Source organism: Methanocaldococcus sp. (genome assembly GCF_024490875.1).
Lineage (GTDB): Archaea > AGJL01 > Methanococci > Methanococcales > Methanocaldococcaceae > Methanocaldococcus.
The window spans coordinates 1-115,343 of record NZ_JACCLX010000016.1 but is presented as its reverse complement, the minus strand read 5'-3'; the positions used below and the strand labels follow the sequence as shown (position 1 = coordinate 115,343).

At 27.7% G+C, this 115,343-nt stretch carries 105 protein-coding genes, 3 tRNA genes and 1 pseudogene (1 of these 109 running past the window's edge); 57 read left to right on the top strand and 52 right to left on the bottom strand.

The features are described 5' to 3' along the window. The 8 genes from HZY31_RS03375 to sucD all read right to left on the bottom strand — a co-directional run. Nucleotides 1-585, bottom strand: the beginning of a protein-coding gene (locus HZY31_RS03375; RefSeq protein WP_297318051.1) for a beta-CASP ribonuclease aCPSF1. 1,320 nt of this gene lie to the left of the window's left edge; the window shows 585 of its 1,905 coding nt (coding positions 1-585); the start codon lies at nucleotides 583-585; the stop codon falls past the left edge of the window. 128 nt (nucleotides 586-713) lie between these two features. Beyond that, nucleotides 714-1,385: an archaeal proteasome endopeptidase complex subunit beta gene (psmB, locus tag HZY31_RS03370; RefSeq protein ID WP_297318050.1), complete on the bottom strand. Its 672-nt coding sequence runs from the start codon at nucleotides 1,383-1,385 to the stop codon at nucleotides 714-716. 91 nt (nucleotides 1,386-1,476) lie between these two features. Further along, on the bottom strand, nucleotides 1,477-2,844 hold the full coding sequence (gene proS / locus HZY31_RS03365; protein ID WP_297318049.1) for a proline--tRNA ligase: 1,368 nt from the start codon (nucleotides 2,842-2,844) through the stop codon (nucleotides 1,477-1,479). 208 nt (nucleotides 2,845-3,052) lie between these two features. Then, nucleotides 3,053-4,654: a methyl coenzyme M reductase system, component A2 gene (gene atwA / locus HZY31_RS03360; RefSeq protein WP_297318048.1), complete on the bottom strand. Its 1,602-nt coding sequence runs from the start codon at nucleotides 4,652-4,654 to the stop codon at nucleotides 3,053-3,055. A 2-nt stretch (nucleotides 4,655-4,656) separates the two neighbouring features. Then, nucleotides 4,657-5,034 (bottom strand): DUF134 domain-containing protein, encoded by a 378-nt coding sequence (locus HZY31_RS03355; protein WP_297318047.1) that lies wholly within the window; start codon nucleotides 5,032-5,034, stop codon nucleotides 4,657-4,659. Between the two features lie 13 nt (nucleotides 5,035-5,047). Beyond that, nucleotides 5,048-5,374, bottom strand: coding sequence for an MJ1244 family protein (locus tag HZY31_RS03350; protein WP_297318046.1), 327 nt, complete (start codon nucleotides 5,372-5,374; stop codon nucleotides 5,048-5,050). Nucleotides 5,375-5,384: 10 nt separating this feature from the next. After that, on the bottom strand, nucleotides 5,385-5,723 hold the full coding sequence (locus tag HZY31_RS03345) for an MJ1244 family protein (protein ID WP_297318045.1): 339 nt from the start codon (nucleotides 5,721-5,723) through the stop codon (nucleotides 5,385-5,387). Nucleotides 5,724-5,843: 120 nt separating this feature from the next. Then, nucleotides 5,844-6,710 (bottom strand): succinate--CoA ligase subunit alpha, encoded by an 867-nt coding sequence (gene sucD / locus HZY31_RS03340; RefSeq protein WP_297318044.1) that lies wholly within the window; start codon nucleotides 6,708-6,710, stop codon nucleotides 5,844-5,846. Between the two features lie 175 nt (nucleotides 6,711-6,885). Here sucD and HZY31_RS03335 point away from each other — a divergent pair. The 4 genes from HZY31_RS03335 to HZY31_RS03320 all read left to right on the top strand — a co-directional run bounded on the left by HZY31_RS03335 (nucleotide 6,886) and on the right by HZY31_RS03320 (nucleotide 9,623). Then, nucleotides 6,886-6,996: transfer RNA gene (locus tag HZY31_RS03335), tRNA-Trp, on the top strand. A gap of 94 nt (nucleotides 6,997-7,090) precedes the next feature. After that, the gene (hxlB, locus tag HZY31_RS03330; RefSeq protein WP_297318043.1) at nucleotides 7,091-7,624 is read left to right on the top strand and encodes a 6-phospho-3-hexuloisomerase; all 534 of its coding nucleotides are present in this window, start codon (nucleotides 7,091-7,093) and stop codon (nucleotides 7,622-7,624) included. 68 nt (nucleotides 7,625-7,692) lie between these two features. Beyond that, on the top strand, nucleotides 7,693-8,778 hold the full coding sequence (locus HZY31_RS03325) for a 3-dehydroquinate synthase II (RefSeq protein WP_297318042.1): 1,086 nt from the start codon (nucleotides 7,693-7,695) through the stop codon (nucleotides 8,776-8,778). Nucleotides 8,779-8,855: 77 nt separating this feature from the next. Next, entirely contained in the window at nucleotides 8,856-9,623 is a 768-nt protein-coding gene (locus HZY31_RS03320) for a phosphoglycerol geranylgeranyltransferase (RefSeq protein WP_297318041.1), read from the top strand. An 11-nt stretch (nucleotides 9,624-9,634) separates the two neighbouring features. Here the strand turns inward: HZY31_RS03320 and HZY31_RS03315 are convergent, their stop codons facing one another. Then, entirely contained in the window at nucleotides 9,635-10,336 is a 702-nt protein-coding gene (locus HZY31_RS03315; RefSeq protein WP_297318040.1) for a class I SAM-dependent methyltransferase, read from the bottom strand. 20 nt (nucleotides 10,337-10,356) lie between these two features. Between HZY31_RS03315 and HZY31_RS03310 the strand changes: the two genes are divergently transcribed. Further along, nucleotides 10,357-10,860 carry a UPF0254 family protein gene (locus HZY31_RS03310; RefSeq protein ID WP_297318039.1) on the top strand — a complete coding sequence of 168 codons (504 nt, stop codon included), beginning with the start codon at nucleotides 10,357-10,359 and terminating at the stop codon, nucleotides 10,858-10,860. Here HZY31_RS03310 and HZY31_RS03305 read toward each other — a convergent pair. After that, entirely contained in the window at nucleotides 10,857-11,702 is an 846-nt protein-coding gene (locus HZY31_RS03305; protein ID WP_297318090.1) for a protein translocase subunit SecF, read from the bottom strand. The two genes, HZY31_RS03310 and HZY31_RS03305, sit on opposite strands and share 4 nt — an antisense overlap. Nucleotides 11,703-11,878: 176 nt before the next feature. On the opposite strand from HZY31_RS03305, the gene HZY31_RS03300 reads away from it, so the two are divergent. The 8 genes from HZY31_RS03300 (at nucleotide 11,879) to frhB (ending at nucleotide 19,956) form a co-directional block, all read left to right on the top strand. Continuing rightward, nucleotides 11,879-13,120: a DUF7343 domain-containing protein gene (locus tag HZY31_RS03300; RefSeq protein ID WP_297318038.1), complete on the top strand. Its 1,242-nt coding sequence runs from the start codon at nucleotides 11,879-11,881 to the stop codon at nucleotides 13,118-13,120. A gap of 19 nt (nucleotides 13,121-13,139) precedes the next feature. Further along, complete coding sequence (locus HZY31_RS03295; RefSeq protein WP_297318037.1) at nucleotides 13,140-14,327, top strand: MJ1255/VC2487 family glycosyltransferase; 1,188 nt, start codon at nucleotides 13,140-13,142, stop codon at nucleotides 14,325-14,327. Nucleotides 14,328-14,349: 22 nt separating this feature from the next. Then, entirely contained in the window at nucleotides 14,350-15,279 is a 930-nt protein-coding gene (cofD, locus tag HZY31_RS03290) for a 2-phospho-L-lactate transferase (protein WP_297318089.1), read from the top strand. Continuing rightward, complete coding sequence (locus tag HZY31_RS03285; protein ID WP_297318036.1) at nucleotides 15,276-16,319, top strand: THUMP domain-containing protein; 1,044 nt, start codon at nucleotides 15,276-15,278, stop codon at nucleotides 16,317-16,319. The genes cofD and HZY31_RS03285 overlap by 4 nt, the downstream gene beginning before the upstream one ends. Nucleotides 16,320-16,508: 189 nt before the next feature. Next, entirely contained in the window at nucleotides 16,509-17,741 is a 1,233-nt protein-coding gene (gene frhA, locus HZY31_RS03280; RefSeq protein ID WP_297318035.1) for a coenzyme F420 hydrogenase subunit alpha, read from the top strand. An 81-nt stretch (nucleotides 17,742-17,822) separates the two neighbouring features. Further along, on the top strand, nucleotides 17,823-18,374 hold the full coding sequence (gene frhD, locus HZY31_RS03275) for a coenzyme F420-reducing hydrogenase, FrhD protein (protein WP_463671216.1): 552 nt from the start codon (nucleotides 17,823-17,825) through the stop codon (nucleotides 18,372-18,374). 1 nt (nucleotide 18,375) lies between these two features. Continuing rightward, the gene (gene frhG, locus HZY31_RS03270) at nucleotides 18,376-19,059 is read left to right on the top strand and encodes a coenzyme F420 hydrogenase subunit gamma (protein WP_297318033.1); all 684 of its coding nucleotides are present in this window, start codon (nucleotides 18,376-18,378) and stop codon (nucleotides 19,057-19,059) included. Nucleotides 19,060-19,107: 48 nt separating this feature from the next. Further along, entirely contained in the window at nucleotides 19,108-19,956 is an 849-nt protein-coding gene (gene frhB / locus HZY31_RS03265) for a coenzyme F420 hydrogenase subunit beta (protein ID WP_297318032.1), read from the top strand. A 6-nt stretch (nucleotides 19,957-19,962) separates the two neighbouring features. On the opposite strand, the gene HZY31_RS03260 is transcribed toward frhB, so the two are convergent. Continuing rightward, nucleotides 19,963-22,296, bottom strand: a complete 2,334-nt coding sequence (locus HZY31_RS03260; protein WP_297318031.1) for a DEAD/DEAH box helicase — start codon at nucleotides 22,294-22,296, stop codon at nucleotides 19,963-19,965. A gap of 33 nt (nucleotides 22,297-22,329) precedes the next feature. Beyond that, the gene (gene taw3 / locus HZY31_RS03255; RefSeq protein ID WP_297318030.1) at nucleotides 22,330-22,914 is read right to left on the bottom strand and encodes a tRNA(Phe) 7-((3-amino-3-carboxypropyl)-4-demethylwyosine(37)-N(4))-methyltransferase Taw3; all 585 of its coding nucleotides are present in this window, start codon (nucleotides 22,912-22,914) and stop codon (nucleotides 22,330-22,332) included. Nucleotides 22,915-23,000: 86 nt separating this feature from the next. Between taw3 and rgy the strand changes: the two genes are divergently transcribed. The 9 genes from rgy (at nucleotide 23,001) to HZY31_RS03210 (ending at nucleotide 36,174) form a co-directional block, all read left to right on the top strand. Continuing rightward, the gene (gene rgy, locus HZY31_RS03250; RefSeq protein ID WP_297318029.1) at nucleotides 23,001-27,845 is read left to right on the top strand and encodes a reverse gyrase; all 4,845 of its coding nucleotides are present in this window, start codon (nucleotides 23,001-23,003) and stop codon (nucleotides 27,843-27,845) included. A gap of 150 nt (nucleotides 27,846-27,995) precedes the next feature. Further along, nucleotides 27,996-28,859 carry a class III signal peptide-containing protein gene (locus HZY31_RS03245; RefSeq protein WP_297318028.1) on the top strand — a complete coding sequence of 288 codons (864 nt, stop codon included), beginning with the start codon at nucleotides 27,996-27,998 and terminating at the stop codon, nucleotides 28,857-28,859. A 50-nt stretch (nucleotides 28,860-28,909) separates the two neighbouring features. After that, on the top strand, nucleotides 28,910-29,359 hold the full coding sequence (locus HZY31_RS03240; RefSeq protein ID WP_297318027.1) for a hypothetical protein: 450 nt from the start codon (nucleotides 28,910-28,912) through the stop codon (nucleotides 29,357-29,359). Between the two features lie 29 nt (nucleotides 29,360-29,388). Continuing rightward, the gene (locus HZY31_RS03235; RefSeq protein ID WP_297318026.1) at nucleotides 29,389-32,493 is read left to right on the top strand and encodes a PKD domain-containing protein; all 3,105 of its coding nucleotides are present in this window, start codon (nucleotides 29,389-29,391) and stop codon (nucleotides 32,491-32,493) included. Beyond that, nucleotides 32,490-32,714, top strand: a complete 225-nt coding sequence (locus HZY31_RS03230) for a class III signal peptide domain-containing protein, archaeosortase D/PIP-CTERM system-associated (protein ID WP_297318025.1) — start codon at nucleotides 32,490-32,492, stop codon at nucleotides 32,712-32,714. Before HZY31_RS03235 ends, HZY31_RS03230 begins: the two co-directional genes overlap by 4 nt. After that, entirely contained in the window at nucleotides 32,704-33,156 is a 453-nt protein-coding gene (artD, locus tag HZY31_RS03225) for an archaeosortase D (RefSeq protein ID WP_297318024.1), read from the top strand. The genes HZY31_RS03230 and artD overlap by 11 nt, the downstream gene beginning before the upstream one ends. Before the next feature lie 21 nt (nucleotides 33,157-33,177). After that, nucleotides 33,178-34,065, top strand: a complete 888-nt coding sequence (locus tag HZY31_RS03220) for a hypothetical protein (protein WP_297318023.1) — start codon at nucleotides 33,178-33,180, stop codon at nucleotides 34,063-34,065. Further along, nucleotides 34,058-34,588 (top strand): hypothetical protein, encoded by a 531-nt coding sequence (locus HZY31_RS03215; RefSeq protein WP_297318022.1) that lies wholly within the window; start codon nucleotides 34,058-34,060, stop codon nucleotides 34,586-34,588. Before HZY31_RS03220 ends, HZY31_RS03215 begins: the two co-directional genes overlap by 8 nt. Nucleotides 34,589-34,608: 20 nt before the next feature. After that, nucleotides 34,609-36,174, top strand: coding sequence for a DUF2341 domain-containing protein (locus tag HZY31_RS03210; RefSeq protein WP_297318021.1), 1,566 nt, complete (start codon nucleotides 34,609-34,611; stop codon nucleotides 36,172-36,174). On the opposite strand, the gene HZY31_RS03205 is transcribed toward HZY31_RS03210, so the two are convergent. Beyond that, nucleotides 36,167-37,090, bottom strand: coding sequence for a methionine synthase (locus tag HZY31_RS03205; RefSeq protein ID WP_297318020.1), 924 nt, complete (start codon nucleotides 37,088-37,090; stop codon nucleotides 36,167-36,169). The genes HZY31_RS03210 and HZY31_RS03205 overlap by 8 nt on opposite strands. A 73-nt stretch (nucleotides 37,091-37,163) precedes the next feature. Here HZY31_RS03205 and HZY31_RS03200 point away from each other — a divergent pair, with 73 nt between their 5' ends. Genes HZY31_RS03200 through HZY31_RS03190 form a run of 3 tightly spaced genes read left to right on the top strand, consistent with a single transcriptional unit; the run spans nucleotide 37,164 to nucleotide 38,743 of the window. Further along, nucleotides 37,164-37,670, top strand: a complete 507-nt coding sequence (locus HZY31_RS03200; RefSeq protein WP_297318019.1) for a type II toxin-antitoxin system VapC family toxin — start codon at nucleotides 37,164-37,166, stop codon at nucleotides 37,668-37,670. An 8-nt stretch (nucleotides 37,671-37,678) separates the two neighbouring features. Continuing rightward, entirely contained in the window at nucleotides 37,679-38,053 is a 375-nt protein-coding gene (locus HZY31_RS03195) for a hypothetical protein (protein ID WP_297318018.1), read from the top strand. A 6-nt stretch (nucleotides 38,054-38,059) separates the two neighbouring features. Beyond that, nucleotides 38,060-38,743 carry a TrmJ/YjtD family RNA methyltransferase gene (locus HZY31_RS03190; RefSeq protein ID WP_297318017.1) on the top strand — a complete coding sequence of 228 codons (684 nt, stop codon included), beginning with the start codon at nucleotides 38,060-38,062 and terminating at the stop codon, nucleotides 38,741-38,743. Here HZY31_RS03190 and ttuA read toward each other — a convergent pair whose 3' ends face one another. Continuing rightward, nucleotides 38,744-39,646 carry a tRNA-5-methyluridine(54) 2-sulfurtransferase gene (ttuA, locus tag HZY31_RS03185; protein ID WP_297318016.1) on the bottom strand — a complete coding sequence of 301 codons (903 nt, stop codon included), beginning with the start codon at nucleotides 39,644-39,646 and terminating at the stop codon, nucleotides 38,744-38,746. Nucleotides 39,647-39,827: 181 nt separating this feature from the next. On the opposite strand from ttuA, the gene HZY31_RS03180 reads away from it, so the two are divergent. The 4 genes from HZY31_RS03180 (at nucleotide 39,828) to HZY31_RS03165 (ending at nucleotide 44,140) form a co-directional block, all read left to right on the top strand. Continuing rightward, complete coding sequence (locus HZY31_RS03180) at nucleotides 39,828-41,123, top strand: pyridoxal phosphate-dependent aminotransferase (RefSeq protein WP_297318015.1); 1,296 nt, start codon at nucleotides 39,828-39,830, stop codon at nucleotides 41,121-41,123. A 140-nt stretch (nucleotides 41,124-41,263) separates the two neighbouring features. Then, nucleotides 41,264-42,535: an ornithine cyclodeaminase, nickel-pincer nucleotide-dependent gene (locus HZY31_RS03175; RefSeq protein WP_297318014.1), complete on the top strand. Its 1,272-nt coding sequence runs from the start codon at nucleotides 41,264-41,266 to the stop codon at nucleotides 42,533-42,535. Further along, on the top strand, nucleotides 42,532-43,182 hold the full coding sequence (locus HZY31_RS03170; protein ID WP_297318013.1) for a SepCysE family protein: 651 nt from the start codon (nucleotides 42,532-42,534) through the stop codon (nucleotides 43,180-43,182). Before HZY31_RS03175 ends, HZY31_RS03170 begins: the two co-directional genes overlap by 4 nt. Nucleotides 43,183-43,204: 22 nt before the next feature. Further along, nucleotides 43,205-44,140: a 2-phosphoglycerate kinase gene (locus HZY31_RS03165; RefSeq protein WP_297318012.1), complete on the top strand. Its 936-nt coding sequence runs from the start codon at nucleotides 43,205-43,207 to the stop codon at nucleotides 44,138-44,140. Here HZY31_RS03165 and HZY31_RS03160 read toward each other — a convergent pair whose 3' ends face one another. Together HZY31_RS03160 and HZY31_RS03155 are read right to left on the bottom strand one after the other, a co-directional pair. After that, on the bottom strand, nucleotides 44,141-44,530 hold the full coding sequence (locus HZY31_RS03160; protein WP_214399709.1) for a toprim domain-containing protein: 390 nt from the start codon (nucleotides 44,528-44,530) through the stop codon (nucleotides 44,141-44,143). It lies immediately after the preceding gene. Between the two features lie 12 nt (nucleotides 44,531-44,542). After that, complete coding sequence (locus HZY31_RS03155; protein ID WP_297318011.1) at nucleotides 44,543-46,624, bottom strand: hypothetical protein; 2,082 nt, start codon at nucleotides 46,622-46,624, stop codon at nucleotides 44,543-44,545. 98 nt (nucleotides 46,625-46,722) lie between these two features. On the opposite strand from HZY31_RS03155, the gene rqcH reads away from it, so the two are divergent. From rqcH to HZY31_RS03140, 3 genes are all read left to right on the top strand, one after another. Further along, nucleotides 46,723-48,738, top strand: a complete 2,016-nt coding sequence (rqcH, locus tag HZY31_RS03150) for a ribosome rescue protein RqcH (protein ID WP_297318010.1) — start codon at nucleotides 46,723-46,725, stop codon at nucleotides 48,736-48,738. Between the two features lie 68 nt (nucleotides 48,739-48,806). Next, nucleotides 48,807-49,463 (top strand): selenouridine synthase SelU-like subunit, encoded by a 657-nt coding sequence (locus tag HZY31_RS03145; RefSeq protein ID WP_297318009.1) that lies wholly within the window; start codon nucleotides 48,807-48,809, stop codon nucleotides 49,461-49,463. An 8-nt stretch (nucleotides 49,464-49,471) separates the two neighbouring features. Continuing rightward, nucleotides 49,472-50,152, top strand: a complete 681-nt coding sequence (locus HZY31_RS03140) for a selenouridine synthase SelU-like subunit (protein ID WP_297318008.1) — start codon at nucleotides 49,472-49,474, stop codon at nucleotides 50,150-50,152. Here HZY31_RS03140 and pth2 read toward each other — a convergent pair. Next, complete coding sequence (gene pth2 / locus HZY31_RS03135) at nucleotides 50,149-50,496, bottom strand: aminoacyl-tRNA hydrolase (protein WP_456372216.1); 348 nt, start codon at nucleotides 50,494-50,496, stop codon at nucleotides 50,149-50,151. The two genes, HZY31_RS03140 and pth2, sit on opposite strands and share 4 nt — an antisense overlap. 83 nt (nucleotides 50,497-50,579) lie before the next feature. Between pth2 and HZY31_RS03130 the strand changes: the two genes are divergently transcribed. After that, nucleotides 50,580-51,002 carry a nucleoside-diphosphate kinase gene (locus tag HZY31_RS03130; RefSeq protein ID WP_297318007.1) on the top strand — a complete coding sequence of 141 codons (423 nt, stop codon included), beginning with the start codon at nucleotides 50,580-50,582 and terminating at the stop codon, nucleotides 51,000-51,002. After that, entirely contained in the window at nucleotides 50,983-53,226 is a 2,244-nt protein-coding gene (gene purL / locus HZY31_RS03125) for a phosphoribosylformylglycinamidine synthase subunit PurL (RefSeq protein ID WP_297318087.1), read from the top strand. The genes HZY31_RS03130 and purL overlap by 20 nt, the downstream gene beginning before the upstream one ends. 79 nt (nucleotides 53,227-53,305) lie before the next feature. Here the strand turns inward: purL and metG are convergent, their stop codons facing one another. The 12 genes from metG to HZY31_RS03065 form a co-directional block, all read right to left on the bottom strand. Beyond that, nucleotides 53,306-55,261, bottom strand: a complete 1,956-nt coding sequence (metG, locus tag HZY31_RS03120; protein ID WP_297318006.1) for a methionine--tRNA ligase — start codon at nucleotides 55,259-55,261, stop codon at nucleotides 53,306-53,308. Nucleotides 55,262-55,374: 113 nt separating this feature from the next. After that, entirely contained in the window at nucleotides 55,375-56,610 is a 1,236-nt protein-coding gene (locus HZY31_RS03115; protein ID WP_214399608.1) for a translation initiation factor IF-2 subunit gamma, read from the bottom strand. 237 nt (nucleotides 56,611-56,847) lie between these two features. Next, nucleotides 56,848-57,240, bottom strand: coding sequence for a 30S ribosomal protein S6e (locus HZY31_RS03110; RefSeq protein ID WP_297318005.1), 393 nt, complete (start codon nucleotides 57,238-57,240; stop codon nucleotides 56,848-56,850). A gap of 318 nt (nucleotides 57,241-57,558) precedes the next feature. Beyond that, entirely contained in the window at nucleotides 57,559-57,753 is a 195-nt protein-coding gene (locus HZY31_RS03105) for a DUF2116 family Zn-ribbon domain-containing protein (protein ID WP_297318004.1), read from the bottom strand. 2 nt (nucleotides 57,754-57,755) lie between these two features. After that, nucleotides 57,756-58,436, bottom strand: coding sequence for a UMP kinase (gene pyrH, locus HZY31_RS03100; RefSeq protein WP_297318003.1), 681 nt, complete (start codon nucleotides 58,434-58,436; stop codon nucleotides 57,756-57,758). A gap of 403 nt (nucleotides 58,437-58,839) precedes the next feature. After that, nucleotides 58,840-59,259: an archease gene (locus HZY31_RS03095; protein ID WP_297318002.1), complete on the bottom strand. Its 420-nt coding sequence runs from the start codon at nucleotides 59,257-59,259 to the stop codon at nucleotides 58,840-58,842. Then, on the bottom strand, nucleotides 59,260-60,282 hold the full coding sequence (gene rtcA, locus HZY31_RS03090) for an RNA 3'-terminal phosphate cyclase (RefSeq protein WP_463671215.1): 1,023 nt from the start codon (nucleotides 60,280-60,282) through the stop codon (nucleotides 59,260-59,262). It abuts the gene before it with no gap. A 29-nt stretch (nucleotides 60,283-60,311) separates the two neighbouring features. Beyond that, nucleotides 60,312-61,112 carry an NOL1/NOP2/sun family putative RNA methylase gene (locus tag HZY31_RS03085; RefSeq protein WP_297318001.1) on the bottom strand — a complete coding sequence of 267 codons (801 nt, stop codon included), beginning with the start codon at nucleotides 61,110-61,112 and terminating at the stop codon, nucleotides 60,312-60,314. Then, complete coding sequence (gene artE / locus HZY31_RS03080) at nucleotides 61,100-61,630, bottom strand: archaeosortase family protein ArtE (protein ID WP_297318000.1); 531 nt, start codon at nucleotides 61,628-61,630, stop codon at nucleotides 61,100-61,102. Before artE ends, HZY31_RS03085 begins: the two co-directional genes overlap by 13 nt. Next, a complete protein-coding gene (gene thiL / locus HZY31_RS03075) occupies nucleotides 61,587-62,546 on the bottom strand; it encodes a thiamine-phosphate kinase (RefSeq protein WP_297317999.1) in 960 nt (319 codons plus the stop codon). Before thiL ends, artE begins: the two co-directional genes overlap by 44 nt. 11 nt (nucleotides 62,547-62,557) lie before the next feature. Continuing rightward, nucleotides 62,558-63,661, bottom strand: a complete 1,104-nt coding sequence (cbiD, locus tag HZY31_RS03070; RefSeq protein ID WP_297317998.1) for a cobalt-precorrin-5B (C(1))-methyltransferase CbiD — start codon at nucleotides 63,659-63,661, stop codon at nucleotides 62,558-62,560. Nucleotides 63,662-63,681: 20 nt separating this feature from the next. Beyond that, on the bottom strand, nucleotides 63,682-64,815 hold the full coding sequence (locus tag HZY31_RS03065) for a radical SAM protein (RefSeq protein WP_297317997.1): 1,134 nt from the start codon (nucleotides 64,813-64,815) through the stop codon (nucleotides 63,682-63,684). Between the two features lie 234 nt (nucleotides 64,816-65,049). Here HZY31_RS03065 and gatD point away from each other — a divergent pair, with 234 nt between their 5' ends. Beyond that, entirely contained in the window at nucleotides 65,050-66,303 is a 1,254-nt protein-coding gene (gene gatD, locus HZY31_RS03060; protein WP_297317996.1) for a Glu-tRNA(Gln) amidotransferase subunit GatD, read from the top strand. 41 nt (nucleotides 66,304-66,344) lie between these two features. Continuing rightward, nucleotides 66,345-68,240: a Glu-tRNA(Gln) amidotransferase subunit GatE gene (gene gatE / locus HZY31_RS03055; RefSeq protein WP_297317995.1), complete on the top strand. Its 1,896-nt coding sequence runs from the start codon at nucleotides 66,345-66,347 to the stop codon at nucleotides 68,238-68,240. Nucleotides 68,241-68,252: 12 nt separating this feature from the next. Here the strand turns inward: gatE and HZY31_RS03050 are convergent, their stop codons facing one another. Genes HZY31_RS03050 through HZY31_RS03025 form a run of 6 tightly spaced genes read right to left on the bottom strand, consistent with a single transcriptional unit; the run spans nucleotide 68,253 to nucleotide 71,533 of the window. After that, complete coding sequence (locus HZY31_RS03050; RefSeq protein ID WP_297318085.1) at nucleotides 68,253-68,639, bottom strand: CopG family ribbon-helix-helix protein; 387 nt, start codon at nucleotides 68,637-68,639, stop codon at nucleotides 68,253-68,255. A 41-nt stretch (nucleotides 68,640-68,680) separates the two neighbouring features. Further along, nucleotides 68,681-69,949: an amidohydrolase family protein gene (locus HZY31_RS03045; protein ID WP_297317994.1), complete on the bottom strand. Its 1,269-nt coding sequence runs from the start codon at nucleotides 69,947-69,949 to the stop codon at nucleotides 68,681-68,683. Nucleotides 69,950-69,960: 11 nt separating this feature from the next. Then, nucleotides 69,961-70,674, bottom strand: a complete 714-nt coding sequence (locus tag HZY31_RS03040; RefSeq protein ID WP_297317993.1) for a glycosyltransferase family 2 protein — start codon at nucleotides 70,672-70,674, stop codon at nucleotides 69,961-69,963. Beyond that, nucleotides 70,646-70,927: a hypothetical protein gene (locus HZY31_RS03035; RefSeq protein ID WP_297317992.1), complete on the bottom strand. Its 282-nt coding sequence runs from the start codon at nucleotides 70,925-70,927 to the stop codon at nucleotides 70,646-70,648. Before HZY31_RS03035 ends, HZY31_RS03040 begins: the two co-directional genes overlap by 29 nt. Nucleotides 70,928-70,940: 13 nt before the next feature. Continuing rightward, nucleotides 70,941-71,108: a hypothetical protein gene (locus HZY31_RS03030; RefSeq protein ID WP_297317991.1), complete on the bottom strand. Its 168-nt coding sequence runs from the start codon at nucleotides 71,106-71,108 to the stop codon at nucleotides 70,941-70,943. Between the two features lie 17 nt (nucleotides 71,109-71,125). Next, the gene (locus HZY31_RS03025) at nucleotides 71,126-71,533 is read right to left on the bottom strand and encodes a DUF61 family protein (protein WP_394357592.1); all 408 of its coding nucleotides are present in this window, start codon (nucleotides 71,531-71,533) and stop codon (nucleotides 71,126-71,128) included. Between the two features lie 151 nt (nucleotides 71,534-71,684). Here HZY31_RS03025 and HZY31_RS03020 point away from each other — a divergent pair, with 151 nt between their 5' ends. The 8 genes from HZY31_RS03020 to HZY31_RS02985 all read left to right on the top strand — a co-directional run bounded on the left by HZY31_RS03020 (nucleotide 71,685) and on the right by HZY31_RS02985 (nucleotide 77,489). Next, nucleotides 71,685-72,524 carry a CBS domain-containing protein gene (locus HZY31_RS03020; RefSeq protein WP_297317990.1) on the top strand — a complete coding sequence of 280 codons (840 nt, stop codon included), beginning with the start codon at nucleotides 71,685-71,687 and terminating at the stop codon, nucleotides 72,522-72,524. 285 nt (nucleotides 72,525-72,809) lie between these two features. Beyond that, the gene (locus HZY31_RS03015) at nucleotides 72,810-73,400 is read left to right on the top strand and encodes a DUF4855 domain-containing protein (RefSeq protein ID WP_297317989.1); all 591 of its coding nucleotides are present in this window, start codon (nucleotides 72,810-72,812) and stop codon (nucleotides 73,398-73,400) included. A 69-nt stretch (nucleotides 73,401-73,469) separates the two neighbouring features. Next, nucleotides 73,470-73,643: a hypothetical protein gene (locus HZY31_RS03010; RefSeq protein ID WP_297317988.1), complete on the top strand. Its 174-nt coding sequence runs from the start codon at nucleotides 73,470-73,472 to the stop codon at nucleotides 73,641-73,643. 51 nt (nucleotides 73,644-73,694) lie between these two features. After that, nucleotides 73,695-75,188: a hypothetical protein gene (locus HZY31_RS03005; protein ID WP_297317987.1), complete on the top strand. Its 1,494-nt coding sequence runs from the start codon at nucleotides 73,695-73,697 to the stop codon at nucleotides 75,186-75,188. Nucleotides 75,189-75,473: 285 nt separating this feature from the next. Next, nucleotides 75,474-75,776, top strand: a complete 303-nt coding sequence (locus HZY31_RS03000) for a hypothetical protein (RefSeq protein WP_297317986.1) — start codon at nucleotides 75,474-75,476, stop codon at nucleotides 75,774-75,776. Between the two features lie 14 nt (nucleotides 75,777-75,790). Further along, nucleotides 75,791-76,195, top strand: a complete 405-nt coding sequence (locus tag HZY31_RS02995) for a hypothetical protein (RefSeq protein ID WP_297317985.1) — start codon at nucleotides 75,791-75,793, stop codon at nucleotides 76,193-76,195. Nucleotides 76,196-76,310: 115 nt separating this feature from the next. Then, a complete protein-coding gene (locus HZY31_RS02990) occupies nucleotides 76,311-76,724 on the top strand; it encodes a hypothetical protein (protein WP_297317984.1) in 414 nt (137 codons plus the stop codon). A gap of 42 nt (nucleotides 76,725-76,766) precedes the next feature. Further along, a complete protein-coding gene (locus HZY31_RS02985) occupies nucleotides 76,767-77,489 on the top strand; it encodes an anaerobic ribonucleoside-triphosphate reductase activating protein (RefSeq protein WP_297317983.1) in 723 nt (240 codons plus the stop codon). Nucleotides 77,490-77,494: 5 nt separating this feature from the next. Here HZY31_RS02985 and eif5A read toward each other — a convergent pair whose 3' ends face one another. The 3 genes from eif5A to oadA all read right to left on the bottom strand — a co-directional run bounded on the left by eif5A (nucleotide 77,495) and on the right by oadA (nucleotide 81,215). Then, the gene (gene eif5A, locus HZY31_RS02980; protein ID WP_297317982.1) at nucleotides 77,495-77,896 is read right to left on the bottom strand and encodes a translation initiation factor IF-5A; all 402 of its coding nucleotides are present in this window, start codon (nucleotides 77,894-77,896) and stop codon (nucleotides 77,495-77,497) included. A gap of 66 nt (nucleotides 77,897-77,962) precedes the next feature. Beyond that, nucleotides 77,963-79,468, bottom strand: coding sequence for an acetyl-CoA carboxylase biotin carboxylase subunit (locus tag HZY31_RS02975; RefSeq protein ID WP_297317981.1), 1,506 nt, complete (start codon nucleotides 79,466-79,468; stop codon nucleotides 77,963-77,965). Between the two features lie 43 nt (nucleotides 79,469-79,511). Beyond that, entirely contained in the window at nucleotides 79,512-81,215 is a 1,704-nt protein-coding gene (gene oadA / locus HZY31_RS02970; protein WP_297317980.1) for a sodium-extruding oxaloacetate decarboxylase subunit alpha, read from the bottom strand. 128 nt (nucleotides 81,216-81,343) lie between these two features. On the opposite strand from oadA, the gene HZY31_RS02965 reads away from it, so the two are divergent. Both HZY31_RS02965 and HZY31_RS02960 read left to right on the top strand, forming a co-directional pair. Beyond that, the gene (locus tag HZY31_RS02965; protein WP_297317979.1) at nucleotides 81,344-81,979 is read left to right on the top strand and encodes a DUF4013 domain-containing protein; all 636 of its coding nucleotides are present in this window, start codon (nucleotides 81,344-81,346) and stop codon (nucleotides 81,977-81,979) included. Nucleotides 81,980-82,122: 143 nt separating this feature from the next. Beyond that, complete coding sequence (locus tag HZY31_RS02960; RefSeq protein ID WP_297317978.1) at nucleotides 82,123-84,240, top strand: minichromosome maintenance protein MCM; 2,118 nt, start codon at nucleotides 82,123-82,125, stop codon at nucleotides 84,238-84,240. A gap of 915 nt (nucleotides 84,241-85,155) precedes the next feature. Here HZY31_RS02960 and HZY31_RS02955 read toward each other — a convergent pair. The 6 genes and pseudogenes from HZY31_RS02955 to HZY31_RS02930 form a co-directional block, all read right to left on the bottom strand. Beyond that, complete coding sequence (locus HZY31_RS02955) at nucleotides 85,156-85,551, bottom strand: 4Fe-4S binding protein (RefSeq protein WP_214399267.1); 396 nt, start codon at nucleotides 85,549-85,551, stop codon at nucleotides 85,156-85,158. Further along, complete coding sequence (locus tag HZY31_RS02950; protein ID WP_297317977.1) at nucleotides 85,548-87,071, bottom strand: homocysteine biosynthesis protein; 1,524 nt, start codon at nucleotides 87,069-87,071, stop codon at nucleotides 85,548-85,550. Before HZY31_RS02950 ends, HZY31_RS02955 begins: the two co-directional genes overlap by 4 nt. Nucleotides 87,072-87,192: 121 nt before the next feature. Further along, nucleotides 87,193-88,548 (bottom strand): signal recognition particle protein Srp54, encoded by a 1,356-nt coding sequence (locus HZY31_RS02945; RefSeq protein ID WP_297317976.1) that lies wholly within the window; start codon nucleotides 88,546-88,548, stop codon nucleotides 87,193-87,195. Between the two features lie 32 nt (nucleotides 88,549-88,580). Next, complete coding sequence (locus tag HZY31_RS02940) at nucleotides 88,581-89,132, bottom strand: UbiX family flavin prenyltransferase (protein ID WP_297317975.1); 552 nt, start codon at nucleotides 89,130-89,132, stop codon at nucleotides 88,581-88,583. 622 nt (nucleotides 89,133-89,754) lie between these two features. Beyond that, nucleotides 89,755-90,416 (bottom strand): annotated as a pseudogene (locus tag HZY31_RS02935) (CRISPR-associated endonuclease Cas6). 197 nt (nucleotides 90,417-90,613) lie between these two features. After that, nucleotides 90,614-90,726 (bottom strand) — tRNA-Met (locus HZY31_RS02930). Nucleotides 90,727-90,825: 99 nt separating this feature from the next. Here HZY31_RS02930 and HZY31_RS02925 point away from each other — a divergent pair. From HZY31_RS02925 to HZY31_RS02915, 3 genes are all read left to right on the top strand, one after another. Continuing rightward, nucleotides 90,826-90,913 (top strand) — tRNA-Leu (locus HZY31_RS02925). A gap of 139 nt (nucleotides 90,914-91,052) precedes the next feature. Continuing rightward, complete coding sequence (locus HZY31_RS02920; RefSeq protein ID WP_297317974.1) at nucleotides 91,053-92,354, top strand: radical SAM protein; 1,302 nt, start codon at nucleotides 91,053-91,055, stop codon at nucleotides 92,352-92,354. A 32-nt stretch (nucleotides 92,355-92,386) separates the two neighbouring features. After that, nucleotides 92,387-94,360 carry an IGHMBP2 family helicase gene (locus HZY31_RS02915; RefSeq protein ID WP_297317973.1) on the top strand — a complete coding sequence of 658 codons (1,974 nt, stop codon included), beginning with the start codon at nucleotides 92,387-92,389 and terminating at the stop codon, nucleotides 94,358-94,360. On the opposite strand, the gene HZY31_RS02910 is transcribed toward HZY31_RS02915, so the two are convergent. Next, entirely contained in the window at nucleotides 94,357-94,701 is a 345-nt protein-coding gene (locus HZY31_RS02910; protein ID WP_297317972.1) for a DUF473 family protein, read from the bottom strand. The two genes, HZY31_RS02915 and HZY31_RS02910, sit on opposite strands and share 4 nt — an antisense overlap. A gap of 385 nt (nucleotides 94,702-95,086) precedes the next feature. Beyond that, nucleotides 95,087-95,788 carry a proteasome assembly chaperone family protein gene (locus tag HZY31_RS02905; protein ID WP_297317971.1) on the bottom strand — a complete coding sequence of 234 codons (702 nt, stop codon included), beginning with the start codon at nucleotides 95,786-95,788 and terminating at the stop codon, nucleotides 95,087-95,089. Between the two features lie 109 nt (nucleotides 95,789-95,897). On the opposite strand from HZY31_RS02905, the gene HZY31_RS02900 reads away from it, so the two are divergent. Beyond that, on the top strand, nucleotides 95,898-97,481 hold the full coding sequence (locus HZY31_RS02900; protein WP_297317970.1) for a dihydropteroate synthase-like protein: 1,584 nt from the start codon (nucleotides 95,898-95,900) through the stop codon (nucleotides 97,479-97,481). A 1-nt stretch (nucleotide 97,482) separates the two neighbouring features. On the opposite strand, the gene trpE is transcribed toward HZY31_RS02900, so the two are convergent. From trpE to HZY31_RS02880, 4 genes are all read right to left on the bottom strand, one after another. Then, on the bottom strand, nucleotides 97,483-98,925 hold the full coding sequence (trpE, locus tag HZY31_RS02895; RefSeq protein ID WP_297317969.1) for an anthranilate synthase component I: 1,443 nt from the start codon (nucleotides 98,923-98,925) through the stop codon (nucleotides 97,483-97,485). Between the two features lie 69 nt (nucleotides 98,926-98,994). Beyond that, the gene (gene serS, locus HZY31_RS02890) at nucleotides 98,995-100,548 is read right to left on the bottom strand and encodes a serine--tRNA ligase (RefSeq protein WP_297317968.1); all 1,554 of its coding nucleotides are present in this window, start codon (nucleotides 100,546-100,548) and stop codon (nucleotides 98,995-98,997) included. 144 nt (nucleotides 100,549-100,692) lie between these two features. After that, nucleotides 100,693-101,649 carry a flippase-like domain-containing protein gene (locus HZY31_RS02885; protein ID WP_297317967.1) on the bottom strand — a complete coding sequence of 319 codons (957 nt, stop codon included), beginning with the start codon at nucleotides 101,647-101,649 and terminating at the stop codon, nucleotides 100,693-100,695. 1 nt (nucleotide 101,650) lies between these two features. After that, nucleotides 101,651-102,844, bottom strand: coding sequence for a tripartite tricarboxylate transporter permease (locus HZY31_RS02880; RefSeq protein ID WP_297317966.1), 1,194 nt, complete (start codon nucleotides 102,842-102,844; stop codon nucleotides 101,651-101,653). 33 nt (nucleotides 102,845-102,877) lie between these two features. Here HZY31_RS02880 and HZY31_RS02875 point away from each other — a divergent pair, with 33 nt between their 5' ends. After that, nucleotides 102,878-104,686 (top strand): hypothetical protein, encoded by a 1,809-nt coding sequence (locus tag HZY31_RS02875; protein ID WP_297317965.1) that lies wholly within the window; start codon nucleotides 102,878-102,880, stop codon nucleotides 104,684-104,686. A 7-nt stretch (nucleotides 104,687-104,693) separates the two neighbouring features. Here the strand turns inward: HZY31_RS02875 and HZY31_RS02870 are convergent, their stop codons facing one another. Both HZY31_RS02870 and HZY31_RS02865 read right to left on the bottom strand, forming a co-directional pair. Further along, on the bottom strand, nucleotides 104,694-105,398 hold the full coding sequence (locus tag HZY31_RS02870) for a glycosyltransferase family 2 protein (protein ID WP_297317964.1): 705 nt from the start codon (nucleotides 105,396-105,398) through the stop codon (nucleotides 104,694-104,696). Between the two features lie 27 nt (nucleotides 105,399-105,425). Continuing rightward, complete coding sequence (locus HZY31_RS02865) at nucleotides 105,426-107,240, bottom strand: glycosyltransferase family protein (protein ID WP_297317963.1); 1,815 nt, start codon at nucleotides 107,238-107,240, stop codon at nucleotides 105,426-105,428. A 105-nt stretch (nucleotides 107,241-107,345) separates the two neighbouring features. Here HZY31_RS02865 and HZY31_RS02860 point away from each other — a divergent pair, with 105 nt between their 5' ends. The 6 genes from HZY31_RS02860 (at nucleotide 107,346) to cobN (ending at nucleotide 114,436) form a co-directional block, all read left to right on the top strand. Continuing rightward, a complete protein-coding gene (locus tag HZY31_RS02860; protein ID WP_297317962.1) occupies nucleotides 107,346-107,747 on the top strand; it encodes a secondary thiamine-phosphate synthase enzyme YjbQ in 402 nt (133 codons plus the stop codon). Nucleotides 107,748-107,786: 39 nt separating this feature from the next. Then, on the top strand, nucleotides 107,787-108,368 hold the full coding sequence (locus HZY31_RS02855) for a flavodoxin family protein (RefSeq protein WP_297317961.1): 582 nt from the start codon (nucleotides 107,787-107,789) through the stop codon (nucleotides 108,366-108,368). Between the two features lie 64 nt (nucleotides 108,369-108,432). Further along, entirely contained in the window at nucleotides 108,433-109,290 is an 858-nt protein-coding gene (aroE, locus tag HZY31_RS02850; RefSeq protein ID WP_297317960.1) for a shikimate dehydrogenase, read from the top strand. Between the two features lie 24 nt (nucleotides 109,291-109,314). Then, nucleotides 109,315-109,902, top strand: coding sequence for a calcium-activated nuclease EcnA (ecnA, locus tag HZY31_RS02845; protein WP_297317959.1), 588 nt, complete (start codon nucleotides 109,315-109,317; stop codon nucleotides 109,900-109,902). A gap of 10 nt (nucleotides 109,903-109,912) precedes the next feature. Then, nucleotides 109,913-110,761 carry a shikimate kinase gene (locus tag HZY31_RS02840; RefSeq protein ID WP_297318084.1) on the top strand — a complete coding sequence of 283 codons (849 nt, stop codon included), beginning with the start codon at nucleotides 109,913-109,915 and terminating at the stop codon, nucleotides 110,759-110,761. A 117-nt stretch (nucleotides 110,762-110,878) separates the two neighbouring features. Further along, entirely contained in the window at nucleotides 110,879-114,436 is a 3,558-nt protein-coding gene (gene cobN / locus HZY31_RS02835) for a cobaltochelatase subunit CobN (RefSeq protein WP_297317958.1), read from the top strand. The last annotated feature ends 907 nt before the right edge of the window (nucleotides 114,437-115,343 follow it).

The window sequence follows — 115,343 nt, the reverse complement described above, 5'->3', positions numbered from 1 at the left end:
ACAAGATCGTCCAACCTCTCTCGCTCCACCTAAAAAAGAAACTCTTATCCAGTAATCTCCTCTAACAATGACATCTCTATGAATCCTTCTTCCAATTCTTCTTAAAATTTCTTTAATTTCATCCCTTTCTCTATATAATGTTGCTCTAATTGCTTTAATTGTTTCAGATTGAATTGGTGGAGTTCTTACGGGTTTAGGAGCCCATCTTATTGCTTTTTTAATCATTTCTAATGTTTTACCTTCTTTACCTATAACTAATCCAGGTTTTTTTGATTCTATTATAACCTCTCCAGTGTTTGCATCAAAAACAAAGTTTGTTATTTCCGCCTCTTCGGGAACTATTTCTAAAATTTTCTTTTTGGCAATTTCTGGTTCCACTAAAACAGATGGATCTGGTCTAATTGAAATTCTTTTTCTTAAATCCTTAGCGAGATTTTTTATAATTTCATTCGTAAAGATTTCTGGATTTTTTACATAAATAACTACTTCAGGTCCCTCAAATTGAACATCGACTATTTTTGCGCCTTTTGGAGATTTTTTTATTATTTCTTTTTTTATATTTTCTAAAATTTCTTCTGCTGGCAAAATAATCCTCCTCCTAAAATTTTAAAACTTTTAAATTAATTTAAAACAAAAATGATAAAAAATTAAATTTTAGATTACATAAAAGACTCTAAAATTAAAATATATAAAAATAGAATTAAAATTAAATTTTATTTACTTTTTTTTCTACTTCTTTTTGTAGATTTTTTAGATTTTGTTTGTATTTTTTTTAAAATTTTTTCAACTTCGTCATCTTCCAATATTTTTACACCCTCTTTCGTTATTACAGCTAATGATATTCCATTACCTGAATAAGCATCTCTCTCCATAGCAGATTTTAATGCTTTTACTGCTAATTTTAATCCATCTTCAACAGACATATCTTTTTCATATTCTGCCTCTAAAACTCCATAAGCAATAGGAGAACCTGAACCTGTGGCAATAAAATTAGTTTCTTCATTCATCCCTCCTAATGGATCTAATGAAAATAATTTAGGCCCATCAGTCAAATCATAGCCTCCAATAATTATTTGTGTTAAAAAAGGGAAGTATCTACTTGAATGTAGTATATTACTTAATAATGTAGCACACGCTAATGGAGAAATATATTTGCCTGTTCTCATTTTATATAATCTTGCTTCAGCTGATAACATTCTAACTATTGCCTGTGCATCTCCAACACTACCAGCAATTGTTATTGCAATATAATCATCTATTTTATATAATTTTTTAGCATTTTTATCCGCTACTAAATTACCCATAGATGCTCTTTTGTCAGTTGCCAATATTACAGCATCATCACAAATTAAACCAACAGTAGTCGTTCCTTTTAAAGGTTCCATTTTTTCACCTTAAATATTAATAATTAATTAACATTAATTATTCTATTAAAAGTAAATATATTATATAATAAGTATTTAAAATAAAAATAAATTAATAAGTTTTAGCTATTGCAATATACTTATTTCCTTTATATTCAGTTTCTCCTAAAATAGTTGCTTCCACCTTTTCTTCAAGTTTTTCATTATAAATTTCTTCATTAAATGGGATTAATATTATTCCTTTTCTTTGAGAAAGTATTTCTTTAATTTTATCAGTATCTAAACTATCCATAATTGTTATAAAGTTTTCAAATTTTTTCCAAGATATATTTTTAATGTTTTCCATAATATTATTTAAAGTTTTTTCTATAACATTTTCTAATTGTGACTCATCTACTTGGAACTTCTCCATAGTATCTCTTCTAAATAGAGTTATTTTTTTATTTTCAATATCTTTTGGGCCTATTTCAATTCTCAAAGGCACTCCCTTTATTTCCCAATCATTAAACTTTCTTCCAGGTCTTATATCTCTGTCATCAATATAAACTCTATACTTATCTTTTAATCTTTTATAAATCTCTTCTGCCTTATTTAAAACTAAATCTTCCTGTCCTTTAAAGATTAATGGGACTATAACTATTTGTATTGGTGCTACTATTGGGGGTAGAATTAATCCTTTTTCATCTCCGTGTATTGCTATAATTGAAGCAATAACTCTATCTGAAATACCATAGCAGGTTTGATAAGCATAATCCTTATCTCCTGTTGGAGTTTCAAATATAATTTCAAAAGTCCTTGAAAAATTCTGCCCTAAATTATGAACTGTTGCTATTTGCATCGCTCTACCGTCTGGGAATATAGTATCGAAGGCAACTGTATATTCTGCCCCTGGAAATTTGTCCCATTCTGGTCTCTTTGAAATTAAGTATGGAATTCCTAAGGTGTCAAAGAATTTTTTATAAATTGATATTGCTTCTTTAATTTGATTCTCTGCCTCTTCTTTTGTAGAATGTGCTGTATGTGCCTCTTTAAAAGTCATTATTTCTCTCAATCTAATTAAAGGCCTTGTGTGCTTTGTTTCATATCTAAAAGTATTGACAATTTGATAAATTTTTATAGGTAAGTCAGTATGAACCTTTACCCAAAGTTTCATCATATAGTATATTGCAGTTTCAGATGTAGGTCTTAATGCTAATTTAACATCTAATGGATTCTTTCCTCCATGAGTTACCCAATAAACCTCATCTTCAAATCCTTTTATATGCTCTCCTTCTTTAGCCAATAGATTTTCTGGAATTAACAATGGGAATAAAACTTCCTCATGCCCACTTTTATCTAACAAATCCCTAATTATTTCAAATGTATATTTTCTGATTTTAAATCCATAAGGTAGATAAATTCCACATCCTTTTATTGGATATCTAACATCATAAATTCCTGCCTTTTCCAGTATTTCAGAATACCACTCCGAAAATTCCAAACTATCACCCATTTTAATAAAAATTTTTTTGCTTTTTTAAAAAAAGACAATAAATAATGGCTTACAATATTAAACAAAAATGAACTTAAAATTTAAGATTTATGTAAAATTTTAAAAATATTTGTTAGGTTTTTAGTTTAACAATTTATAAAACATTACATAAACTAATATAAATAATTAAAGTTAATAAAAATTCTAAACTTAAATTTTACTTATTGAACATCTCTTGTTTTTCTTCTTTAGTTAATAATGGAACAATTTCTTCTGGCTTTCCTACTTTGATTAATTTACCATTTCTCATTAACCCGGCTCTATCACAAACATTTAATACGAAATCCATATCGTGAGAAACTATAATATATGTTTGCTCTAACTCAATTCTTGATTTTAAGATGGATTCTGCAACTATATTTCTTGTTATAGGGTCCATAGTTCCTGTTGGCTCATCTAATATAACAACTCTTGGCTCCTTTATTAAAACTTGCGCTAAAGCACATCTATGCCTTTCTCCAACACTCAATTCATTAGGATACTTATCTAAGATTTCCTCAGCCTCCTCTTCACTAAATCCAACTGAAGTTAAAGTATAAACTGCCTTCATTCTTGCAAATTCGTCTGGTAGTTCTAAACCTATTGCCTCTGTTAAGTTCTCCAATATAGTTCTATGAGGATACAATGCATACTCTTGGAATAATATTCCAATATATCTCTTAGCTCTACCTCTTCCATTTAATCCGGGCTTTGTCATATCTACCCATTCATCTCCTACTCTAAACCAATACTTTCCTTTTGATGGTGGAAGAACTCCTGCAATAATTTTTGCCAATGTTGTTTTTCCAGCCCCACTTGTCCCAACTATTCCAAATATTTCGTTTTCTCTTATATTGAGTGTTACATCATCTACAGCTTTAATAACACCTCTTTCAACTGAACAGTAGTGTTTAGATATATGCTCCAATTTTATAATATCTTCTTTAATTTCTATTTCAACTTTTGGTTTTTGGAACTCTTTTACAGATTCCATAAATTTATTATAAACTTCCTCTGATGTACCTTCCATTATAATTTCTCCTTTATCTAACCAAATAGCCCTCTCTGTTAATTCAGCAATAACTTCTGGCCAGTGTGAAGTTAAAATTAAACTTATATTGTTATTTATAACTAAATCTTTTAATGCCTTATGAACTAACTTAGCAGTTTGAGGGTCTAATGTTCCTGTTGGTTCGTCTGCTAAAAATATAAATGGCTCTTTTGCTATTTGCCTTGCTAAAACTACTCTCTGCTTCTCTCCACCACTTAAATCTCTTGCAATGTGAGTAATTCTATGCTCTAACTTAACCATCTTAATTAATTCTAACGCCTTATTTATAGCCTCTTTTCCTTCATAACCTGCCTGATACAAAGCTTCCAAAATATTCTCAATAACTGTTTTCTCTCCATATAAGGCAAATGTTCTTTGAAGCATTATAGCAATTTTCTTTTTTAAATTATATGTGTATTTTTTATCATTCCAAAAATCTACATCTATCTTTTTTAGAGTGTTTCCACACTTTTTACATGGAGAACCTGCCTTCGAAGGAACATCTACATATCCACACTTTTCACAGTATGAGACATGATAAATAATATTTCCCTCAGTAGGCTCATAACCTTCCATACCTCTTAACATATGTAATAAAACTGATTTTCCTGCTCCACTTCTTCCTAATATACCTAAGGATTCTCCTTCCTCCAATTTAAATGAAATATTTTTTAAAACTACCTTATCTCCAAACTTTTTTGTTACATTATTTACTTCCAATAGTATCATAACTACTCACCATTCATATTGTTTATATTCCTACAATGTTTTTTTATTCCAAATCTATTTCTCATACAAAAACCACATTCTCTAATTTTGTAAAAACCACCTTCAATAATTATGATTTTTCCATTTATCAATGCATCAGATATCTTTTTCCTACCTTCTTTTAATAAACTCCACAATACTCTTCTTGAAATACCCATTAACTTTGCCGCCTCTTCCTGAGTAAAGTCCATATAATCAACTAACCTAATAGCCTCTAATTCATCTACTGTTAATACAACTTTATCTAAATGTCCAAAAGGTACTCCATGAGGTTTAAATATTCTAAACTTAGGTTCCTCAGATATAAATCTTGGTATCTTTGGTCTTCCTCTTCTACCCATATCATCTCCTCATTTAAGGCATATTTACAATAATTCCCTCTATTGGGATTTCAATTATAGTGTATTTACAATCAGCAAGTTTTTCGTCTATAATTTTTTCTAACTCCATAAGTTTGCTTTCACTAACAACAGTACCAATTAAGATAGCATTTTGTGCTAAATCGCTAACAGCCTTTATAGCCATTTCAGGATCTTCATCTAACAAAAATCCGTGCCAATCCTGAGGAGACATCCCTTTATAATCATATAAAAAAAATCCTGTTATTCCTCCCTCTGATAATGCATTTATTGCCTTCCCAACATTTTCACTTTCGACGAATAAATACAGTAAAATTTTCATTCTTTCACCTTTAAACCTTATGAACCTTAACTTTTAATATTGGGATTTTAATTAATGTCCATTTATCATTTAACATTTTTTCTTTTAGTAATTCCTCTATTTTTTTAGATTTCTCTTCTTTAACAACTGTTCCTATAATAACAGCTTTATCAGATTCTTTATTTATAATTTCATAAACTTTATTAATATCTTCTAAATCCTCCTTTTTTAGAGTTTTAAACTTATCTGCTGATATACCCCTATATTTATGCAAAAAGAATCCAGAAATTTTAGCCATGGTCATAATATTTATAGCCTTATTAATATTCTTTTCTTCAATAAACAGTTTTAATAATACTCTTTTTGACATATTATCCCCCTATGTGGAAAAGTTAAAAATTAATTTTAAAAAATAAAATATAAAGTTTTTCATTTAAATTTTATGTTATCATATATCCATTACTTTATACATTTATGGATATTAGGTTTTCTAATCTCTATTAATTTCTATTAGTATTTTTGGGATATCTGATATTCTTTTTGCCACATAAGCCCCTGCTTCTTTTAAGGCTTTCATTTTACTCTCAGCAGTTCCCTTTCCTTTTTCAATTATTGCCCCTGCATGCCCCATTCTTTTACCTTCTGGAGCAGACTGTCCTGCAATATATCCTATAACTGGCTTTTTCATCTTTTTTATAAACTTACTTGCCTCTTCCTCAGCACCTCCTCCAATTTCTCCAATTAATACAACAGCCTCAGTTTCATCATCCTCTTCAAATAGCTCTAAAATTTCTTTATATCTTAACCCAGTTATCGGATCTCCGCCAATTCCTACACATGTTGATACTCCTAAACCTGCCTTTTTTATTTGATGTGCAATCTCATAAGTTAAAGTTCCACTTCTTGAAACTATTCCTATATTACCAACATTTAAAACTTCCATTGGTATAATTCCAAGTTTTCCTACTTTTGGAGAGGCTATTCCTGGTGTATTAGGACCAATAATTTTAACTCCTAAATCTTCTGCATAATTTACGAATTCCATTGTATCCTGAATAGGAATATGCTCAGTTATAACGACAATTAAATCCAATCCTGCATCTATTGCTTCAAAAACAGCATCCTTAGCAAATGGTGCTGGAACAAAAATTACCGATGCATTAGCATCTGTTTCTTTAACTGCCTCTTTAACAGTATCAAAAACTGGAACTCCATGAACATTCATTCCTCCCTTTCCTGGAGTAACTCCACCAACAATTTTTGTTCCACATTCTAACATTTTTTTTGTATGAAAACTTCCCTGTTTTCCAGTTATTCCTTGAACTATTGCTCTTGTATTTTCGTCTAATAAAATCATAATTTACACCTTTGATAAGTTATATAGATTTTAATATAAACAATAAAGAAGTAAAATCTGATATATAAAAGAAACTAAAATACTATTTTTAATAAAAATTCATCGTTATATTTAAAACCTATAAACCGTAAAGTTTAAATATTCCCTTATAATTTTTTATATGTGTTGTTAATGAGGGGGTGTGGTGTAGCCAGGTCTATCATCGGGGACTCCAGATGCCTATAGGGCACTGGACCATGGCAGGAGAAATCCCTGGACCTGGGTTCAAATCCCAGCACCCCCACCATTTTTAATTTTTAAATTAAATTTGTTTTTATTTTTAAAATATTAATCAATAAATTTGGATATATTTATGAAAATAAATTCGATAGGTGTCGAAATTGGAAGAACTTGAAATTGTTTTACAAAATATTAATATATTAAAAAATTTTTATATTGAAGATGAATGGAAACAAAAAATGAATTTATTAGTACATAAAATAATTAATGCAAAAAAAATTTTTGTATTTGGGGTAGGAAGAAGTGGATATGTAGGAAGATCCTTTGCTATGAGATTGATGCATCTTGGCTTTAACTCTTATTTTGTTGGAGATACAACAACGCCATCTTACGAAAAGGATGATTTATTAATTTTAATAACAGGTAGTGGAAAGACAGAGAGTGTTTTAATTGTAGCTAAAAAGGCTAAAAAGATAAATAATAATATTGTTGCTATTGTTTGTGAGAGTGGCTCTATAATAAAGTTGGTAGATTTAACCATACAATTACCTATTAAAAAATCAAATTACTTACCAATGGGAACAGCATTTGAAGAAATGGCATTAATATTCTTAGATTTAGTTATTGCCGAAATTATGAAAAAATTAAACTTAGATGAAAGCGAAATAATAAAGAGACATTGTAATCTATTATAAATTATAAGATATATATATCATCATTACGGACTATTTTTAATGTTAATATTTTGTGAATAGGTGAAAATATGAAATTTGGATGGGTTAGAGTTACAGGAGATAATTGGGAAGATAAGAAAGAAATTGTAAAAATGGCTTTGGAGTCATCAATTCCCGTAATTGTTGCTGAGCCAGAAGATATTGAAAAAATTAAAGAATTGGGTAATATTAAAGTTGCTTCAAATTCTTTGGATGCTGACATCGTTTTAATAAATAAAGATGACAACTTAGAATTTTTAAAAGAGGCAAAAAATTTAGGGAAAGAAACTGCTATATACATTCCTATAGAGTCAAAAGAAGATGAAGAATTTGCTTCAGAAGTTGCAAGATATGGCTTTGTTGATAATATTATATTAGAGGGTAGAGATTGGACTATAATTCCATTAGAAAACTTAATAGCAGATTTATTTAATAGAGATGTAAAGATTATTGCAAGTGTTGATTCAGTTGATGAGGCAAAAGTTGCCTATGAGATTTTAGAAAAAGGGACGGATGGAGTTCTATTCAATCTAAAAAACATTGAAGATATAAAAGAATTATCAAAACTAATTGAAGATATGAATAAAGAGAAAGTAAAATTAGATGTAGCAACTATTACAAAAGTAGAACCAATAGGTAGTGGAGATAGGGTTTGTATTGATACCTGTTCTTTAATGAACATTGGGGAGGGAATGTTAATTGGTTCATATTCAAGAGGTTTATTCTTAGTGCATTCTGAAACTGTGGAAAATCCTTATGTATCTACAAGACCTTTCAGAGTTAATGCAGGACCTGTTCATGCCTATATATTATGCCCAGGAAATAAAACAAAATATTTAAGTGAATTAAAGGCAGGAGATAAGGTTTTAATAGTTGATAAGGATGGTAACGCAAGAGAGGCAATAGTTGGCAGAGTTAAAATTGAAAGAAGACCCTTAATATTAATTGAGGCAGAGTATAAAGGAGATATAATTAGAACAATATTACAAAACGCTGAAACTATAAGATTGGTGAATGAAAAAGGAGAACCAGTTTCTGTTGTAGATTTAAAACCAGGAGACAAAGTTTTAATAAGACCAGATGAATATGCGAGACATTTTGGGATGGCTATAAAGGAAACAATAATTGAAAAGTGAATAGTAAATAATTGCTATTTTTAAATATAATCTTTTAGATTTATTTTAAAATTTCAATCTTCTATTTTGGTGAAAGTATGGAAATAAAAATAGGAAAGGTTGAGAAAAAATTAACACAAATTATTGAAGAAGAAGGAGCAGTTTATTTAACTTTATTAGACCCAGAAGAGGAAAATATTGAAGAAATATCAGAAAAAATTAAGGATTATGCAGATGCTATAATGGTTGGAGGTAGTATTGGAATAATTGATTTAGATGAGAAAGTGAAAACTATAAAAAAGATAACTAAACTTCCTATACTTTTATTTCCTGGGAATGTAGATGGATTATCAAAGTATGCTGATGCTGTTTTTTATATGAGTTTAATGAATTCAACAAATACTTACTGGGTTGTAACTGCTCCAACTTTAGGGGCGATAACAATTTTAAAATACAAGTTAGAGCCTATTCCTATGGCTTATCTCTGTATAGAGCCAGTAAGAAAAACAGCAGTTGGTTACATTGGGGAAATTAGAGAAATCCCACAGAATAAACCAAATATTACAGCCATGTATTGTTTATCAGCAAAGTTCTTTGGAATGAGATGGGCTTATTTAGAGGCTGGTAGTGGGGCAGAGTATCCAGTGAATAATGAAACAATAGCTTTATCAAAAAAACTATCTAATATCAATATAATAGTTGGTGGAGGAATTAGAAAGCCAGAAATTGCCTATGAAAAAGTTTTAGCAGGAGCTGATGCAATAGTTACTGGTAATCTGTTGGAGAAAAATCCTAATGCTGTTGAGATGATGTATGACGCAATAAAAAGGGCAGGAAAAGAAAAATTAAAAAATAAGGTTAAATAAAAATAATAAGATTAGCGTTTATTCTTCTTTTTAACAACAAAGCCAATATAGGAGGCAAAATTCTTTAAAGAACTTTTATAAATAAACATATCCAATGGAGAGTTTGTAATATTTGCTCCAAAGGTGTATAATATTTCAAAACCTTCTTTTTTTAGGAGTTCCTCAATTTCTTTGAAGTCATAAAATCTTGTTTTTACTTTTATTTTTTCTCCATCAACTACTTTTATTATAGTCCCTTTTCTTTTCTTTAATGATTTTCTTATTTTTTTAAAGTTACCTTTTATAATATTCTTTAATATCCATTTTATATCATAGATATTTGCCACTGTAAATATAAAAACTCCATCATCCTTTAAAACTCTCTTTACCTCTTTAAAAACTTTCTTTATATTACAATGATTTAATGCTCCAAAAAACGATATAACTTTATCAAAACTTTTATTTTTAAAGGGTATAAATTCAGCATTTGCTACAACAACTGGTTTATTAGTTTTTTTATTTGCTATTTTAGCCATTTCTATTGATATATCTAAACCAATTGCTTTATTTAAAATTTTTAATTGCTCCCCAGTTCCACAGCCAATGTCCAAAACAAAATCATTATCCTTAATTTCTTTTTTTATAATTTCCTTTTCCACAATTCTCATATACTTGTTTTTATATAACTTATCATAGTTTTTTGCCAATTTATCATAGTAATCTTTAATTCCCATAAATACCACGAAGTGATAATATGATTACAGTGGCTACTGCTGAATGTTTTACTCATGCAAATATTGGTTTAACCATACACAAAGCTTCATCTGGCTATGAAAATTTTGAATATAAATATTTATTTTCTGATGAAGATTTAAGATTAATAAAAAATGTTAAAGTTTTAGTATCTATGTTTGTTCCATCAATATATGGGGCTGAGAAATTGTTAGATGTAAAACTTCCAGAGCCAGATTATAATTATAAATATGCAAAGGCATACAGCGAAGAGAAAGATTTAGAAGTGGCAAAGTTAATGGCTAACAGTTTAAAGAAAAAATTAAATGCCAATATATGTATTGGAACTACTGCTGGAATTGGAAGAGGGGCTATTTGTATAGTTACAGATTATAATATATATTTATTTACATCTGATGTTTATGCAAACTTATTAACTTTTGAAAATGTTAAAGAAAGGCAAAAAAGTGGAATAGAAAAGGGTATTAAAAAATTTTTAGAAATCTTAAAAAAAGAATATTTTTAATTTTTGCCTTTATATTGAGTTATATAGTATTTTAATATTCCAGCATTCAAAAACCATGTGTTTATTATATCAGCAATTAAGGCTAAAATTAAAACTGTAGCAATGTTTGATAAAATCTCAGCAACTGGAATAAAAAGTTTTACAACTATCAATAAAACTGTCATAGCACTGATTGTAGTTAAAGTCATAGTCAATCCAGTTTTCATAGCATCTTTTACAACCTCATCAAACTCTTTTGATAATCTTTTTAAAACTCTTGTAGTTAGTAATATGTTAGAATCTACACTATAACCAATAACCATTAATAAAGCCGCAATAGTTGCTGATGAAAGTTGTATATTAAATAAACTCATTCCACCTAATGCCATAATTAAATCTGAAAGTGCAGAGAGGATTATAACACCACTTGCCACAAGATTTCTAAATGCAACATAAACAGCTATAGCCATAAATATAAAGGCAAATAAAATTGCCTTAAAACCTTCTTCAAAGAATTTGGAACTTAATATAGCTCCAACAGTTTTTTCAGAATAATTTAATTTCTCTAAACTATTAACATGGAAAAATTCTTTAATTTTTTCTTTGGCTATATTTACTTTATCCTCGCTTACTCTTACAACAATGTAATATCCATCTGCAGATTTTAATATTTCCACTTGAGCAATGTTATGTAAAGAATTTTTTAAAGGAGTTATGTCAATGTTTTTATTTACTTTTATTATAATTTCTGTACCTCCTGTTATATCAATACTTTTAGGAATTCCTTTAAAACTTATTAGCAATATTGATAATATTAAAAGAATTATAGGAATAGCTATAGATATTCTATAATCTTTTACTATCATTTTTTTCAACCTCAATATATTCTAAATAAAAATTTATTTAGCAAAAATTTTTAGTAAATTTTATTAAATAAGGTTTATATAAACAGAGTAGTAGTTTATCTATCAATAATATTTATAATATTAAGGTGATAAATATTAAAACAAAACTTTTGATATCCTTATTTTTATTACTTTTGTTTGCAAATATATGTTTAGGATATATAATTAAAAATACTAATATAGAGTGCATTGTTAATCCGGATAATACTGTAAATGAAACTATTACCTTATTAGTCTATAATGATAAAAATGAGAATCTTAGTAGTATTACTTTTACTATTCCACAAAATGTTAAGAATCTTACGATGTCCTCTTCAAATGGTATCAGTGGATACACTGCATTATACAATGAAGGAGTAACTACCGTTACCATAGAATTTAATAAACCAATACCTCCAAAAAAATCTGCAAATGTAACATTTAAGTTCTTAGTAACTGATGCAGTATGGACAAAAAATAATATAAATCAACTTATAATGAATTTTCCAATCTCTTCAAAGAATGCCACTATAAAAGTTATTTTACCTCCAGGTGCTGTTATTTCTTCATATCAAGGTAATTTATTTGTAACTCCATCAGGTTACAAAATAACAACTGATGGAAAACATCAAATAATTATATGGAATCTTCATTTAAATAAGGAGATAACCTTTACAATAGCCATTAAATATACATTTGTTAAATTTCCTAATCAAAATATTATAGAAAGTGGAAATAATTCTTTTAATAATATTTTCATTTTCTTAACATTGGGATTATTAATATTAGGAGGATTGTTTATTAGAGAAAAAATCTCTAAAAAGAAAATTTTAGAAGATTATGAAAAAATAATTAACAATTTATCTAAAATGTTAAAGAAAAAAGATGATGAAATATCTTATTTAAAGGGAAATATTAAAGAATTAGAAGAAAAATTAGATAAAACATATAAAAATTTATTAAATAAAGATGAAATTATTAATATTTTAAATGAAAAGGTTTCTGAATATAACAGTAAATTAGAAAAACTTATCAACGAAAACAAAAAATATAAAGAAAAAATTGATAGTTTAAATAAATACATACAAAAATTGGAAAGTGAAAATAAAAAATTAAAAGAAAAAGTAGAAGAATTAAATAAGGTTGTAGAAGAATATCAAAATCTAAAAAAAGGAGTTTTATGGGATTTTTTAACTGATGAAGAAAAAATAGTCATTGATTTAATAAAAAAATATGGAAATATTACACAAAAAGAGTTAGTAGAAATTACTGGAATGAGCAAACCAAAAGTTTCGAGAATTGTATCTGAATTAGAAGATAGAAAAATAATAAAAAAAGAAAAAATAGGAAGAATTAATAAATTAACACTTACAGAGGAGAGTAAAAAATTACTATAAAAAACTTCTTGGGGAGATTATGAGAATTCTAATCTCAGTTTGTGGGGAAGGTTTTGGTCATACAACCAGATGTTTAGCTATTGGGGAGAGTTTAAAAGATAGTTATGAAATTGCATATATTGCCTATGGTAAAAGTAAATATTTTATAGAAAAATACAATTTTAAAGTTTTTGAAACTTTTCCAGAGATAAAACTTAAAGGAAAAGATGGAAAATTTGACATAACATCAACAATATTTAACAAAGAATATAGTCCAAAAAAGGCTATTAAAAGAGAATATGAAATTATAAAGGAATACAACCCAGATTTAATAATCTCTGATTGTAAGTATAGCACAGTTGTTGCGGCAAAACTTTTAAAAAAACCCGTTATTTGCATAAGTAATCAAAATTATACCAAATATAAATTAAAGTTAAAGACAGATTTAATAGTTTATCCTACAATGAAGGCATTAAATATGATAAATAGAAGATGTGAAAAATTCATAGTTCCTGATTTTCCTCCACCATATACTGTATGTGAATACAACTTAAAGATTTTAAAAAATATGGAGTTTATTGGACCTTTAATAAGATACGATGTTGAAGATGGAAATGAGGATTATATACTTAGCGTTATTGGAGGATTTGAGTATAGATACAAAATACTTGAAGAACTTGGAAAAATTGCTTTAAAAAATGATTTCAATGTTAAACTTGTTTGTGGTAGTTACACTGTTGCTAAAAAGTTAAAGAATGACTTAAATTTGCCATCTTACAATTATAAAAATGTAGAGATAATTCCTATGACAACAAATATGAAAGATTTAATAAAAAATGCTGAACTTGTTATATCTCATGGAGGTCATTCAACAATAATGGAATCTTTATCTTTTGGAAAACCATTAATAGTTATTCCTGATTTAGATCATCCAGAGCAATGTAACAATGCTAAAAAAGTTAATGAACTATGTTGTGGAATCTCGTTATCATATAAAGAATTGTGTAGATTGGAAGAGGCCATTTTTGATATAAGAAATATGAAGATATATAAAAGAAATGCCTTAAAAATGAAAGAGTTAGCAAAAAAATACAATGGTAAAAAAAATATTAAAAAAATAATAGATGAAATATTAGAAAATAAATCTAAAATAAACAAATACTATTTAACTGATAAAATATCTTACAAAATAATTACAAAATTGAAGTGGAAATTTCCTATAAGATAAAGTTTAACTATATTAGGTGGTCATTGTGATTACTGTCTTATCTGGTGGAACAGGAACTCCAAAGCTATTACAGGGTTTAAAAAGAGTTGTTAATAATGAAAAATTATCTGTTATTGTTAATACTGGTGAAGATACGTGGATAGGAGATTTATATTTATCTCCAGATGTTGATACCGTTCTATATACACTTGCTGATTTAATTAACGAAGATACTTGGTATGGGGTTAAAGGAGATACATTCTATACTCATGAACAACTTAAAAATTTGGGATTTGATGAAGTTTTAAAAATTGGGGACAAAGATAGGGCATTAAAAATGCACAAAACTTATTATATAAGAAGAGGTTATAAACTCTCTGAAATCGTTGATATGGAAAGAGAGGCGTTAAAAATTAAAGCAAAAGTTATTCCTATGACAGACGATAGAGTTGAGACAAAAATTTTGGCCAATGTTGATGGAAAAATAGATTTATTAAAATTTCACGACTTTTGGGTTAAGAGGAAGGGAGATGTTGATGTCTTAGATGTTATTTATGAAAATTGTCTATATGCCAAACCTTGCGAAAAATCTTTAGAATCTTTGGAAAAAAGTGACCTTGTTATTATTGGCCCATCTAATCCAATAACATCCATAGGTCCTATTTTAAGTTTAAAGGGCATTAGAGAAATATTGAAAGATAAAAAAGTTGTTGTTGTCTCTCCTATCGTTGGAAATTCTGCTGTCTCTGGACCAGCGGGAAAGTTGATGAAGGTTAAAGGTTATGAAGTGTCAATTAGAGGAGTTTATGAATTTTATAAGGATATAGTAGATATATTAGTTGTAGATAATACTGACAAAGAATTAGCTAAAGAACTACCTTGTGAAGTTTTAATAACAAATACAATTATGAAAACATTAGAGGACAAAGTTAGATTAGCAAAAAATATTATAGAGTTTAGTGGAAATCTATGAAACCCGTTGCTTTAATAACAACAAAGCCTGGATTTGAGCCAAAATTAAAAGAAGAATTAGAGAAATTACCAATAAAAAAGAAAATATCTTGGACACCATTTAGAGGGATATTAATAGCTTATTCTAATAATCCTTACGAATTTTTAAATTATATTAAAGAAAATAAAGACAATTTAAAATTTTTACTTAGATTAATACCTTTAAAGATAGAATGCCAAACAGATATTGAAGAAATAAAAAAGAATGTATCTTTATTAATAAATGAAAAAAAAGAATTTATAAAAGGCAAATCCTTTGTAGTTAGATGTAATAGAAGAGGGCAACATAATTTTACAAGCGAAGAATTGGAAAATATTATTGGAAAGTATATATTAGACAATTTTAAAAATTTAAAAGTTGATTTAAAAAATTGGGACTTTAAAGTGAATATTGAAATTTTACAAGATAAAACCTATATTTCAATTTTTAACAATGATTTTAATGAATTCGTTATTAAAGAAAATATAGAGAGATTAAAAAAATTAAAAAGATATAATGAACGACCATTAAATAGGTCAGAAAGAAAGATTTTAGAGTTAATGAAAATATATCCAGATATTTTTGAAAATTTAAATTATGTTGTAGATATTGGCTCATCTCCTGGAGGATGGGCAAAAGTTTTATCGAAAAAAGCAAAGATTGTTTATGCAATTGATTCCGGTGAGTTAAAAGTAAATGCTAAAAATATAATTCATATAAAAAAGAAAGCTGAATATGTAGATTTTAAAAAAGAAATTGATAAAAATATTGATTTAATTACCAATGACACTAACTTATATCCCGAGGAATCTATACTACTAACTCTAAAATTTGCAAAATACTTAAAAAAAGATAAATATATAATTCATACATTAAAGGCAAGAAAATATAGAACAATTAAAGAAGATTTAGAAAAAGTTATAAGTATTTTAAATAAATATGATAATATAAAAATATATAGAATAATTAATTTAAAGGCAAATACTAAAAACGAACTCACTATAATTCTTAAAAAAATTTAATATTATTTTTTAATTATATTTTATTTCAAAAATAATAAGAAATTACTTTTTTTAACATATCTAAAAAACTAAAAACATATATTGATATTTTTAAAGAGATATGGGCATATATAAGTTTATATAGAAAAATTTTATGAGCAAAACTTTATTCTCTATTTTTATCGCCTTATTGTTATGGAGGTGAATTTTGTGACTAACAGAATAGAAATAACGCCTACAACAAGACACGAAGGACATGCGAAACTGATTTTAGAAGTTGATGATGAAGGAATTATAAATAAAGCATATTATTTAAATACGACTCCTGTTAGAGGATTTGAAACAATGTTAAAAGGCAAACCAGCAGAGTTTGCTCCAATCGCAGTTATGAGAATCTGTGGGATTTGTCAAACTACTCATGGAATTGCTTCCTGTGAAGCAATAGAAAATGCAATAGACTGTGAAGTTCCTGATGATGGTTTATTGTTAAGGGAATTAGTAGGACTTGGAAATAGATTACATTCTCATCCGTTACACCACTTATTAACAATTGATGACTTTTTAAAGCCAGATGAAACTAATTTAAGAATCGAATTAATAAAATTAATTCAAAGAATGAGAAAAGTTGGACAGTTAGTAGTTGATATTGTAGGTGGAGAAGGGATTCATCCTCCAAACATTGTAATTGGAGGAATGAGAACAAACATAACTGAAAGAGCTAAGTCAAGGTTATACTATGCATTAAGACAGTATGAAAAAGATGCTAATGAATTGTATGAAAAATACACTGAATTAATTGAAAGATACTTAGAAGATGTGGGAATTCCTGATTTAGGGTCTCATGAATACCCATACATTGCCTCTCACACAACATATGGAGATAGATATGCTATAAACTGGGATAGTGTCGTAGAAATTCCTCCTCAAAGATACTATGATGATGAAGAGGCAATACACACTACAACAGTTCAAATTCCTTTATATGAAGGAGTTCCTGCTGAAGGAGGTCCAAGAGCAAGATTGGTTAAATTTGGAAACTTTAGAGCAGGAGGTAGTGCTTTAGACATCAACATAGCAAGAGCTCAAGAAAACCTTGGAGCTGTTTATAGAGCCTTAGAAATTTTAGATGAAGTTAATATATATGGAAAGACAAGAGCTGAGGTTGAATACAAAGATGGTTTTGGAATTGGAGTTCATGAAGCTCCAAGAGCAACAAATACACACATGGCAGAAGTTGGAAAAGATGGAAAAATAAAGAGCTATAGAATCATAGCGGCATCAACTTGGAACTTCCCAATAGTTGAAAAGGCAATTGAGGGTTATCCACATCAATATGCTGAAGTGATAATGAGAGCCTATGACATATGAGCGTCATGTGCTACTCATATAATAGTTAAGGATGAAGAGTCAAAAGAAACCATAGAAGTTAGAAAAATGTTATAAGCCTCGAGGGGAACCCGAAAGGGACCCGAGAGGCTTTTTCTCATATAATAGGGTTTAAAATTAAAATCTTAAAAAATAAAAATGAATGAAACTATGAAATCTGAAATAAAAGATTATGATGATGAATTGTTTGATTTAACACCATCCTATCTAAAAAAAGAAGTTATGGTGTTAGCCTGTGGGAATATATTATTTGCCGATGACGGTTTTAGCGTTCATGTCATTGAAAAATTGAATAAAATCTTAACTGAAAAAGAAAAAGAAAAAATAGCTTTAGTAGATGCCGGAACAGGGGCTCCTCAGCAAGTTTTAACATTGATAGATGAAAATTCAAAGACAAAAAAAATAATTGTTGTTGATGTAATAGACTGGGGATTAAAACCGGGAGAAATAAAAATAATTGAAAAAGATGAGTTGCCAAATCCAAAATATGATAGATTAGATTCTCACAATTGGCCTTTATCTTCTTTATTAAAAGAGGTCGCTGAAAAATATAATATAGAGGTTAATGTTATTGGATGTCAGGCAAAATATATTTCTGAACCAGATGTTTATATTGGGTTAAGTGAGGAAGTTGAAAAGGCTGTTGATAAGGCTGTAAATATAATTCTTAGAGAATTGAGGGGTGATTAATGTGGTTAAAGTTGCTCATATCCAATTGTGTAGTTGTTGTGGATGCTTAGTTTCTTTGACAGACACTTATGAGAAGTTATTAGATGTTTTAAATTCAATTGAGTTAGTTTATTGTCAAACATTGGCAGATGTTAGAGAGATTCCAGAATGTGATATTGCATTAGTTGAAGGTTCTGTATGTTTAGAAGACCATCATAGTTTAGAGATAGCCAAAGAGGTTAGAGAAAAAGCAAAGATTGTTGTTGCCTTAGGAGCTTGTGCTGCTACGGGAGGGGTTACAAGATATAGTAAAGGAAATCAGTTATCTAAACCAGTTCATAGTTCATTTTCTCCATTAACGGAAGTTATTAAAGTAGATTTAGCAATTCCAGGATGTCCTCCATCACCAGAGGCAATTGTTTCAGTAATAAATGCGGCATTAAATGGAGATATGGAATATTTACAACCATTTGCTGAATTAGCAGAAAAAGGAAGTGAAGCATGTGGATGTGATTTATTAATTAAAGTAGTTAATAAATCCCTCTGTATGGGTTGTGGAACCTGTGCCGCAGCATGTCCAACAAGAGCAATAGAAATGATAGATGGAAGACCAAATGTTACTCAGTATTTGTGTATTAAATGTGGAGTTTGTTCAGTACAGTGTCCAAGAATTAGATTTCCAGAGTTAATTGAAAAAATAGAGTAATCATTTCAATCAGTATAAATTTTATAAATAATTTTTGAGGTGGAATAGATGGATCCTTTTGGAACTTATAAGAAAGTAGTTTCAGCAAGAAGTACATTAAAAGAAGTTTTAAAGACATGTCAAGATGGTGGTATAGTTTCAACTGCATTTATTTATGGTTTAGAAAATAATATATTAGATGGAGTTATTGTAGCAGATAATGCTGGAGAATTTAAAGCAATTCCTAAGGTGGCTACAACGCCAGAGGAAGTTTTAGAGGCGGCAGGAACAAAATATACCGTCTGCCCTAATATATCTGTATTGAAAAGTGCTGTTAGAGAATATGGTTGTGAAAAAATTGGAGTTGTAGGAACTCCATGCCAAGTTAGGGCTGTAAGAAAGTTAATAAAGTATCCAATAGGGTTTAGACACATTCCTGATAAAATATCATTAATTATAGGTATTTTCTGTATGGAAAACTTCCCATACAATGGATTAAAGTTAATTGTAGAAGAACACTGTGGCGTTAAGATGGAAGATGTTGTTAAATTAGATATTGGTAAAGGTAAGTTTTGGGTTTATACAAAATGGGGAGAAACAAAAGCAATTAAATTGAAAGAAACCCATCCTTATGAGCAAGTGGCTTGTCATGTATGCACTGACTACACTGCAGAGTTAGCAGATATTTCAACAGGTTCCGTTGGAAGCCCAGATGGATGGAGTACTGTCTTTATAAGAACTGCAAAAGGGGAAGAGATATTTAACAAAATGGTTGAAGATGGATACTTAGAAGTTAAACCAATAGAAGAGGTTAAACCTGGCTTGGGATTAGTTAAAAAATTAGCTCTAACTAAAAAAGAGAAAAATCTGAAAGAGATTGAACATAGAAAAGAACTTGGTTTGCCTGTCCCTTATTAAAAAACATTACTCATATTTTACTGTTAAAACTTTCCTAATTTTCTTAGCCCTCTCTTCTCCTACTCCTTCAACTTCCATTAATTCATCTTCTTTTGCTGTAAATACTCTTTCAACAGTTTTAAAATGTTTTAATAACCTATCAGCTAATGCACCACCAACATCAGGTAAACTCTCAACAATGAACCTTTGTTGTTCTTTTAAACTCATTGTAGTTTTTCCATATCTTATTGTAATTGGTCTTTTTTCTTTCAATTGCTCTTTTTCAGCAATTTTTATTAATAAATCAACGGTTTCATCAACATTTTTTGTAAATAATATTGGTATTCCAAAGTCAAAAATAACTGATAAGATAGCTCCTTTTAAGGCATTTTCATGTATTCTGCTAAAGTTTTCTCCTTCTATAATAAGTAACGGTTTTTCAACTTTTTTAAGATTTTTTAACTGTGAAAATAACCTCTTATCAATTATTGAATTTACAAAATCCTCGGAAGTTTTTCTCTCAACAACAACTCTATCACTTAAAACATAATCTCCAACTTCTAAAGTTTTTAGTTCAACATCAGCATATTTATGTAATAACTTGGCAATATTTTTTTCTCTGACATCCACAATAATCTTAATGGGTTTTTCAATTTTGTCTTCGTCAGTTTCTTCAACCTTACTTTTAGATTTTTCTTCAAACTGCTTAATAAAGTCCAATATTGTTAAAGTCTTTTTTTCTTTCTCTTTGTTCTCTTCTTTACTTTCTATCTCTACTACTTTTTTAGTATCTATTGTTGTTACTGTATCTTTTTCTATTATAGTTTCTTTTTTAGGCTCTTCTATTCTTTTATTCTCCATCTCTAATTTTTTCTGTAATCTTTTGTTCAACAAATAACATATATTTTTTAAGAGTCTTTTCATCTCTTTTTCTTTATACAAAGCACTTCTATAATATGCTTCATCAGATGTTCCTTTAGCTATTAATATATAAGCTCTCCCTCCTTCTCCTCTCATCGCTCTACCTCTTCTTTGAATAAATCTAATTTCTGATGGCACAGGCTCGTAAAAGATAACATAATTTACCGCTGGAATATCTATCCCTTCCTCAGATACGCTTGTAGAAACTAAAACATTTCCTTCTTTTTTAAACTTCTCTATTGCTTCTATTTGCTGTTTTTGAGTCATTCCTTTTCCTTCTTTACTTGCTTGACCAATAAACTTTATCGCCTTAATTCCATTTTGGTGTAAGATATTAACTAATTTCTCAACAGTGTCTCTATACTGCGTGAATATTATAATTCTTTCATCTTCATTTTTTTTCAAAATACTTTTAACCTTTTCAACAACTTTATTCAGTTTTGGATGTTCTACATCTGTCTTTAATAATATATTTACTGCCTTTCTAATTCTTTCGTCATTTACTATTGATTTAGCAGATTTAGTTCTTTGTAAAGACAATTTATTTATATAGTTTAAAAATACACTTTTTCCCTGACTTTCTAATAAATCCTTGGCGTGCATTAACTTTAAAGCCTCTGAACACACTCTTATAAGTTCATATTTAACCTCTTCATCGTAGGCGAATAACTTAGAATTTAGTTCAATGAGTTCAGTTTTTGTTACATTAATAGAATCTATAACTCCAAAATCCTTTAAAAATTTTAATCTATCTTTTAACGCTTCATTTATTAATTTTAACGCTTTTTTAAATTCTTCTGGTAAATCTAATCTTATTGGAATTAATCTAACTTTGGCAATGTATGGCTTTACATCTTCGTCATCCTCAGTTCTAACTTCAACATGCTCTATTCCTAAGTTTTCACAGATTTCCATTAATCTATCAATATCAGCCCCGGGAGAGGCAGTTAATCCTAAAATATGACATTTATCTTTAAATGCCTTAGATACAAATGCATAGGAATGGTCTCCAACTGTGTGATGTGCCTCATCTGCAATTAACAATACAAACTCCTCTATATTAATCCTTTTAGCAATAATGTCATTTTCAATAACTTGAGGAGTGGCAACAAATATTTTACCTTTTTTATATAACTCAACTCTTTTTTTTGGAGGAATTTTTCCAGTTAATGCTATTATTTTATTTTCATCAATGTTTAAGACTTCTTTTAGCCTTCTACAATGTTGCTCTACTAAAGGTCTCGAAGGGGCTAAAATTAAAACTTTACCATCTTTTTTTGTTAAAATACCCACTATGACCAATATAGCAATTGCAGTTTTTCCCAAACCAGTGGGTAAAACGCACAATGTCTTTTTCTTTAAAGCATTTGCCGCTATAATCTGTTGATACAACCTCGCCTCTAATGTTTTTGGTTTTATTAATGGATGCTCTATATACATATCCATCCTACTCTTAGTTTTAAATTTAATATATTATTTTAGTTTATCTAAATTATTTACCCATCTCATAAAAATTTCTCTCGCTCTTTTGAGTTTGGAATTGCTATAATCTAATAAAAACTTTAAGTAATTGTTATCTACAAATATCTTTCCATCTTCTCCTATTGGAGCATCTACTTTATAGGTAGTTAAAATTTCAACAATTATCCTTTTCTTAGATATTGATTTTATTGAAGAACTTTTTAAACCAGAATGTATTGCTAATTCAAGCATTTTTTTTGCTGAATCAATATCTTTTGATGCTATATGTAATATTGGAGAGTTCATAACAAAGATAATATAATTTTTCTCATTGGAAATATTTTTTAGGGAGTTAAACATCTCTTCGTATGTGGCATAGTGATGCCATTTACCTAACCACTTTGAATATATTTTAGGATTCTTATCTTTTGGTATTTCCATAATTCCTACTCTACCTATGCAAGAACTCGTAGTGTAATAATTTTCTAAACTGTTTATTTTTTCAAGTATTGGAATTATATCTTTATCTACTAAGTTCTCCCTAATTGCTAATTCTAAATTTATCAATGTTCTTTTTTTGTCATCTTCAAATCTCATACTCTCACTCAAAGCAAAAAGTTTTTAAACCAATTTTGTTGAAATCAAAAATAAATAATTATTTATTAATAATTTTGGTGTTTATTATGATACCTATGATATTTAAAGAAATGTGCCCTAACTGTAATGGAGAGATTTATAGCGAAAGATTTGAAGTAGGAGTATGTGAAAAATGCTTAAAGGATGAATATGTTAAAGATAACTTAGAATTATGTAAAAAACTTAGAGAAGAAAAAACTTTAAAAAATTTAAAAGATTATTGCAAAATATTAAATGAGTTTAAAGAATTTGAGGAATTTGTAAAAAGTTTGGGCTATGAGTTGTTGAGTATTCAAAGAATGTGGGCTAAGAGAGTTTTAAAAAATAAAAGTTTTTCAATTGTTGCCCCAACTGGTGTGGGGAAGAGTTTCTTTGGAGTATTGATGAGTTTATTCTTAGCAAAAAAAGGAAAAAAATGTTATATAATCTTACCTACAACTTTATTGATAAAACAAACCTATGAAAGAATTATCTCTTTGATAGATAAAAATAATTTAAAAATAAATGTTGTTGCCTATCATTCAGAATTATCTACAAAAGAAAAGAAGGAAGTTAAAGAGAAAATAGACAACAATGATTTCGATATACTGATAACAACTTCAAACTATTTGGCAAAAAATCCTCCAAACACAAAATTTGACTTTATATTTGTGGATGATGTTGATGCATTATTAAAGGCATCTAAAAATGTTGATAGAACTTTAAAATTGTTGGGATTTGACGATGAAATAATTAATGAAGCGTATAAAATAATATACCTAATAAAAATTGGAAAGATAGAAGATGCATTAAAAAAGAGAGAAATATTAAAGAAAAAATTGTCAAAAATAAAATATGGATGTTTAATAATTGCCTCAGCCACTGGAAAGAGTTATGGAGATAGAGTAAAACTTTATAGGGAATTGTTGAATTTTGAAATTGGCTATGGAATGAACAAACTTAGAGATGTTGAAGATATATATGATGAAGAACTTAGTTTAAATAAAATATTAGAATATATAAAAATATTTGGTAGTGGAGGACTTATATTTGTCTCAATAGATTATGGAGTTGAAAAAGCAAAAGAGATTGAAGAATTTTTAATTAAAAATGGTATAAAGGCAAAGTTAATACACTCAAAAGATAAAAAAGGATTTGATGATTTTAGAGAAGGGAAATTAGATGTTTTGATTGGTGTAGCCTCTTACTACGGAGTTTTAGTTAGAGGTTTAGATATGCCCGAAAGGGTTAGATATGCTATATTCTATGGAGTTCCTAAGTTTAAAATCAAGTTAAAAGAATATATTGAGAAATTAAAAGAAAAAGGTGAATTAAAAGAAGATATAGATATTGAAGGGAAAACCTTAGAGGAGATTAAAGAAATAGTTTCTGAAAAATTGAAGATAAAAAATTTCTCTATAAGAGTAGAGGATAATGAGTATTTATTATTAATTCCAGATGTAAAAACATATATTCAAGCATCTGGAAGAACATCAAGAATGACAGAGTTTGGTTTAACTAAAGGAGCAAGTATAGTGTTGGTTGATGAAAAAGATATTTTTGAGTATCTTAACAAGTATATGCTTTTTATGTACGAAAGTGAATTTAAAAAGATAGATGAAATTAACATAGAGGAGTTAATTAAAAAAATTGATGAACTTAGGGAAAAAATTAAAAAAGGAAGAATTACTGGAAAAATTCCTGATTTACTAAAATCTGTTTTAATGGTTGTAGAAAGTCCAAACAAGGCAAGAACTATTGCAAGTTTCTTTGGAAAACCTTCAATTAGGAAGATAAACAATAGAAATGTTTATGAAGTTTGTATAGGAGACATAAATTTAATTATAACTGCTAGTGGAGGACATGTATTTGATTTAGTTACAAAAGAAGGATTTTATGGAGTAAAGATAGAAAACAATGTGTATATTCCTATATATACATCAATTAAAAAAGTTAATGGGGAACAATTTACAGACCAGAAGAATATAGAGGAGTTGTTAAAACAACTATCAAAAAGTGGAGAAAAAGTTAATTTTATGGATTCTAAGGAAAATATAGAGATTATTAGAGAAATAGCCGATGAAGTAGATGCTATATTTATAGCAACAGATATTGATACTGAGGGAGAAAAGATAGGCTATGACATAGCACTTAACAGTATGCCATTTAACAAAAACATATATAGAGTTGGCTTTAACGAAATTACAAAGAGGGCTATTTTAAAGGCAGTAGAATCATTTAAAAAAGGAGAAGAGTTAAAGTTAGATGAAAATAAAGTTAAGGGGCAAGTTGTTAGAAGAATAGAAGATAGGTGGATTGGATTTAGGTTAAGTCAAAAGTTGTGGGAGGTATTTAATAAAAACTATCTATCTGCTGGTAGAGTTCAAACTCCTGTCTTAGGTTGGATTATAGAGAGATACAATGAACATAAAATAAAAGTTCCTTACTTATCATTAAAATTGGAAAATGACATTTACATAGGAAAGGTTTGGGAAAAAGAATTTGATAAAGATGAGGTAGAAGTTGAAGTCAAAATATATGAGAAAGAAATTAACCCATTACCTCCATTTACAACAGATACTTTATTGGAAGAATCTACAAAGAGATTTAATTTAAGTGCAGATGAAGTAATGGCTATTGCCCAAGAATTGTTTGAATTGGGATTGTGTTTAACACCAGACACTTATGTTGTATTGGGAGATGGTAGAATTGAAACAATTGAAGATATTGTTAATATTCAAGAAGGAAATATTTTATCGTTAGATTTAGATGATTTATCAATAAAGAAAGACATTGTCACAAAATTCTGGAAATTGAGATACACTGGAAATCTAAGAAAAATTATATTATCAAATAATTATGAGATAAAAGCAACTCCTGACCACCACTTATTGGTTTTAAGAGATAATCAATTGAGATGGATTTCTGCAAAAGATATTAAAGAAAATGATTACATTGCAATGCCTTTTAACTACAAAGTTGATAGAAAACCAATATCATTATTGAATCTTTTGAAATATTTAGACATTACTGATGTTTTAATAGAGTTTGACGAGAATTCAAGAATATTTGAAAAAATAGAAGAATTTATTAGGAAAAATATCAAAACTAGTACAAAATATAAATATCTTAGAAATAAAAGAGTTCCATTAAAGTATTTGATAAAATGGAACTTTAATTTAGATGAGGTTGAAAAGGAAGCAAAATATATATACAAAAGTGTTGCAGGCACTAAAAAAATTCCATTATTTAAATTAGATGAAAGGTTTTGGTATTTTGTAGGATTAGTTTTAGGTGATGGGTCCATTCAAAATAGCAAAATTAAGATTGCACAAACTCCACTAAAAGATGTTAAAACTATATTGGATGAAACATTTCCATTCTTACATAATTGGATTTCTGGAAATCAAGTAAATATTTCAAATCCAATCATTGCAGAAATTTTAAGAAAATTAGGAACAAGAGAAGGAAAATTAAATGGAATAATATTTTCTCTTCCAGAAAACTATGTTAATGCACTAATTGCTGGTTACTTTGATACTGATGGATGTTTCTCATTACTGTATAACAAAAATGTTAAAAAACATAATTTAAGAATGCTTCTAACTTCAAAAAGAAAAGAAGTTTTAGAAAAGATAGGTATTTACTTAAACTCAATTGGAATATTAAACAGATTGCATAAAGATAAAAATAGAATTTACTCCTTAATAATAAGCAATAAATCATTAGAAACCTTTAAGGAGAAAATTGCCAAATATCTAAGAATTAGAAAAGAAGCATTTGAGAGAGGTTATAATACATATAGGGAAGAACACGGGGAAGGATTTGGATGTGATTTATTACCAGTAAAAGAAATATTTGAAAAATTAACATTCAAAATAGGAAGAAAGTATATACTAAAAGATAGTAAGATATACATTGAAAATTGGTATAAAGAAAAGACAAACAATATTCCAAGAAATAAATTAAAGACAGTTTTAAAATATGTAAATAACTCAGAATATAAAGAGTTTTTAGAAAAAATTGTTGATGGAGAGATATCATTTGTTAGGGTTAAAAATGTAGAAGATATTTTCTATGATGGATATGTTTATGACCTAACCATTAAAAATAACCAAAACTTTATATCAAATGGGGTTATTTCACATAACTGCACATATCATAGAACTTCTTCAACGAGAGTTTCGTTAGATGGAATGAGAGTTGCAAAGGAATATTTAAAACTAAATAATTTAGAGGATTATTTAAAAAATAGAGAGTATTTTATGGAAGGAGCACATGAATGTATAAGACCTACAAAGCCTATGGACACAGAAGAACTTATTGAGTTTTTAAAAGAGAGTAATATAAAATTAACAAAAAATCATATAAAAGTTTATGATTTAATATTTAGAAGATTTATAGCCTCTCAGATGAAAGAGGCAATTGTTGAATATGAAGAGATATATATAAAAGATTTAGATGAAAAAATTGAAGGATACATAGATATAAAGTTTGATGGATGGAGTAGAATCTATAATTTAAAGTTAAAAAAACTTCCAAAAATAGAGAAAAATTACTTAAAAGTGTTAGAAAAGAGTATTAAAAAAGTTCCAAAAGTTCCATTGTATGATGAGGGAGAAGTTATTAAGTTAATGAAAGAGAGAGGAATTGGAAGGCCTTCAACCTATGCCCAAATTATTAAAAAGTTGTTAGATAGAGGATATGTAATTAAAAGCAAAGGTAAAAATAAATTAATCCCTACAAAATTAGGAATTGAAGTTTATAATTATCTAATAAGTCATTATCCTCATCTAATATCAGAGGAGAGAACAAGAGAGTTAGAGGAAATTATGGATAAAATTGAAAATGGCGAAGTAGATTATTTGGAAGTTTTAAGAACTCTATATGAGGAAATTTTAAGCATAAAATAAGAATTATTCTCTATTATTTGTTTTTATTTTTTAGAGTAAGATATATATACTTTAATTAAATAAACTTAACATTGAAGATAGTAAAATAAAGCAATCCTTATTTTAAATAATTCAAATATTTCAATATAAGGTATTGTTATGGTGAGTACTATGAAAAGAGGACAACTATCTCTTGAATTAATTATCTTGATTTTTGCAGTTATTATTGGAGGTGCTATTATTGCTACTCAAACTCTAAACGTGAATCTTGGTATAAGTAATAATAAAAATGAAACTCTTAGTAGGCCCACACTAATTACATTTAAAGAGCCAAATGTATCTTCAAACTTATCATCTTCAATTACTGTATTAATTCCATCTAAAATTATTAATATATCTATAAATACTTCATCCAATATATCTAATAAAACAATACAAAATCAATATAGACACAGAATAACTAATAAAAATCAATATAGATACACAATAACAAACTATAATGGAACCAATATATATCTATCTACTAACCTTGTTAATGCTACACTTAATGGATATGTAATCTTTCAGAATATCTTTGAATATGATCATTCCTATATAAAGTTAAGCAATGGAAAATCTATTAAAATTAATAAAAATGATATAATTAAAATAGTTGTAAATAACGTTTCATCAGGAAAAATTTATATAGATAAAAATGGATGGGTTGATATAAAGGATTTACCTATTAAGGAAATTTACATAAATGGAAATTTAGTTGCTGAAAATACAGAAATTGTAAAAACTAGAAGTATTAAAGCTAATTTATCAAATATAGAGTCAACATTAACATTAGATGTATTTGGTAATCATACATGGATTTATTTAAAGTATAATAATAAAATATTAATCAGTTCTTGGGATTATACTGGAAATATAATAATATACAATATCTATCCAAGTTCTGATACAGGCTTAAACTTACATTTAAAGAAAAATAAACGTGTTTATCTTGAAGGTAAAGCTACTGGGGTAACAATTGAAAATATAACAAAATAATAGTTTAATTATTAAAATTTTATAATTTTATCAAGTATTAGGGGTAGTATATGATAAAACTAACAAAAAAAAGAGGACAAATATCTATTGACCTTATTATGGCTATATTTTTATTATTAATTATTTCATTAATATTATACAATATAGAACTTAGTTATACAACTAGTATGACCAACTCTTTAATTGTGAATAGATTATATGATATAGCCGATACTTTTGAAAATTATGCAATTTTAGCATATACAAAAAATGTTAGTATTAAATTAAAATTAAAACCTATTGGGATATTGGGATACAATTTAACAATAAAAAACAAAACTATAAGTGTATATGGTGACACATATATTTTAATTACTCCTAATAAAAATGGTGTTATTTTAACTGGTGTATTTAAACAATCTCCTATAAATGTAGGAAACAATATAGTTATAACTGCCAATGTGGATGGGAAAATAGTAAATGTTTCTAAGAAATTAAATGTAAATATTAGTTTTAGTTAAATAAAATATTATTTTTATCTGGTGGGATTATGAAAGTAAATCGTTTATTAATTTTTATAGCATCTCTATTATTTTTAGGTTTAAATATCTCAATGTCTAATGGATACATTATATTAGTTCATAAAGGAACTATGAATATAACAAATAGTAGTGGATATACAAATAACTACAATCCTTCTATTATTGCATATAAAGTTAATGATAACATAACATTTACAGCCTTAGCTCCTGATTCTGTTGCTGAAATTATATTAAATAATGGATTAATAAAATGGGATTTTGGAGATTTAACAGAAACAAACTATAGTATTAATAATAGAATAGTTATACATAAGTATAGTTTTCCATTTCCATATCCTGTTGCATGGTGTGGCTATTTAAATAATACTGGTTACTCTAAGGCTTTAACATACAACTGGCTCGTTGTTAGAGATGTAAAAAATACTAAGTATATTTTTAATGGAAGTCCTACTTATTACTCAAAAGAACAGTGGAATGTAAGTTATAATAGTTCAAGTAATACTGTCATAATAAGATATTATTCAGAAACTCCCGAAAATTATGAATTTAATGGTTTAAGTGTAGATCTTACTCCTGTTACAATAAACGTTAGCAGAGATAACATTGTTGTTGGAGATAGCGTTAAATTCAACTACTCTATAAGTAGAAATATAATATTAACTGTTTGGTGCTTCGGAGATGGAACATTTTCCTTTGAAAAATCTCCTACACATACTTATACAAAACCTGGAATTTACTATCCAAGAGTTTTATTAGTTGATGACTATGGGAGAGTTTTAGTAGGATATTTATATGAAGGTATTAAAGTAAATAGACCTATAGGAGGATACTTTGAGCCCATAAGAAATGAGAGTTATGTTTATAACTCTTCAGGAAGTGTAGATGTTGAAGATATCTATGCAATGGCGTATAAAGTAAATGATACTATGTATTTTGAACCTATTGATGCATCTTATAGTAATTTATTAACTACTTGGTATCTAAAATATGACTATGGAGATGGTAATGAAACTGAATATGAACCATACTATTATGGAGATATTTTTATCCATAAATATTCCTATCCATTTATATATCCTATATGTTGGATGGAGTTCTCATATAATGGAGGATGGACTGCTTTTTCAGCAACATTAGATTATTTAGCTGTTGGAGATGAGGGAAATACAATTTATGAGTTTATTCCTAACAATACCTATACATCTAAGCCAAAAGTCATTTATGATCCTACTAATCATATTGTAAAATTTTATTTCTATTCAGATAATATTAACAAAACAGTAACATTAATGTTAAGGCAAAAAGTTCATTACGATGTATTTGTTTATGCTAAGGAAGTAAATGGTGGTATTCAATATAGTTTTGATTATCCTTATGGAAAACCTGTCTTTGTATTTTGGAGTTTTGGAGATGGTAATTATTCTTTAGAAAATAATCCTTGGCATCAATATTCTAATGACAATAAATATTATCAAGCACACGTTTTAATCGTAGATAGTAATGGTGTTGTCTCAGTTGGTTTTGGACCTGTAATACAAAATAATAAGATTGTATCTACTATGCTATATGTTGAACCTACTGCAATACCAGTAAATGGAACAGTTAATGTTCTTTATTTTGATCCTTATATATTAAGTGATTATTTAGATTTATATGTTGAAAATTATAATTATAATGTTTTATATGAATCTGTATTTTCATATATATCAAAACGGTGGAGATCTTATTGGATAGTTAGTAATTATCTCTACTATCCTGGATATGTTACATATATAGGTAATGTATGGAACTATTCTACTTATATACTAAATATAACATACCAATTTTTAAAAGAAGGAATCTATTACATTGAAGGATATGATATAGGACAGTTTTATCCAAGAATGATAAAAGTTATTAATAACCACAACCCTGTTGCTCAATTATATGTCTATCCAAATCCTGCAAGTTACAACACAACAGTATTTTTCAACCCATTAAATAGTTATGATCCTGATGCTGGTAGAACATTGTCTGATGGTTCAGGTTATATAATATCCCCAACTGAACCTTATGCAAGTATTTATGGATTTAATTTAACAGTATATGATTCATCAGGAAATATAGTATGGAATTATACCTCAAATAATGGTTTAACAATAGTATCTCACAAATTTAATGAAACTGGAAACTACACAGCAGTATTGACAGTTTGGGATGGTTGGGGTAAGACAAACACAACAAGTGTTACATTTACTATTATAAATAAACCTCCAATCGCAGAATTTACTTACTCTCCAAATCTTCCTAAGGTTAATCAAACTATAACTTTTGTATCATTATCTTATGATCCAGATGGAAAAATTGTAAAATATGTTTGGAACTTTGGAGATGGAAATATAATTGAGACTAATTCTTCAAATATTACTCATATCTATACTAGCCCAGGAACATACAATGTAACACTTACAGTTTATGATAATCTAAATTCATCAAGTTCTATTACAATTCCTGTAAATGTATTTTACATTAAAGCTAATTTTACCTGTCCAACTATTGTTTATGTCAATCAACCAATAAACTTTACAGATAAATCTATCACGATTCCTGGATATATTAAAGAATACATTTGGAACTTTGAAGATGGAAGCACATCAAATCAACCTAATCCAATTCATATATATACACAACAAGGAATATATAATGTAACTTTAACAATTATAAACAATTATGGTTTAAGTGCATCTACATCAACAAAAGTAATAGTAAAAGGTACAGGAAAATATCCACCAATTGCAAGATTTACTTTTACAGTAAATGGGTTAAATGTAACCTTTAATGCATCATCATCTTATGATATAGATGGAAAAATAGTAAAATATATCTGGGACTTTGGAGATGGAACTACGAATACTACTACCAATCCTATAATTACTCACATTTATAACAAATCTGGAGTATATATTGTTAAATTAACCGTAGTAGATAATGATAATCTTACAGGCTCAACTATTAGAATAGTTTCAGTAACTAATGTATCTATGAGGAGCATTCCAATACCACTTCCAATAGAAATAATTATCTTTATAACAACCTTATTTAGTATAAATTACATAATGAGGAGATTAAAATGAAAAAAATAATATCCAATAGAGGGCAAATATCCGCAGAATTTGCTTTACTACTTGCAGCAATTGTAGCTGTAATATCTATTGTTGGATTTTATTATTTAAAATCTATATCACAATCTTCAACAACTGCTAAAACTACAAGTGTAAAATCTACAATTGAAGCTAATAATAAAGTTCTTCAACAGGTAGATAAGGTTAAAGAGGTTACAACTAATGGAGAATAAAAAATATTTAATTAATTTTTTAATTCTATTTCCAACAATATATTTTTTTATAAGATATTTTGAAGTTGAAATATCCAAAATTTTAGCATACATTATTGGGAATTTATTAAAAACACAGTATTATAATAATATAATTATATACAATGGAGATGTCTATACTATAATATCTGCCTGTACTTGCTCTTTGGAGATCTCTTTATTTTTAGGTTATGTTCTTGCTACTCCAAAAGTTTCCATTAAATATAAATTTCTATATTCAATTTTTGGAATTTTTATAATAAACATAGTAAATATATTAAGAATAATACTTATTTTAAAAAATTCACAATATGCAAATTATAGTATTGTACATAATGTTTTAAGTTTTATAATTTTTCCAGTAGCGTTATTTTTAAATTTTATGTGGGTTAAAATATTATTAAAAATTGGAGTAATTGAATAAAAATTAAAAAAGGAGATTGTTATGATAAAAAAAATTAAATCAAATAGAGGAATCATTTTTACTTTTGAAGCTGTAATTGTTGCCTTTATATTTTTAACTATCTTTTTTTTAGGATATAGTATATATAGCCATAATTTATTAACAGGTATAGAGGAAAAAAAAGATACTGAAAAGTTTCACAAAGCACTGTTATTAAAAGATCTATTTCTAAAAAAATATGAATTCCCTGGAAATTATAGTGAAGATTATATACAAAATTTTACAGATGAACTAAATTTAAAAGAAAAGACATTCGACCCAATTAACAATTTTACAAATGATTCAGATAGATTTATATTTATTATTTATCCAAATAAATATGACAATATACTAAATAACTATGTTAATTTATCTAACATAACATTTAATTTCTCTGGAATTATATTTAAAATATATTCAAATGTATCAAATGTTAATAATATATCAATTAACCTTAGTAATATCAAAATATATGATTGGGTAGTATTTTTTAAAGAAAATGTCTATATTCCAAAAATAACAGGAATCACTTATAATTCAAATGTTGTATATCTTTATGGATGTGAAGGAGATCACATATATTTTAAAATACAAAATTACAAAACAAATAATATAAATATATCTAATGTCAGCGCTAAATTGTTAAATTATACAGGTTCTTCAGAGGTCATATTTTCAATTAACGGATATATCTATAATAAATCTTTAAATTCTTCCTTTAAAAATATAAATGAAATAATTCCAAATATAATATCTGGAATAAACAAAATTGAGATACTATATAGTCCTGTTCCAGTAGAGTTTAAAATTGAAACTACTAACGATACTAAATTCTATTATTTAACATTATCTCCAAGAAATATCACCATAATGGTGAATCAAAATGATTAATAATTTAGATTTAATTATAGGGACTACAATTTTAATAATAGGAATGGCTTATTGGTCAGTGTCTATATTAGAGCATAACAATAACTATGTAGATGCTGTAAAATCTGACTATCTATTTGACAAAGGAATCAAAACAATGGAACATTTATCAGAAGATGGAACCTTACAAAATGCAGTTTTATTATACTATTTTGGAAAAGTTAATGAATCTAAAAAACTTTTAGAGGAAAATATTCCTCTCAATAATTATTTGTTATATATAGATAACCACCTTCTAATAAATAAAACTACTAAAAAATATAACAATACTATATATGTATTAGTATTAACAGTTTTAACTCTAAATAGAAGTGAGGGCTGGTATGTTATTTATGGAGATGAAAACAATATAAATATATCAAATGAAAGATACCTCGATTATGATGAAGCATATTCCCATTATGAAAATTATTCAATAGATATGCCTGTTTATTTATCAAAAAATGTAACTACATCAAGAGTTAAATTAATAATTTATAATTAAATAAAGATAAAGGGATTTTTATGTATATCTCCCAAAATGCTATAATTTTGGTTATGTTAGTTTTTGTTATATCATCAATATTCTATTTGGCAATAAATTATAAGACTAAAGAAGTTGAAGATGAAATTGAAGTAAAAAAAGTAACATTATTTGAACATAATTTAATAAACAGTTTAGATAGAAATATTAACAAAATTGTTGAAGATGCCTTTGTAAATACAAGTTATAAAATTATGACAGAGCATAAGTTTTTTGATAATTCCTCAGATGCTGTAAATTACATAAAAAGTTATATAAAAAACGAAACTAACAGAACTTTAAGTTGTTTAATAGATAATAGTAGTAATTTATCTTTTAATATCACTACTGTGAATATATATCCTACAAATAATCCTAAAGTAATCAATTTAATAATGACTATTAATATTAACTTAATAAAAAAGATAAATAATGGAGAGATTTTTTGTTCAAAACCTTTAACCATTAATAAAAATATAACACTATTTAGAATTCCAGATCCTTATGTATATTTAAACAACTTCTACTATACTTGGAGTTATGAAAAAGATATTAACATATATAATTTCCCAAATGACAATAAGAGTCACACGTTTTGTATAATATTAAATGATAGTAACTTTAATTATAGTCAAATGGTTAATCCCTACTCACCAACTGAAATTAGAATAATTGGAAATAATAATGTTCTTTTACCATATTGGGTTCAAATATGGTATTATGGAAATAACCATGTTTCAATAATTTGGGTGAGATGTAATAAAAGTCAAATAATAAATTATGTCAATAATAGTGGATACATAAGATTACTATATGGCTCCAATACAACAGTTGATAGACAAAATCCTGATAAGACATTCTTACTGTTTGATAACTTTTCAATATTAAATAGTAGTAAATGGAATATTTCAGGAAATGTTTCTGTAAATAATGGAATTTTAACAGTTGTAGGAACTAATTCAGGGATTCATTCATATAAGAGTTTTGGAACAGGTTATGAGTTAGTATTTAGAGGCAATTTTAGTAATGTAGGAACTCAGGCAGTAGGATTCTTTAATGATACGAGTTATAATAGTGGAGTAGATTGGGCATATACAATTAATGCGTTGTATATGATTATAAATAATAATAGATATTACGTTAATGGTTATAATAATTATTTAAATAATTATTTCATTTACATAATCCAAAGAAATCCATTAAATACAACCTTTAAAATAGATAATGATACTTTAAACCAATTATATACTAATACTATATATGGAATAAATAGCAACAACTATTCAGTTTCTGTGATTACATTATATAATAACAATGCAAAAGTTTCAATAGATTGGGTTTTTGTGAAAGATATTAATAATATAAAAACAACTGTAAGTTCAAATGTTATAACTAACCCTAATTATAAAGAAGAAAAACCAAAAACATATAACAGAACTATATATTATGGAGAACCTAAATTATATATTTTCGTTCAAAATGGTTCTTATTCTATTATAGGATTATATACAAATGCAACAGACAGTTGGGGTAATGTAGGTTACGAACCAATAGTAGCAATTAATTAATAAGTTTAGATGCTTCAACCATATTTTTTAACTTATTAAAAGCAACATCTATTGGTAACAATCTCATCCCACAGTCTGGATCTATTAAAATATTTTCAAATAAATTTTTACTTAAATTTTCATTGTTTTTTAATATCTCTAAACCTTCCTCTATTAAACTTTTTATAGTATCTACACTTTCTACTTTTTTAATTTTAGTATTTACACAACCAAAGCCAACTTTCTTTTTTATACTTTCCAATATATCTAAATTTTTTCTATTTGAAGCAAATTCGTGGTCTAAAATATCTACATTAAATTTATTTAACTCATCAATAATATTATAGACATTTCCACAAACATGCATTGCAAATGTAATATCTAAATCCTTAACAATTATATCTATTGCCTTCCTTGCTATATCAAAATCATATAAACCTGTTGATAATATTGGCTCATCAATCTGAATTATTGGAACATATTTTTTTAATTCTTCAACTTCTTTTCTCAAAGCCTTAGCAATATCGTAAATTAAATTTTCATCTTTATTGTCAGTATAATAATTTTCAACTCTAACCGATGCCGCAATAGTGCAAGGTCCAGTTATAATTCCTTTAACTTTTACCTTTGGATTTAATTTCTTAATAATATTTTTAGCATATAATATATCTTTTACAGTAATTGGCTCAATAAATTCAATCTTATTAATAACTCTCTTTCCATCAAATCCATACATTTTACTTGTAAAAATTTCTATCATATCTCCTCTAACTTGTCCATCACTTATAATATCTATTCCAGCATTAACCTGATCTATAACTGCCTTTTCAATAGCATATTTATATTCATCGTACAATCCAAAAACTTTTTTTACTTTATCAAAGAATTTCTCTTCTTTTTTAACAACTGGATAACTACCTACAACTGTTGTTATCATTCTTTCACCCAAAAGAGATAACTAAATATGTTATGATGTTAAATTAACTACTATTAATATTCAACGTGATATTATGAAGGTTAAAATATTAGATGCCTCAGCAATAATTCACGGATATAATCCAGTTATAGAAGAAGGAGAGCATTATATAACTCCAGAAGTTTTAGAGGAAGTCGAGTCAATGAAGGTTATTGTTGACCAAAGTTTAATTTTAGGAAAACTAAAAATAAAAATTCCCAATAAAGAATATATAAAGATAGTTGAAGATACTGTCAAAAAGACAGGAGATAATTTATCTAAAGAAGATATTAGTATTTTAGCGTTGGCATTGGAGTTAAAGGGTATTTTATATACTGACGATTATGGAATTCAAAATGTGGCAAAAAAATTAAATATTGATGTTAGAGGAATAATCTACGAACCAACAAATAAAAATTTTATTTGGAGAAAGGTTTGTGAAGGTTGTAAAAAAATGTATCCCATAGATTTTGAAGAAGATGTTTGTGAAATTTGTGGAAGTCCATTAAAAAGAAAAATGGTAAAATCAAGATTATCAAAGAATAAAAAAAGGAAAAAATAGGATAAATTATGAAAGAGTTAAGGGCTAAAACAAAAGAAGAACTAATTGAGAAAATTAAAAACTGTGAAAATGTAGATGAAATTTATATTAATTTAGAGTTAGATAGAGATGTAGCAATTGCATTGTTAGAGAATTGCGAGCCTAAAAAAATATATTTACCAAAGTCAAAGTATAAAAGGTCTTCTAAGAAGATTATAAAGGCTTTGGAAGGTGTTGGTGTTGAAGTAATTCCTATATCTCCAAAGACTGGAAGGCCTACAAATGTAGATATAATTGTTAAAAAGTATTTAGATAAAAAGCCAGAAGAAATTGCAAAAATTACTGGGTTAAATTTAAAGACAGTTGAATACCATTATTATAAACTAAAAAAGTCAATGAAGTGATATATAATGATTTCAGTTATTTTAGTAAATCCTAAATACAGTGGAAATGTTGGTAGTATTGCAAGAGTTATGATGAATTTTGATTTTGAGAATCTCAGAATAGTTGGAAATAGAAATATTATAAATGATGAGGCATATATGATGGCTGTTCATGCAAAAGAAATTTTAGATAATGCCAGTTTTTATGAAAGTTTTGACGATGCAATAAAAGATTTAGATTTTGTTATTGCTACATCAGGAGCAAGAGGAGGAGATAGAAATTTAAAGAGAGTTCCTATAACTCCAAAAGAATTATCTGATAAAATTTTAAATATAAAAGGAAATATAGGAATTGTTTTTGGTAGAGAAGATGACGGATTAAGAAATGAAGAAATTGATAAATGTGATTTATTAGTTTCTATTCCTACATCTAAAAAATATCCAATAATGAATTTATCTCACGCTGTTGCAGTTATTTTATATGAAATTTATACAAAAAAAGTTGAAAATAAATTTTTAGACATAAAGATGAGGGAGGCTTCAAAAGAAGATAAGGAATTATTAATTAAAAAGTTTAATGAATTTATAGATAAAAATAAAAAAATTCCCGAGCATAAAAAAGAACTTTGTAAAATTATTTTTAAGAGATTAGTTAATAGAGCTTTTATAAGTGGAAAAGAGGCATGGACATTAATGAGTGCATTTAAATAATTATTTACTGTTACTTTTATTTTTATACAATTTCCACACTCTACAAAAGGAGCAAATTCTCCCAGCAGAAGTCATTCCGCAAATTTCACACTCTCTAAATTCAAAATTCTCATCTTCTTCGCATTTAAAAATATGCTTATTTTTCATATAGCCAGCTAAAAATTGATACTTTATATTAGGTCTTAATTTCTCTAATTCATTGAAGTATTCTCTATGCTTTAAAGTTATAGCCTTTTCTGCAAATCTACATTTAACTGTTGTAAATGGAATATTCTCTGCCTCAGCATACTTTAAAATTAACTCTTCTTCTATCTCAAAAAATATTTTAACTTTTTTTAAAAACTTATCATGACTTGGAAGAACTGGTTCATGCTTTCCTAAATATCTAATGTTCCAATTTAAAATATTATTTAAAATAAATGACACTTCATCATCTAAATTATGCCCTGTAACTATAACATCAAATCCATGTTCATAACCAAATTTATTCATTAAATATCTTTTAGTTATTCCACATATTGAACATTTTTTTCCTCTAATATCTTCCATTGTCTTTCCAGTAATATCTTTTAAATTAATTATATGTAAGGGAACATTTAACTTTTCTGCTAACTCCTCAACGGCCTTTAAAGAACTTTCAGAAAATCCTTTAATTCCTAAATTTATATGAAATAATTCAATGTTATATCCTAACTTTTTTAAAACCCATGCAGCAGCATGTCCATCCTTTCCACCAGAGACAGATACTAAAATTTTCTCATCTTTGTTTAGCATATTATATTTTTTTATGGACTTTTCAACCTTATTTTCAAAATATTCAATAAAATGCTCTTTACATAAGTGAATTTTTGGAGATTTTAATTTTACATAACTTTCCTTATTGCAAAATTTACATTTGGTCATATTTTCACCACAATCATTAAATTCTTAAATCTTTATTTTATTTTAAACAGTTATTTATATTAATTTGACTCTATAAAAAAGGAGTTCTATTTTAAGGATAAAGTTTATATATCAAAACTATAAATTGGAGAATCATCCAATAATTTACAAAAAATAGAGTTCCATTTTATGAGATGAAACTATGAGAAATCCAATAATAGATGTAGGAGCAAAGGAGTTAAGTTATGAAATTAGAGAGATTGTAGATATAGCAAAAAAAATAGAAAAGTTTGGAATAAATATAACTTGGGAAAATATTGGAGATCCAGTAGCAAAGGGAGAAAAAATTCCAGATTGGATTAAAGATATTATAGTGGAGATTGTTAAAAATGATGAATCCTATGCATACTGTCCTACTAAGGGTTTATTAGAAACACGAGAATTTTTAGCAGAGCAGACAAATAAAAAAGGAGGAGTTCAAATTACAGCAGAGGATATTATATTTTTTAATGGATTAGGTGATGCTATAGCAAAGATTTATAGTTTATTGAAGAGGCAGGTTAGAGTTATAAACCCATCTCCATCATATTCAACACATTCCTCAGCTGAAGGTTCACATGCAGGTTCTCCACCAGTAACTTACTTTTTAGACCCTTACAACTATTGGTATCCAGACATTGATGATTTAGAGAAGAGGATTAAGTATAATCCAGCAGTTAGTGGAATTTTGATAATAAATCCTGATAACCCAACAGGAGCAGTATATCCAAAAAAAATTTTAGATAATATAGTTGATTTAGCAAATGAATATGATTTATTTATTATTTGCGATGAAATATACTGTAACTTAGTTTATAATGGAAAAAAACATTATTCATTATGCGAAATTATAGACGATGTTTGTGGAATATCTTTAAAAGGAATATCTAAGGAAATTCCTTGGCCTGGAGCAAGATGTGGATGGATTGAAATTTACAACGCCGACAAAGATGAGGAATTTAAAAGATATGTAGATAGTATTTATAGGTCTAAATTGATAGAAGTATGCTCTACCACATTACCACAAATGGCTATTCCAAAAATTATGGGTCATAAAAATTATAAAAAATACATAAATGAGAGAAATAAATTTTATGAGAAGAGATCAAATACTGCATATAAAAAATTAAAAGACATTAATGGAATTATAGCAAATAAGGCAAATGGAGCATTTTATATGTCCATAGTGTTTGAAGATAAGTATTTAAATGGAAACAACTCGATAAAAATAGAAAATGAAAAATTGAAAGAATTTATAGAATTTTATACAAAGAATGCAAATATTGACAAAAAATTTGTATATTATCTATTAGCATCTACTGGAATCTGTGTAGTTCCTTTAACATCATTCTGCTCACAACTTAATGGATTTAGAGTAACTTTATTAGAAAAGGATGATAATAAATTTAACTGGATATTTGACACTCTATCAGAAAAAATAGAGAAATTTTTATTATAATTTTATTAGTTTATTTTTATATTAATTTTTGTCATATAATAATTTAAATATTTAGATTTAACTATAAAAACAGATGGTTAAAATATTAGTTTGACAATAATTACTTTTTATTAATTTAAAAATAACAAGAGGGATTTATTATGTTTATGAGAGAAATTGAATTAAAGGGACATATTATTGATAGTTTAATTTTACCCAAAGTATTTGATAAAATTTTAGAAATGGGTGGAGATTACAAAGTTTTAGAATTTGAAATTGGTAAGAGAAAAACTGATCCAAGTTACGCAAAAATATTAGTTATTGGTAAGGATGAAAAACATGTAGATGAAATTTTAAGTGAATTAAAAGATTTAGGAGCTGAGATTCCTGAGATTGAGGAAGTAGAATTACAACCTGCTGAAAAGGATATGGTTTTACCAGAGGGTTTTTATTCAACAACTAATCACAAAACCTTTATTAGATTTAGAGGAAAGTGGATAGAGGTAGAGAATCAAAAAATGGATGGAGCTATTGTAGTTTATCCTGACAAAATGAGAGCAGAAGTAAAAACCATTAGAAACATTAAAAAAGGAGATTTGGTTGTTGTAGGTCATAAAGGAGTTAGAGTAATTCCACCAGAAAAGCCAAGAGAATCTGGCGGATTATTTGAATTTATGAAATCAGAGGCTTCCTCAGAAAAACCAAAAGAGACAATAATTAGGAGAATAGCAAAAGAAATGTATGAAATTAGAGAAAAGTATAGAAAGACAGGAAAAGGAGGAATTGTTGTCGTTGGAGGACCAGCAATTATACACACAGGTGCAGGATGGGCTTTAGCTAAATTAATAAGAATGGGTTATGTTCAAGCACTGTTTGCTGGAAATGCCTTAGCAACTCATGATATAGAGAGTGTATTGTATGGAACTTCCTTAGGAGTTGATTTAAAAACTGGAAAGAGTGTTCCAGGAGGCCATAGTCATCATTTAAGGGCTATAAATGTTATAATGAGGGCAGGAAGTATAAAAGATGCTGTTGAGCAGGGTATTTTAAATAGAGGAGTTATGTATGAATGTATAAAAAATAATGTTCCCTATGTATTGGCAGGTAGTATAAGAGATGATGGTCCATTACCAGATGTAATTACAGATGTTGTTAAGGCACAAGAAAAAATGAGAGAACTCTTAAAAGGAAAGGATATGGTTTTAATGCTCTCTACAATGCTACACTCAATTGCTACTGGAAACCTTCTACCATCTTGGGTTAAGACAATTTGTGTAGATATAAATCCAGCAGTAGTTACAAAATTGATGGATAGAGGAACTTCTCAGGCATTAGGAATAGTTACAGATATTGGTGTCTTTTTACCAATGTTAGTTGAAGAGTTGGAGAAATTAGAGAAAGAAAAAGAAGATAAAGATAAGGGGAGACAATGAGAGATAAATACTCAAAAGAATTAATAAGAAAGGGAATATCCACAATATCAAAACTAAAAAAAGAGAAGGTTAATGTTAAAATTGAAAAAAAATCAGATCTAAAAATGTCTTACAAAGATGCAAAACCCGGAAAAATAAATGTTGAAGAGTTTAAAAAGGCAATTTATCAACTATTGGAGGCAGATGATTTTTTATATAAGAAGGCTCCGAAGCATGAATTGAACGAAGATGAAGCTAAAGAGTTTTGTAAATTAATTATAAAATGTCAAGAGCATCTAAATAAAGTTTTATCTAACTTTGGGTTTGAGTTAGAGGAGAAAGAGATTAGTGAAGATGCCTTATATATTGTCTCAAATAAAAAACTATTCAAAAAATTAAAAAATAAAAATCCTAATTTAAAGGTTGTTTGCACTGAGGGAATGTTAGATATAGAAGATATGAGGAAGATAGGGATCTCAGAAAAGGCATTAGAAGGGTTAAAGAAAAAAATTGAAATTACTAAGAAAAATATTGAGAGATTTATTAAAAATTACAATATAAATAAAATTTATGTTATAGTAAATGATGAAAAAGACGAATTATTATATTTAAGGGCTAAAAAACTTTACAATGCTGAAAAAATAGAGGCAGATGAAATTTTAGATTAAATTTGAGTAACTTGGTGGAATAATGGATTTAGAAAATGATATAATTGTTAGAGGAAAATCCTATGAAATGCCATTCTCAAAGGGTATCCTTGCAAGGTCTTTAATGGCGGCAGGTTTAAAACCAAGTATTGCATATAGAATTGCTTGGGACATATATGAAAACCTTAAAAAAGAAAATATTAAAGTTATTGATAAGGCAGAACTTAGAAGAAGAGTTTATTACTATTTAATATCAAAAAATTACGATGAGGTTGCCAAAAAATATTTACTTTGGAGAATGGTTTTAGGTAGAAGACCAATAGTTATTTTAATAGGCGGAGCTAGTGGGGTAGGAACTTCTACAATTGCATTTGAAATAGCATCAAGGTTAGGAATATCGAGTGTAATAGGGACAGATTCAATAAGAGAGGTTATGAGAAAAGTTATTTCAAGAGATTTAATTCCGACACTTTATGAATCAAGTTATACAGCTTGGAAGGTTTTAAAGGATGATGATGAAGATAAAAAAATTAAATATATAAAAGGTTTTGAAAGACATTGTGAAACTGTATTAACCGGAGTAGAGGCTGTTATAAATAGATGTTTACTCGAAGGGCAGAGTGTAATTATTGAAGGGACTCACTTAGTTCCAACACTTTTAAAAGATAAATATTTAGAAAATCCTCATGTTGTTTTTATTATGCTAACTGTATGTGATGAAAAATTACACAAAATGAGATTTTATGCAAGAGGTAAAGTAACAAGTAGACCTACTGAAAGATATTTAAGATATTTTAAAATTATAAGGATAATAAACGAATATATGGTTGAAACTGCAAAAAAGAAAGGAGTACCAGTAATTGAGAATATAAAAATCAGTGAAACAGTTGATAAATGCCTAAACATCATAACTGAAAGATTAAAAAATATGATTGAATTAGAAGGATTGAGTGAAGAGGATATGTTAGAGAGTGTATAATTAAAACAGACTTCTTTTATTTACATAGGAGAATAGACTTTCAATATCTCTAATTCCGCTATTTGTATAGATAAATATTTCTTGCCTAATTTTTGTATTTACCTTAATTCCTCTATATCTAAACTCTTCAATTATGGCTTTAGCTAACATCCTACCTCTTCTATCAAAGTCAGTTAATAAGATAACTTCCTTTATTCCCTTTCTTATAAGTTCATCAGCTATTAAATAAATAGGAGTTTTTGCTATTACAATGAATGTTCCCTCAACTCCCAACTTTTCTAAACTTTCAACATCTCTCTTTCCTTCTACAATTATTGGCTTTTCTTCTGCCTCTATCTTTAACTCTTCTATGACTTCCAATAATCTTTCAAAGTATTCATCCCTTCTCATAACCATCTTTCTTTAAATTTTTATTAATGGCTTTAAAATTTTCCTTTCATCCTCAGTAGTAATGTTTTTTAAGATTTTTGCTATCAGTTTTTTATCTTCATCATCTGATAATGTATATTGAGATGCTAATATATAAATATAATCCCTTAAAAGTTCGGGCATCTTTTCACTAACTTTTAGCATAATATTTAAGCATATATTTCTTTTATCAGTATTTAGTAGATTCTTCAACTTATTAATTGTATGAGGATATTTAAATATAGTATTTGTTATAATGTTCATCATCAATTTATACTCTCTATTGTTACATTTACTTTTTTCAATCTCATTTAAAATTATTGGGATAACAATTTCATTAGGATACTTTTCAAAAAATTCCAAAGCCATTAATCTTAATTTTTTAGAGTCATATAGGATTTCAGCAATTTTTGGAATTATTAAGTTTATTTTTTCATCATTTAGCATATTGTTATCAATAAGTTTTTTTATTGCAGTTATAAATGCCAACTTTGAACTATAACCAACAGCCATATTTATTATCTCTCCAATTTTATCAATTCTATTTAATGAGGAATATATTATAATTTTATTAGCATTTAAAACATCTTTATTTTCTAATTCTACATTTTCAACAACTTTTAATATTTCCTCAGATAATTCATCATTTATTTCATTACTATTGTTGGAAACAATTTCAGTTAAATAAACTATAAGTTCTCCATTATACATAACATCTCTTAAAAGTTCATAGATATTTATTAAATTTAAATTTTTAGAGCCAATATTTGCAATAGTTTTGTAAAATTCATAGCCGAGTTTTTCTGACAACCTTAAACTACTATAATGAATCTCATATTTTAAGCAAATCTCTGCCACGATTTCTTCAATTAAATCCATTGCTACTTTGCATTTTTTTATTTCATTTTCTATCATTAACATATGCCTAAATCCGCCCATATACTTTTCTTCATCCAATGTAAGAATTAAATCTCTCAACCTACTATGCTCATTTATTAAAAATGGCAGGTAATTTCTCCTACTAAACTCTTTTAAAATCCTTAAAGAAGATATTTTTAAACCTAAATCCATTTTTTTAGCATATTTTAATGCCTTAGTTTCAATAAAATTCCTTAAATCTTCATCATCATTTTTGGCTATTTTTTTAAGTTCTTTTATAGATGCTGTTTTTGCCTTTCCATAACCATAATTTAAAAATTTGAAGAGTAATTCAACTTTATTTTTTGTATCGTTCATTAACGATATTAATTTAACTCCAATAAATTGCCTATCCTCATCTTTTCCATATAAAAACTCCCTTAAAAATTCTCTATTGTAAAAACTACTGGGGATCTTTATATTCTCTCTCAAAATTAAATTTAACGCCTTTTTTCCATCTGACTTTAAAAGAGACATTATATCTATTTCGTTATGATTAATTTCTATATTTAACTTATCAAATAGTTGTTTAAATTTATTATAGAGTTTTTTACTGTCATCTCCTAATAATAATATATTTAAATATTTTCTTAAAATATTTCTTTGGTTTTCATCCAATGAATCAACAATATTTAATAAAATATTTAAAGCAAATTCCTTCTCCTTTTTATTTTGGGAATAAAGTTTATTACATAATATTTTTAAAATCTCCTCTGAATTGTAATTTTTTAGTAAAACTTTAAAACTTTCTTCAACACTGTCAGTTTTTGTATATTTTAAAATAGATTTTAAAAACATGACCTGTTCAATATTTTCAATAAATAGATATATTATTCTGTCACTTAGTTTTTTCTTAGATATTTCTAATAATGCCTCCTCTAAGGTTTCTTTATTACTGTATTTTTTTAAAATCTCCTCTGAAATTTTCGCTATCATTCTTTTATCGTTTAATCCTCTAAGAATATAATATAAGTATCTTTCAATTATTTCATTATTTAGTCGTTTTAAAATTAATAACCCTCTTCTAATGTCATCTTTGTTATTAATAATAAAAATTTCATCTAAATATGTTAAATAATATTTATCTTTATATATAAGATTCGCTAATTTATTATACTTTCCTCTTTTTAAATTCTTTAAAAATTCTTCTCTGTCCATAGTATCACTAAAATTTTAATGTTAATATTATAAATTATAAGTTAAGAGTTATAAAAACTAATTGTATCCTAATTAACTATTTTAATTTTGGTGGTATTATGAAAACTGAAATAACTAATGTAGATGTATGTTGTATTGTAAATGAATTACAAAATTTAGTTAATGGTAGATTAGATAAAGCATTTTTAATTGAGAACGAGCAAAATAGAGAGTTAATATTAAAGATACACGCTCCCGAGGGGGGTAGTAGAGAAGTAGTAATAAGCGTTGGTAAATATAAATATATTACTTTAACTAACTATGAGAGAGAGAAACCAAAACTACCACCATCTTTTGCAATGCTGTTAAGAAAATATCTAAAAAATGCCAAATTAATTAAAATTGAGCAGGTAAATTTTGATAGAATTGTAATATTCCACTTTGAAGTTAAAGGAGAAGTTTATAAGTTAATTGCAGAGTTATTTGGAGAAGGGAATATTATTTTACTAAATAGTGAAGATGTTATTATATTGCCTTTAAGAATTGAGAGATGGAGCACGAGAAATATAGTTCCTAAGGAAAAATATAAATTTCCTCCACAAAAACCTTTAAATCCTTACAATTTAGATTTTTCTATTGCCTATGAAGTGTTTAAAGATTACTTTTTAGAGAATAAAGGTGTTGAATGTGTTAGATTAATATCAAGAGTTTTTGGACTTGGAGGATTATATGCAGAGGAAATTTGTGAAAGGGTAGGAATTGATAAGAAAAAGAAAAATTTAAGTGAAGAAGAGATTAAAAAACTCTTTGAAACATCTAAAAATTTATTTAATGAAATTTTTAATAATAAAAAGCCACAAATTGTTTTAAAGGATGGAGAGTATTTTGATGTAGTGCCAATTGATTTAAAAAAGTATCAAAATTTAGAGAAAAAATACTATAATAGTTTTTTAGAGGCAGTTGATAACTACTTTGCTAAATTTTTATTTAGTGTTGAAATTAAAAAAGAAAAATCAAAAATTGAGAGAGAAATTGAAAGACAGGAGAATATATTAAAGAGACAGTTAGAAACTTTAAATAAATATAAAGAAGAATCTGAAAAGAATCAAATTAAGGGAGATTTAATATATGCAAATTATCAAATTGTTGAAGAGTTATTAAATACTATAAAAATGGCAAGAGAAAAAATGGATTGGACAAAGATTAAAAAAATAATTAAGGAAAATAAAGATCATCCAATATTAGGTTTAATCGAAAATATAAATGAAAACTCTGGGGAGATAATTCTTAGATTAAAGTCAGAGGTTGATGATAAAGTTATAGAGGAGAGAGTTTCTTTGGATATAAGAAAGAATGCATTTGAAAATGCTGAGAGATATTATGAAAAATCTAAAAAACTTAGAAGTAAGATAGAGGGAATAGAGAAGGCAATTGAACTAACTAAGAAGAAGATAGAAGAACTTAAAAAGAAGAGTGATAAAGAACTAAAAGAAAAAGAAAGTTTAAAGATGAAGAAAAAAGTAAGAAAAGAAAGAAAATGGTATGAGAAGTTTAAATGGACAGTAATTAATGGATTTTTAGTAATTGCTGGAAAGGATGCTATAACAAATGAAATAATAATCAAAAAATATACAGATAAGGATGACATAGTATTCCACGCTGACATACAGGGGGCTCCATTCACTGTAATAAAAACAAACGGTAGAAAGGTTGATGAAGAGACATTAGAGGAGGTTGCTAAATTTTCAGTTTCTCATTCAAGGGCTTGGAAATTAGGATATGGTGCTATGGATACATATTGGGTTAAGCCAGAGCAAATATCAAAAACAACTGAAAGTGGAGAGTATCTAAAAAGAGGGGCATTTGTTATTAGAGGTAAAAAAAATTATTTCAGGAATACTCCATTAGAATTAGGGATTGGAATTATTGAGTATGATAATGATTTAAAAATAACTACTGCTCCACCAAAAACATTGCAAAAAAGTTTTATTAAGTGGGTTTTATTAAAACCAGGAAATAAAGAGAAAGGAAAATTAGTTAAAGAACTTAAAGAGATATTTAAAGATTATGATATAGATGATGAAGACATTTTAAGAGTTTTACCTCCAGGAGGTTGCGAGATAGTTAAAAAATAAATATTAAAATCAATTTTTGTTATTTTTCTAAATTTTATCATATGTTGAATATATTTTTTGGTGAAATTATGATTATCTTTGGATTGTTTGGAAAAACTGGCTGTGGAAAAACAGAAATTTTACAAGAATTGAAAAAATATCATCCAGTAATAGATATTGAAGAAATTGCAAAAACAAGAGGTAGTATTTTGGGAGATTTATATCATTTAAAAATGAGAAGTCAGGAGGAATTTGATGAATTGATAAATAGAGAGATAGAGAGGGTTAAAAAATTTGGTTACTGTGTAGTAGAATACGAAGGTAGAAAGATAGGGGGAGAGAGAAAATTAAAGATTCCAGAGTTATTGGCAGATATTAATAATTACACTTACAAAATATTAATTGACTGCCCTTATGATTGCCAAATAAAAAGATTGGTGTCAATTTACAAACCAAAAAATGATGTAGAAAAAAAAATTTTAATAAACAAGTTTTTAATATTAAAGGATAGTTTTAAAAAGCCCGAAATGATTCAAAATATTGAAAAAATAATAGAACTTATAAAAAAAGATGAATATTTTGAAGCGGCAAAATTGATTGAGGAAAAGTTATATAGGGAGCATTATTTAAGAAATGTAAAAAAAATAAAGCCAGACTTAATTGTATATAATGAAGATGTAAAAAAATCAGCTAAGATTATAGATGAATTTATAAGAGAAAAACTAAAAGAACATAATATAATATAAGTGAAAATATGGACGAGGAGATTTTAGCGAGGTTAATAACTTTTACAGATGATGTTGTTTTATGTATAGTTTTGAATGACGGTAGAAAGATGATAACAAATGGTAAAAAAATACTGGCAGGGAAAATTGAAGGAGAATTGGCTTCATTTATATTAAAGGAATCTAAGGAGTTTTTAAAAGATAAAAAAGTAGGAGTAAAAAAATTTAAAGATTATAATATTTATTTTGAAAGGATAGACATAAATAAGTTTTTAAAAACTATTGGAAGTGAATTTGTTAAAAATGCAATAACCGTTAATGAACTTCTAAAATTAATTGAAAATAATGAAAATATAATTATAGTTGATGTTAGAAGTCCAAGAGAATATAAAAATGAGACGATTCCAGGAGCAATAAACATTCCTCTATTTTTAGATGAAGAACATGCCTTAATAGGGAAAGTTTATAAAGAGGAAGGAAAAGATAAGGCAATAGATTTAGGCATTGAAATCTTTAAAAAAAGATTGATTAGAATTTTAAATGAGGCTAAGAAACTTGATAAAAATAAATTAATTGTTGTTTTTTGTGCAAGAGGGGGAATGAGAAGTCAAATAATGGCTTTAATTTTGCAACTATTAGGATTTAATGTAAAAAGATTAATAGGAGGATTTAAAGCATATAAACACGCAAAAGATAAAATTAAAAATTAAAGAAGTTTTAAATGTCCTGTAATTTTATCAATTTTTTCATCTTTATCCGGCCCTATAGCAACTGCTGTTAAAGTTCCCGGCTTTAACTGTGTATGCCCTGCATCTCTAATTATTGAGCAAGGTAAATTTTCACTTTTCGCTTTATTGTAAATCTCTATAAGTTCTTTCTCTGAATTTACTTTTACCACAACCTTTTTCTGCCCTTCTCTTAACCATTCTTCAACAGCCTTTGGATTCTTTCTCTGTGCATCTAAAAAAGCCTCTATTATTGCATGCCCTCCTTGTGCTACCATTTTACCCTTTCCCATTCCTAAGTCAGTTCTTATAACTACAACCATTTTCATAATCTCACAATTTGTTATCTTTGATATAATATTTATTAAAGCAAAGATTAAATATTAACTATATAAATTATAGTGTGATCACTATGAAAGAAAGAACATTTGTAGCTATAAAGCCAGACGCTGTAAAGAGAAAATTAATAGGAAAAATTATAGAGAGGTTTGAAAACAAAGGTTTTGAAATTGTTGCTATGAAAATGATTAAGTTAAATAAAGAGTTGGCTGAAAAATATTACGAAGAGCATAAAGGAAAAGAATTTTATGAAAGATTAATAAATTTTATGACATCTGGAAGAATTGTAGTAATGGTTATAGAAGGAGAAAATGCTATATCAGTTGTTAGAAAGATGATAGGAAAAACTAATCCATCTGAGGCAGAGCCAGGAACTATAAGAGGAGATTTTGCATTATCTACTCCTGATAATGTAATTCATGCTTCAGATTCTAAAAAAAGTGCCGAAAGAGAAATAAAACTATTCTTTAAAGATGATGAAATTTTTAGTGAATAAAATACAAAATAAAGGTGCAACTATGGACGAGAACGATTTAAAATATATAGAGAAAGTTTTAGGGAGAAAACCTAACAACATAGAGTTGGCAATGTTTGAAAACCTTTGGAGTGAGCATTGTGCATATAGAACTTCAAAAAAACTATTGAGGATGTTTGCTAAGACAATCAATGAAAAAACTAAAAAAAACATTGTTGTAGGAATTGGAGATGATGCCGCAGTAATTAGATTAAAGGATGATATATGCTTGGCAATAGCTATGGAAAGCCATAATCACCCTTCATATATAGATCCTTACAATGGGGCTGCTACCGGAGTGGGTGGAATAGTTAGAGATGTTTTGTCAATGGGTGCTAAGCCAATTGCATTAATGGATCCTTTAAGATTTGGAGATGTTAATGGAAAAGAAAAAGATAAAGTTAGATGGCTAATTGATGGAGTTGTTAGAGGAATAGGAGATTATGGAAACAGAATCGGTGTTCCAACTGTTGGTGGAGAGTGTGAATTCGACAGTTCCTTTGATTACAACAACTTAGTGAATGTCGTATGTGTAGGTTTAGTTAAAGAAAATGAAATCATTACAGGAAAAGCCAAAGAACCAGGTTTGTCTTTAATATTAGTTGGATCTACAGGTAGGGACGGAATAGGAGGGGCTTCATTCGCGTCAAAAGATTTAACTGAAGAGAGTGAGGAAGAAAGACCTTGTGTTCAGGTTGGAGATGCTTTCGCTGAAAAATGTTTAATTGATGCTGTCTTAGAGGCCGTGAAAACAGGAAAAGTTAAGGCAATGAAAGATTTGGGTGCGGCAGGACTTTCAGGAGCGTCATCTGAAATGTGCTATGGTGGAGGAGTTGGTTGCGAACTTTACTTAGAAAATGTTATATTGAGAGAGCCTCTATCTCCTTACGAAATTATGGTTTCTGAAAGTCAGGAGAGAATGTTATTGGCTGTTGAACCAGGAAGTGAAGAAGAAATAATTAAAATCTTTAAAAAATTTGAATTACCTGCATCAGTTATTGGAAAAACTATTCCTGAAAAGAGAATTATAGCAAAATATAATGGAGAGATGGTAGTTGATTTGCCATTGGATTTATTATGTGAAGCTCCACTATATGATAGAGAGGGAAGAGAAGATATTAAAGAAAAAGAAGATGATAAAGAAAAAATAAAAATGCCTGAGGATTTAAATGAAGTATTGTTAAAATTGCTCGAAAGTCCTAATATCTGTTCAAAAGAGTGGATATATCAGCAGTATGACTACGATGTTCAAATTAGAACAGTTATAAAGCCAGGAAAAGATGCGGCTGTGCTAAGGATAAACGAAGTATATCCAATGGGTATAGCATTAACTACCGACTGTAATTCAAGATACTGTAAGTTAAATCCTTATGTTGGTTCAATAAATGCAGTTGCTGAAGCAGTTAGAAATTTAGCAACAGTTGGATCTGAACCAATAGCAATGCTCGATAATTTAAACTTTGGAAATCCTGAAAAACCAGAGAGATTCTGGCAACTTTCAGAATGTATTAGGGGTTTATCAGATGCGGCAGAATTCTTTGAAATTCCAGTTGTTGGAGGAAATGTAAGTTTATACAATGAAACCATTATTAATGGAAATGAACATCCAATAAATCCAACTCCTGCAATATTTGTTTTAGGTAAAATAGAAAATGTTGAAAAAGTTCCTTCTGTATTTAACAAGATTAAAGAAGGAGACCTTTTAATTATAACTAATGAAACTAAAGATGAAATGGGAGGTAGTGAGTACTACAAAGTTATACATAATACTGAAAATGGAAAAGTTCCAAGAGTTGATTTAGAGATGGAAAAGAATATATATTCTGAAGTAAGGGAAGTTATAAAGGAAGGTTTAGTCAATGAGGCAGTAGATTGTTCAAGAGGAGGATTGGCTGTAGCATTAGCAAAGATGGTAATAATAAACAATGTTGGCTTAAATGTAGATTTAACTGAATACAATAAAAATAATTTAAGAGAAGATATATTACTGTTTTCTGAAACATCTGGGAGAATTATATTATCTGTTAGTGAGGAAAACAAAGATAAAGTTTTAAATAAATTAGGCAATGCTTATGTAATTGGAAAAGTTGAAAAAAACAATAAATTAAAAATAACTATTAACAAAAAAGAGGTTATCAATTTAGATGTAAGCGAACTTAAAAAGAGATATTATGAAGCATTTCCAAAGATGATGGGAACTTATTAAAATAATAAAGTCAATTTTTAATTTTTTATTTTAACAAAAAGTAAAAAAGTAAAGGAGTTTTAAAGTAATTTTATTATTTTTATCTTACTTTACTCCCTGCTTTTATATCTTTATCAACTGTTAATAGACAAACTTTTCCTTCATCATCTTCAGCCGCTAATATCATACCTTCAGATACAACTCCACACAACTTGGCAGGTTTTAAATTACATACAATAATCACTTTTTTACCAACTAACTCCTCTGGTTTATAGTAATTTTTAATTCCTGAAACTATTTGTCTCTTTTCATTTCCTAAATCAACAACTAATTTTAAAAGTTTTTTTGATTTAGGTATATCTTCAGCCTCAACAACTTCTCCTACTCTTAAATCAATTTTTTCTAAGTAATTTATATCTATTTGTTCCATTTTTTCTTTCTCATTTTCTTCTTTTTCTTTATTTTTATAGAGATTTTTCTTCATCTCTTCTATCTTTTTATCATCTATCTTTTTAAATATAATCTTTGGTTTTTTTAACTCATTTCCTTTTAAATTTAAATCAAGTTCTTCATTCATTAAATCCAACAAAGCAAGAGACTTTTTAGGCATATATGGATACAATAAATATGCTAAGGTTTTAACCACTTTACAGCAAGTATATAATATTTCTTCCAATCTTTTTTCGTTCTTTACAGCCCATGGTTCCATCTTTTGGAAGTAAGTATTCCCCTCAATAGCAAGATGCAATATATTAACTAAGGCATCTCTAAATTTGAAACTCCTTATATTTTTATCAACTAAATTAATAGTTTCTTCACATTTTTGTAATAACTTTTTATCATCCTCTTTTAATCTCTTTTCATCTACTATTGGAACCTTTTTAAACTTTCTATGCGTAAATGTTAAAACTCTATGTGTAAAGTTCCCAATTATATTTATAAGTTCATTGTTAATCTTATTTTTGAAATCATCAAATGAGAAATCACAATCTTTAAATAAAGGGGCAGACATTATTAAATAGTATCTCAAATAGTCTGCATCAAAATATTTAACGAAATCTTTAATCCAAATAACCCACTTTTTACTAGTGCTCATCTTTTTTCCTTCTAAGGTTAGATAACCTCCACTAATTACAGATGTTGGTAGATTATACTCTCCATGAGCTATTAACATACCTGGCCAAAATACTGCATGATGAACAGTGATATCTTTTCCAATAAAGTGATAAATCTTTGTATCTTTTTCCAACCAATATTTTTTCCAAACATCCCCTAACATCTTTGTAAATGAGATATAACCAATAGGTGCCTCTAACCAAACATACATTACTTGATTTGTTCCTGGAATTGGCACTCCCCAATTTAGATCCCTTGACACATCCCAATCGTGCAACTCTTTAATCCAATTTAACGCCATATTTTTAACGTGTTCAGGCATTTCTTCAGAATTTTTAATATATTCCTCTAACTCTTTTTTTAAAGCACTTAATTTAAAGAAATAATGTTTTGTCTTTTTAATAACTGGTTTTCCTTTACATATAACACAGTATGGATCTTTTAACTCATAAGGCTCCAAATGTCTCCCACAAACTTCACAATGGTCTCCTCTTGCCTCCCCTCCACAGTATGGACAGATTCCTTCAACATATCTATCTGGCAGAAATTTTTTACAATTTTCACAGTAAAATTGCTCTATCTCTTTCTCATAAATATACCCATTCTCTTTTAACTTTAAAAAAAACTCTTGAGATGTTTTTATATGTATCTCACTGTGTGTTTTCCCAAAAGCATCAAACTCAATTCCCAAAGAATCTAAATCCTCTTTAATTTCTTTATGATATTTTTCAACAATCTTTTCAGGTGTTGTCCCTTCTCTTTCAGCAGTTAATACAATAGGAACTCCGTGATTGTCTGTCCCTCCTATATGTATAACATCCTCTCCTTTTAATTTTAAGTATTTATACATAATATCCGCTGGAATATAAGTACTTCTTGCATGACCTAAGTGTAAAGGCCCATTCGTATATGCCAAGGCAGTTGTTATTAGATATCTCATATTAAATCCCTCCAATAGAGTTTTTTAATTAAAATTCAAACAATTAAAAAGTTAAAAAGTCAATTTTAATAAATGAATTTTATGATCTGAAAATAACAAAAGTAAAATTTAAATTATCCTTCAATAGTTCCATATCCTATTAATCTCCATCTTGATCCTACTCTTCTACTTATAGCCACTCTATCCCCAATATCTGCACATATTGGTATTTTTAATTTTATATCTGCTATATCTCCTCTTGCTGATGTTATAACCCCTGCAGTTGTAGCAGTTCCAATATTCAGCATTAAAACCTCTCCTGTTCTTAATGGCTCAATTTTTAACTCTTCCTTAGTACCAACGACTCTCTCTAATAAATTAGCCTTTATAGTAATTTTTTCCCTTATTGGAGGGAGTGTTCCTGGCAAGCCAACAACACTTCCAGTTAATGCGTCTGACTTTGTTAAGTATGGATCTAATGTTGTCCCAACCCCAATTAAACCTCCCGGATGTGCTTTTTTAAGTATTGTATTTCCAGCAGCTAATGAGACAATTTTAGTAGTTAATGGTTTCCAAAATGTTTTATTTCCTTCAGTTACCTTAATCCCTGGTCTAATTTCAATTTCATCTCCTACTTTGAAAGTACCCTGTATTATTGCTCCTCCCAATACTCCTCCTTTTAAATCTTTAATTTCAGTTCCTGGCTTATTTATATCGAAACTTCTTGCAACATACATTCTTGGTGTAGCGTTAGGATCTCTTTCAGGCGTAGGAATAAAATCTTGTATTGCCTTTAATAAAACATCAATATTTGCTTCATGATGAGCAGAGATTGGGATTATTGGAGCATTTTCAGCAATAGTTCCCTTAACAAATTCCTTTATCTGTCTATAATTTTCTTCTGCCTGTTTTTCATCAACTAAGTCAATTTTATTTTGAACGATAATAATTTTATCAATTCCTAAGATTTCCAAAGCCATTAAATGCTCTTTTGTTTGAGGTTGTGGACATGGTTCATTGGCGGCTATAACCAAAATTGCCCCATCCATTAGTGAGGCTCCTGATAACATCGTAGCCATTAATGTTTCATGCCCAGGAGAATCTACAAATGAAACTCTCCTTAAAAATTCAGTTTCAGCTAAACAGTTTGGACATCTTGGTTTAGTTGTGTAAGTTCCACATTGAGGGCATTTTCTTATTTCACAATCTGCATATCCCAATCTAATTGATATCCCTCTTCTTAACTCTTCACTATGCCTGTCTGTCCAGATTCCAGTTAATGCTTTTGTTAAACTTGTTTTTCCGTGATCAACATGACCAACCATTCCAATATTAACTTCTGCCTGTTTAGATTGTTTTTTCTTTGCCATAATTATCCCCCATGTTAATTAAATTAATTTATTGAAATAATCTTAACAACTAATAAAGATTAATAATGTGTAAATATTAAGTTTTATTTATGACATTAACGATATTTTAAAACATTATAGTGTTTCCACATTATTTATATTTAATGTTGTAAAAAATAGTATTAAAGAATAAAAATGAATTTACTGAGATTCATTTAAAAACTAACTATGAAAAATAAATTATACTAATTTTAACATTTATTCACTTTGCTCCCCACCTTCTAATCCTAACAACTCAGGAATTGATTTTTCACCATATTCAACAACTTTACAATTGATTTGGACAATATCTGGGGCTATTGTATTTCCTCTTACTGTTTTTCTTCTTCTTTCTCCTTTTCTTTTTGGTCTAAATCCTGGTGGAGCACTTAATAAGACTCTAACTTTTCTACTTCCGTGGATATCAGGTCTCATTGGAAATCCACTTGAATCAGAACCTCCAGTTATTTCTAATTTGTATCCTTCTAATCCTAATATACTACCGTCAAATGTTTCTCCTATTCTTTTTCCAACTAATGGAGTGTTATCTGCCTCTATTTGGTAGCATCTCCCAGTTTTTGGATCTGCAACAACAAACTTTGCTGTAGGCATAGTAATTACCTCCTTTATGTTGTTTTATTTAATTTTTTAATTTTTTATTATTTGTTGTAATATATTAACTTATTTAGTTATTCAGTTTTTTAAATTTAATTTTAATTTATCTTTTTAATTCTATAATAAAACAGTTTAAATTTTTAATTTTAATTAGTTATCCCCCTATGCCTCACCAGTTTCATCATTTATCTATCCCCTTGGGGTTAAAGGGATAGAATATCCACTGGATCATCGACAAGTCCCAACTCCTATATAGAGGAGTCAGGACAATAGACATAACTAAATTGAAACCATTGTTTTAAATAATTTTTGGTTTTAGATTTTAAATTCTATTGAAATTATGTAATATAAAATTATAAGTAGGGCTACTGCTAAAAACATATATTGAGTTCTTAACATTCTTTTTCTTCTTTGCATATACTCCATTCTACATTTTTCTGAACAAAAAACCTGATCTGGAGGTATTGAGATACCACAATTTAAACAATGCCTATGTTTAGGAATTTTCATATCTATCCCTCAATTATTGTTCCATTTACTATTCCTTTACTAACATTTAAAAGTTCTTCAGGAGTTCCTTTAACAACTATTACTTTTAATTTAGATCTTTCAATAATTTTAGCCGCTAATAGATCAATAACTGATGATGATCCTGCCTCTAATGAAAATGATAAGGCTAAATCAACGAGTTGTTTTGCAGAAATTTTATCAAATTTTTTTGCATCTTTATATTTATTAGGATCTTTATTATAGACACCATCTACATTTGTTCCTATAACTAATAGATCAGCGTTTATAAACTCTGCCAATGAGGCAGAAACAGCATCAGTAGTATGACCCGGATGAGTTCCACCCATAACTGGAATCTTTCCTAAATTTAAAATTAATTCTGCCTCTTCAAAAGATGTTGGAACTTTTTTTATACTATAGTCTCCTAATGCTGAAATTAAAATCATTGCGTTCATTCTCGTAGCCATTATTCCAATTTCATCGCAAAAACTATTATTAGCTTTAAGTTCTCTTGCTATACTTATATATTCTCTTGCTGTCTTTCCTCCTCCAACAACTATCGCTATTTCATGCCCTTCATCTTTTATCTTTTTAAAAACATCTGCATATTCTTTAATCTTTTTAGCATTCGCTCCTTCCTTTGGCATTATAACTGAACCACCCAAATCAAAAACAATTCTCATTTTATCACCAAAAGTATATAATGAGTATTTTTGCTAATAAAAACAAAACATACTTGGTATATAAAATTAATCTTACCAAACTTTTTATTTCTACCTTCTACTAATTATTTTACAATATATTTAAATATTTAAATTAATATCCACAAAAAATAAAAAGGTGGAACATAATTATAATATTACTGTAAGGTTTTAGCATATGTTATTCTCTGCTCCTGCCTTCTTCAATATTCTTTCAAATGGTGCTACTGGTAACTCTCCCATTAATCTTTTTAATTTTGTCACAATCTAATTTATTTGTTTTATAATATAAATTATAAAACATTAACTCTATATGTATCCGGCAGATGATGACGTTTATCCCCGTCTGAGTGATGATGAGTAGCAAGCCGACTGATGCCTCTTTTTATAAATCAACTATATATTTTATTATCCACATATCTTCTTCTTTTTTAACTTCCATTTTATGGTAAGTTACTGCTTTTACTTCTTCTTTTATGTTATGTTTTTCTTTGTTTATTTTTTCTCCATATGCTATGCATTTTAATTTATATCCATTATTATCTTTCTCAATTTTTATGTTAAAGTCACTAAAAACTAAATTTTCTACATCACTATAAAAAATCAACTCATTTAGGAAATTATATAAAAGTTCTTCTAAATTTTCTCCTGACACTTCAAATTCTATTTTTTCTTTTTTATCAACTTTGTCTATATCTACCATTATGTGAAAAAGTCCCTTAGCCGCTTCTTTAAAGGCATCTTCTAAACTTTTCCCCTTAGCAATAACACCCATATCTGCAGTAGTTTCAAAATATTCAAACATCTAAATCACCTCAATAGTATAACCACTACAACTATTTTCCTTATATTCCTTAATTTCAAAATCTACATCTAAAAAGTGCTTAACCACCCAAATGTTAGTTTTTGTATGATTTGTAATTTCTGAAACTCCAACTATTCCTTTACCAAATCCTAAAAATGGAATAACTTGATCTCCCATATATTTATCTAAAGCCATTCCCGTATTTCTTGCTGCCAATAACTCTCTTACAGCCCTTTCGGCAACAATTTCTGCCCTCAATCCTTTTTCACCCAAACAACTACTTCCAATAGTGTCGTTCCATAATACAATTCCTGCCCCAGTGGATAAACCTCTTGAAGTTTCTATTTTTATATTTGGAGTTAGTTTTTCTTTATTTAATAATTCTACTGCCTTTTTTCTCATTCTTCTCGCTATATTTACATCTAAATTTTGCACATAACTAATTCCCTCAACTAAATCAGATTTAGAATGCTCTATTAAGTTAAATTTTTTAATTTTTGATGGCTTAACTGTAAAAATAACTTCTCCTCCACCTTCTGGATAAAATCCTCTTTTTAATACTTTCAATTCAGTCAATATTCCAAAATCTTTGAGAATTTTTAGAGTTATATTTTTAACGTAGTCTATTGGTGGAGATTTCTTAACATCAGTTCCTCCTTTAATTTTCACTGTAAATTTTTTATCAATCCCTAAGGATAAAGGTAATAATGTCTGTATAACTAAGGATATACTACCAGCAGTTCCTATATTTATCTCAAAATCTTTTGGAGCTAATTTTGAAGGAATAAAAATTAACTCTTCAGAACCAACATACAGCCCATAAACTTCTGCATTGCAAAGTTTTTTTACTGCCTTAACAGATGCAACATGTTGATGAGATAAACCTTTATTTTTTCTTTTTTTTCTAATGTTTATTATTTTTACTGGTTTTTGCGTTAATGCAGATAAACTTACAGAGGTCCTAACAATCTGTCCTCCACCTTCTAAATAACTACCATCAATAACAATTAAATCCTCACTCAAAGCATCACCTTAATAATTCTTTATAAAATTTAACTTTTAATTTTTCTAAGTTTTGCGATAAAGAATGGCTCATTTGGAGGAATTACTCTTAAAGTTCCTTCTATTCCCCCTCCAATTACATTTATTTTTTTAAAGTTGTTTTCAATTGGTAAAAGTTCTACATCATCTCTTTTATTTAATATGTATCTTATAACTTCCTCATTCTCTTCCTCTTCGGCAGAACAAGTGCTATAAACTAAGATTCCCCCTTCTTTTAGTAAGTCAATTCCTATATTTAATAGTTCTTTCTGTCTCAATGAACAGTATTTTATATCCTCTTTTGAAACATTTCTATTTTTATCTTTAACTATATTTCCAGTGCATGGAGCATCCAACAAAATTTTATCAAAAAGGATATTATTTTTTAATAAGTAATCTTTGTATATTCTCATATCTTTGTTTATAATTATTGTATTTAAAATTCCCATTCTATTTATGTTTGATTTTAATGCTTTAATTCTTGATTTACTTATATCAACAGCCACTATTGTTCCTGAGTTTTCCATTAATTGGGCTAAATGTGTTGTTTTCCCTCCGGGAGCGGCACACATATCTAATACAAAACTATTTTTTTCTGGATTTAAGACAATTGAAGGAATCATTGAGGAGATAGATTGAGGAATGTAATAGCCAAATAAGTATTCAGGAGTACAACCTATAGAAAATGGAGATTTTATTACTTTAAAAGCATAATGTAGGAAAGTTTCTTCTAAGATAATATTTTTCTCTTCTAATCTTTTTTTTAGTATTTTAGGATCTATTTTTAATGTATTTACCCTTATATACTGCATTCTTTCCCTCTAATAATGTCAATAACTTTCAAATATCCTAAAACTAATATTGGAACAAAAGTTAATAAAACTAAATATCCTATAATATCGTGATAAAATATTGGATTTTTGGGATGAAGATTTACAAAATAACAAACTAAAACAATTCTAAAAATATTTACAAAAAATGCCAATAATAGGAAAAATAACCCAATTATAAATTCTTTAATATTTTTGGAGTATAAAATAGTGAGAGATAATATTCCAGATGTTATAAAACTTCCAGTGCATTCTTTGATTATTTCTATATTTGCATTTGGTAAATATATAATGTTATTTACAATTTTTGCATTAGGAATTATTAGTTTAACAAAAATATATGAATGATAGGTAACTACTTCAACAATATATTCTCCAAAATAATTCAAAATAAAAAATAGAAAAAAGAATAGGATATAAAATTTTATTAAAAATACAATTGTTTCTTTTTTATTTTTACCACTTGTGAATATAGCCACCACCACGAAATTGTTCTCCATCTATAAACTGCCCTTTTTCTATAATTCTGCCAATTTTGTGAATTTTTGAATAATCCTTTACAATATCTTTAACTTTATTATATTTTGATGTTGTAAATAAAAGTTCAAACTCTTCTCCACTGTTTAAAACAACTTTTATAGGGTTAAGATTAAATTCTTCACAAAATTCAATAACATCTTCTGGAATTAATTTATAGATTTTATCCTCATATAACTCAAAATTTTTAAAATATTTAATTTCTTTCCCCAAACCATCTGAAATATCGCAACATCCACTTATATATTTATTCATTAAAATTCCTTCTTTAACTCTCGCGATAGGTTTTTTTAATTTTTCAATAATTTTAGGATATTTCTCACAGAGTTTTTTAAACTCACTGTTACTAATTTTTTTATCTTTAAACATATAGTATAAGGTTAAGGCACAATAAACTCTCCCTAAATCGTTAGTTACACATATCCAATCTCCAACATTTCCCTTCCTGTAAATTGGATTATCTGTTATCCCAATTGCAGAGCCTGATAAAATTAGTTCATCTCCTTTATTTGTATCTCCACCAACTACTGGACAGTCATACAGTTTAGAGAAATCATTTAAACCAGTGTAGAGTTCTTTAATAAAATTTTCATTTGCCTCTTTTTCAGATAAAGATATTGACAATAAAAACGCCAAAGGTTTAGCACCCATAGATGCAATGTCAGAAACATTTGCAGTTAAAATTCTCCCTCCAATTTCGTAGGGTTTAAATATAGAAGGAATGTGAGTTTTTTTAATCATCATATCTGTTGTAAAAACTAAATAAAGATTATCATTAATCTTTATAATTGCACAATCATCATCAATTCCTTTTGTAATATAATTATTAGAATACTTTAAGGTTTTTTTAATTATTTCAATTATTGTTATTTCGTCCATTTTATCCTCTATTATTTATTTTTATTGTTTAAATCAGTTAGATAACTTCCTAATATGTTCCCTTTCATATCTACAACTATACATCCAAATTTAATTCCATTCCATCTTTCACTAACTCTTTCAACAACTCTTTTAGCTATAAGATTAAAAACATCTTTTAAAACTCCTCTTTTCTCTAAAATTTTTAAAACTTCCTCAGTAGTGTTTGAATATAAAATTTTCTTTAAATCCTCCTTATCATCAATAAATAAAGAGGAATAGGCAGTTAAAATCTCATTTCTACAATCAGCAACTTTTGAGTGAGTATTATAAATTCCACCAGATAACTTAATTATTTTCCCAGCATGCCCCAATATTATTATTTCCTTAACACCTTTCTCTTTTGCTTTATCGAGCATAAATCCCCAAAAGTTTGAAACCTCAATAATTTCCTCATCTTTTGCCTTTAATATTTGTTTAGCAAATCTTACTCCAATATTTCCAGGAACAAAAATTAATCTTTTAAATCCATTTGCCAATGCTACATCTATTTGAGGTACTAAAGAATTCATATAAGCCTCGTTAGACATAGGTCTAACTATTCCAGTGGTTCCTAATATTGACAATCCACCAATAATCCCTAACTTAGGATTTAATGTCTTTTTAGATAACTCTTTACCTTTTGGTATTGATATTATAACTTCAACCATCTCATTATCATTTAGCAATTTTAATAGATTTGTTTTAATCATCTCCCTTGGCTTTGGATTTATTGCATACTCTCCTTTTTTTACCTGCAAACCATCCTTAGTAACTATTCCTACTCCTTCCCCACCTTTAATTACAACATCTCTTTTCCCTTTTTTTAATACAACTTCAGTTATAACCTCAACGCCATTAGTTATATCTATATCTTCTCCAGCATCTTTAACAACTACTGCCCTCGCTCTATTATCATCTAATTTTTCAATTTTTTTTATTGGAATGATTAACTTATCTCCATTTAAATTTTCAATTTCAACATAATCAAGTTTTTTTCCAAATTTTAAATAATACAATGCTGAATAAGCCCCAGCAGTGGCACAAGAGCCAGTGGTATAACCAAATTTTGATTTTTTTCTAAAATCATATATCATACTATTTCCCTTATTTTTCTTTATCTTCTTCTCCTTCTTCTAAATCTCAACTTTTTAGTTATTAAGGGAATTCTTTCCACTTCAAGAGCGTCAGATGTAGGATAAACCTCTGAAATATATGCTGAAAAGGTTATTGGAAATCTTTGCCTTTTCATCTCATCTATAATATCCTCCAATATAAATGGATTTAAATAAATTTTATTGTCAATAATTTCAAACTCTATCTCATTTTCTTCCAATATATTTGCAATTTCTTTTAAATCCTCTTTATTATCAAAAATCATGATTCCTCTTAATAATAAACCCTCGTCAGTTATTACTTCATAAGGTTTAGCAACATTTTTAGCCCTATTTATAAGTCTATTTTTCATTTGAATAGCATCCTTTAAAACTGATGGACAGTAATGGATAAACATATTTCCTTTAAATTCTTTAATAACTTTTAAAGATGTTTCTTCACTTCCTGCTATAGCGTTACTAACATCATTCTTTGGATAAAACCCTCTCTTTTCTAATTCATAATAGTTTTCTTCAGAAAATTCAAATTCATTAATATTCATAAATTTTGCTAATCCATCAACAGATTCAGCCAACTTTAAAATCTCATTTTCCATATTTGGAATCCCTGGAATTTCAACGCCAACATCTTCAATATATTTATTACATAAACTCAACTTATCACATAAAAATTTTACATACTCCTCATTATATCCTTCATTAAATATCTTTGTTGGATGCAACCTTATTTCATCCAAACCAGCTTCTTTTAATATTTTTAATTTATCTTCAGTTACACTTTCTGGCGTAGTATATAGATGAGCGTGGAACTCTTTAAATTCATCTTTTAAAGCCTTTAAAAATTTTACAGTTCTATTTATTTTTAGTAAAGGATCTCCTCCTGTTATACCAACTCCTCTACTACTACATAACTTTGCCTCATCAATTGCCTCTTCAACAGTTGTAATCAATCTTTCATTTGCATATATTACATCTTTATTTTTTCTTTTTTCAGATAGTGGGCAATAATAGCAATTACTATTACAAATTCCAGTAATAAATAAAACTAACTTCTCTCCCTTAACGCACTGCTTACAACCTTCTGGCAATTTATTGTAATTTTTTTCTATGTATTTCTTTATTTCCTCAACATTCATACGAACCACCAATAGAATTATATACTATAAATTTAAAATAATAATAATGGCGGATGATGAACGGAGTAGCTGCTGAACTGTGATGAGTGATGGGCGAACTGACGCCACTTTTTATTTTTTATTTTAAACATATTAATTAAAATATTTGAACTTATTTTAATTTTTATAATAAAGATTTTTATATTTTTTTTCATACTTTAATTTCTATAAATAGTAAAAATATAAGGTGAAATAATGGAGGTTGGAGATATCGTCAAAATAGAAACAGATAAAGGAATTTTTGAAGGTCTCTTATTACCTTCAACAGATGAAAATATTATAACAATAAAGATGAAAAACGGTTATAACGTTGGTATACTAAAAGAAAATATAAAAAATATTGAAGTTGTAGCCAAGGGAGAAAAGCCAAAGTATGAACTTCCTCCTTTAAATATTAAAAAGAATGAAAATTTAAAAACAGTGTCTATTTTATCCACTGGTGGAACTGTTGCATCAAAAGTGGATTATAAAACAGGGGCTGTTCATCCCTCTTTTACAGCAAATGATTTAATTAGGGCAGTTCCAGAACTTTTAGATATTGCCAATATAAAAGGGAGGGCTATTTTAAATATACTAAGCGAAAATATGAAGCCAGAGTATTGGAAAAAGATTGCCGAAGAGATTAAAAAAGAGATAGAAGATGGGGCTGATGGGATTGTTATAGCACATGGAACAGATACAATGAGTTATACTGCCTCAGCATTATCATTTATGGTTAAGGCAGATGTTCCAATAGTTTTAGTTGGTGCTCAGAGAAGTAGTGACAGACCTTCATCAGATGCTCCTTTAAACTTAATAAGTGCTGTCTTAGCAGCAAAAGAGAATATTAAAGGGGTTTATGTTGTTATGCACGGGGAGAGTGGAGATACATTCTGTTATTTACATAAAGGAGTTAAAGTTAGAAAATGTCATTCTTCAAGAAGGGATGCATTTAAATCTATAAATACAATCCCTGTTGCAAAAATAAATCCATTCACAAAGGAAATTATTTATTTGCAAGAAGTGGAAAAATCAGAAAATACAAAAAATGTAGAAATAAACACTAACTTAGAGGAAAAAGTGGCATTAATAAAAATCTATCCGGGTATGGATGGGGATATTATTAGATTTTATGTTGATAAAGGTTATAAAGGAATTGTTTTAGAAGGAACTGGATTGGGACATGCTCCAGATTATATATTTGATGACATAAAGTATGCGATAGATAATGATGTTATTGTCGTTATGACAACTCAAACGATAAATGGAAGAGTGAATATGAATGTTTATTCAAATGGTAGAGAATTGCAAAAGTTAGGAGTTATTGGATGTGAAGATATGTTACCAGAGGTTGCCTTAGTTAAATTAATGTATCTCTTAGGAAATTATGAGCCAGAGGAAGTTAAAAGATTAATCAACAAAAATTTAATTGGAGAAATTGAATATAGGAGTAGATTTGACTGTTATTAAATAACTGTTATTAAATAAATGTGTAAATTTACGGTGATAAAATGGAGATTGATTATGAAAAAATTGGTTTAAAGGTTGGATTGGAAATTCATCAACAGTTAAATACAAAGAGAAAGTTATTCTGCCACTGTCCTACTATTTTAAGAGATGATGAGCCAGATGGAGAGATTGTTAGAGTTTTAAGACCTTCTTTGAGTGAGATGGGAGAAGTTGATAGAGCGGCTTTAATAGAGGCAAGGAAAGGAAAGAAATATATTTATCAATATTACAATGACACAACTTGTTTGGTTGAATTAGATGAAGAGCCCCCACATTTACCAAGTGAAGAGGCTTTAAAGATAGCGTTAGAAGTGGCTTTATTGATGAATATGTCTATTGTTGATGTTGCCTATGTTATGAGAAAGATAGTTATTGATGGCTCTAACACATCTGGTTTTCAGAGGACTATATTTTTAGCAAGAGATGGATATATAGAAACATCTGAAGGTAAAGTAGGGATAACAAGTCTATGTTTGGAAGAGGATGCCGCAAGAAAAATTGAAGAGAGGGATGATGCAGTTGTTTATAACTTAGACAGGTTGGGAATTCCATTGGTAGAAATTTCTACGGCCCCAGACATTAAAACACCAAAAATGGCTAAAGAAGCGGCAAGAAGAATTGGGGAAATTTTGAGAGCTACTGGAAAGGTTAAAAGAGGATTGGGAACTATAAGACAAGATATAAATATATCAATTAAAGATGGAACAAGAATTGAAGTTAAAGGAGTGCAAGATTTAGATTTAATTGAAAAAGTTGTTGAAAATGAAGTTATAAGACAACTAAACTTATTAAAGATTAGAGATGAATTAAGAAAAAGAAATGCAGAAGTTGTTGAGAAGATATATGATGTTACAGAAATATTTAAAGATTGTAAATCAAAAATTATACAAAACGCTTTAAAGAAAAAGAATGGAAAGGTTAAAGCAGTTTTATTAAAAGGATTTTCTGGTTTGGTTGGTAGAGAAATTCAGCCAGGTAGGAGATTGGGGACTGAATTTTCAGATAGGGCTAAGGTTATAGCCGGAGTAGGAGGAATCTTTCATACAGATGAATTACCAAAATATGGAATTACTGAAAAAGATGTTAAAAAACTTAGAGAATATTTAAATGCAAATGAAAAAGATGCCATAGTTATAGTTGCAGATGAAGAAAGTAAAGTTGATAAGGCATTAGAGGCTGTTATAGAAAGGGCTAAGGAAGCATTAATTGGTGTTCCAGAGGAGACAAGAAAGGCTTTAAGTGATGGAAATACAGCATATTTAAGACCTCTTCCCGGAGCCGCAAGGATGTATCCTGAAACAGATATACCTCCAATAACTATAAAGAAGGAGATGATTGAAGAAATAAAAAATAATTTGCCTGAACTTCCAGAAGAGAAATTTGAAAGATTTAAGAAAGAATATAAATTAAATGATGAATTGGCAAAAAAAATGGTTTTAAGCTATTACGTTGATTTGTTTGAATACTTATGCAATAAATTCAAAAATATTAAGCCTTCATTAATTGCTACTACATTAGAAAATACATTAAAAGAGATTAGAAGAGAAGGTTATGACATAAATAAATTAGAAAATAGACATTTTGAGGAATTATTTAATGCACTGTCTAATGGAGAAATTGCTAAGGAAGGGATTATTGAAGTTTTAAAAGGATTTTGTGAATATCCTGATAAAAATATAAATGAAATCTTAGAAATTAAAGGACTAAAAAGATTATCAAAAGAAGAAGTTGAGAAAATTATAGAAAATATAATTAAAGAGCATTTAGATGTGGTTAAAGAAAAAGGTTTAAAAGCATATGGATTTTTAATGGGTAGATGTATGGCTAAATTAAGAGGAAAAGCTGATGGAAAACTAGTAAATGACATTTTAAGAAAAAAATTAGAAGAAATCATTTAAAATTTTAAATTTTTACTTAGAAACTCCTACTGTTGTTAATTTTGCATATTTTACATTATTTAAACTTTTTAACTTTTCAGTTAATTCAATTATTCTTTCTTGATGACCTTTAACTACAATAATTCTAAGAAGTTCGTCATTAACAAAAACTTGTAAAGAAACTAAGATAACATCTTTATATTTTTTTTCAATATCTAATATCTGCTTATATATTTTTTTTGGGAATATTACTGTTATATCTCCTGCCTTTGATTCTATTCTATGAAGCCACTCATATTTTTTTACATAATTTTCCAAAGATTCTCGAATAATTTCAGATCTTGATTTATTTAATTCTTTTGTAATCTCGTCTAACTCTTTTAAAAGATCTTTTTGAATCGTAATAGTTATCCTTTCCATCATACATAACACCGAACACCAATAATTAGTTTTAAATAAAACTAAATAATATTTCCAATTGCATCATATAATTTCCCATTTACTACTGTATAAATTGGAAATCCTTTAACTATAAATTTATCAAAAGGACTAAATTTTGCCTTAGATTTGAATAATTCAGCATTAATTTTTCCTTCTTTTTTCAAATCAACAATAGTTAAATTTGCCAAATTACCCTCTTCAATTTTGTTATTTATATTAAATATTTTAGATGAATTCTCTGATAATATCCTTATAGCGTCAAATAATGTTATTAAATTTTTATTAACTAAATTTAAAGTTAATGGAACGATAGTCTCAATTCCAGGAATTCCAGAAGGACAGTTTTTAACATCTTTAAGTTTCTCTTCCAATAGATGTGGAGCGTGATCAGAGGCGATTATATCAACATCTTTATTTATAATACCTTTAATTAACGCTATGTTATCTTCCTTACTCCTCAAGGGTGGATTAAATTTTCCAAAACCTTTTAATTCCTCAGCCATATCTTTATTTAAATAAATGTGGTGGGGAGTAACTTCAACAGTTATCTTAACATTTTTTAATCTTTGTTTTGCATCTTTTATTATTTCCAATGATTTTTTTGTAGATATATGACAAAAATGAATATGTGGCTTATATTTCCCAACTTTATCAATAAATAGTAGGGTTTTTATAACTTCTCTAACTGCCTCAACTTCTGATTTTTCATCTCTTATTTTACAGTGGTCTATCCAACTCTCTAACTTATAAATTTCCATATTTTTATTAATTATATCCTTATGCTCCGCGTGAATACAAAAACGCTTATTTTGATTTAAAATATCTTTTAACTTTGAATAATCTTCAATATATAAATCACCCACAGATTTAACCATAAATATTTTATAAGCCATAGCCTCCTTTACATTTTCAAGATAATTTTTTTCTGTAACGCCAAAATTTAAAAATATGTTTATTTTACTCTCTTTTTTACAGTCTTCAAGTTTTTTATAAAAAAGTTCTTTTGTAGTTATTGGAGGCTTATTGTTAGGCATATCTATGGCAAAACACACTCCTCCATTTATTCCTGCCAAACTTCCACTTAAAAAATCCTCCTTTTCACTTTCTCCCCATCTAAAATGGACATGAGCATCAATAACTCCTGGAATGACAATATAATTTTTTAAATTAACTTTTTCATCATCTATATTTATATTCTTAGAGATTTTTTTAATTCTACCATTTTCAATTAAAATATCACATTCAACAATCTTATTATCTTTTACTATTCTACAATTTTTAAGTAACATACTCTCACTAATTAAATTAATTTCTGCATAATCAACTTAAATAAAATCTTAAATCCTGTCTTAACATTGGTTCCTCTTGCCATTGAATATTCAGTATATATTGTTTTTATTGGTACTTCCTTAATTTTTAAATTAAATTTTTTTGCTAAAATTAAAAATTCTGACGAAACTTCGTATTTATCACTCTTTAACTCCTTAACAATTTTTTTTACCGCTTCATAAGAAAATGCCCTTAAACCACTTTGGCTGTCAGTTACTAAATAACCACCCATCAAGTAAGTTATAAAATTTAATCCAAAGTTTCCAATTCTTTTAACTAATGGCATATTCTTTAACTCATTTTTGTTCATCATCCTACTACCTATAACAAAATCATATCCCTCAAATATTGGCTTTACGACTTTTTCAACATCCTTAGGATGATGTTGTCCATCAGCGTCAAAAGTAACAATAACCTTTGGTTTATAGAGTAAAGCACATTTAATTCCAGTTCCTAATGCTCCTCCCAATCCTCTATTTAATATATGCCTACACACAATAACATCCTCTTTTTTTGCCAATTCGTAAGTTTTATCTTTTGAACCATCATCAACAACAATTATGTTTTTATATCCTTCTTTTTTCAAATTTTTTAAAGTTGTTGAAATCATTTTCTCTTCATTATATGCTGGAATTACAATAAATATATCTTCTTTATTAATTTGGATGTTTTGCCTTTGATCCATTATTTTCACCTATTACCTTACAGAATGCAAATGCACCAACAACACCACATATAAATATAGCCAATGCTATATTATTAGCAAAGGCAATATTGTATTTTTGAGAAATTACTACTAGTAAAGTACCAATAACTGCTGTCAATATAGATTCACCAATTAAAACATTGGCTGTTCCTTTTTTAAATGCTAATCTTAAACCTACCAATGCTGAGAAACTTAATGCAATAATTGCAAACAGCCAAACTATGAAATTCATTTTATCACCATATTTATGTTAAAGAATATTTTACCATCAAAAATATAAATATAATTGCTCCAATAAATACAGATAGCCAAACCCATATATTCATAATAAATAAAAATTTAAAGATTTGTTCTCTTTTTTCATATAAAAGTCTTTTTATTGGATCTTTTCCATAATATTTTTTTCTTTTCATAATTATCACTTACTAATTTAATCGTATAAAGAAAATTTAAATATAATTTGAGTTGTTGTTGGTAGTTCTCTTCTAACGATCCTCAACTCTGGTTTATATATGTATAATACATCTTCCTCTGAGAACATATTTATATCTCTCCCTAATATTTTTGAAATTACTTTTACCTCTTCTTTACCACTAACTTTTATAGCTCCACCTAATGAAGGATCTACTTCTAAAACTATTGGAATCTTTAAATCTTCACTACTACCTATCTCTCTTAGAAGTTCAAGCTCTCTCCTCTTTATTCTATGCCTCTTACCGTTGATTATTATATGAGGTTTCTCTTCATTTAATAAATCTTTTAATCTTTTTCTTTTAAATGATACTTTAAATTCTCTTATTATTCCTTTAATAATTCTATCTAAGTTTTTGTCTTCCATGAATATCACATTTATAGTATTTGATAAAAATAGCAAAATATTTTATAAGGTATTTAATAAATATATATTGGTTATAATACTTTAATAATACTTTTAATATTAATTTAATTTCTGAATTTTTGCATTAAAAAGGTTTTGCGAGGGCGAGATTGTGAAAGTAATGAAGGTTGTTCAAAATAAAGAAATAATTTACATATATCCAACTACTACAATAAGAAAGGCTTTAATGACGATGAACGAAAATAAATACAGAAGATTACCAATAGTAAATCCTGGAAATAACAAATTGGTAGGAATATTAACAAGTATGGATATTGTAGATTTTATGGGAGGGGGCTCAAAATACAATTTAACGAGAGAAAAACATAATAGAAATCTATATGCCGCAATAAATGAGCCTGTTAGAGAAATAATGGAAGAAAATGTTATTACACTTAAAGAAAATGCTGATTTGGATGACGCAATAGAAACCTTCTTAACGAAAAACGTTGGTGGAGTTCCAATAGTCAATGATGACTATCAATTAATATCAATGATTACTGAAAGGGATGTAATTAGAGCATTATTAGATAGGATAGATGAAAATGAAGTTATAGATGATTACATAACGAGAAAAGTTATTTTTGCTACGCCAGGGGAGAGATTAAAAGATGTTGCGAGAACTATGGTTAGAAATAAGTTTAGAAGATTACCAGTTGTTAGTGAAAAGAAATTGGTTGGAATTATAACATCAACTGACTTTATTAGACTTTTAGGTAGTGATTGGGCATTTAATCACTTACAGACTGGAAATGTTAGAGAAATAACAAATGTGAGAATGGAGGAAATAATGATAAGAGATGTTATAACTGCAAAAGAAGGAGACAAATTGAAAGATGTGACTAAAATTATGGTAACCAATGATATAGGGGCTTTGCCTGTGGTTGATGAAAATATGAGAATAAAGGGAATTATTACAGAAAAGGATGTTTTAAAATACTTTGCTAAATAATGATTTTATTTTTTTATTTTTTATAATAATATTAATTTACTTTTTTAAAGTATTTACTATTTTACTATTATTAAGAACTTTAATATCAATCTTTTTATACATTGCTAAGTAGTGTATTTTATTGGAAGAATCATAAATAACTCAGTAATGTATAAATATTTAAAAACTAAAATAATTCTATCGTAAAATTGGAAAATATAACTTTACAAAAATAAAGTGGCGATGAAGCTTCTATATAGAAGCTGAGCCTTATCAATAATCTTAAAGTTTAGTTGGTGTATAGATATGGGAAGTTTTGCATTATGGTATTTTGGATATGACTATAAATATGAAAAAAGATTTAATGGAAATGTAAACGATTTACTAAATAGAAATTTTAACTATGCAATTGCTTTGGAAGTTAGTGAAGGGAAAGATATACCACAAAGTGGCTTTTTATATATTGATGGATATAATGATGGTAAAGAACTTGGAAAATGGATAGACCATCATTTAAGAGGAATAGACTACTTTGTTGCAATTCCTTATTATAAAGAAGGTTGTAGTAATCGTGGAGAAAGAAGAGGATTAGATTATTGGAAAGGTTATATAGATGGAGTATATGACAATACAAGTGGTTATCAAATTGGATTCTATTGGAATTTAGAATCTTGTGGGCAAGTTAAATGGGGTTATATAACCGATTATGAGTTAAATGAGTTATCTAACTACATAAGAAACGAGCAATATCAACAATTTATATGGATTCCCTCATTAGGAGGGAGATCAATTCAACAACTTGAAGATTCTGGAGTACAAAATACCATGAAATATTTTAATTATGTATTTTGTCAGCCAAATTATTATCAAAGAAATACAATGCAAGATGGTTCTTAATATACATATAATAAGTTAGTTGAGATTTTAAACTGGATATGGGAAGCATCTTGGAATTCATATATCGAATTGGAAGCAGATAGCCAAGTTCTTAGCAATTATAATAAAGTATTAAGAGCATGTGAATACGTTAATGCACAGAAAGATTCAGTAGTTGGCGATATTTGGCCACAGAGGGCATATTATTTTGATACAAAAAAGGAAGTCATTGATAGAGTTAGATATACTTGTCCAGAATGGTAATAAATATTTATTATTTTTATTAATTTTTTATTTAAACATTTTGGTGATAAAATGATAATAAAAAAGAATTTCCTAATTTTATTAAGTTTTTTTATATTAATATCAATTCTCCCAGTTAATGCATCAGATAGCAAATGGAGTTCTATTCAACATAATGGAGACATTTTGATTATAATTTATAATAATAACATTTATTTATACAATGGAACTCTGAAAAATATAACTCCAAAGTATATTGTTTATCTAAATAAAACATACTCCAATGAAGAGATTAACAGACATTTTGGATATTTATATTATAAGGATAGTTTTATCTTGGGAAATCGAACTTTTATCGTATGTAATGCTTGGGATGGTTGTAGTATTGGTAAATTGGATATTAACGATAGAACACTATATTTATATAGTTTTAATTTAGGAGAATTTTACAATCTAAAAAGTAATAATAATGATGCTTTAGGATGTTTTAATAATAAAGAAGGTATGGGAGCAGAGCCAATATTGGTTGAATTAAAATATAACTCAACTACAAATAACTTAATATGGATTGGAGATAGTTTTTATGGTTTAAACTTAAATTTGAGTAAGTATTTGTTTAAATTGTTTAAATATATAAATCACTCTAAGAATTATTATTTTTATGAATTTGAACCAATAAATTATTGTTTTGATTACAATCCAAAAGGAAAATATTGGCTTATTTATGGTAATGGGATTTTTTCAGTCGTTTATATGAAAAATGATACCAGTTTAAAATATGTAGATAATTATTTAAAATTCTTAGTGAAATATAACAATATATTTTACGATTTTAAATACTTTAATTATTCATTATGTCAAATAGTTTATAATAAATATGGAAATTACTGGATTTGTGTAGGAGAAAATAAATTATATCTTTTAGATAATGACTTAAATTTAATAAAAACTATTTGTGTAAATAAGAGTATATATAAAGTTTTTCCAATAAATAAAGATGACATTTATTTAATTTACCCCAAAAAGGCAGTTATGGAAATTTGGAGAATAGAAAAGGTTAAAGTTAAAAATAATATTACTAAAGAAACCGTAGAAAAATATAGAGAGTATAATAAAACCCCTCCTCTATATCTTACAGAATATAAAGAAGTAAAGGTTGGAGAAAAGGTTGTGAATATTAATGATTTACCGAAGTTAGAAAGCAATATAGAAGAAAATAAAAATTATACCTATGATATTAAAACCTACCTCTATGGAATTGAAAAAATTAACTTACAAAATAATAAAGTTGTTGAAATAGATATAGACAATTTAAATTCAATAGATGTTGGTTATAATGGAAGATACTTTATTTTAATTGGAAATGATTCATCATTATATATCTTTAACAATGGAACGTATAAAAAAATTGCTAATTTGAATAAATTAAGTGAAAATATCCAAAAGTCTTCTAATAACAAAATAATTACTGATAAATCTAGTAATAATCTGACGAATTATTACTTACTTGGAATTGTTATAGCAATAATTTTAATTTTTGGTTATATTTTATGGAAGAAAAATTAAATTACTTTTTATTTACATTAATATTTTTACTAAACTTTCATTATACACTAATATAGAAAATTTTAAATATATTGAAAGAAAATTTATTCTTATAAAATTATAAAGGTGAATAGTAGTATTTTAAACGTTCTAATATATGGAGTTTTATTTATCATCTCATCTATATTATATATTGTTAAAAAGGATAAGTCGTTCTTAATACTGTCTATATTATGTTTTATAGTGTTAATTTTACAATTCTTAAGTATAAATCCATATTTATACATATTAGAATTATTTTTGGTTATGGGTATAATTATAACTACACTGTATATTTTAAGAAAAGATAAATTTTTGTTATTTTTAGCAGTTTTTGGATTAATAATTCCTTTTTTACAATTTGACATTCCAAAATTTCCATATAATATTTTATCATTTCCTTTATTTATCTATGTTAAATTATTTGTTCCTAAAAATATGAGTGGAATTTATTATTACAGTCCTTTTGTAGTAATTCCTCTATCTATGTATGGTTGGATATTGATTGGTTTAATAATAAAGATAATTTATAAATATTTAAATAAATTAAAAATAGATTATAATTCATAATAAAGGGGGTATTTATGACAAAAAATATAAATATGGAGTATGTTTTGGCATCTTTAACTTATATATCCTTCATAATACTTCCAGTTTTAGTTCCTTTGATATTTGCTATTATTTTTAGGAAAAATAAATTTATATTATTCCATTCAATTCAGGCAATGTTTATTCACATAATTTTATTGGAATTTATATCCCTATCGATCCCATTCTTTAAATCTATTTGTAAATATATTTTTATTTTATCCATAAACACTCAAAATCCTATGATTGATAATTTAGAGATTGTTTTTGGAATATTGTATCTATTAGTTGTTATAACACCAATTTTATTAGGAACATATTATTCCTCTGGTGGAAAATGGTTTAGATTTCCATTGATTGGGTTTATTTCTGAAAAGATTGTACATTATTTAGACAAATAAATTTTTATTTTTTATTATTTGGTTTGATTATAGTAGTTCCAATATTATACACAAAATAACAATGTATAAATATTTATAGATTAAAATAAACTTTAACAAAAATTAAGTGATAGTTATGGATATAAATGAAATGCAAAATAAAAAACTGAAAAATAAAAGATTGGGGCTTATAATTGGTAGTATTATTTGGTTTGGAATATTATTCTTATCAGTTATTGTTAGTTTCTATCTACTAATCATACAATTTAAATGTACTGATGAAATTAGTTATTTGTTGTATGTCATTACTACTCTTTTATTTTCAACCTGTATCTTAATTGGGATTTATTGGTTTAATGAAGGAAATCCAATACTTAAAAAATTACTAAAAATAGATGGAACATTTTTAATAGTCGGAATTATAATAGCTATATTTGAGATTATATTAAATCAACCTTATCATCATTATAATGAATATTTACCTTTAACAATCTATATGATTAGGTTAATGCTTGTCTATATGTCAATTGATGAGTTAGTATTATATTAACATTTTCAAATTGATAATAATAAAAATTGATATGGTGAAAATATGAAAGTTCTCGTTTCTGGAATTGTAGATTTATCAACAATTGATTATCCAAAAAAATGCTCTTCTGTTATATTTTTGTATGGTTGTAATATGAGATGTTCATATTGTCACAATTTAAAATATATCTTAGAGCATAAAAATGAAATGACTGTGGATGAGTTATTTAAAAATATAGATTTTTTCTTCTCTGAGGCAATAGTTATAAGTGGGGGAGAACCTACTCTACAAAAAGATGCAGTAATTGAAATAGCAAGATATGCGAAAAAAAATGGATTTCCAGTGAAAATTGACACTAATGGAACTAATCCAGAAGTTATTGAATATTTAATAAATCACAATCTTATTGATTATGTAGCTGTTGATGTAAAATGTAGATTTGACAAATATAAGGAATTTACAAAATGTAAAGAAGATGGAGAAACTATTAAAAATAAAATATTAAAAATTATTGATTTATGTAAAAAAAATAATGTATTTGTTGAATGTAGAACTACATATGTTCCAAAGGTTATGGATAAAAGTGATATTAAGGAAATAGCAAAAACTGTTAAAAATTGTGATTTATATGTTATTCAACAATTTGAACCAAAAGATGCTTATAATAAAGAATTTAGAAAACTACCCTCTCCAAAAGAAAAAGAACTAAGAGAATTGGGAAAAATAGCAAAGAAATATATAAATAATGTCAATATAAGAACTGTAAATGGTGTTTTTGAAATTTAAATAATTTATTTATTTCCTCCAAGAACTCTTGCTATTTTATACTGACCAACTGCCTCTATATACTCTACTTCACATCCTGGTTCTAAACCTTCAATACCTTCTGGAATTGGTAATTCTAAGGTTTCATAAGTTTGTAAGTCCATTATTTGAACCATATCTCCTATAATTGCTAAAACTTGTCCCTTTCTTCTGTCGATTATTGGAACTTCTACTTTACTTGATGTTGGAGCAACGAATTCTTTTTTAACTTTCTCAAATAGCCCAATTCCTACTACTCTTGCCTTAGCTCCTCCGTGTTTTCCTGGCTTTGAAACACTGATATCTACAATTTCACATGGGATTCCATCAATCATAACATACTGTCCTACTTTCAATGAACCAACATTAACTTGCTTAGTTCCTGGCATTTTATCACCTTTAACTAATTTCATTAAAGAGGTTTTTTATAACTATTTCTTTATGTTATATAAATATTACTCTCCTTTATATTCTTGATTATTTTCTTTTATTATAAGGTTAATATGCATTGATATACCACCAATTGCTGCAGCAATCTTTTTGTTTTTTTCAAAGACTTTTTCTGAAACAACACTATATAGATCTCTTGATTCTAAAGCATATTTGACCATCAATTTCTTTAATTTAGGCATATTTTGTTCAACATAGTGTGTTGATAAATTTCCTTTTAAGAAGTTTTCCTCTTCTAAAACAGCTCTATGAAATGGAATATTTGTGGTAACACCAACAATAACATATTCTTTTAAAGCCCTTCTCATCCTTGCTATTGCCTCCTCTCTACTATTTCCATATGTTATTAATTTTGCAATCATTGGATCGTAATATGGTGGAATTTCAGCTCCCCCACAAACTCCACTATCTATTCTAACTCCTGGCCCTCCAGGAGATCTATAAAGTTTTATTTTTCCAGAGCAAGGAACAAAATCATTTAAAGGATCTTCCGCGTTAATTCTACACTCAATAGCATGTCCTCTTATCTTAACATCTTCTTGCTTTATATTTAACTCCTCTCCTGCCGCTATTCTAATCATAGCCTTAACTAAATCAATTCCAGTAACTTGTTCTGTAACTGTATGCTCAACCTGAATCCTTGTATTCATCTCTAAGAAGTAAAAGTTACCATTTTCATATAAAAATTCAACAGTCCCTGCACTATCGTAATTTATTGCCTTACCTGCTTTGATTGCAGCCTCCCCCATCCTTTCTCTTAACTCTTCAGTCATTATTGGAGACGGAGCCTCCTCTATCAACTTTTGATGTCTTCTTTGAATTGAACACTCTCTATCTCCTAAATGAATAATATTTCCATGCTTATCTCCTAATAACTGTATCTCTATATGTCTTGGATTCTCTAAGTATTTTTCAATAAATACCGTTGGGTCTCCAAATGCACTTTTTGCAATATTTCTTGCTGACTCAATAACTTCTTTTAATTCCTCTTTATTATAGGCAACACTCATTCCCATTCCGCCACCGCCAGCGGAGGCCTTTACAACAACTGGAAATCCTATCTGTTCCGCAATTTCTATTGCCTCATCAACATCTTCAACAGCCCCTTCACTTCCAGGTATTAAAGGAACTCCGGCCTTTCTCATAATTTTTTTAGCATTAATTTTACTACCCATTGCCTCTATGGCATCTGGATTAGGCCCAATAAATTCAAAACCTGCCTTTTTTACAGCCCTTGCAAATTCAGCATTTTCTGCTAAGAATCCATATCCTGGATGAATTGCATCAACTTTTGCCTTTTCAGCAACATTTAGGATTGCTTCCATATTTAAATAACTCTTCGCCGCTGGAGGTTCTCCTATACAGTATGACTCATCTGCCAAAGAAACATGTAAAGATTTTTTATCTGCCTTAGAATATACTGCAACAGTTTTTATTCCAAGTTCCCAACATGCTCTTATAATTCTAATGGCAATTTCTCCCCTATTCGCAATTAAAACCTTGTTAAACATACTTTCCACCCTAACATAAAAAAGGTTAATTGAATTATTTAGATTATTTTATAATCATAATTACATCTCCTACATTTACGGCATCTCCTTCGTCAATTAATATCTTCTCAACAGTTCCTTCAACAGGGCTTTCTATTGGATGCTCCATCTTCATAGCCTCTAATACAACAATAACATCTCCTTTTTTAACTCTATCTCCTTCTTTAACTTTAATTTTTGTTACAATTCCTCTAAATGGAGATGTTACTGCTCCTTCAATTTCAGCAGTAATAATTTCTTTCTTTCTTTTCAATTCAGTTCCTATCTTTGGCTCAATTTTAACTTCGAACTTTTCTCCATCAACTTCAACAATATACTCTGTTGGAATTTCTAAAATCTTTCTTATATCTTTCTCTTTTGGTATTGGTTCAGGTTTTAACTCTCCTCTTAAGAATTTAACTGCTATTTGTGGATATAGAGCATATGTTAAGATATCTTCTTCTTTTTTCACAATGCCTTTTTCTTCTGCTTCCTTCTTTACCTTTTCCCATTCTGGTTCTAATAAATCAGCAGGTCTGCATGTAATAGGTTTTTCTCCTTCATCTAAAACTCTCTTTAATAATTCTGGATTTATTGGTGCTGGTGGCTTTCCATAATATCCTTTTACATAATTAACAACTTCATTAGTGATAATTTTATATCTTTCCTCAGTTAAGACATTCAAAACTGCCTGAGTTCCAACAATTTGAGATGTAGGAGTAACCAATGGAGGATAACCTAAATCTTTTCTAACTCTTGGTATTTCTTTTAGGACATCTTCAAGTTTATCTAAGGCACCCTGCTCTTTAAGTTGTGAAATTAAGTTTGACAACATTCCCCCTGGAACTTGGTATATTAAAACTCTTGCATCTACAATTTGGGAGATTGGGGATATTAACATTTTGTATTTTTCTCTAACCTTCATAAAGTAATCTCTAATTTCATTTAATAATTTTAAATCCAATCCTGTATCGTATTTAGTTCCTTTTAACGCCGCCACGATACTCTCTGTTGGTGGTTGAGAAGTTCCCATAGCAAATGGAGATATTGCACAATCTACAATATCTGCCCCTGCCTCAATAACCTTTATGTATGTCATCGGAGCCAATCCACTTGTGCAGTGACTATGAACCCCAACAGGGACTGAAACTTCTTCTTTAAGTCTTTTAACTAACTCATAACCTTCATAAGGTGTTAATAATCCTGCCATATCTTTAATGTATATTGTATCACAACCTAATTCCTCCAACTTTTTTGCTAATTCTACATACTGATCAATTGTATGAACTGGACTTATTGTGTAACATATCGCCCCTTGAACCTCTGCCCCTACTCTTTTAGCAGTCTTTATAGCAGTTATCATATTTCTTACATCATTCAAGGCATCAAAAATTCTAAATATATCAATTCCATTTTCGTATGCTTTAATTACAAATTTTTCAACTATATCGTCAGGGTAATGCCTATAACCAACCAAATTCTGCCCCCTTAAAAGCATCTGTAATGGAGTATTTTGAATCCTCTTTTTTAACTCTCTTAACCTCTCCCAAGGATCTTCATTTAAATATCTAATACAGACATCAAAAGTAGCTCCTCCCCAAACTTCCATAGAATAGAACCCAACTTCATCCATCTTTTCGGCAATTGGCAACATATCCTCAGTTCTCATCCTTGTGGCTATTAAGGATTGTTGTGCATCTCTAAAAGTAGTATCAGTTATTTTAACCATTCTTATCCCTCATTATATCTATTTTAAAATAGAATAGGAAACAATATAGAAAACAATATTTGTGGCATTTATATTGCTATATTTATTATATAAAGTTATCCTATATTAATAATATTAGGAGGTAAATTATGTTTATCGAATGTTTAAATTTTCCTATGAAAGATGAAAAATGGGTAATAAAAATTATAATTGGAAGTGTTTTAATATATATTCCAATTGTTGATTTTATAGTATTTGGTTATATTGTAGAAACTTTTGAAAATGTTATAAAAGGAGAAGAAAAACTCCCAGAGTGGGATAATCTAAAAGACAAATTTATTAAAGGCTTTGCCTATTTATTTTATTGGGTTATATTACTAATTGTCCTTTTTGTAATTGCTTTATTATCCCGCTATTTCAATTTTAGTAAAAATCTTATAGACACTCTCTTATTATTATGGATTTGTGTATATCTTGTGCTTTTGTTTATCTATCCAATGGCTATTGCTAACTATGCTATAAAGAAAAGATTTTTCGCTTTATTTGAATTTAAGGAAATACTAATGAGAATAAAGTCAGTGCTTGGAAGATATGTATTAGCATATACTATATTAATTCTTGTAGGTATTATATTTGGTATAATGTTAGCAATAATATTAAGGATTCCTATAATTGGATATATTTTATATATATTTGGAGTAATTTTTGGGACTTTTTATTTATCTTTGGTATCTGCATATTACTTTGGGGTTTTGTATAGAGAAAGTTCTAATAGATATATTTAAACATTTAAAAATCTTATTTTAATTTTAAATAATACAATATCCAATACTAACGTATATCCAAACACTACTAAAATTTAAAGAATATTATATTTAAATATTTTAAATTCAAAATAATTTAAAAACCAAATAATTTACGTGATACTATGGTAAACTTCGACGAAGAATATGTTAAGTCGAAATATGAGTATAAAATAAAGAGTTTTATTAAGGAAGAGTTAGCAAATAATTTAATTAAAAATAATATTTTTGAATTTGACATAGAAAAGTTTTTAATGCACTTTCCTGATGCCTGTGAAGTTAATGATTTAATTATAGAAAGACCTAAAGAGATTGAAGAGATAATTTTAGATATTTTTAAAAGGACATATATCGAATTGTTTGGAGAGGATAAAGAGTTAGAAAAAATACAGATTGCATTTAAAAATCCAAAAGGTTGCGAAAAATTAATTGAGGAAATATCCTCATCTGACATAAATAAGTTAGTTAAATTTGAAGGGGTAATAGTTAAGGCGGGAAAAGTTTGTGCTTTATTAAAAAGAGCCTGTTATGTCTGTCCAAGATGTGGAAATATAAAATATAAGACAATACATAACTACTTTGAACTACCTAAGGTTATTTGTAACAATGGAGATTGCAAAGAAGAAATGGTTATCGATTACGAGGAATCTACATATATAAATATACAGGAGTTAGAGATTCAGCAACCAATTGACTTAATGAAAAACCCTGACGACCCTCCAAGAAGTATAAAAGTATTCTTAGAAAACAGTCCGGGAATCTATTCTGGAAGAGTGGATGTTGTAGGAACAGTTTTAAAGAAGAAAACGAAGCCAAAAATACCAGTATTTGAAATTTTTGTTAAAAGTAATTATGTTAAAATTGCAGAGAGTTATCAAAAAATTGAAGTTAGAGATATTTTAGGAAATGAGGAATTGATAGAAACTTTAAATGAATTAGGAAAAAAGAAAAATATTATTGACATTTTATCAAACTTTATGATTTCTCAGATAAAAGGTTATGACTTGGTTAAAAAAGCAATATTTTTGCAACAAATTAAAGGAGCATTTAAATTCTTACCAGATGGAACTCCTTTAAGAAGAGACAGTCATATTTTATTAATTACAGACCCAGGAATTGGAAAAACCACTATGCTTAGAAGAATTGCAAGGCTGTTTCCTCAAAATGCTTATGCATCAGTAACAACAGCCACTGGTGGAGGTTTAACTGCAAATGTTATTAGGGAAGCAACAGAAATTGGAGATGGTTGGGTTGTTAAACCAGGAGTTTTTGTTAGAGCTAATGAAGGAACTGCTTGTATAGATGAATTAACAGTTGATAAGAATGTAATGAAATATATATTAGAGGCAATGGAAAGCCAAACAATACACGTAAATAAGGGAGGAATTAATGTTAAACTTCCTGCAAGGTGTGCAGTTTTAGCTGCGTGCAATCCAAAGAGGGGAAGATTTGATAGAAATTTAACTGTAATAGAGCAGATCGATATTCCCGCTCCATTATTAAGTAGATTCGACTTAATATTTCCACTGATGGATATTCCTAACAGGAAAGAAGATGAGGAGATAGCAGAGCATATATTAAACACACACATTGAGTCAGCTACGAAAGATTATAAAATCTTGGGGTCAATTGAAATTGATGGAATTGTTGTAGATGAGAGACTACTAAAATATTATATTATATATGCAAGAAGTTGCGCATACATAGAAGAGAATCAAGATTTATACTTGGGAGAGTTTGACGAAACTAAATTAATTATGCCATATTTAACTGAAAAGGCAAAGAAAATGATTAAAAAATATTACTTAGAGATGAGAAAGTTGGGAGAGGGAGATAACCCAATACCAATAACTGCAAGGCAGTTAGAGGCAATTGTGAGAATATCTGAGATGCACGCAAAGGCTAGATTATCAAATAAAGTTGAAGATGTTGATGCTGAAGTTGCTATAAATATTATTGATGAATGTTTAAAGCAAGTAGCCTATGACCCAGAATCAGGAACATTAGATTTAGATAAAATAGCAGGAACTCCAAAATCAAGAAGAGATAAAATGGATGCTGTCTTAAATATTATTAGGGAAATCGTTAATTTAAGAAACGATGGCTTAGCCCCTGAGGAAGAGATTTATGATAGAGCTTTAAATATTGGCTTGTCAGAGAAAGATGTAGAAACTGCATTGGAATATTTAAAGAAATCAGGAGATATTTACAATCCAAAATTAGGCTTTTGGAGTTTATTATAAGTATTTTTATGAAACTTCTATAATACTCATGCTCGAGACTTGATAATATTAAATCATAAAAAATAGAAAATTTTTATTATGATAATATTATAATTTTGAAATTTTTCATATTATTGTAATATTTTTTTTATATTTTTCATATTTTATAATATTCAGATCAAGATTTTCCCGAGGGTCAGTATTACTCTTAAAAAAGATGTGAATATATAAATCTATAAATATTTTATATTATTAAAAAAATAAAGAATTTAAATACTTTTATCCCCTTTGGGGCCTGATTTTATACCCATAGGGCTTCGCCCTATTGGGATACCCCCGATGCATTGCTTCTTTTAAGAAGCAATGCCTCTTTTTGCCTTTCCCCTTTGGGGCTTGATTTTAAACTAATATAACAACAAAATATAGTTTTAAAGGACAAAAAGAGAATTTCCATCCCCTTTGGGGCGTGATTTTAAACAGGGCACAATTTGAAGAGATAATTTTCTAAAATTACTTTATTATTCTCCTTTATATATGGGTTATGATTCGAAGGGTCAATTACCCCTATTATTTATATACCTCCGAACTTATATATAAATTTTTCTATTCTTAGTTATTACTTTAAAAATCCTTAAAATTTTTAATATTAATCTAACTATCGGGGAAAATTAGAGATAAAAATAAACTAAAAAAATTAGGAAATAATCTCAATAATTTAATAAAATTAAATATTAAAATTCATTAAAATAGAAGACCCTTCGAAATTTGATAAAATTCCTTAAAATTAAAAAATAATAAATTAAAATCCTCTAAATCAAAAAATAAAAATTTTTAGCGAGGGAGGAATATATTATAAATAATAAAAAAGAGGCAATGCTTCTTTTAAAAAGCAATGCATAGGGTGTATATCAATAGAGCGAAACCCTATGGTTGTAGTTATTCAATAATCTCAATAGCTTTGAATGGACAGGCTTTCATACAGTTTTTACATCCAACACATTCCTCTTCTTTAAAAACTACATTATAATCTTCATCCAAATAAATCACATTTAATGGACATTGAGTTATACAGCATCCGCAATGAACACATTTTTCCAAATCTCTTTTTATAACTTTAGAAATTTCTTCAATCTCTCCAAATTTTGATAAATATTTTAATGCATTTTCAATTTGTTCCTTACTACCAAATAACTCTAATATTAAAAATGCCTCTTGAGGCTCTACTTTTGCTTTTAAAATATTTATTTTCACTCCGGTATTTAAAATAGTGTCAGAGATAACTGGTTTATTTATATGCTCGGAATCTGTCCAATAGAATATTTTTTTCTTCATTTTTTCCCCCCAAAGAGTCTTGAAATATCTTCTGATGTAATAATTCCCACAACTATTCTATTTTCATCAACAACTGGAACTCCTGAAATGTTATGCTCACTCATTTTTTTAGCTACATGATCAACAGGCTCATTTTCATAGGCGGTAATTACATGTCTTGTCATAATTTCCTCAATTGTAGTTTTATTTTGTGCTAATGCTTTGGCAATATCCCAAGATGTTATAATTCCTATTAATTTACCATATTCATCAACTATTGGTAAGTGGTTTATATTGTGTTCAATTAGAATTTTAGCAGCTTCCATTATTGTTATATTACTCGGCGCAACTATTGGTGGCTTACTTAGTATATCTCTAACTAATGTAATTGGAGATTTCATTGGCTTACATTCAGCTCTTCCTAAATTATCAACCCTTTCAGTTAACAAAAATCTTCCATCTAAAATCCATTTTTTTAATGTTTCAGCAACTTCCCTTGCCATTTTATAACTTGATACTGGCCCCGTCTTTACAGTTTTTTCAACTTCTTTTCCATCTATATTAACCCTTAAAGTTATTTTTCCACTCCTTAATTCTTTATAATTAGTTTTTGCTATTAATGGTCTATCTCTCCTTGGAACTCCATAATCATAAATTGGCACTTCAATATCTTCATCTTTAATTGCACATATTTCAGCAATTTTTTCATTTAAAACAGGTATTGGAACACCAATTCCAATATATAATGTGCTTCCATATCTTGGCATTGTAGCGGCTCTTACAAATTTTGGATCCATTGTTTTTAAATCTCCTTTTACCATCAATGTCCCAAATGGAGGATTATGTTGAGTTCCTTCCCCTATTATATATCCAATCCCTCCTCCTAAGAATATTCTTGTCCCAATACCTATTGTATTATAAGATTTAGTTTGAGGATTATAGTCATTTTGTAGAGGATTTAACTGCCCAGCCCCTGAGTAATGAACATTACTGTATTCTGGAAGTAGTATTCCCATATAAGTATAAATTTTCTCCTCTCTACTGTTTGTTGCCGCCGCGTATGTTTGATAGCAATTCCTTGGATTTACCATAATAGCCTGATTAACATCTTTTAGAGTAATCTTAACATTTACATCTTTTCTTGGATAGCAGTCTGTTGTATATCCTTCTGCATATAGTTCAATTTCCTTTCCTCTAACGAGATCCTCTATGACATGTGCTCCTCCATAATTGATATCAATATCAGGATCTTCATTTGGTTGAGAGGCTCCAATATATGCATCAACAGCCGCTAAACCACCATAAGCTTCAACATTGTTTAAATATATTTTTAGCATCTTTATAGGAGGATCCGAATGTCCAAAGTTGATAAATACACCAGATGAACACATTGCCCCAAAAGTTCCTGTTGTAACTACATCAACATAATCAGATGCTCTTTTACTCCCTTCCTCTTCTACGATTTTTATCATCTCTTCCGCCGTTACTACAACTGCCTCTCCTTTTTTAATTTTTTCGTTAATTTCTTGAATTGTTTTCATAATTCTAACCTCTAAAAGATTTTTAGATTATTTTTTAATATATAGCATATAAAAATTTTCATAAAATATTTTCAAATAAAAAAATAAAACAATAAAAAATAAAAATAGAAAATAGGAATAATTAAATGTCTTTATACATTAACTGCCTTAATATTTGACCTAATGGTCCTCCAATTTTGAGCATTTTACCCTTTCTTAATTTATCAACTGCGTTTTTTGTAATTTCATAATATCTTAAAACTTCTCTAACATCTTTTTCAGAAGTTCCAGAACCTCTTGCTATTCTTCTAATTCTTGAAGATTTAATTATCTTTGGATTTTCTCTCTCCTCTTTTGTCATTGAGCTTATAATTACCTTATACTTTTTTATTTTAGATTCTGTTAAATTTGATAGTTCCTTAGGCATTGCTCCTCCAAATCCTGGGATCATACTTAAAATTTTTTTCATAGATCCCATATTTTCAAGAGCCTCTAATTGATATAAAAGTTCATTTAATGTAAATTTTCCTTTCATTATTGCATCTATACTTTCCTCAGTTTTTTCATCAATTATATTTTCTGCCTTTTCTAATAAACTATCCAAGTCTCCCATTCCTAACAGTCTTGATATAAACTTTTTAGGATCAAAAGGCTCTAAATCATCTATTCCCTCTCCAATTCCAATGAACTTTATTGGTGCATTTGTTTCTGCAACTGCACTTAAAGCCCCTCCCCCTTTGGCAGAACCATCCAATTTAGTAACTATAATACTACCAATCTCTCCAACTGCATCTCTAAAAGCCTTTGCCTGAATTCCTGCCTGTTGTCCAATAGTTCCATCTATAACTAAGATAATCTCATCTGGATTGGCTATTTCTTTAATTTGCTTCATCTCTTCCAATAAACCTTTTTCCTCTTTGTGTCTTCCAGCAGTATCTATAATTAAAACATCTGCCTTTTTAAATTTATTCATCCCCTCTTTAACAATCTCTATTGGTGATTTAGTTTTACTTTCATCTCCATATATAGGAACATTGATTTTTTCAGCCAGTTGCTTTAATTGTTCATACGCCGCTGGTCTATATGTATCTGCCGCTATTAATGCAGGCTTTAAACCTCTTTTTTGAATGTATCTTGCTAACTTTGCAGCAGTTGTTGTTTTACCACTACCCTGAATACCAACCAATAAAATAACATTTTGCTTTTTTGGATTTAACTCTAATTTTTTTGCCTCCTCTCCCAACAACTTAACTAATTCTTCATAAACTATTTTTATAATATGCTCCTTCTTAGATAAACCTTTTGGAGTTTTTTCCTCTAATGCTCTTCTTTCAATCTCCTTACTCATCTTTAAAACTAATTTTACATTAACATCAGCCTGAATTAAAGCCCTTTGAATATCCTTAATAACCTCTTTTATTAATTTTTTATCAACAAATGTAGCCATTTTTAATTTATTTAATGCCTTATTTAAACTCTCTCCTAATCTATCGAGCATAAATATCACCACTATTTTCTTAATTTTTAAAATTATTCACCCCATCTTTTAAATAAATTATTTTCTATCCCTAAAATGTCTAAAACTCTTCCAACAACAAAATCTATTATATCATCAACAGTTTTTGGTTTGTGATAAAACGCTGGAATAGGTGGCATTATTACAGCCCCTAAATTTGACAATTTTAGCATGTTTTCTAAATGTATGCTATTTAGTGGCATTTCTCTCGGCATAATAATTAATTTTCTTCTCTCTTTTAAAGCAATGTCACAAACTCTAACTATTAAATTTGATGAATAACCATTAGCAATTGCTGATAGTGTTTTCATTGAGCAAGGAATAACTATGACTGCATCAAACTTATTAGAGCCAGAGGCAATTGGTGAAAAAAAATCATCATTTTCATAATAATTTGTGGCAAATTTTATTAACTCTTTCCAATCAATGTTTAACTCCTCTCTAATTATTTTTTTTGCAGAGTTTGATATAATTAAATCTATTTCTACTTTATCCTTTAAAACTTCTAATAATCTCTTTGCATAGATAACTCCACTCGCTCCGGTTATGCAAACTATAATTTTCATTGTTACACCATAAAATTTTAATCGTTATTTTATTTATTACATTCACTACTTTTTCTATATAATAAAAACTAAAAAAACAAAAAGATTTTGAAGAAGCCAATAAATTTATTTAATTTTTGATATTATTGAGAATGAGAAATTCCCTATGGATATTAGAGTTAATAAAAGAATATGTTGTAAATAAAGTTTTTAATATATATTAGATTTTTTAATTTTACTTTCTTGCTTTAAAATTAGTAAAAAGTATTACTAATTTTTTCCTATTAAAATTTAGATTTTTTAGAGATTTTGATTGTTTATTTTTATTTTGTATATCTCATAGATAAATAAAACTTATTTTATATAAAATATTCCATAATTATTGAGATTTTTGTTTATGGTTGTGCATTTTATTTAATAAATACTTTGCATAACCTTTCTTACTCTTATAAACACTTTGATAATCAGGCAGTCAGAAAAATCGAGTGTTAAAAGAAAGATTTATATAGGAGTTCGAGTATAAAATAAGCAATAGTTGGTAGGGTTTAAATCGGTAGTCCATTAAAATAAGGATAATAAAATTAGATAATAAAATTAACAAACAAAATAGAAATATATGCCAATAAAGGAAGCAAAGTCCTATCTATGGTATTCTAACAACACTTCCAAAGCCCTTAGAAACTTTTCTACCAATTCCTAAATAATTTGGAATATTAAAGTTAATTAAAAATTCTCCAAAAAAGCCAATAAACTTATTGCCTTTGTATTTAACAACTAAATCATCAAATTTTAAAAACTCTGCTTTTAGTTTTTCTTCAACAGTGTAATTTAAATACTTACTCATTGACAAAACATTTCCAATTAAAATCCTTTCTAACAGTTCTTTTTTTCCTTCATCATCCAACTCTTTATATTTTAAATAATTTTTCTTATTCAAAGCAATCCATGGAGAGATAAACTTATATTTTATCATCTGTCACTCCAAATTCTTCAAATTTAACCTTTGCATAACCATTTACAACCTTATAAACTTCCCCTTTCAAATTCAACTCTCTAATGTCTAAAATAATCTCTCCTAAAATATTTATTCCCTCTTTTATACCAATTAAAACAGCATCTCCACTAATGATTTTATACTGTATTTTTGGATAGATATAGACAAAACCATTTCCCGCTATGATTATGCAACTCCACATAATTTTCTTTACCAAATATATTTAAAATATATCCTCTTAGATAGGGAGTTTGAGATTTTTTTAATGGTTCATTCGTTTTTAAACGGCATATTAAGATAGGTAGTTTTATAGTTTTAAGTTTCATAGTTTTCCCCAGTTGATATTCACACTCTGTATTTATAGATAAAGAATAATAATACCTAATTTAGAAAAAATATTACGCCTCCCTCATAATAAGGAGTATTACCTAACTTAGAATTTCCCATTTTATTGTTATATTTCAATACTCAAATTAATAAATATAATGTGATAAAATAATAAAATAAATGGTGCCGAGGGAGGGATTCGAACCCTCGACCTCCCGGTTTCCCAGGACCCAGGCGTAAATGCCTAGGATATCCGTATGAGCCGGGCGCTATAACCAGCTAAGCCACCTCGGCACATAAGATACCAATATAGCCATATTCATTACTCATATATATATTTTTCGGCGTAAGGTTTATATATAAATGTTATATAATAAAATTTTCTAATAGAGAGCGGGGGTCGCCAAGCCTGGCCAAAGGCGCCAGATTGAGGGTCTGGTCCCGTAGGGGTTCGCGGGTTCAAATCCCGTCCCCCGCACCATCTTTGTAATTTTAATTTTTTTGTTTAAAATTTTAAAACACAAAATTCTATTTTTTCAAAATTAAAATTTAAAAAGTTAATTGGATTTTATTTTTAGATAAATTTATTAATGTAAATATTTAAAATATTGTGTGAGATTATGGTAATTTTAGATCTATCAAAATATAGGATGATTACTGATGTTAAAAACATTGGAAATACTTTAATTTTAGAAATCAATAAAATTTATGAAGTTAAAGTAGATATTCCCTACAATGAGGTTGAAATTGAAAATTCAATAATAAAAATTAACGCCCATCCAAAAAGAGCAGAGAATATAAAAGTTGGAATTTTAAACTTAATCTCTTACAGTATAGCCAATAATTTGAAGAGTAAGATAACAAAAAGGAGAACTATATATATAAATGAACCAATTCCATTGATTGGGCATACTGCCTTTGGATTGATTGAGAGAGGAAGAAATATAATACAGGTTAGAGGACATTGTGGTTGTAATTTAAACTGCATATTTTGTTCTGTTGATGAAGGAGAGTTTTCAAAAACCAGAAAAAATGATTATTATGTAGATTTAGAGTATTTAATTGAAAATTATAAAAAAATTGTTGAATTTAAAGAAAATAAATTTATTGAGGCACATTTAGATGGGCAGGGAGAACCTTCTTTATATTATCCCTTAGTCGATTTAGTTCAGGAGTTATCTGAGATTAACAAAAAAGGTAATGGAATAGTTTCAATGCAAAGTAATGGAACTACATTAACTTATAAATTAATAGATGAATTAGAAGAGGCAGGATTGCATAGAATAAACTTGTCTATAAATGCTTTAGATAAAAATATGGCAAAAATGCTTTCTGGTAGAAAAGATTATAAAATAGAAAAAATTTTAGACATTGCAGAGTATATAAAAAATTCTAAAATTCATTTATTAATTGCTCCTCTTTTGTTGCCAAACATAAACGATGAAGAATTTAAAAGAGTTATTGACTATGCTGTTGAATTAGAACAAAAAATTCCTCAAAATATTATAAATCCAATAACTGGAAAAAAAGACCCTATTTTAGGTTGCCAGTTATGTAGAGTTTATCAATTTGGTAGAAGACCAAAAAAAATGAAAGTTTGGGATTTTGAGAAGTTTTATAATTTGTTAAGAAAGTATGAGTTAGAATATGCAAAAAAGGGGATTAATGTAAAATTAATATTAACTCCAAAAGATTTTGGAACTCACAAAAGGAAAAGACTGCCATATCCTTTTAAAGTAGGAGAAATTATTAAAGCTAATGTAGTTTTAGATGGAAGAATTAAAGGTGAAGTTTTAGGAGTATCCAAAAATAGAGTAATTCAAATAATTAATGTAAAAAATGAACAAAGTCTGATTGGAAGGAATGTTAAAGTGAGAATTTTGAGAAATAAAGACAATATAATTGTAGGTGAGTTAGTTTAAATTAATTTTGAATAATTTTTAATGGTGATATGATGAATTTAATAGATTTATATGTAAGGAAGTTTATGAAGTTAATTGAAATTGAAAGAAAGTGTGAAATGGATTTTCATAAAAATGAGATAATTAGGTTAGGAAAAAAGAGAGAAAATGTTGGAAGGGCTATTTTAAATTTAAAAGGAAAATTCTTAGGAGAAAGTTTAGGTTGCACAATTGTTAGATTTGGTAGGAAAAAACCATTTAAAACAGAAATCTCTCCCGGAGATGTTGTCTTAATAAGTAAAAATAACCCTTTGGAGAGTGATTTATACGCTAATGTCATTTATGTAGGAAAAAACTTTATAGATGTTGCCTTTGATGTAGATGTTCCAAAGTGGGTTTATAAAGAAAGAGTTAGAATTGACTTATATGTCAATGACATTACATTTAAGAGAATGAAAGAGGCTTTGAGAGAATTTGCAAAAAAGAGAGATAAATTAGCATATATAATTTTAGGTATAGAACATCCAGAAAAACCTTTTAGGGTAGATATTGAATTAGAATTTTACGACAAAAGTTTAAATGAATCTCAAAAGTTGGCTGTTAAAAAAGCAGTTTTAAGTAAAGATTTATATTTAATACATGGCCCTCCGGGAACTGGAAAAACGAGAACTTTAACTGAGGTTATTGTTCAGGAGGTTAGATTTAATAAACATAAGGTTTTAGCTACTGCTGACTCAAACATTGCGGCAGATAACATTTTGGAATATTTAGTTAAAAAATATCCTGACTTAAAGGTTGTTAGAATAGGACATCCTACAAGAATTTCAAAAGATTTAATTCAACATTCATTACCTTACTTAATTGAAAATCACGAAAAATATCAAGAAATTTTATCTTTAAGAAAAAAAATCAAAGAAATTAAAGAAGATAGAGATAAATTTTTAAAACCATCTCCAAGATGGAGAAGGGGAATGAGTGATGAACAAATATTAAAAGTAGCTAAGAGAAGAAAAGATTATAGAGGAGTTCCAAAAGAAAAAATTGCAAGTATGGCAGAGTGGATTATAAGAAATAAAAAAATTAAAAAAATAATCAATAATTTAGAAGATATTACTGAAAAAATTATAAATGAAATTTTAAGTGAGGCAGATGTTATTGTTGCTACAAACTCAATGGCTGGCTCAGAAATATTAAAAGGATGGGAGTTTGATGTTGTAGTTATTGATGAGGGTAGTCAAGCGATGGAGCCTTCCTGTTTAATACCAATAATTAAAGGAAAAAAATTAATTATGGCTGGAGATCATAAACAGTTACCACCAACAGTTTTAAGTGAGAATGAAGAATTAAAAAAGACGCTTTTTGAAAGATTAATAAAAAAATATCCTGAATTTTCATCTATACTAAAAATTCAATATAGGATGAATGAGAAAATTATGGAGTTTCCAAATAGAATGTTTTATGACAATAAATTAAAGGCAGATGAGAGCGTTAAAAACATTACATTAATGGATTTAGTCAAAGAGGAAGAAGTTGATGAGGAAGATAGAGATATTATAAATGAAATTCCAGTTCAGTTTATAAATGTTGATGGTTTAGAAAGGAGAGATAAGGAATCTCCTTCTTACTACAATATAGAAGAGGCAGAGAAGGTTTTAGAAGTTGTTAAAAAACTTTTGAAGTATAAAATTCCTACAAATGTCATTACTCCCTACGATGCCCAAGTTAGATATTTGAGAAAGTTGTTTGAAGAGCACAATATAGATGTAGAAGTTAATACGGTAGATGGATTTCAAGGTAGGGAGAATGAGGCTATTGTTATATCATTTGTAAGAACAAAAAATTTTGGATTTTTAAAAGATTTGAGAAGGTTAAATGTGGCTATAACAAGAGCTAAGAGAAAGTTAATTTTAATAGGAAATGAAAATTTATTAAAAACTGATAAAGTTTATAATGAGATGATTAAATGGGCTAAATCAATAGAAAATGAGTATAAAAAACAAAAAGAAGATAAAAAAGAAATAAATTAAAATGTTCTAAATCTTATTTCAATGAATTCAGAATTAGTTATAGAACATTTTGCAAAGCCCAACATTTCTACCTTTAATCTCCCAGCAATTACTTCCTTCTCTTCAAATCCAGTAATAATTTGAGGAATTATTGAAACTTCTAAAACCTTACATAATACTCCTTCGCTACCATTTCTTAAATCCTGTTTTAAAGTCGATGTTATAAAAATAAAATCTCCTTCTTTTAGATTTTTTAAAGTTTCTAAGTTATAGGCATTTATTATAGTGAATGTTTTTATGTGATTTTCTATTAACTCATTTATAGCACTCTCTTTAATTCCAAATATTCCATATACTCTCATAATTTCACCAAATAAGCCAATAGAATATTATTTCTATCTTCCTTAGATATTTAATTTGAGAGGCATTATCGAGCGAAGCTAGATAATGCATCCCGGGTATCCGAACCATAGGACTTCGTCCTATTGGTATGAACCTTTTTCTAAAAGGTTCATCAAAAAATTTTGGGGTATACCAATAGGGGTTACGCCCCTATGGTTCGGGATACCCAAAATTAAACAAAAAGGCAAATATTCGGGGGTATACCAATAGGGGGCGGAGCCCCCTATGGAGCAATAGAGGGTTTCCCTCTATGCGGCGTATAACAATAGGGCAGAGCCCTATGGAAATAAAAATACAAACTAATGGGGAAGTATACCAATAGAGGGGGTGAAACCCCCTCTATGGCTAGATATACATAGGATATTCCTTTTTCTTAGACATCATCTTTAAATGTTGTTCAGCCAATTCTTTGAGTTTGTTTTCTATATTTTCTGCCTCTTTGATTAAACTCTCAACATTAACATTTAAATTAAACATTTTATTTAACACTTCTAATAAATTAGCTCCTCCTCTTGGATCTGGACGAACTCCTACAGTTTCTGCCAAGAGTGCAATAGCGTCAAATCCGTTATCATCACATTTTATTAATAAATTTCCACTAATTCCTCCTAAAACTCCAAAATTAAATATTTCAACATAATTTTTTAAATTTTCCAATAATTTCTCTTTGTTGGCTATTCCAAAAACTTTTTCTGATTTCCCAGCAATTAATCCACCAAGTGAAACGAATAACTTTGGCTTATTATCTGAAAAAGTTTTTACTATTAATTCAGCTAATCTATTAATACTGTTTGGTGGTATAATTACATCTGAAAAGAGTATAACTAAATTTTTATTTGCATAAGCCCTTACTGGTGGATAGGGAGTCCCATTTTCAATTGTAGTTATTGGAGGAATTCCCTCTATTTCAAAGTATCCAAAGTATTTTAATTTCAATTCTTTTATTATTTGATAGGCGGCGATACTTCCAACTAATCCAGTTCCAGGAAACGCTTCAATAATTAGTGGTTCATCAAAATCAATATCATTCTTTTTAATAAACTTCATACTTCCACCCAAAACAACAAATTTTTATTTATATTGTGTTAGTCAAATCTTTATTTATAGCTTTGTAATTTAATATTTATAAATAATTTAGTTGTTTAATGGGGATATTATGAAAATCTTAATAATAACTGGAAAGTTGGCAGAAAAAAAAGTTAAAAATGCTATAAAAAAATATGAGTTTGTTGATGTTCATATCGCCAATATATCAGTAGCCGCTTTTTTAACTCCTAATTTAATAATTAAAGAAATCAAAAAATTAGAAGATAAATTAGGCAAAAAATTAAAAGATATTTACGATTTTGTTTTAGTTACTGGATTGATAAGGCATGATTTAAAGAAAGTTGAAGAGGAAACTGGAATAAAATGTTATAAATCTACAAGAGATGCCTCAGATCTTCCTTTACTTATAGAAAATTTAGATAAAATAAAACTTTCTACAAAGGATTATGCTGATTTACAACTTTTAGAGATTATTAAAAAGAAATGTGAGGAGGAGATAAAAAAAGCAGAAGAGCAAGAACTGGGAGAAGGAGATATAAAAATTGGTTCTTTAAAAGTTGGTGATAAATTTCCAATGAGAGTTTTGGGAGAAATAGTCCATGCTCCATGGCTAAATGAAAAGGAATTAGAGGAAAAAGTAATATATTACTTAGAAAGTGGGGCTGATATGATAGATTTAGGAATGGTTAGCAATGAAAACAACAAAGATAAAATTAAGAATATGTTAAAAATTGTTAGAGATATTACTGATAAGCCAGTTAGTGTAGATACATTAAACACTAATGAATTAATAGAGGCAATTAATTTGGGAGTAGATATGATTTTAAGCGTTGATGGTGGAAATTTAAATGAATTACTACCTTATTTAAAAGATTCTGACACTGCAATAGTTGTTTTACCAACAAACTATAAAAAAAACTATGTTCCAGAAACTATTGAGGGAAAAGTTAAATCCTTAGAAGATATTATAAAAAAATTGATTTATGAGGGAATAGAAAAAATAGTTGCAGATCCTATTTTAGAGCCAATAAATAACTTTGGGTGTAACTTTATAGAGAGTGTAATTGCCTGTAGAGAATTTAAAAAAAGAAATAATATACCTTTATTTTTTGGTGTAGGAAATGTTACTGAACTTTTTGATGCTGATAGTAATGGAGTTAATGCATTATTAGCGGCAATAGCCTCTGAAATTAATGCTAATATATTATTTACTCCTGAGGCCAGTGCAAAATGTAAATTCTCTATAAAAGAGTTAAAAATTGCTTCAAAAATGATGTTTTTAGCTAAAAAGAGAAATTCATTACCCAAAGATGTAGGATTTAATTTAATAAATTATAAAGATAAAAGATTTGATGAGGAATATACATTTAATAGATACAATGTTCCAATAATTAAAGCTGAGGAGAATAAAAAACAAATATTAGACGAAGGTAGTTTTAAAATAGAAATTGATAGAAAAAATAAAGAGATTGTAGTTATATATTTTAACAAAAGAAGAGAACCTACATTGATGATTAGAGGGAAGAAACCAAAGGAGATTTATGAAACTGCAATAAGGTTAAATTTAATAAAAAAGTTAGACCATGCCGCATATTTTGGGAGAGAATTGGCAAAGGCTGAAATTGCCTTAAAAATAGGCAAAAAATACAACCAAGATTTTGATCTATTTTATAACGAATTTTGGAATAAATAACTTATTTATATTTTTCTTTCATTAGACTCTCAATTGTTTTAACATTAGCCAGTCCTTTCTTTTCAGTTTCTTCCCATTCTTTTTCTGGTATAGAATCTGCTACAATTCCACAACCTACTTGTATATACCCCTTATTTTTTGAGATTACAAAAGTTCTTATTGTTATTGCCATATCCATCAAGTCATCCCATCCGAAATAGCCAACTCCTCCTCCATAAGGACCTCTATATGTTTTTTCCAACTCTTCAATGATTTCCATAGCCCTAACTTTTGGAGCTCCACTTAAAGTTCCCGCTGGAAATGTAGCCTTTACAGAAAGAAATGAATCGTAGTTATTTTTTAATTCACCAACTACATTGCTAACAATATGCTGAACATGAGAGTATTTTTCTATTACCATAAAATCAGTAACTTTAACTGTTCCAAATTTTGATATCTTTCCAATATCGTTCCTTGCTAAATCTACAAGCATAACATGTTCAGATCTCTCTTTTTCATCATTCAATAATTGTTCTTCTAATTTTTTGTCTTCTTCTTCAGTTTTTCCTCTTCCGATAGTTCCCGCAATTGGTCTTGTTATAACTAACCTCTTTTTATTTACCATATCAGTTCTTACTAAAATTTCTGGTGAGGAGCCAATAATTTTTCTATCTCCAAAGTCCAAATAATACATATATGGAGAGGGGTTAATTTCTCTAACTTTTTTGTAAATTTTTAGGTGATTTAAATCATTTAAATCAATTTCAATTCTTCTTGACAAAACTACTTGAAATATATCTCCTGCAAAGATATACTCTTTAGCCTTATTAACTGCATTGATAAATTCTTCTTTACTCATATTAGATTTTATCTTTAATTCTCTATCATTGGAAATATTTTCTTCTTTTTCTTTTTTCTCAACATTATTAAATTTAACTTGTTCTATAATTTTTTTTAATTCATCAATGTTTTTTTCATTGTCAGATATTAAATTAACTGTTTTTTCTTTTAAGTCAAATGATATAACATCCTTGACTATGAAAAACTCTGCATCAGGAAAATTTAAGTCATTTACAGGTTTTGGAGTAATATTAGATAAATCAATCCAGTATCTAATAATATCATAACTTAAATATCCAACTAATCCTCCTTTAAATCTTGGCACAGGTTCAATATTGCCAATATCTAAATATTTAAGACACTCATTTCTAACAACTCTTAAAGCGTCTAATGGACATTCATATTTTCCCTCTAAATCTTTAACCTTATCACCCAATTCTGTAAAACTCTCAACCTTTAACTTATTTTTTTTGAATATTACTTTTCCTTCAGTTTTTCCTAATATTGAATATCTCGCAACCTTTGGAACTCCTTCGGCAGATTCTAATAAAAAAGTATTCTCTCCACATATTTGTTCATAAACATCTAATGGAGAAATATTAATCTTTATTTTTTTAATTATCATTTTCTCACCGTAAATATAATATAATAAGTTAAAATTAAAAAGTGAAAAATAATAAATTAATTTAAATTTTTACTTTGGCCAAGTTATTAATTTCGGAACTTCTGGCAATTTTTTAATTTTTTTCTTTATTATTGGATGCCAATCGTCAAATTCAAACCCATATTGAGCTAAATATCCAACAACCCACCTTGTTATTCCATATCCAGTACAACCTGTCCAAACCTTCCTCCCCATATAATCTTTAATTCTAAAACCTTCAACGAAGTGCGTTCCATGAACATTTGCTGATGTTACCGCAACTCCTTTTCTTTCGTCTTTTATATGAGGTAGAAGTAATCTCATCTCATACTTAGGAACTTCTGGAAATTCTATTCCTCTCTCTTCCTTTTTTCTACCTTCTAAGTAAAATGGGTCATCTCCAACCTCAGTCCAATACTCTAAATCAAGTTTTTCTGCCAATTTCTCAGCATATCTCAATGTTTTGTCCCTAATTTCCTCAACGAATTCAGGACTTCCAATCCAAACACATTCTATCCTTAAAAATTCATTAACCCTATCTAATCCCTTTGCTCCTCCTCCTTCCCATCTATATGTCCATCCACTTCTATCAAAGAACATTATTGGCTTATCTACATCTATAATCTCTCCCTCAAAGAATTGATAAAATGGCTCACACTGAGCAGGGGCTAAAACATAGCCTGGGTCTCTAAGTAGTGATTTTAATTTCTCTTTTGGAATCTCTTTTTTAATCATCATCTCATTTACAAATTCGTTGAAAAGTTCTGGTTCTCTTTTTGGAGGACAAACATAATACATTCCCTCTGGCAATCCCTCTAAATACCTCATTTTATACATAATTTCCAAAGGAATTAATTTAGGGAATAGACATTCTTCAAAGCCAATTTTTTTTACAATTTCATTAACTATTAAATCTTCAAATGCCCTAAACAATGCTGTTATTGGTGGAGTATAAAACCACTGACCTCTTCCGGGGAATTTTTTAACCCAACCTAATTTTTCAGCAACTTCTGTTGGATCTTTATCAAAAGTTATTTTTCTTTTTGCTTTGTACTCTTTAATTATAGTTCCAGGTGGTATTTTACAAACTTTAAATATTAAATCCTCTTCCTTTTCTAACTCAGATTTTACAAACTTTATTGCTCTATCAATAATATTTCTCTTTAATTCACTCTCTCCAATATTTTTAAATATCAATATAATTTTATTCCCTTCAACCTTTGCCTCACACTCTGGAACTTTAACTCCCTCTAATTTTTTAGATATATCATTTTCTGTCTCTATTGTTATTACATAATTGTCTATTTCAATTCCTCTAACTCCAATTTTAAAGTTTTTTCCTAATTTTTCTGCTAATGGCTTTCTTAATCTAATTAATCCTTCATGAGCCCTTGTATATCTTCCAGAAACAATAGTTATCTTTAAAATATTCCCTTCAAATTCATAGTTTATAATTTTTGACGCCTCATCCTCTTTTCCCTTAGGTACTCCTTTTAAAAAAATTTGGTCAGCATTTTTTAAAATTTCTTCAACTTCTTTTTTTGCATCTTCATCTAACTCTTTACTAAAAATTAATTTTCCTTTTAAGTTAAATGTAAGTTTCATAACATTATCACCAATAATATTTTATTGTTTTATCATATAATGATAGTTTTAGATATTTATGTTTATACTTGTATTTTTGGAAGTGTAATTTAATAATTCTCATTTTTAAATAGGACTTTTGCAAAAATATAAAGCGTGAAAGTCCTATTTAGATTCTTTTAGAATATTTCCCTCAACGATATAAAACATTATCGCCCCAAACAATACAACTGAGAAATATGATATTAGACGATATAAAATAAGAACTGCAAAGGCCGTATTTTCATCTATATTTTTCAGTTTTAATATATACATTAACGCATACTCTACAATTCCCAGTCCTGATGGAGTTATAGGAATTGCAGTTAATAAAGAAGACGCTAAATCAGAAAATACTCCAAATAAGATTTCTAAATTTAGATTTAATGCTAAAAATATAAAATAAATAGTCAGTCCCTCAATAAACCATCCAATAAAAGATAAAGTTATCAATAAATGGAGAGTATTTAGTTTTACTGATTTTAAACCTTTCTCAAAATTAATCAATATTGCCTCTAATTTTTTATTTTTTAAAGTTATCTTACTATTAACTACTAAAAAACCAAAAATTAGAAAAATCAAAAATAAAATTATAATAATTCCCCATTTTATTGAATAAATTATTTCCTTTGGAATATCTGATTTAAAAGATAAGTAAGCAGAGATAAATAATAAACTAATCATCGCTACCAAATCAAAAACTCTTTCAATAAAAACAGTCCCAAATCCCAATGATATTGACTTATTAGTTTTCTTTTTTAATAAGTATCCTCTATAAATATCCCCTAACTTAGCAGGAACTAATGAATTTACAAACATTGAAAGATAATACACTATAAAAGCATCTTTTAATTTTAAATCGATATTCACATTTTTTAAGAAAATTTTCCAACGATAACTTCTAATTAATATTGCAGTATAGAACATTACTATTGCCAAAAAATAATAAAAAATCTTTGTATGTTTTAATATTAATATTAATTTATCCAAATCTATTTTTGAAAAGATATATAGAAGTATTCCCAAAGATATTATAAAAGAAAGTATCGTTCTTTTATTTAAAATCTGACTTTTTAAATCCATATTATCCCATTAAAAAATACAATATCGTTGGAAATATTAAGACATTCATCATATTTGATAGATTGGATTGACTTTTTAATGCTAAAAGTCCTATACAAATTGATGTTAAATATACAATAATATGATAACTTAAATATGTATTATAACTTCCAATAACTATTACAAGTGAGCAAAATATTATAAAAAATAGAGATAGATATTTAAAATTAACTTTTCTAATAAAAATAAGGATGTATTTAGACAAATTTATCAGAATAATTAATGCAATTGTGGAAGAAATTAGAATAGAAAATATTGCTATATTTATATCAATATTAGCATTTAGAATTTGTATAGCTCTTGCAACTCCACTTCTACCAATTCCTATAAAAATTATAGAGAGTAAAGAAAAAACTTCATTAGATAAAATAATACTCCCCTGAGATATTATAAAGTTTTTCAAATCCTTTTCACTTAAAATTTTACTCAAAATATAGTTTAATTGGGCTCCACTAACTCCTGGCAAAAATATTCTAAAAAATCCTACAATAGAAGCAAAAAAAGACGATTTTAAAAACTTTATATTAAAATCAGGGAATGTTATTATCTGACTTTTTATTTTGTAGGTTTTTAAATTATTTATAAGCAAAGGAATCCCAAACATTCCGGTAAATATTGCTGTTAATGTTATGTTATAAGCATTATTGCAATATAGAACAACTATTCCAAATATTCCTGATAAAAATATGACCAAAATCTCCCAAATTGATTTTGATGTTAAAATTTGATAAATAACAAAAGTAATTAAAATAAAAGGAATTAATGGCTTTACTGAATGATAAAAAGAGTTAATATCAACATTTAAGATAAATATTAAAAATAAAGTAATAATTATTGAAAAAATAACACCTAAATAGCTTCCAAATCCAGCCAATACAATTGCTTCAAAACCTTTTCCATTTAATGTTAATCTATGCATTGGTAAAGCAGAGGTTGCAGTTTCATCATCAGGCACCCCTAAAAAAGCTGATGGGATGAAATTTATAAAATAATGAGTTATAACTAAACCAATTAAAAATGGAATATAATTATCTACTCCAAAAAATGGTATAATTAAGAACGACAATGCAACAATGTTATTTGGATGAATGCCTGGAAATAAACCTGTAATAGTTCCACATATTATGCCTAAAATTAAATATGGAAGATTTAGCATTATAACTCACCAAGTATTGCTAGGTGAAAGAGAATGGAAATACTATTATTTATATTAATATTGTTATTAATATATTTACTAAATCCATTGAAAGATGAAGAGAAAGTAATAACTACACCATTTATTACAGTGTTATATATCATATCGGTTTCTTATGTTTTATCATTTTTAGGAATTCCTATGTATAAACTGTTATATATACTGCCATTATTTATTGCTTGTATATTTTACTATAAAAAATATTGGAAGAAAAATATAAACTTAATATTTTCATTCAACTTTACAAACTCATTAAAACTTAGGATATTATTGTTTATTATTTTAATTTCTTTAATTATAGGTTATTTTGTATTACCAAAATATCCCTGCGAGATGTGGGATTCACAATTTCACATGTATAAAATTAAAGCTATTATGTTAGAAAAAACTATATTCTACACAAATGAAGAATTTAAGAGATATTGGTCTTATCCTTCTGGATTTCACTCTTTTGTATATTTTTTATCTATAGATTTTAAAGAAATTCCTAAGACTATATATTTTATAGAGTTTTATACAATAGTTTTATTTGTATTAGCACATTATTACATAGGAGAAAGTTTAAAGGAAGGTTTAGGTTTATATACTGCATTATTTGTTCCATTAAATTATGAATTTTATAGAATTTTGTTAAAGGCAATATATCCTAACACCCTAGGATACAGTATATTTTTAATATTAATTGCTTTTTTAATGAATTATAGAAATAGTGGAGATAATATTTACTTACATTTGTTTAGTTTTGGAGTATTTAGTTTAATATTTACACATTCATTTCCATTTTTAATGTTAGTGTTATTTCTTATTTCTTTGATATTATGGGAAATTATTTATAAAAATTATGAAAATATTATCAATTACATGAAATATTTTTTAATTTCAATAGTTTCCTCTATGGTAATTATATATTCAAAACTTATTAGAGAGATTATTAATTACTCTCATGTAAATAATTCTAAATATATTTCTGTTGTTTATATTTATAAAATAATAGGTGTGGTAATATTAGGTGGTTTTGGATCTGCCTCAGTTATATCTTTATATTTAGATTTAATATCTAAACCATATGGATTCTATACAATATTACTTTTGTTGATGGTCTCACTCATTTATATTGGTCTGTATATTTTTGGAAGTATATTTTTAATAAAAAATAAGAAAGGGTTTTTCATTTTTTACTGTATTTTAATGATATTTTGGTTATTAAATAGATACCTCTTTGGATTAAAAATACCATTTTTCAGTGCTTTATATAATTATACAAGATGGTTTTATAATTTCCAAATATTAATGCCTTTGTTTTATGGTTGTGGATTATATTATTTAAGTAATAGATTTTTAAATAATTACAAAAAATATTTAATTGTAGGGATTATTTTAATTATTTTAGGATATCATGCATTTGTAACATATCAAAAATCTCCAAAATTTTATTGGAATTTTTATTTAGTAGGTAATGAAGAAATAAAAGTTTTCAATTTTATAAATGAAAATAATATAACTAATAAACTATTTTTAAATTTTGGTCAAGATGCTGGGCAATTTATTCCAATATTTACCAATAATAAGTGTGTATTTTGTTATGGTAATTTAAATACATTTAAAAATGTCACTGCAAAAGAGATAATTAACTATACTTGGAACTACAATTATAAAGAATTTGTTCAATTTTGTAAAGATAATAACATAGAATATATATTTATTCCAAAAAATTCATCTGTAAATTATAAATTCTTTAAAAATAGTTCATATTTTGAAAAAATATACTGTAAAAATAATATAACTATTTTAAAAGTGAAATAATATTATTCTAAAATTTTTTAAATCGCCATTTTAAAAGTGTTAAAATTGCATCAACTCCATCATTCCATCGTATTTTTTTACCTTCTTTTAAGGTTCTTGGATAATAGTTTATTGGCACTTCATAAATTTTATAGCCTTTCCTCAAAATCTTTGCAGTAACTTCTGGTTCCCAATCGAATTTATCTCCTTCGGCGTTTATTAAGATATCTTTCAATTCTTTGTGGAATACTTTATAACATGTAGGCTCATCAGTTAAAAATGTAAAATAAAGAATATTTGTAATTAAGGTTATTATCAAACCTCCTATTAAAAACGATAAATGGGAATATTTATTTTTAAGATTTCTCAATCTTGATCCATATACAACTTTTGCTTTTCCTTCCAATATTGGTTTTATTAATTTAAGGTAATCATTTGGATCATACTCTAAATCAGCATCTTGAATTATTATTATATCACCAGTTGAATGTCTTATCCCTACTTTTAAAGCACTACCTTTTCCTTCATTTTTTTTATTTATAAGTTTGATGTTTTCATTTGGATGATTCTTTATAAATTCTTCAACTATTTCTTTAGTTCTATCCGTTGAACCATCATTTACTACTATAATTTCTTTTTCTAAGGGTAACTTAACTTTTAAAATTTTTTCTAAGATTTTTTTTATTGTTTTTTCTTCATTATATGCAGGAATTACTATTGAAACTTTTTTCATAGATAGCCCCCAATTGATAATGTAAATTTAATTTGAAATATTTATTTTATACAATACAGCAATTTTTTTACCATTATAAGTATAGTTCCAAACTTCAACTAAATACTTATTTAAATCTGGCTTCCAAGGATTTGTAAAGTTATAATAATTTTGTGGGGATATTATTAAAACATTAAACTTTCTTACATATTTGTTTCTATTTGCAGGATCTAGCCAGAATTTTATTGGAATATATTTTACTCCATACTTATCTAATTCTTCCCTATATTTCGGCTTATCTAATGCCATTAATGGATCATATATTCCAATTAACCTACCATACCTATCAAATTCAAATTCAGAACTTATCCAATTATAGTCCCAGTATAAATATTTTATATGATACTTTTTTATTAATTCTAATTTTTTCTTTGTGTTATTTCCATACAATATTATAGCCGCATCGACATCTCTTTGAGATAAGTCAATATATGGATCATTAAGTTGTGCCCATCTAATAACCATTACCTTTCTTCCACTAATTGCATGAATCATAAAACTTAATTCTTTTGTTGATAAAATTACATCATTTACATTAGTATGTGTTAGTAAATAATGTTGTAAAGATTTATACATTTCAGGTAATGGCTGCTTTCCGACATTAGCCCATTTATTGTTGTTTATGTAATTAACAAATGCAAAGGTAGTATTAGCAAATAATAGAATAAATAAAACTCCAAATACAATAATATTTTTATTATCATATAGTTTAAAGCGCTCTTTTATATATTTTAATCCAAATAGCCCTATAAGAATAGCTAACAGCCATAGATAAAATCTATGCATATATGTAGGAACAAAGTGTATCTTTAATAATGGCTCAGTTATAAAATAACAAAATGTAGCAAATAAAGAACCAATTCCAAATATTTTAATAAATTCTTTCTCTATACTGTTTTCTGATTTATAATATGCATATATTCCTAACCAAACTAATAAAGTGCTTATAATATTTCCAATAGATGAAAAATTTAATAAATATGTTTTAATCATGTCAAATAAAAACATTATTTGCACATCTAATCTACCAAAATCTATAATATCCATATGTAACCTATCATAAGGTCTGTGTAGATGGTAGATAAATAATGGCTTATACCAGTAAAGCATCAAAATAGGCACTGCAATTATTCCAAAAACTCCCCATTTTATTATGTTTTCTTTTAAATAATCAATTATTTTATCCCTATTTTTATATATTTCATAAACAATAAAGATTAATATTATTAAAGTTGCTCCAATAAATGCAACCATATGAGATAGAGTTAATAAACCATAAATCAATCCCAATAAGGCGTAATAAATTATCTTTCTTTCTTTATATGTAAGATATAAAGCAATAACAAATAAAGGTAGCATAATTTGGTGCGTAAAGTTAGTATATTTTAATATAGGATATGAACTTATACCATTAGCTAAAACCACACCAATTAATGCAATCCAATCATCTTTAAATAAAACTCTAAATAAATAAAACCATATAACACTACTTACAATAAATATAACTATTGAAAAATAAAACATTCCCTTCATTGTATCTAAATTAAACAAATCACAAAATTTAGCACATAAATAGCCATAGACAGGTAAATAACCTGGTATCCCACCAAGTATTGATGAACTTTCTAATGGATTGCCACCTTCTCTAATATGCCAAATAACTCCCATCTGATAATAGTAATCTCCACCATAAATTGGAGAAGGTAAAGATTTAAATTGTGATATTCCATTATATTGAATAAACGCTCCTAATATAATATATAAGATTAGTAATAAAATTGATAACTTACTTTTAATACTCATATTATTCTCACCTTAAAATTAAAATTGTAGTATGAGTGGGTTATTTGGATATAAAACTATTTAAAAATTACTCTAATCTTTAATAATATAAACTTTGGTGAAATAATGCTATTTGAGTATCAAATAAAAACAACTAAAAGGGAAGAGTTAGTAGATATAACCTCTTATGTAATCTCAGCGATATCTCAATCAAAGGTTAAGGATGGAATTGCTGTAATATATGCTCCTCACACTACATCTGGAATAATTATAAATGAAAATGCAGATCCGTCAGTTAAATATGACATAATAAATTTTCTTTCTTATCTTATTCCTAAAAATTGGAATTTTACCCACTTGGAGGGAAATTCTGACGCTCATATAAAAAGCTCTTTAATTGGATGTTCTCAAACTGTTATTATTAAAGATGGAAAACCATTACTTGGTACTTGGCAGGGAATATTTTTTGCTGAATTTGACGGACCAAGATTAAGAAAATTTTATGTAAAGATAATTGAAAATAAATAATAAATAAAAAACTAAAAAATAACAATATAAGGTGAAAATATGAAAGTTATAGGAATTAGTGGAAGTCCAAGACCTGACGGAAATACAAGTTTATTAGTTAGAGAATCTTTAAACGCAATTACTGAGGAAGGAATTGAAACAGAGTTTATATCATTGGCTGGAAAGGAATTAAATCCATGTTTAGGTTGTAACATTTGTAAAGAGACAGGATATTGCCAAATACTTGATGATATTGATCCAATCTTAGAAAAGATGAAAGAGGCTGATGGAATTATTCTCGGCTCACCAGTTTATTTTGGGGGAGTTTCTGCTCAATTAAAAATGTTAATGGATAGGTCAAGACCTTTAAGAATTGGTTTCCAGTTGAGAAATAAGGTTGGGGGGGCTATAGCAGTAGGAGCAAGTAGAAATGGTGGGCAAGAAACAACAATTCAACAAATCCATAATTTCTTCCTAATTCACTCAATGATTGTCGTTGGAGATAATGACCCAACAGCACATTATGGAGGGACAGGAGTAGGAAAAAGCCCGGGAGATTGTGAAAAAGATGAAATAGGATTAGAAACTGCAAGAAACTTAGGTAAAAAAGTAGCAGAGGTCATTAAATTAATCAAAAAATAGATATTTTAAAATTTTTATTTTTATAATTATTCTTTTTATTTTACAAAAATATTAAGTGATATTTATGATAGATGCAAGAACCAAAGTTGTCGGATTAATAGGACATCCAGTAGAACATTCTTTTTCTCCAATAATGCATAACGCCGCATTTAAAGATAAAGGATTGAACTATGTATATTTAGCGTTTGATGTTCTTCCAGAAAAATTAAAGTATGTAATAGATGGGGCTAAGGCTTTAGGAATTGTTGGATTTAATGTAACTATACCTCATAAGGTCGAAATTATTAAATATTTAGATGAATTAGATGAAAGTGCTAAGTTAATTGGGGCGGTTAATACAATAAAAATAGAGAATGATAAGGCAATTGGATATAATACTGATGGCATTGGAGCAAGATTATCTTTAGAGGAAGAAATTGGTAAAGTTAAAGATAAGACAATATTAATATTAGGAGCAGGAGGAGCGGCAAGGGCTGTGGCATTTGAATTAGCAAAAGATAATAATATAATAATTGCAAATAGAACTGTAGAAAAGGCAGAAAAATTGGCAAAAGAGATTGCTGAGAAACTAAATAAAAAATTTGGTGAGGAAGTTAAATTTAGTAGTTTAAATAATGATTTTAGTGATGTTGATATTATAATTAACGCCACTCCAGTGGGGATGTATCCAAATGTTGATGTTGAACCAATAATTAAAGCTGATCAGATAAAGCCAGATATGGTAGTTATGGATTTAATTTATAATCCATTAGAGACAACTCTATTAAAAGAGGCTAAGAAAGTTGGGGCTAAAACAATAAACGGTTTAGGAATGTTAATTTATCAAGGAGTTGTTGCATTTAAAATATGGACAGGAATTGAGCCAAATATTGAAGTTATGAAAAATGCAATAATTAACACTCTTTTTGGAAATAAAAAATAAACTATAAATTAATTGGTGAATATTATGAAATTCAAACTATATTTTATTATAATCCCATTTTTAATATTTTTTGTTATAGTTTCTGGATGTTTCAGTCATCATCATAATGGTTATAATAGTAATGAGGATTTTATAAATAGTCATGAACATTTTTATAGAAAGGTTGTTAAAGTAGTTGATGGAGATACTATATATGTAGAGTCCAATGGAAGATTGTATAAAATAAGATTATTGGGAGTTGATACACCAGAGACACATAAAAAGAATAATCCATATGAATATTTTTTATTGAATGGAACTCCTATATCTAATACAACATACTTAAAAATTTGGGGCTATAAAGCAACAGATTTTGCAAAGAAAATGTTAGATAATAAAACTGTTATTGTAGTTTTTGATAATGAGGCTCCAAAAAAGGATAAGTATGGAAGATACTTGGCATATATTTTTATAAAAAATGGTAGTAATTATATTAACTTTAATGAAGAACTTTTAAAATACGGCTATGCGAGAGTTTATATAAGTAAGTTTGAATTAGAAAAAGAATTTTTAAAAATTGAGAGAGAGGCAAAGATAAATAAAATTGGCTTATGGAATTGGAGCAACAACTGAGGAGAAATTTATGGAAGGAAATGCTTATGCATTAGCGTCAGGGACAATAATAAATGCAATAGCAACGGGCAAAGGTTCAGCCTTTGGTTTAAATTTAAAGGTTTATGCAAGAGTTAAGTTAATAGACGATGGTAAAAATAAAATTGAAGGAAAAGTATTAGATAATCCCAATATTAAGCCAAATTTAATAATAAGATGTGTAAAAAATACATTGGACTATTTTGGTTTAAACTACTCTGCTTATGTAGAAACAAAGACAGAAATCCCAATAAAATCAGGTTTGAGTAGTAGTTCAGCCACATCTAACGCTGTTGTCTTAGCAACATTTGACGCTTTGGGAGAAAAAATTGATGATGAGTTAATAATAAACTTAGGAATAAAATCAAGTTTCGATGAAAAATTAACTGTTACTGGGGCTTATGATGATGCTACTGCCTCATACTATGGAGGAATAACTATAACTGACAATTTAAAGAGAGAGATATTAAAAAGAGATAAGATGCCAGAAGATTTAAATGTTGTAGTTTTAATTCCAAACTTTGAAAAGAATGTGAATGTCAATAGGATGAAACTAATTAAAGATTATGTTGAAATAGCCTTTAAAGAGGCTATGAGTGGAAATTACTTTAATGCTTTGTTTTTAAATGGAATTTTATATGCATCTGCGTTAAACTTTCCTACAAAAATAGCAATAGACGCCTTAGAAGCAGGGGCATTAACATCTGGATTATCAGGAACTGGGCCGAGTTATATAGCTATAGTTGAAGATGAAAATCTGAATAGAGTAAAAGAGAAATTAAATAAGTATGGAAAGGTTATTTTAACAAAACCAAACAATGAAGGAGCATCTGTTTTTTAAATTTTTATTTTTATGAAATCTATCATGATTTTTAATGATAAATTATAAATAGTAATAAAATCTATAAAAAATTAATACTTAGTAGTAATTATAAACTTTTATTATTATGGTGGTATTATGAAAATTCTATTTTATATGTGGGGATCTTATTGCTCAATATTAAAAAAGGCATTGGATGAGTTAAAAAAAGAAGGTTATAATATTGAATATAAAATATATTCTAATAGAAATCCAATCGATAATAAATTTTTAGAAGATGTTAAAAACTCTGATTTAGTTTTTATATATAAAACATCATCAGATGATATTGATCTAGAGAAAATAAAGAAATTAAATGAAAACATTATAATTGTTTCACAAGACCCAAGTTTTTGGAATTCTGAAAAATCTGCTAAGTGTTATCTATTTACAACTTATGGAGGAATTGATAATTTTAAAAACATGATTTTGTATTTAATGGGCGAAGATAAAGAGGTTATAAAGAAACCATTCCAAGGAATTTACTATAAAGGAAAAATCTATGAAGAATTAGATGAATTTTTAGATGATGTTAATTTTGATAAAAAATATACAGTAGGAGTTTTATTTTCAAGGCATTACTTAGTTAATGACGATATGGATGTAATTAACAAACTTTTAAATAAATTAGAGGAGGAATTTAATGTAATTCCAGTATTTTCTTATGGGGCTAAGTGTGAAGAGTTAAATGCCTTAGGTGGGGGAGAGAGCATTTTAAAATACTTCTTTAAGGATGATAAACCATTAATAGATGCGTTAATTAACTTATTATCATTTCCATTGGGAACTGTAAAAGATGGAGGAAATTTAAATAAAATCTCTGGGGTTGATATACTTAAAAAATTAGATATTCCAGTATTTCATCCAATAATGAGTTACTATAAAAGCTATGAGGATTGGAAAAATGACAGTCAAGGATTATCTGCAGATATTGGTTGGACTATTGCATTACCAGAATTTGAAGGGGTTATAGAACCAATTATAATTGGAACTACAGAAAATGAAAATGGTTTTGAAAAAAAATTTGGAATTGAAGAAAGAATAGAAAAAGTTGTTAAGAGAATAAAAAGATGGATTAAATTGAAATATAAACCTAAAAAAGATCGAAAAGTTATATTTGTTTTACATAACAATGCCTGTGCCTCCGTAGAGGCAACAATAGGAAGTGCGGCTCATTTGGACAGTCTTCAAAGTGTTGTGAATATAATGAAAAAATTAAAAGAAGAAGGATATAATGTAGAAAATATCCCTGAAAGTGGAGAGGATTTATCTAAATTAATCTTACAAAAGAAGGCAATTTCAGAGTTTAGATGGACTACTGTTGAGGAAATTATCTCAAAAGGAGGATACTTATATTTAATGGATGAAGAAGAATATTATGAAGACTTTAATAAACTCCCTAAAAATGTGAAAAACAAGATTTTAGAAACTTGGGGAGATTTAAATGGAAAAGATATTCCAGCGGGAATGATATACAAAGTGGATGGTAAAAACAAGATAGTTATAACTGGCTTAAAGTTTGGAAACATTTATGTTTGTGTCCAACCAAAAAGAGGCTGTGCAGGGGCAAGATGTGATGGTAGAGTTTGTAAAATTTTGCACGACCCATATTGCCCACTAACTCACCAATATATTGCCACATATAAATACTTTAATGACATTGGAGATATTATAATACACGTAGGAACTCATGGAACATTAGAATTTCTCCCTGGGAAAAATGTAGGTTTATCCAATGAATGTTTCCCTGATATCTGTATAGGGGATATTCCTCACCTTTATATTTATAATTCAGATAATCCACCAGAAGGATCTATAGCAAAAAGAAGAAGTTATGCTACTATTGTAGATCATTTACAAACAGTTATGGTAGACGCATTTAGTGAAGAGTTAGAAACTTTAAACAGCTACATAGAGGAATATTTAAAGGAAATGGATACTTCAAGAAAACATCAATTAGAACATTTAATTATTGAAGAAGTGAAAAAAACTAACTTAGTAAAAATAAAAGAAAAAATTAAAAAAATAGAAAAAGAAGGAAAAATTCATGAAAACTTTAAAGAATTGTTTGATGAAATAAGAGATACTTTAGAAATGATAAAGAACTCAAAATGCAATGATGGAATGCACATCTTTGGAGAACTACCTGAAGGAGATAGAAGAGTGGAATTCATAAAAAATATATTGGAATATGAATATAAAGAGAAAGATTTAAAGAAAAAAATTGAAAATGTGTTAAATGGAAAAAGTATTGAAAATAAAAAATTGGAGGGAATAATTAAAGAAATAAATGAAAGAATTGAGAAAACTGATGAAATAAAATCCTTACTAAGAGGAATTGACGCAAGATATATAGAGCCTGGAGCTTCTGGATTAATTTCAAGAGGTAACTATGATATACTACCAACAGGAAGGAATTTTTACACATTGGATCCATATAGAGTTCCTACAAAATCTGCCTATAAAGTTGGGATTTTGTTGGCTGAAAAATTAATTGAAAGATATTTAGAGGATGAAGGAAAATATCCTGAAAATATTGCTTTATATTGGATGGCTTCTGACATAATGTGGGCAGATGGAGAATGTATGGGAATGATATTACATTTATTAGGAGTTAAACCCATTTATAAAGGAGGAAAAGTTGTTGATTTAGAAATAATCCCATTAGATGAATTAAAAAGACCAAGGATTGATGTTACTATAAGAGTTAGTGGAATAATAAGAGATATGTTTCCAAATTGTATAGAACTTATTGATGAAGCAATAATGAAAGTATCTAAGTTAGACGAGCCAATAAATATGAATTTTGTAAAAAAACATGTAATTGAAGGATTAAATAACAAGTTATCTTTTAGAGAGGCAACATTTAGAATTTTCTGCTCTCCTCCTGGAACATATGGAAATGGAGTTAAATATGCTGTATATGCAAGTGCTTGGGAGAATGATGAAGATTTAAAGGATGTATTTGTGTATTGGAATTCTTATGCCTATGGAAAGAATGTGTATGGTAAAAAATCTACAGAAATTTTTAAAAGTTTATTAAAAACAGTTGATTTAACATTTAATAAAGTTGTTACTGATGAATATAACTTACTTGGATGTTGTTGCTACTTTGGAACTCATGGAGGATTAACTAACGCTGCAAGAGTTTTGAGGAATAAAAAAATTAAGGCGTATTATGGAGATACAAGAAATTCAAAAAATGTTGCTATAAGAACTTTAAAAGAAGAAATTGAGAGAGTTACTTTAACAAAGTTACTAAATCCAAAGTGGATTGAAGGGATGAAAAAGCATGGATACAAAGGGGCTGGAGACATTGCTAAAAGAATAGGAAGAGTTTATGGTTGGAGTGCTACAACTAAGGAAGTAGATAGTTGGGTATTTGATGAGATATTTAACACATTTGTAAAAGATGAGAAAAATAGAAAGTTTTTTGAAAAACATAATATATATGCATTAGAAGAAATTTCAAGAAGATTGTTGGAGGCTTATCAAAGAGGTTTATGGAAAACTAAGAGAGAAAATATTGATGAACTTAAAAAAATTTATTTGGATATAGAAGGAAATATTGAAGAATCTTATAATGATGATTATGGTGAGTATCAAGGTGGAATTATAACCATAGATACTTCTTGGAAAGTAAAAATTAATGAATAAATTTTTTTGAATGTGTAGTATAATTTTTATAAATTTTCATATTTGTATAATATTTACTCTCGGGATTTGATAATATCAAATCATAAAAAAATTTTGTTTTTTATTATAATAATATTATGATTTTAAAATTTTTCATATTGCTATAATATTTTTTTGTTATTTTTCTTATTTTATAATATCCAGATTGAGATTTTCCCGAGGTTCGTTATTACTCTTAAAAACTATGCAAATATAAAAACTTATAAATATTTTATGTTATTAAAAAATTTATATTTCCATCCTCTTTGGGGCCTGATTATATACCTATAGGGCTCCGCCCTATTGGAATACCCGGGATGCATTGCTTCTTAAAAGAAGCAATGCCTCTTTTTGCCTTTCCCCTTTGGGGCCTGATTTTAGACGGGTAATGAGGGTATTATACGGGTATTTAAGAAAAAAGAATTTCCATCTCCTTTGGGATGTGATTTTAAACTTATATTGGAGATAGATATAAATGCAATAGATATATTTAATTTCCATCTCCTTTGGGATGTGATTTTAAACAGAGCACAATTTGAAGAGATAATTTTCTAAAATTACTTTATTATACTTCTTTATATATGGGTTATATTTCGGAGGGTCAATTACCCCTGTTATTTATATACCTCCGAACTTATATATAAATTTTTCTATTCTTAATTATTTGCTTAAAATCCCTTGAAATTTTTAATATTAATTTATTTATCAGGGAAAATTTAAGATAAAAACAATTAAATAAAATCTCCTAAAAATCTTAATAATTTAATAAAGTCAAATATTCAAATTAATCAAAATAAAAGACCCTTCGAAATTTGATAAAATTCCTTAAAATTAAAAAATAATAAATTAAAAGCCTCTAAATAAAAAAATAACAATTTTTAGCGAGGGA

Coding starts and splice junctions, on each gene's coding strand:
- HZY31_RS03200 (WP_297318019.1), top strand. CDS start 37,164: ATGAAGGTTAAAATATTAGATGCCTCAGCAATAATTCACGGATATAAT.
- thiL (WP_297317999.1), bottom strand. CDS start 62,546: ATGGACGAAATAACAATAATTGAAATAATTAAAAAAACCTTAAAGTAT.
- oadA (WP_297317980.1), bottom strand. CDS start 81,215: ATGGTTAAAATAACTGATACTACTTTTAGAGATGCACAACAATCCTTA.
- HZY31_RS02990 (WP_297317984.1), top strand. CDS start 76,311: ATGGATATAAATGAAATGCAAAATAAAAAACTGAAAAATAAAAGATTG.
- HZY31_RS03115 (WP_214399608.1), bottom strand. CDS start 56,610: ATGGCAAAGAAAAAACAATCTAAACAGGCAGAAGTTAATATTGGAATG.
- gatD (WP_297317996.1), top strand. CDS start 65,050: ATGGAGGTTGGAGATATCGTCAAAATAGAAACAGATAAAGGAATTTTT.
- HZY31_RS02975 (WP_297317981.1), bottom strand. CDS start 79,468: ATGTTTAACAAGGTTTTAATTGCGAATAGGGGAGAAATTGCCATTAGA.
- HZY31_RS02960 (WP_297317978.1), top strand. CDS start 82,123: ATGGTAAACTTCGACGAAGAATATGTTAAGTCGAAATATGAGTATAAA.
- HZY31_RS02900 (WP_297317970.1), top strand. CDS start 95,898: ATGAAAATCTTAATAATAACTGGAAAGTTGGCAGAAAAAAAAGTTAAA.
- HZY31_RS03310 (WP_297318039.1), top strand. CDS start 10,357: ATGATTACAGTGGCTACTGCTGAATGTTTTACTCATGCAAATATTGGT.
- HZY31_RS02915 (WP_297317973.1), top strand. CDS start 92,387: ATGAATTTAATAGATTTATATGTAAGGAAGTTTATGAAGTTAATTGAA.
- HZY31_RS02840 (WP_297318084.1), top strand. CDS start 109,913: ATGGAAGGAAATGCTTATGCATTAGCGTCAGGGACAATAATAAATGCA.
- purL (WP_297318087.1), top strand. CDS start 50,983: ATGAAATTTTTAGTGAATAAAATACAAAATAAAGGTGCAACTATGGAC.
- HZY31_RS02905 (WP_297317971.1), bottom strand. CDS start 95,788: ATGAAGTTTATTAAAAAGAATGATATTGATTTTGATGAACCACTAATT.
- rgy (WP_297318029.1), top strand. CDS start 23,001: ATGATACCTATGATATTTAAAGAAATGTGCCCTAACTGTAATGGAGAG.
- HZY31_RS03210 (WP_297318021.1), top strand. CDS start 34,609: ATGTATATCTCCCAAAATGCTATAATTTTGGTTATGTTAGTTTTTGTT.
- frhD (WP_463671216.1), top strand. CDS start 17,823: ATGAATGAAACTATGAAATCTGAAATAAAAGATTATGATGATGAATTG.
- ecnA (WP_297317959.1), top strand. CDS start 109,315: ATGAAATTCAAACTATATTTTATTATAATCCCATTTTTAATATTTTTT.
- artE (WP_297318000.1), bottom strand. CDS start 61,630: ATGGAGAACAATTTCGTGGTGGTGGCTATATTCACAAGTGGTAAAAAT.
- HZY31_RS03000 (WP_297317986.1), top strand. CDS start 75,474: ATGGGTATAATTATAACTACACTGTATATTTTAAGAAAAGATAAATTT.
- trpE (WP_297317969.1), bottom strand. CDS start 98,925: ATGATAATTAAAAAAATAAAGATTAATATTTCTCCATTAGATGTTTAT.
- HZY31_RS02920 (WP_297317974.1), top strand. CDS start 91,053: ATGGTAATTTTAGATCTATCAAAATATAGGATGATTACTGATGTTAAA.
- HZY31_RS03145 (WP_297318009.1), top strand. CDS start 48,807: ATGATTATCTTTGGATTGTTTGGAAAAACTGGCTGTGGAAAAACAGAA.
- HZY31_RS03085 (WP_297318001.1), bottom strand. CDS start 61,112: ATGCAGTATATAAGGGTAAATACATTAAAAATAGATCCTAAAATACTA.
- HZY31_RS02855 (WP_297317961.1), top strand. CDS start 107,787: ATGAAAGTTATAGGAATTAGTGGAAGTCCAAGACCTGACGGAAATACA.
- HZY31_RS02885 (WP_297317967.1), bottom strand. CDS start 101,649: ATGGATTTAAAAAGTCAGATTTTAAATAAAAGAACGATACTTTCTTTT.
- HZY31_RS03195 (WP_297318018.1), top strand. CDS start 37,679: ATGAAAGAGTTAAGGGCTAAAACAAAAGAAGAACTAATTGAGAAAATT.
- HZY31_RS03230 (WP_297318025.1), top strand. CDS start 32,490: ATGAAAAAAATAATATCCAATAGAGGGCAAATATCCGCAGAATTTGCT.
- pth2 (WP_456372216.1), bottom strand. CDS start 50,496: ATGAAAATGGTTGTAGTTATAAGAACTGACTTAGGAATGGGAAAGGGT.
- HZY31_RS03130 (WP_297318007.1), top strand. CDS start 50,580: ATGAAAGAAAGAACATTTGTAGCTATAAAGCCAGACGCTGTAAAGAGA.
- cbiD (WP_297317998.1), bottom strand. CDS start 63,661: ATGATATATGATTTTAGAAAAAAATCAAAATTTGGTTATACCACTGGC.
- HZY31_RS03295 (WP_297318037.1), top strand. CDS start 13,140: ATGAGAATTCTAATCTCAGTTTGTGGGGAAGGTTTTGGTCATACAACC.
- HZY31_RS03320 (WP_297318041.1), top strand. CDS start 8,856: ATGGAAATAAAAATAGGAAAGGTTGAGAAAAAATTAACACAAATTATT.
- HZY31_RS03095 (WP_297318002.1), bottom strand. CDS start 59,259: ATGTTTGAATATTTTGAAACTACTGCAGATATGGGTGTTATTGCTAAG.
- HZY31_RS02985 (WP_297317983.1), top strand. CDS start 76,767: ATGAAAGTTCTCGTTTCTGGAATTGTAGATTTATCAACAATTGATTAT.
- HZY31_RS03110 (WP_297318005.1), bottom strand. CDS start 57,240: ATGCCTACAGCAAAGTTTGTTGTTGCAGATCCAAAAACTGGGAGATGC.
- HZY31_RS02955 (WP_214399267.1), bottom strand. CDS start 85,551: ATGAAGAAAAAAATATTCTATTGGACAGATTCCGAGCATATAAATAAA.
- HZY31_RS03140 (WP_297318008.1), top strand. CDS start 49,472: ATGGACGAGGAGATTTTAGCGAGGTTAATAACTTTTACAGATGATGTT.
- HZY31_RS02870 (WP_297317964.1), bottom strand. CDS start 105,398: ATGAAAAAAGTTTCAATAGTAATTCCTGCATATAATGAAGAAAAAACA.
- HZY31_RS03325 (WP_297318042.1), top strand. CDS start 7,693: ATGAAATTTGGATGGGTTAGAGTTACAGGAGATAATTGGGAAGATAAG.
- HZY31_RS03220 (WP_297318023.1), top strand. CDS start 33,178: ATGATAAAAAAAATTAAATCAAATAGAGGAATCATTTTTACTTTTGAA.
- HZY31_RS03025 (WP_394357592.1), bottom strand. CDS start 71,533: ATGGAAGACAAAAACTTAGATAGAATTATTAAAGGAATAATAAGAGAA.
- HZY31_RS02860 (WP_297317962.1), top strand. CDS start 107,346: ATGCTATTTGAGTATCAAATAAAAACAACTAAAAGGGAAGAGTTAGTA.
- HZY31_RS03240 (WP_297318027.1), top strand. CDS start 28,910: ATGATAAAACTAACAAAAAAAAGAGGACAAATATCTATTGACCTTATT.
- aroE (WP_297317960.1), top strand. CDS start 108,433: ATGATAGATGCAAGAACCAAAGTTGTCGGATTAATAGGACATCCAGTA.
- HZY31_RS02950 (WP_297317977.1), bottom strand. CDS start 87,071: ATGAAAACAATTCAAGAAATTAACGAAAAAATTAAAAAAGGAGAGGCA.
- HZY31_RS03245 (WP_297318028.1), top strand. CDS start 27,996: ATGAAAAGAGGACAACTATCTCTTGAATTAATTATCTTGATTTTTGCA.
- taw3 (WP_297318030.1), bottom strand. CDS start 22,914: ATGAGATTTGAAGATGACAAAAAAAGAACATTGATAAATTTAGAATTA.
- gatE (WP_297317995.1), top strand. CDS start 66,345: ATGGAGATTGATTATGAAAAAATTGGTTTAAAGGTTGGATTGGAAATT.
- sucD (WP_297318044.1), bottom strand. CDS start 6,710: ATGATTTTATTAGACGAAAATACAAGAGCAATAGTTCAAGGAATAACT.
- HZY31_RS03350 (WP_297318046.1), bottom strand. CDS start 5,374: ATGAAAATTTTACTGTATTTATTCGTCGAAAGTGAAAATGTTGGGAAG.
- HZY31_RS03180 (WP_297318015.1), top strand. CDS start 39,828: ATGAGAAATCCAATAATAGATGTAGGAGCAAAGGAGTTAAGTTATGAA.
- HZY31_RS02940 (WP_297317975.1), bottom strand. CDS start 89,132: ATGAAAATTATAGTTTGCATAACCGGAGCGAGTGGAGTTATCTATGCA.
- HZY31_RS03040 (WP_297317993.1), bottom strand. CDS start 70,674: ATGGATCAAAGGCAAAACATCCAAATTAATAAAGAAGATATATTTATT.
- HZY31_RS02910 (WP_297317972.1), bottom strand. CDS start 94,701: ATGAGAGTATATGGAATATTTGGAATTAAAGAGAGTGCTATAAATGAG.
- HZY31_RS03155 (WP_297318011.1), bottom strand. CDS start 46,624: ATGGACAGAGAAGAATTTTTAAAGAATTTAAAAAGAGGAAAGTATAAT.
- HZY31_RS02875 (WP_297317965.1), top strand. CDS start 102,878: ATGGAAATACTATTATTTATATTAATATTGTTATTAATATATTTACTA.
- serS (WP_297317968.1), bottom strand. CDS start 100,548: ATGAAACTTACATTTAACTTAAAAGGAAAATTAATTTTTAGTAAAGAG.
- HZY31_RS03215 (WP_297318022.1), top strand. CDS start 34,058: ATGATTAATAATTTAGATTTAATTATAGGGACTACAATTTTAATAATA.
- rqcH (WP_297318010.1), top strand. CDS start 46,723: ATGAAAACTGAAATAACTAATGTAGATGTATGTTGTATTGTAAATGAA.
- HZY31_RS02865 (WP_297317963.1), bottom strand. CDS start 107,240: ATGAGTATTAAAAGTAAGTTATCAATTTTATTACTAATCTTATATATT.
- atwA (WP_297318048.1), bottom strand. CDS start 4,654: ATGATACTATTGGAAGTAAATAATGTAACAAAAAAGTTTGGAGATAAG.
- HZY31_RS03015 (WP_297317989.1), top strand. CDS start 72,810: ATGGGAAGTTTTGCATTATGGTATTTTGGATATGACTATAAATATGAA.
- HZY31_RS03355 (WP_297318047.1), bottom strand. CDS start 5,034: ATGGGTAGAAGAGGAAGACCAAAGATACCAAGATTTATATCTGAGGAA.
- HZY31_RS02945 (WP_297317976.1), bottom strand. CDS start 88,548: ATGCTCGATAGATTAGGAGAGAGTTTAAATAAGGCATTAAATAAATTA.
- HZY31_RS03030 (WP_297317991.1), bottom strand. CDS start 71,108: ATGAAAAGAAAAAAATATTATGGAAAAGATCCAATAAAAAGACTTTTA.
- HZY31_RS02965 (WP_297317979.1), top strand. CDS start 81,344: ATGTTTATCGAATGTTTAAATTTTCCTATGAAAGATGAAAAATGGGTA.
- eif5A (WP_297317982.1), bottom strand. CDS start 77,896: ATGCCAGGAACTAAGCAAGTTAATGTTGGTTCATTGAAAGTAGGACAG.
- ttuA (WP_297318016.1), bottom strand. CDS start 39,646: ATGACCAAATGTAAATTTTGCAATAAGGAAAGTTATGTAAAATTAAAA.
- HZY31_RS03160 (WP_214399709.1), bottom strand. CDS start 44,530: ATGAGAAGGGATGAATACTTTGAAAGATTATTGGAAGTCATAGAAGAG.
- HZY31_RS03190 (WP_297318017.1), top strand. CDS start 38,060: ATGATTTCAGTTATTTTAGTAAATCCTAAATACAGTGGAAATGTTGGT.
- pyrH (WP_297318003.1), bottom strand. CDS start 58,436: ATGAGAATTGTTTTTGATTTGGGTGGTTCAGTTATAATGCCAAAGGAA.
- HZY31_RS03345 (WP_297318045.1), bottom strand. CDS start 5,723: ATGTCAAAAAGAGTATTATTAAAACTGTTTATTGAAGAAAAGAATATT.
- HZY31_RS03105 (WP_297318004.1), bottom strand. CDS start 57,753: ATGAAAATTCCTAAACATAGGCATTGTTTAAATTGTGGTATCTCAATA.
- HZY31_RS02995 (WP_297317985.1), top strand. CDS start 75,791: ATGACAAAAAATATAAATATGGAGTATGTTTTGGCATCTTTAACTTAT.
- HZY31_RS03045 (WP_297317994.1), bottom strand. CDS start 69,949: ATGTTACTTAAAAATTGTAGAATAGTAAAAGATAATAAGATTGTTGAA.
- HZY31_RS03285 (WP_297318036.1), top strand. CDS start 15,276: ATGAAACCCGTTGCTTTAATAACAACAAAGCCTGGATTTGAGCCAAAA.
- HZY31_RS03260 (WP_297318031.1), bottom strand. CDS start 22,296: ATGTATATAGAGCATCCATTAATAAAACCAAAAACATTAGAGGCGAGG.
- HZY31_RS03065 (WP_297317997.1), bottom strand. CDS start 64,815: ATGAATGTTGAGGAAATAAAGAAATACATAGAAAAAAATTACAATAAA.
- HZY31_RS03235 (WP_297318026.1), top strand. CDS start 29,389: ATGAAAGTAAATCGTTTATTAATTTTTATAGCATCTCTATTATTTTTA.
- HZY31_RS03005 (WP_297317987.1), top strand. CDS start 73,695: ATGATAATAAAAAAGAATTTCCTAATTTTATTAAGTTTTTTTATATTA.
- HZY31_RS03035 (WP_297317992.1), bottom strand. CDS start 70,927: ATGAATTTCATAGTTTGGCTGTTTGCAATTATTGCATTAAGTTTCTCA.
- HZY31_RS03205 (WP_297318020.1), bottom strand. CDS start 37,090: ATGATAACAACAGTTGTAGGTAGTTATCCAGTTGTTAAAAAAGAAGAG.
- HZY31_RS03170 (WP_297318013.1), top strand. CDS start 42,532: ATGAGAGATAAATACTCAAAAGAATTAATAAGAAAGGGAATATCCACA.
- HZY31_RS03165 (WP_297318012.1), top strand. CDS start 43,205: ATGGATTTAGAAAATGATATAATTGTTAGAGGAAAATCCTATGAAATG.
- metG (WP_297318006.1), bottom strand. CDS start 55,261: ATGAGATATCTAATAACAACTGCCTTGGCATATACGAATGGGCCTTTA.
- HZY31_RS03175 (WP_297318014.1), top strand. CDS start 41,264: ATGTTTATGAGAGAAATTGAATTAAAGGGACATATTATTGATAGTTTA.
- artD (WP_297318024.1), top strand. CDS start 32,704: ATGGAGAATAAAAAATATTTAATTAATTTTTTAATTCTATTTCCAACA.
- psmB (WP_297318050.1), bottom strand. CDS start 1,385: ATGGAACCTTTAAAAGGAACGACTACTGTTGGTTTAATTTGTGATGAT.
- HZY31_RS03315 (WP_297318040.1), bottom strand. CDS start 10,336: ATGGGAATTAAAGATTACTATGATAAATTGGCAAAAAACTATGATAAG.
- HZY31_RS02880 (WP_297317966.1), bottom strand. CDS start 102,844: ATGCTAAATCTTCCATATTTAATTTTAGGCATAATATGTGGAACTATT.
- HZY31_RS03050 (WP_297318085.1), bottom strand. CDS start 68,639: ATGGAAAGGATAACTATTACGATTCAAAAAGATCTTTTAAAAGAGTTA.
- cobN (WP_297317958.1), top strand. CDS start 110,879: ATGAAAATTCTATTTTATATGTGGGGATCTTATTGCTCAATATTAAAA.
- frhB (WP_297318032.1), top strand. CDS start 19,108: ATGGATCCTTTTGGAACTTATAAGAAAGTAGTTTCAGCAAGAAGTACA.